Here is a 94,637-nt window from a genome sequence, read left to right as displayed (position 1 = left end):
GCCCGCAGGCGACCGCGCGCGGCCTCCATGGCCGGAACGTCCCCTTCCGCGATGCGGCGCAGCACCGCGTTTGCGAGCCCGCGCGCGCGACGCGACGCCACGGCCGCGAGCTCCACGCCCTGGCTCACGGCCACCTGCGTGGGCGTGCCCAGGTACAGCAGCTCGAATGCGGACATCCTGAGCGCGTCGCGCACGCGAGGCTCGAGGTGGCCGTGCGCAAGGTGCGCGTCCACCACGGCGTCGCAAAGGCCGCGAGCGCGCTGCACGCCCAGCACCAGCCGCGTCGCGAGCGCGCGGTCACGCGGGTCCAGGCCGTCCATCACGTCGGACGTCCGCAGCAGCTCGCGCGCGCGGGCGTCCCTCTGGCGGCACGCGGCGCACAGCCTGAGCGCCGCCCTGCGCGCGGGGGCAAGCCGCGCCATGGCTACACGTGCTCCCAGGCAAGCTGGCTCTGGTGCAGGCCGGCCGCCCACGCGGAGGCGTCCATCTCGCGCTTTCCGTCGGGCTTCACGCGCAGAAGCTCGATGGCGCCGTCCGCGCAGCCCGCGATCACGCGCCCGTGCCGCACGATCACCTCGCCCTGCGAGGTGTCGTCTCCCGCCACGCGCGCGGCAAGCACGCGCACGCCCCTGCCGGCGACGGCCATGCGCGCCGGCGCCGCGTCGAGCGACGTCTGCACACGGCGGCGGTTGTCCAGCGCGGTCGCGGCGGGGTCAAGCAGCATCTCGGCCTTCTCGACCTTCCTCGCGTACGTGACCTTCGACTCGTCCTGCTCGACCCACTCGGCCGTGCCGTCCTCCATCTGGCGCAACGCGACGAGCAGCTCCCTCGCGCCGAGCTCCGCAAGCTCCCCCATCACCTGGGGGCAGCTCTTCTCGCCCACCTCGACGTCCGCCTGGCGGCAGTACGCCCCGGCGTCCAGGTCGTGCACCACGCGCATGATGGAAACGCCGGCGCGCGCGTCGCCGCTCAGGATGGCGCGCTGGATGGGCGCGGCGCCTCGCCAGCGCGGCAGGCTCGACGCGTGCACGTTCACGCAGCCCAGGGGCGCCGCCGTCAGCACGGCGTCCGGCAGGATGCAGCCAAACGCGGCCACCACGATGGCGTCGGGCTCCGCCGCGCGGATGACGGCCATCACGTCGTCCGTGATGCGCTTGGTCTCGAGCACGTCGATGCCCAGCTCCGTCGCGGCCGCCTTCACCGCGGAGGGCTCCAGCCTCCTGCCGCGTCCGCGCACGGCGTCCGGCCTCGTCAGCACGAGCCTCACGTCGTGCGCACCCGCGAGCGCGCGGAGCGAGGGGACCGCGAACTCGGGAGTCCCCATGAATACTATGCGCATGTCCTTCTCCCCCTTCGCGACGGCTAGTTTGCGGCGGTGTCCCCGGGGCGGGCGCCCTCTGCGAGCGCCTCCTCGTAGTCGCGCAGCGCCGCGATGCGCGCGCCGGCGGACAGGTGGTCCACCATGGTCACGCCGTGCAGGTGGTCGATCTCGTGCTGCAGGCAGACGGCAAGCAGGTTGTCGCGCGCCTCGTACTGCATGAGGTCGCCGTCGAGGTTGCGCGCCTGCACCACCACGTGGCTCGGGCGCCTGACCTCGACCGTGATGCCGGGAAACGACAGGCAGCCCTCGCCGTAGGCGCGCTCCGGGCCGTCCGCGGCCACGATCTTGGGGTTGATGAGGACGTACGGGTTCTTCTTCGTGCCCTCGCCCGCGTAGTCCACGTCGATCACGACCAGCTGCACGAGCTCGCCCACCTGCGGCGCGGCGAGGCCGCAGCCGTCGGCGGCGTACATGTCCCTCAGCATGCGCTTCGCGAGCCTCTTCACGCCGTCGTCGATCTTCTCGATGGGGGCGCACTCGGTCTTCAGCCTGTCGTCGGGCGACAGGACGATGTCGTCAATTGCACTCATGGTGCCTCCTTCGTGTACGGGCCCGTCGGGGCCCTGTGTTAGCCCAGTTAGCGTACCCCATGCGGCGCCACAGTTTCATGCGGGGCGCCTCCTCTACCGATAACCCACGCCGGCGCGCGGGCGCACGGCGCGTCACATCATGTCGTACGCGTCCACGTCCACGGCAATGCTCACCCCGCGCGGCGGCGCCGCGGCGCGCACGCACGCGTCCAGAAGCGGCCCGGGCTCCGAGTCCACGGGCGACTTCACCAGCAGATGGCGCCTCACGCGATCCTTCACCTTCGCCTTGAGGCAATCCGTGGGGCCAAGCAGCTCCCAGCCGGCGGCCTCGCCCACGCGCTCGCGCACGCGCCCGGCCACCTCGTCCAGCGTGCGGCGCACGTCCGCCTCGCGCCGGCCCCAGCACACCACGTTCGAGAGGCGCGAGAACGGCGGGTAGCAGCCGTCGCGGCGCTCCTCGAGCTCCTGCTCCACAAACAGCGCGCGGTCGTGCTTCTGCACCGCGCGGATGGCGGGGTGCGTGGCCCAGTACGTCTGCACTATGACCTGGCCGGGCTCCGTCCCCCTGCCGGCGCGACCCGCCACCTGCTCAAGCAGGTCGTACGTGCGCTCCGCCGCGCGGAAGTCCGGAAGCTTCAGCGTCGTGTCCGCGTTCACCACGCCCACGAGCGTGACCTCCGGGAAGTCCAGCCCCTTCGCGATCATCTGCGTGCCCACGAGCACCGCGCACTCCGCCGCGTCGAACTCCTCCAGCAGGCGCTGGTGGTCGCCCTTGCCGCGCGTGGTGTCCGCGTCCATGCGGATGATCCTCACGTCATCCGGCAGCAGCATCGCGAGCTCGTCCTCCACGCGCTGCGTGCCCACGCCAAACGCCGCCAGGTAGCGGCTGCCGCAGTTGGGGCAGCGCGTGGACGGGTCCGGGTACGCCCTCTGCGGCCACGACCTACCGCACGTGTGGCACACCAGCGAGTGCGTGCGCTCGTGGTACGTGAGCGCGCAGGAGCAGTGCGGGCACTCCGGCACGGCGCCGCACTCGCGGCACATGAGGAAGTTCGCGAAGCCCCTGCGGTTCAGCATGAGCACGGCCTTCTGGCGCCTGGCCGCAACGTCCTGCAGGGCCTCGGCCAGGGGGGCCGAGAAGATCGAGCGGTTCCCGCCCGAGAACTGCTCCGTCATGTCCACCACGCGCACGGCCGGCAGCCGCGCCGCCCCGGGCCGCTCCGGCATGCTCACGCGCGTCCAGCTGACGCCGCCCCACGCGCCCTCACGGCAGCGCTCCAGCGCCTCGAGCGAGGGCGTGGCGGACCCCAGCACAAGGGCGCATCCGCGCTCCGCCGCCATGCGCGCCGCGACCTCGCGCGCGTGGTAGCGCGGTGCGGACTCCTGCTTGTACGTCCACTCGTGCTCCTCGTCAATAATGATGACGCCCACGTCGCGAAGCGGCGCGAACAGCGCGGAGCGCGCGCCCACCACCACGTGGGCACGACCCTGGCGCACCATGTCCCACTGGTCGAAGCGCTCGCCGGCCGAGAGCCTGGAGTGCAGGATCGCGACGTCGTCCCCAAAGCGCGAGCGAAAGCGCCCGACGGTCTGGGCCGTGAGCGATATCTCCGGCACTAGCACGAGCGCCCCCTTGCCCGCGGCGCGCACGCGCTCGATGGCGTCCAGGTACACCTCCGTCTTGCCGGAGCCCGTGACGCCGTCAACCACCACGACGTCGCCGCGGCCGGCGTCGCACGCGCGCGCGATGGCCGCGAGGGCGTCGCGCTGACCCTGCGTCAGGTGCTCCGGCCTCGCGGCGACGGCGCTCCTGAGCGTGGTGGAGTCCCCGCCGCGCACGCGCCGACGCTCCTCCACGGAAACGACGCCCCTCCGCGCGAGCGCCGCGACGGCCGAGGCGCTGCCCGGCAGCGTCGCCGCGAGCTCCGCCATGCGCATCGGACCCGACTCGAGCGCCTGGAGCACGGCGCGCTGGCGAACCGCGTTGGCGCGCGGGCTGAACGAGCCGCCCTTCTCCGCCAGGCTCACCCAGCGCTCGTCCACGGGGCCGCTCTTCTGGCACACCAGCTCCCACGGGTCGTCCGCAGATGCGCGGCGAACCCTTACGGTCTGGCCCGGCGCCAAAAACGGGCGGATGGCCTCGCATGGCGGGCAGGCGTACTCGCGTGCCATCCAGAAGGCGACGCGGGCCGAAACCTGGTCAAACGCACTGGGCGCCAGCACACGCGACACCGGGAGCACGCGGGAGGCGTCCAGGCCCTCGGGCGGCAGCTCGGACGTCGCCACCACGTAGCCCACGGCCTCGCGATGCGAGAAGGGCACGAGCACGGTGGCCCCCACCGCACACTCCTGCTCGAGCTCCCGCGGGACCCCGTAGTCGAACGCGCCGTCGAGCGCGCGCGTGGCTATGTCCAGGACGACGCTCGCGTACACTCAGGCGACCTCGTTTCTGACCATGAACGCGTACGCGTTCTGGAAGAACACCTTGTCGGCCTGCCCCTGCCCAAGGCGCTCGCACATTTTCTGGTAGAAGCCCTGGAGCTTGTCCACGCCGCGCAGCCAGTCCGGCACGGACGCGCCGTCGAAGTCGCCGCCCAGGCAGACGCAGTCCTCGCCCCCCAGGTCCAGGAAGTGCTCGAAGTGGGCCATGAGCTCGTCGAACGTGACGTCCGTCCCCGTGGTGCGCTTCGTTATGAACTCCGTGCAGTAGCTGACGCCCACGACGCCGCCGCTGTCGAGCACCGCCTTGAACTGATCGTCCGTCACGTTGCGGTCCACGTCGCACACGGCCCTGGACGCGCAGTGCGATATGAGGAACGGCCGCCTGCGGCACCTCGCGAGGTCGTCGAACGACTCCGCCGAGAGGTGCGCCGCGTCCACGGCGATCCCGGCGTCCTCCAGGCGCGCGACCGCCCTTTTCCCCAGCTCCGTGAGGCCGTTGTGCGTGGAGCGGCCGCCGCCCAGGGCGTTGTCGCCGTTCCACGTGAGGCCGGCCATCCTGACGCCGTCCTCGCGCATCGTGTCCACCACGTCGAGCGACCCCTCGAGCGCGGAGCACGACTCCACGGTGAGCACGGCGGCCACCTTGCCGGCCCTCAGCACGTCCGGCATCCTGCGCGCGTCCGTCACCTGCTCCACGCGGTCCGCGTGCTGCCGCATCTGCTGCCTGAAGTACGCGACGGCCGCGGTGTAGAAGCCCAGCGGGTCCGTGACCCACTTCCTGTCGGGCACCCACACGGAAAAGCCCTGGGCGTACGCCAGGCCCTGCGCGCGTTCGAGGTCGACCTCGCCGTCGCTCTTCGCGATGTCGCCGTGGCGCGCGATGGCCGGCCACGACCTGTACGGCTCCCAGTCATGCATGCCAAGCACGTCCACCGTGTCGCAGTGCAGGTCGAACGCCTTCGTGCGGCCAAGGTCGCCCACGGCGTCCACGTGCGTCGCCTTCGCGCGCGCGATGGGGTCCGCGGTGCGCTCGCGCACGGTGACCCCGGAGGCGGCGTCCGCCGATGACGAGCCCGCGTCCTTCTCGCCCGCGCCGCACGCGCCGAGCGCGAGGGCGGAGCCCAGCGCGCACGCCCCCCGAAGAAGCGACCTCCTCGTTATGGCCACGGACCCTCCTCTGCCGCAGACGGTTTTCTGACGATTCTACCGCACGCGGTGGACACTAAAGAACGCGGTGTCGAAGCAGGCGACCTCGCGCAGCCGAGAAGGACCCCCTCCGCACGCGACGCATCGCCTGCGAAGGGGGCCTTGTCTTGCCGATGTCTTGCGGCCGCGCCACGGGCGCCACCGCGGCGCGTCGAGGTTGGCGCTACTTTGCCATGGCCGCAACTGCGCTCTTGAGCTCTCCCACGCGGTCCGTGCTCTCCCACGTGAAGTCCGGGTCCTCGCGGCCGAAGTGGCCGTACGCAGCCGTCTTCTGGTAGATGGGGCGACGGAGCCTGAGGTCTCGGATGATGGCGCCGGGACGCAGGTCGAAGACCTTCTGGACCGCGGCCTCGATCACGGAGTCGTCGACAGATCCGGTGCCGAAGGTGTCTACGGAGATGGAGACGGGCTGCGGCACGCCGATGGCGTAGGCCAGCTCGATCTCGCAACGGTGCGCGAGGCCGGCTGCGACGACGTTCTTCGCGACCCAGCGCGCGGCGTACGCGGCGGAGCGGTCGACCTTGGTGGGGTCCTTGCCGCTGAAGGCGCCGCCGCCGTGGCGACCCATGCCGCCGTAGGTGTCGACGATGATCTTGCGGCCGGTCAGGCCGGTGTCGCCCATGGGGCCGCCCACCACGAAGCGTCCGGTGGGGTTGACATAGATGGTCGCGCCCCTCCAGGAGATGCCAACCGCGTCGAGCACCGGGCGTATGACGTGCTCGATCATGTCCTCGCGGATCTGGGAGAGCTTGACGTCGGCCGCGTGCTGCGTCGACACGACGATGGCCGTGACCTCGACGGGCCTGTCGTCCTCGTAGCGCACGGTCACCTGGGTCTTGCCGTCCGGGCGCAGGTAGGTGAGAGATCCGTTCTTGCGAACCTCGGCGAGGCGCTCGGAGAGCCTCTGCGCCAGGTAGATGGGCATCGGCATGAGGACGTCCGTCTCGTCGGACGCGTAGCCAAACATCATGCCCTGGTCGCCGGCGCCGATCTTGTCGATCTCGTCGTTGTCGTTCGAGCGGGCGAACGTGCCGTCGACGCCCTGGGCGATGTCGGGGGACTGGCCGTGGATCAGGTTCATGACGCCGCAGGTCTCGGCGTCGAAGCCGTACTTGGCGCGCGTGTAGCCGATCTTCGAGACCGTGTCGCGCACGATCTTCTGGACGTCCACGTACGCCTCGGTGCGGACCTCGCCCATCACGACGACGGTGCCGGTGGTCGTGAACGTCTCGATGGCGCAGCGCACGTTGTCGACGTTTGCCGGCGTGCCGTCGGCGTCCACGTAGCCCTGCTGCTGCAGCTTCGCCTCCTTCGCGAAGATGGCGTCCACGATGGCGTCCGAAATCTGGTCGCACATCTTGTCCGGGTGTCCCTCGGTGACGGACTCCGAGGTGAAGAGGTAGTTCTTGTGTGCCATTTCATACTCCTTGTGCCTGCGCCACGGACGACCTCCTCCGCCCGCGGCCGAGCCTCGCCCCCAACGGGAGCTCCGCTCATATATATGTGCCTCAAGCGGCCGCGCGCTTGCGCCGCACGGCCCGCGGAAAGCCTAGCCCTGGGTGACGACCCCCTCTGCCTGGCCGTCGTCTCGCCGAAGCCGCAGTCCCAGCGGCGCCACGCCGTGCGCGAGAAGCTCCATGAGGGAGCTGCCGAGCGCGTCCGACCCCTGCATGACGCCGGACGCGGACGCGACCGTCGTCCCAACGAGGCCTCCGCACAGGTACACGGCCGCCAGGCTCGTGTCGACGTTCTGGCGCACGAAGCCCTCGCCCTTTCCCCGCTCGAGCAGCTCTCCGATGATGCGCACGATGCGCGACAGCTGACCGCTCACTGCCGAGAAGAGCTCGCCGCCCATGCTTGAAAGCTCGACCGTGAGCGCGAGCACGAGCGGGCTCCTCGTCCGCATGCGGCGGGACAGCTCCGAAAACAGGCTCTCGAGCGCCTCGCTGGCGGACGCCGCCTGGGATACGGCCTCCTCGATCGCGGAGACGAGCTCGTCTCCCGACGCCTCAAGCACGGCCTCGACAAGCTCGTCCTTGTCCGAGAAGTAGTAGTACAGCGCGCCCTTCGACATGTGGCACCTGGCCGAGACCTCGCTCATCTGGAAGTCAGTGTTGCCGCGCTCCACCATGAGCTCGGACGCGGCGGTCATGATCCTCTCGCGCGTGGCGCGGCTCTTGCGCGTCTTCGAGACGGACTTGATGCGCTGCTTGCGACGCTCCATCTGCTCGCCGAGGGCGCTTTGCGCGACGCTCTTGGCGGCACGCACGCCATCAGCTATTTCAGCTGCTGTCTTTTCGTTCACAAGTCCCATGACGCATCTCCCGAGACGTTTAGATCCGACGTCATCATAGCATCACGAGTGTAGATTTTTGACACGAGTTCAAAAATCGCTAGCAGGCATTTGAGAGCTATCCTATCCTTCATTATGGAGTTACTGTGCGACGTTGGCACGCGCACCGTTGCCGCCACGCACGACGCACACGTTCACGAGACAGCTACGCAAGCCAAGGAGTCTGCACGTGAAGACAGCACTCAGGATCTTCTGGCGCGACATCAGGCGCATCCTCAAAAACCCCGTCGCCCTCATTATCACGCTCGGAGTCTGCATCATCCCGTCCCTGTACGCCTGGTTCAACATCCTCGCGAACTGGGACCCGTACAAGAACACCAGCGACATCCAGATCGCCATCGTCAACCAGGACGAGGGCGCGACGGTCGGCGACATGGGACACATCTCGGCCGGCGACATGGTCGTAGAGAAGCTCCACGACAACAAGCAGCTCGGCTGGCGCTTCGTGAAGATGTCAAAGGCCATGAGGGGCGTCCGCGCCGGCGACTACTACGCCGCCATCGTCATCCCCAAGGACTTCACTTCGACGCTCGCGGGCGTCATCGACGGCAAGACCGCGAAGGCCCGTATCAAGTACTACGTGAACGAGAAGGAAAACGCCGTCGCGCCCAAGGTGACAGACACCGGCGCCTCCACCATCGAGAACCAGATAAACAACACGTTCGCCGGAACGGTCGCGGGCGTCATCTCCGACAAGCTCGGTGCCGCGGCGGACAAGGCTCTCGACGGCGCGTCGGGCGCCGGCTCCAGCCTCCAGGCCGACATCCAGACCGTGCGGGAATCGCTCGACGACCTCTCCGGCGGCATCGACGACGCCGGTCGTTCCATCGACGACGCGCGCAAGACCGTCGCCTCGGCGAAGGAGACCATCACGAGCCTCGACGGCACCACGAAGGGCATCTCCCAGAAGCTCGGTACGGCCTCGACGGACCTCAAGGGTGCCCGAGCGGACGCAGCCGACCTCAGGAGCCGCCTCGGCAGCTCGCTCACCTCGGGCACGCTCGCCCTCACGAACATGTCCACGAAGGCGAACTACGACGTCGGCAGACTCGCCGGCGACGTGGGCTGGGCCCAGGGCAGGCTCGATGACGCCATAGCCCAACTCGAGGCCGCGCTCACCCAGACGCAGGACATGAAGGCGAAGCTCGAGTACAGCCGCGACACCATCGTCAGCATCAAGGGACTCTCCGGAGACTCCCTCACCGCCCAGACAGAGGTGACCAGAAGCCTCGAGACCGAGATCCAGTACCTCATCGGCATGAGCGACCAGATGCGGGCGCGACTCGACGCGCTCAAGGCGCTCTCGGACGACGTGAAGGGCGGTGCCGCAAGCGTGAGCAACCTCTCCTCCGCCGTGAACAACTCCATCCAGACGAGCGCCTCGGCCCTGTCCGACGTGCAGGGAAACCTCTCCGAAACCACGATTCCCGCCGTGGACGGCGCGCTGGACGACTTCTCGCAGGCCGCCTCGGGCGTGAGCTCCGTCGTCGCGGGCATCTCGCCCGCGCTCGAGCAGGTGAGCGCGACCCTCGACCAGCTCGACCAGGTGCTCGCCCAGGCGAAGCCCGCCCTTGCGTCCACGCGCGACTCCATCTCGAGGGCGGTCGACACGCTCGCCGGCCTCGAATCCGACGTCTCGGCGCTGCAGACGACCCAGGCGTACAAGGACCTCACGAGCGTCTCCGGCATCAACCCCGACGTGCTGAAGAACTACTTCACCTCTCCCGTCGAGCTGTCCGAGCAGGCCATCTACCCCGTCCGCAACTACGGCTCCGGCGTCACGCCGTTCTACACGGACCTCGCGCTCTGGGTCGGTGGATTCGTTCTCGTCGCCATCTACAAGCGCGAGGTGGACGACGAGGGCGTCGGCGAGTTCAAGCCGTGGCAGGGCTACGTGGGACGCGCACTGCTCTTCTCGCTTCTGGGAGAAGTGCAGGCCATAATCTGCTGCGTCGGCGACCTGGCCCTGGGCATCCAGTGCCTGAGCCCCGTCGCCTTCGTGGCCGCGGGCATGGTCGAGTCGTTCGTCTACGTCAACATCGTGTTCTCGCTCTCCACGGCGTTCAAGCACATCGGCATGGCGCTCGGCGTCATCCTCGTCATCCTCCAGATCCCCGGCTCCTCCGGCACCTATCCCATCGAGATGATGCCCGGCTTCTTCCAGGCGCTCGAGCCGCTCCTGCCGTTCACGTACGGCAACAACGCCATGCGCGAGGCCATCGCCGGCTTCTACGGAAGCTACTACGGCACGAACATCGCCGTCCTTCTCCTTGCGTACATGCCCATCGCGCTGCTCGTGGGCCTTGGCGCCAGGCGCCACCTCCTCAACATCAACGCGCTGTTCGACAAGCGCCTTCGCGAGACGGACATGATGGTGAGCGAGCGCTACAACATGGACGAGGCGCACTTCAAGCTCACGACCATCATCAAGGCCCTCACGAACTCCACCGAGTACCGCCGCACGTTCGAGGCGCGCGCCGCGCGCTTCGAGCTCATGTACCCCGTGCTTGTGCGCCGCGGCTTCATCGCGCTCATGGTCATCCCCATCGCCCTGAACGTCCTCATGTTCGTGCTGCCGTTCAAGATGGTGATCATGACGCTGTGGATCTGCTCCATGATCGTCATCTGCACGTTCCTTATCGTGACGGAGTACTTCCACTACCGCGTGGGACAGAAGACGCGCCTGTCCGACATGAGCGAGGACGAGCTGTACGACCTTCTGGGCGACAAGCTCAAGCAGGAGTTCTTCGCGTTCGCCCCCATAGAGACCATGCTCATCGAGAAAGGCGCGGGCACCTCGGCCACAGGCGACGCCACGGACGGCGCCCCCGAGGCCGGCGGCACGCTGCGCTCCAGAAAGATCGGAAGCCGCATCGGCAGGCTCAGGACGGAGTTCGACCAACGCCGCGCCGCTCACCACGGCGGCGCGAACGCCCAGGTAACAGGCGCGCAGGACGCTCCTGCGACAGACGCGCAGGCAAGGCTGGGCGCGGACGCGCAGAAGGCTCCCGACGCGGGCGAGAAGGACGATGGCGAGCCCACGCGGCTCATCCTGAACGTCACGGCCCTCACGGGCGCGGGCGAGAAGACCACCCGCATCAGCCGCGGCGACGAGACCACGAAGGAGGGCGGCGCGACCGAAGCGGACGCCCAGGACCAGAAGGGTGGTGACGCAAAGTGAGCAAGCTCTTCTCGCTCATAAGGCGTGACTTCCGTCACGTCATCAACAACGTCATCGCCCTCGTGGTCTGCGTGGGCATGATCGTGATCCCATGCTTCTACGCATGGTTCAACATCTACTCCGCGTGGGACCCGTACGGCAACACCGGCGAGCTGAAGGTGGCGCTCGCGAACGCGGACGAGGGCTACAAGACGAAGCTCATGCACGCGAACATCAACATCGGCGAGCGCATGGTGAGCGACCTGCAGGGATCCGACAAGGTCGACTACGTGGTCACCACGAAGGACAAGGCGCTGGAGGGCGTGCGCTCCGGCGAGTACTATGCCGCTATCGTGTTCCCGAAGGACTTCAGCGCGGACATGATGACCGTGCTGTCTAAGAGCGTGCGCCACGCGAAGGTGATCTACGCCGTAAACGAGAAGAAGAACGCCATCGGAACCATCGTGACCGGCAAGGTCTCGACCGCGGTGCAGAACTCCATCGACCAGAGCTTCGACCAGTCGCTCACGGAGGTGCTCGCCGGGGTGCTTTCCGACCTATCCGGCACGCTGACGGACGAGGAGACCCTGAACCTCGTGACGAGGCTGGACTCCATCCTGGGCGACGGCGCCCAGGACCTGCGCGACGTGGCCGCAAGCGTCGACAGCTACCAGGCGCTCGTGTCGTCCACGGGGTCGCTGCTCGAAAACTCCGACGCCATGCTCTCCTCTGCCGCAAAAAGCGGCAACGGCACGGGCGACCTCATGCGCACGACGTCTTCTGGCGTACGAAAGCTCGATACCGCGGTTGACGGGGCGACGACGTCCATAAACGACGCGCTCCAGAAGAGCGCCTCCACGTTCGACGACGTGAAGGGCGCAATCGATGCCGCGTACGCCACGGCGGGAGGTTCCACGCAGAAGCTGCGCGGCGCGCTCGCGGACGTGAAGGCCGAGGTGGACGCCCGAGACGCGAACCTGCGCGACTTCCAGTCCAAACTGAACGGCACGGACACCATCGCGACCCAGTGGGAGCAGAGCCTGGGCAAGGACGGCGATCCCGTGACCGTCCAGCGCGTGAGCGAGCTGAAGCTGACGATCGACGGGCTGGGCGACCGCGTCACCAAGGCCATCCAGGACCTGGACGACCTCTCGAACGGCATTCAGTCCACGATCGACGACATCGACCGCTCCAGGGGCGACGCGGACGCGTCCAAGGCCGAGCTCGAGGCGCTCGCGGAGCGTGCGAAGGGCAGCGTCACCGGCGTCCAGGCCAGCTACGAGCAGGGCCTCAGGGGATCTCTCGGCAGGCTCGCGGACACCATCGACGGCGCCGCGAGCGACGCGGACGCGCTCGTGGGCAAGTTCTCATCCACCATGGCGGACGTGAGCGACACGACGTCCGGCACGCTGAGGGGCCTCTCCAAGATCGAGGGCGACCTCGGCACCACGTCCAAGAAGCTGCGCGACGGCGCAAGCAAGCTCGACTCGATGCGCGGGACCGTGAAGGCAGCCATCGACTCAGGCGACATGCAGACCATCCGCACGATCCTTTCCGCCGGCCCCACGAGCCTTGCGGAGTTCGTGTCCTCCCCCGTCCAGACGGACCGCGTTGCGATCTACCCCGTCGCGAACAACGGCTCCGCCATGGCACCGTTCTACACCACGCTCGCCATCTGGGTCGGCGGCGTCGTGCTGTGCGCGCTCGTCCGGTGCAACCCGTCCGAGGCCGCCATGCGCGAGACGGGTGCCAAGCCACGCCACGCGTACTTCGGGCGTCTGACGTTCTTCCTGATCATCGGCTTCATGCAGTCGTCGCTCGTCCTTCTCGGCGACCTGTTCTTCATCCGCATACAGTGCCTGCACCCGTGGCTGTTCCTGCTGTGCGGATGGTTCGCGTCGCTCGTGTTCGTCAACATCATCTTCTCGCTCACGGCCGCATTTGGCGACGTGGGCAAGGCCATCGCCGTGCTGCTCATGGTCATCCAGGTCGCGGGCTCCGGCGGCACGTTCCCGCCGCAGATGCTTCCGAAGGCGTTCCAGGCCGTCTATCCGTTCCTGCCGTTCGTACATGCCGAGAAGGCCATGCGCTGCGCCATCGCCGGCCTGTACGGTGCGGACTTCTGGGTCGCCATGGGTAGGCTCGCGCTGTTCCTCGTGCCGTCGCTTCTGCTGGGCCTGCTTCTCCGCAAGCCCGTCGTCCGCCTGAACCATTGGATAGAGGAGAAGATCGAGAGCACGAAGCTGATGTAGGCCCGCGCACCCGCGCGCAGGCACGGCCGCAAGCGGCTATACTTGTTCGGACTGTACTGAGCACACAACACGAAAGGTCACGCAATCGTGAGTTCCACCGAAGCACGTCCCGTACGCGTGCGCTTCGCGCCCTCGCCCACCGGCAAGCTGCACGTGGGCGGCGCCCGCACCGCCATCTACAACTGGGCATTCGCCCGCGCCAACCACGGCACGTTCATCCTGAGGATCGACGATACCGACCCCACCCGCTCCACGGAGGAGAACACGCAGATCATCCTGCGCGCCATGAAGTGGCTGGGCCTTGACTGGGACGAGGGTCCCGAGGTGGGCGGCGACTTTGGCCCCTACTGGCAGACGGAGCGCCTGGACATCTATCGCAAGGCGGCCGAGCGCCTCGTTGCCGACGGCAGGGCCTATTACTGCTTCTGCACGCCGGAGAAGCTCGCCGCAGACAAGAAGGCCGCCCAGGAGCGCCACGACCCGTTCCAGGGCTACCAGCGCACGTGCCGCGACATCGACCCGGCCGAGGCCCAGCGCCGCGTGGACGCCGGCGAGCCGCACACCATCCGCATCAAGGTGCCGCTGGACCGCGGCGACGTGGTGGTTCACGACGCCGTCCACGGCGACGTCACGTTCGAGGCGAACACGCTGGACGACTTCATCATCTTCCGCTCCGACGGCACGCCCACGTACAACTTCGCCACGGTTGTGGACGACTCCATGATGGGCATCACCCACGTGATCCGCGGCGACGACCACCTGTCCAACACCCCGCGCCAGATCATGGTGTACGAGGCCCTGGGCGCACCCACGCCCACGTTCGCCCACATCTCCATGATCTTGGGCCCGGACGGCAAGAAGCTCAGCAAGCGCCACGGCGCCACGTCCGTGGAGGAGTACCGCGACGCCGGCTACGACTCCGACGCCTTCGTCAACTACCTGGCCCTCCTGGGCTGGGCGCTTGACGGCGACACCACGATCGTGCCGCGCGACGTGCTTGCCAAGAGCTTCTCGCTCGACCACGTGTCGAAGAACCCCGCCACGTTCGACCTCAAGAAGCTCGACTGGATCAACGGCCAGTACCTGCAGGCCATGACGGACCAGGAGTTCGCGCGCACGCAGCTCGTGCCGCAGCTCGTCTCCGCAGGCCTGGAGAGCGCAGCGGACGCCGAGGCCGCATACGCCGCGAAGCCCGCATGGTTCAACCTTCTCGCCAGCGTCCTCAAGCCGCGCACCACGCTCGCGCCGCAGGTGGTCGAGAAGAGCCGCTTCCTCTATTGGGGCGAGGACGTCCAGTTCGACGAGAAGAGCGTCAACAAGAACCTCGCGAAGGACGGCGCGCGCGGCTACCTCGAGGCCGCCCGCGACGCGCTGGCCGCGGTGGACGCGGACGGCTGGAACGCCGCGGCCATCGACGCCGCGCTCGAGCCGCTGCCGGACGCCCTCGGCACGAACAAGCGCAAGTTCTACGGCGCCGTGCGCGTGGCCGAGTGCGGAAACCAGGTGTCTCCCCCGCTGGGAGAGTCGCTCGAGCTCCTGGGCCGCGACGTCGCGCTCGCCCGCCTCGAGAGGGCGCTGCCGCTCGCGAAGTAGGGGCCACAGGGCTTGTAACACGCTCGAAATAATGAGACACTAGCACGCGGAAAACGCGTCAGGCCGTCGGCGCCAAGCGTCGGCGGCCTTCTTCTGTCGGAGGTCCATGCCATGATGACGACGTCAGCATTCGAGATCCTCGGCCCCATCATGGTGGGACCCTCCTCCTCGCACACCGCAGGCGCGCTCAGGATAGCGCTCGTCGCGCGCTCGCTTGGGCCCTCGCCCCTCAGCCGCGTCACGTTCACGCTGTACAACTCGTTCGCGCGGACGTATCGCGGGCACGGCACGGACCGTGCGCTCGTGGCCGGCATCATGGGCCTCGCGCCGGACGACGTGCGCGTGCGCGACTCGTTCGAGCTCGCGCGAGAGCTGGGCCTCGACTTCGAGTTCGTGCCGTCCGACGCCGGCGCGGGACTCCATCCCAACACCGTGACCATCTCGATGGAGGGCGCGGATGGCACGCGGATGTCCGTCACAGGAGAGTCCCTTGGCGGCGGTCGCGTGCGCATCAGCTCCATCGACGGCATCGCCGTGGAGATTACGGGCGACTACCCCACGCTCTTCGTGGCGCACCAGGACAGGCCGGGCGTCCTTGCGGCGCTCACGAGCGGGCTTTCCGCCGGCAGCGTGAACATCGCGACCATGCGCACGTTCCGCGAGCACCGAGGTGGCCGCGCCTACACCGTGTTCGAGGTGGACGGCGGGCTTGACCAGGCGCTCCTTGAGTACCTGCGCCGCGCCCCCAACATCACGCTCGCGAACCTCGTGAACGTGCCCGGAGCCGCGCAGGTGTCGCCGGACGCGACGCTCGCCCTTGGCTTCGACACCGGCGCGCAGCTCCTCTCGCTCGCGGGGCGCGAGGGCGCCACCATCGGCGAGGTCATGCGTCGCAGGCAGCTGGAGCTCTTCCCCACCCAGGACGCGGACGCCCTCATGGCGCACGTGCTCCAGGTCATGCGAGAAGAGACGGTGGCACCGATCGAGAAGTCGCTCCCATCGCTCGGCGGGCTGCTTGGCGGACAGGCCAAGGCCGTGCACGACGCCGCGCCGAGGCTTGCCGCTGCGCTCATGGGAGAGACGCTTTCGAGGGCCTGCGCCTACGCCATGGCCGTGCTGGAGCGCTCCGCGACCATGGGAGTGATCGTCGCCGCGCCCACCGCGGGCTCTGCCGGCGTCATCCCCGGCGCCGTGCTCGCCGTGGCGGAGTCGCTGGGCGCCACGGACGAGCAGGTTACCCGTGCCCTGTGGAACGCGTGTGCCATTGGGGCAATCGTGGCCAGGAACGCCTCCGTCGCGGGGGCCGAGGGCGGTTGCCAAGCGGAGGTGGGAACCGCGGCCGCCATGGCGGCCTCCGCCGTCGCGGAGCTCATGGGCGCGGACCCCAAGGTCTGCCTCTCCGCCGCTTCGACCGCCATCGCGAACCTGCTGGGACTGGTGTGCGATCCCGTGCGCGGGCTCGTGGAGTACCCGTGTCAGGACAGGAACGTCATAGGCGTCGTCGACGCCGTGAGCGCGGCCCAGCTCGCCCTCTCGGGCGTGCTCGACCCGCTGCCGTTCGACGAGGTCGTCGCGGCCATGAAGTCCGTCGGGGACTCGCTTCCGTCCGCGCTGCGCGAGACGGCGCTCGGCGGCCTTGCCGCCGCCCCATCCGCGTGCAGCGCGTGCCGCACGGGATGCGGAAAGGCAACCGGCAAGTAAGCCCGCCTGTACGATGTCACGCCCGCCGCGCCTACTCCGCCTCCACGGCGTCCAGCAGCAGGTTGCAGGCATCCTCGATGCAGCCGTCGCACGGTCGCAGGACGGGTCTTCCCGTCATGCCCTTGAGCTCTGGGCAGCGCGTGGTGCCGTTCTTCTCCCTAAACGCCGCCACGACGGGCCTCGTTCTCGCGTACGTGCGCGCCTTCGTCTTTGGGTTTGCCGTGCCGCCGCTCGTGCGTAGGCCGAGGATGGCGACGGCGCCGGAGAGTGCTCCACACGTCTCCGTGAATCCGCCCATGCCGCCGCCAAAGCCCTCCGCAACGCGAAACAGCGCGTCTTCGTCCATATCGGTCAGGTCGCCCAGGGCGCAGACCACGCTCTGGGCGCAGTTGTAGCCGGAGTGGTGAAGCTCGAGCGCGCGATCTATGTAGCGCTGCCTTGCCTTCTCGTCAAACGTCGCTGCCATGGCATTCCTCCATTGCGTGTTCGCAGGTGTTCTTCTCGCCTATTCTAGCGCCTGGAACAGGCACCTCTCGATCACGTCCTTGCCACGCAGGCCGTCGAGCCACGCGCGGGGAATGCCGTCCACGCCGTAGACGATGCCCGCGAGGCCACCAGCGACGGCAGCCGTGGTGTCAGTGTCATCCCCCAGGTTCACCGCCGCAAGGACGCACTCCCCAAAGCTGGAGGTGTTCGCAAGGCACCAGAGCGCCGCCCGCGCGGTATCCAAGACGTAGCCGCCCGAGCGGACTTCCCCTCGCGGGATGCCCGCATATGCGCCCGCGACCTTGGCCACGGTCGCCCCGCCCGCGAGCATCCGCGCCCTTCGCACCATGTCTACGCAGGCCTCCGTCGACGTCCTATGCGCGTGCGTGATCGCCGAGACCGCGCGGACCTCGTCGTCCGTCGCGCTCGTGAAGGCAAGCGGGAGGATCCTCATGAGCGAGCCGTTGCCATTGTCGAACTCCCCGGCGCACCCACAGCTGTCCCGGAGGGCGCGCTCCGTCGTTCCTCCGATGTCAAACAGGCCGTCCACCGTATACGCGCCGTCGCGATACCAGGACTCGAAGCGTCGGCGCATGTCCTTAGGGTCGATGCAGCCACGCTCCCTGATGCTGTCGCAGGTCGCAAGTGCCATGGACGTGTCGTCGCTCCAGGTGCCGGCGGGCTGGTCGTGCGAGCCGAAGCCCGTCATGCCCGTGCAGCGAAACGTGTCGCGCGACATGAACTCGAACGGGACACCCAGGGCGTCGCCGACCGCCTGCCCGTACATGCAGTCCCTCAACGTCGCAACCATCACAGTGTCCCCCATCCTCGTCGTCCCGGTTTGCATCCATGGTGCCCTGCGCAGTGGACATTAATTGCGCCGGTAAGCGAAAGTCCCCACCGACCTAAGCAGATGGGGACCTGTGTTCACGTGGTGTCGGAGGCGGGACTTGAACCCGCACGACCTTTTAGTCAGTCACTAGCACCTCAAGCTAGCGCGTCTGCCAATTCCGCCACTCCGACGTGATTTCGTGCGGGATTCATACTAGCACTCTTGGCGCATGGCAAAGGCGGGAATGTTTGCTTACCGATACAATTTGACCCAACGCCACCAAGCCCCCACAAGTGCCGCCGACGGCGGTGCGGCTGCCTCGTATGAGCCGGCGTACCGAGCGCAGGCGTTTTGACATCTGCGCCCGGCTCGGCGCATTAGAGCGCGCTCACCAAGCCGGAGAACACGTTCGCGGCGGCATGTATAGCCCAACTGGGAAGGATGGAGCCTCCTGCCAGACGCTCGTTCACGTAGCCCATGCACCAGGCAATTGCCCCTGTGAACGCGATGACCAGCAACGCCTTGGGAACGCCCACGACGGATGCGAACATGGCGCCGTGCAGAAGGCCAAACAGCGTTGCCTGTACGGCGTTTGCCACGGCAAAGCCAAAGGACGCCTGCAGGCGCTTCAGCACGAACCCACGAAACAACAGCTCCTCGGGAAGGGACGTGTTGAAGACGGCGTAGACCACCACCGCCGGTAGCGCGACGATTCCTCTTCCCGCGAACGCCGACGTTGCGGAGCGAACGCTCCCCAGGGCGAGAAGGACGGCAACCGACACCAGCACGAATACCGCAGCAGTGGCAACGGACCATACGGCGACGCGGCGACGCGCCGGAGCGTCCACGCCGTGAAGGCCTACGTAGCTTCCGAACGCACAGTTGGAGCGCGCCGTCGCGAGCCACCACACGCACGGCACCGCCGCGAACACGAGTATCTGGACGACGCTGTTGAGCGCCATCTGCGCAAGCAGACCCATGCGTCCCGTACCCCCTAGAAGCCGGCCTCGTGGATCTTCTCGACCGCCTCGCGAAGGCGCTCGGGCGGCATCACGAGCGCCATGCGCACGAAGCCCTCGCCCGCGGGGCCAAAGCTCGCGCCCGGGGTCACGATGACGCCAGACTTCTCCATGAGCTCGAGCACGAAGTCGACGGAGTCCATTCGGCCGCCGGGGATGCGCGCCCACACGAACATGGAGCCGTGGGCGTTGGGGCGCTCCCAGCCAATGGACTCGAGCGCGTCGCATAGGGCGTCACGCCGCTCCTGGTAGGCCATGCGCTGGCGCTCCACACCGTCGAGCGGGCCCGTGAGCGCCGCGATGGCGACGTCCTGCTCTGGGAAGAACATGCCGTAGTCAAGCTGGCCGTGCAGCTTCTTCGCGGCGGCGACGATGTCCGGGCGGCCTACGAGGAAGCTGAGTCTGACGCCGGTGACGTCGAAGGACTTGGAGAGCGAGAGGAACTCCACGCCCACGTCCTGCGCACCCTCGTACGCCAAAAACGAGCCGCCGGGCTCCTTGGAGTCGAACACGATGTCGCTGTACGCGTTGTCGTGGATGATCACAATGTCGTGCGCCTTGGCGAAGTCGATGATCTGTCGGTAGACCTCGGGCGTGCCCACGGAGCCCACGGGGTTTGCGGGCAGCGATACCACCATGTAGCGTGCCGCGTCCGCGACGTCGTCGGGGATGCCCGCGACGTACGGCAGGAAGTCATGCTCCGCCGAAAGCGGGTAGAACGCGAGCTTGGCGCCCGCGAGCAGGCTCGCCGTGCGGAAGAGCGGGTAGCACGGGTCCGGCACCAGCACGGTGTCGCCCGGGTCCACGAGGGCCTGACACACGAAGCCCATGCCCTCCTGCGTGCCATGGCAGCTCATGACCATGTCGGGCGTGATGCCCTCGACCCCGTAGCGGCGGCGGTAGTAGTCGCACACGGCCCTGTCGAGCTCGTCGCGATCGTGCAGGGAGTACTTCCAGTTCTCCGGGTCCGACGCGCTCTTGACCATTGCGTCTATCAGGCGCTGGTCCGGCGCGAAGTCCGGCGTGCCGACGGAAAGGTCGTACACCTCGTGCCCCTTGGCCTCGAGCTCGCGACGGCGCAGGTTGAGCGCCGCGAACACCTCGTTCCCAAACAGGTCAAGCCTCTTGGAGAGCCTCATTCGTACCTTCCTTCCCGCAAACGCGCGTACAGCAGTCAAAACTATTGCATAAATTGTACGGCTTCAGGAAAGCGAGGACGACGCGGCACGCCAAACGCCACCACGATGGAAACAAACGACGCCACGACGCGGGCGCACGCGCGTTGGCGGGCCTTCTCGCCCGGGCGCGCGGCACGGCGATGCGGCGACCGGGACAGAGGCGCCCGGTCTACAGCGCCTGGGCCAGAAGCGTCACCGCGAGCACGGAGGCGCAGCACGCGCCCGAGACCGCAAACAGCCCGGCGCCCCGCCATGCGAGGACGATGCCCGCGAGAAGGGCGACAGCGCCGGCCGCGGGCACGCCCGTGGCGCCCAGGATCGCCGGGAACGTCATGACCGCGAGCGTGACGTACGGCACGTAGTACAGGAAGGAGCGCAGGAAGCGGTTCGTGACCCTGCGCCTGATGAGCGTTGCGGGAAGCGCGCGCGTAGCGAACGTGACGCCCGCCATGACGGCGACGTAGCCCCAGCCCATGGAGCCCATGCTACGCCTCCCCCGCTTCCGCGTCCTCCTCCGCGTGCGGAAACAGCACGGCCGCCGCACAGGAGATGGCCAGCGTGAGCACGATGGTGCGCACGCCCTCACCCACGGACGAGAGGAGCGGGGCGACCGAGGCCGCGAGGCTCGCCGCAAAGCTCACGGCAACCACGCCCGCGACCACGCGGTTCTGGCGCGCCGGCGGGACGATGACCGCAAGGAACATGCCAAACAGCGACACGGAGAGCGCCTGGACCACGAGCTTGGGCAGGACGCCTCCCACGAGCATGCCCACGGCCGTGCCGCCGGCCCAGCCCACGAGCGGCAGCGCCATGAGGCCGAGCGCGCGGGCGGGGCGGACGTCGCCCCTGTGCGCCACGTTGACGGCGAAGATCTCGTCCGTGTTGTCGAACGCGATGAGCGCGCGCATCCACAGGGGCGTGTCCGGGCTGAAGCGCTGCGACAGAACGCAGCCCATGAGCAGGTAGCGGGCGTTTGCGATGAGCATCATGACCGCGAGCTCCAGGTAGCTGGCGTTTGCCGCGACCATGGTGAAGCCGGCGTACTCGCCGGCGGACGCGTTGCACAAAAAGCTCGTGACTACGCCCTGCGACAGCGAGAGTCCGCTCATCTTCGCGGCGATGCCGAGCGAGAACGACACCGCGAAGTAGCCGAGCGCGATGGGGACGCCCTCCGCGAGGCCCTCGCGAAACAGGCCGAGGCCCTTCTCGCCCAGGCGCGCGGCACGTGGCAGCGCAAGCTCGCCCGCGAGCCCCGACGTATGCATGTCTGCAGTCTGTGTTCCAATAACCGCCGTTGCCACGATTGCTCCCCACTCCCTTGTTTTGCTGTGCTTATGTAATAACATTGCCGTATGGATTAGTGAAACGAATGTATTTTATTGTTGCATTAGCGTTCCTTATGTTGAGGGTTGGGGGCACGTCATGAGGATTTCCCGCTACAAGGTGTTCTGCTGCGTGGTCGACGCCGGCAGCTTCACGAAGGCGGCGCGCGAGCTGGGCTACACGCAGAGCGCCGTGAGCCAGACCGTGCGCGCGCTCGAGGCGGAGCTGGGCGCGAGCCTGCTGGAGCGCGGGCGCGGCTCCGTGAGCCTCACCGGCGACGGGCGCACGTTCATGCCGGCCATCCGCGCCGTGGCGCACGCGGAGGAAGAGCTGGAGCGCCGGCGCCGCGAGGTGGCGGGGCTCCTGGACGCCACGATCCGCGTGGGCACGTTCTCGAGCGTGAGCCGCCGCATACTGCCGCCGCTGATGCACCGCTTCGAGGAGCTGCACCCGGACGTGCGCTTCGTGCTGCGGCAGGGCGAGTACACCAGCATCGCGCAGTGGGTCGCGCAGGGCCGCGTGGACCTTGGCTTCATAAACGGCGACGGCTCCGGCCTGCCGTGCCGCACCGTCGCGACGGACACGATGCTCGCCGTGCTTCCGGAGGGCCACCCGCTTGCCGCGTCACGCGAGGTGAGCCTGGAGCAGCTGGCACGCGAGCCGCTCATCCTCTTGGACGAGGGCCAGACGAGCGTGGCGCTCACGGCGTTCGAGCGCGCCGGCGCCCGGCCGCGCATACGCTACGAGGTGACGGACGACTACTCCATCCTCGCGATGGTGCGCGAGGGGCTTGGCGTGTCGATCCTGTACAGCACGATGCTCGAGGGCTACGCCACCGGCGTGGAGGTTCGGCCCATCCGCGAGCGTCCCGTGCGCAACATCGCGCTCGCGTGGGCGTCTTGGGAGACGCTACCCGTGGCGTCGCGCCGCTTTGCGGAGTTCATCCTGGACAACACCGTCCAGCCGCCGCGGGCGTAGCGCCGGGCGAGAAGGGCCGCGCCCACGCCCGAAGCCGGCACGTCCGCGACGGGGGCCGCCGCTAGCGACCGGCGCACCCGCGGCAGCTGGGGCAGGCCGCAAGCCCGCCGAGCGCCGTCTCGCGAAGCTCCGCCGGAAGCGCGGCGCCCACGCGGCGCATGGCCTCCACCACCTCGTCGAACGGTGCGGACGGCCTCACGCCTGCCAGCGCCATGCGCGCGGACGCGAGCGCGTTTTCCGCGGCGGCGGCGTTGCGCTTCTGGCACGGGTCCTCCACGAGGCCGCCCACGGGGTCGCACACCATGCCCAGGAGGTTTCCCATCGCGATGGACGCCGCGTCAAGGCACGCCCGGGCTCCCCCGCCCAGAAGCTGCGTCGCCGCGGCGGCGGCCATGGCGCTCGCCGTGCCCACCTCCGCCTGGCAGCCGCCCTCCGCGCCCGCGACGGTCGCGTTGCGGCTCACCACGAAGCCCACGGCCGCGGCGCACGCAAGGGCGTCCCTCAGCCGCGCGTCCCCGTACCTCTCGGCCTCGTCCAGGGCCAGGACCACGCCAGGCACCACGCCCGACGACCCCGCCGTCGGCGCGGCGACGATGCGCCCCATGGACGCGTTCGTCTCGAGCACGGCCATCGCAAGCAGCGCGGCGCGCGCGTCCACGCCGCCCGCGAGCGCGCCGCCCAAGCCGGCCAGCCGCGCAAGCGCGCGCGACTCGCCGCCTATGAGCCCGCCCATCGTGCGAACGTCGCCCCCAAGCGGTCCGCGCACGGAATCCCGCATCACGCGCAGCACGTCGTCCAGGTAGCGCTCGGCAGCCGCGAGCGGGCGGCCGTGCATCGCCTCGCACACCTCCTCGCGCCGCATGAACGCCTGCCCAAGCGTCAGGCCCCTCTCGTCCGCGTACGCAAGCAGCCCCGCCGCGTCCTCGAAGTCCACCTCCGGAAGCGCGCGCTCAGCCTCGCCCGCATCCATGGACGGCGCACCCAGGCCCTCCTGCCCACGCGGGCTGCTCAGGCCGTCCGCCGGCACGAAGCGCATGCGTAGTACGTCCGGGCTCGCGAGTATCGCCTGCCGCACGTCCGGCGGCACGGGGCCGTCCACCTCGAGCACGTTGAACGCCTCGCCGCCGCGTCGCGAGCGGTACATCCACACGGAGCCAATGTTCACCCCGCCAGCGCCCAGCGTACTCGCGATGTGGCCCAGCACGCCCGGCACGTCGCGCTCGTACAGGATGAGGGCGTTGTACTCCCCCGTTATCTGCACGCCGTGGCCGTCGATCATGGTCAGCCGCGCCGCGCCGCCGCCCACGGACTCCCCGCGCGCCACGATCTCGTCGCCGTTCGCGTCCCGCACGCGCACGTCCACCGTGTTGGGGTGCGACACCCTCGTCTTGGGATCGACGGCGATGCCAAAGCGAAGGCCGCGCTCGCGCGCGATCTGCAGCGAGTCGCGAATCCTCAGGTCGTCCGTGTGCATGCCCAGCATGCCCGCCACAAGCGCGCGGTCCGTGCCGTGCCCGCGGTACGTTCGCGCAAACGAGCCGTACAGCGTGAACTCCGCCTCCACGGGCGGGGCGTCCAGCAGCTGGCGCGCCATCTGCGCAATGCGCAGCGCCCCCGCGGTGTGAGACGACGACGGCCCCACCATGATCGGTCCCAGCACGTCCCTCAGGCCAAAGCTCCTCATGGCACCCCTCCTTCGCCTTCACCAGCGTACGGTCGCCATGTTTCGCGCCGGTAAGCCAACGGAAACGCCCGCGGGTCGGCCGCGGGCGCCGCCGCGCGCCGCGGGCGAGAAGGACGCGCCCTCCCGGCCCGCGCACGCAAGAAGGCGCCGCCCCATTCCGGAACGGCGCCTCTCTCGTACCATTGCGTGCCGCGGGCGCTGGGCCCGCCGGCGTGCTAGTCCTCGCGGTGACGTGCTCCGCCGCGGGAACCGCCGCGATCGTCGCGCCCGCGGTAGCCGCCGCGCTCCCCGCCACGACGGTCGTCGCGGCCGCCTCGGTAGCCGCCACGGTCCCCGCGCCTGTCGTCGCGGCCGCCTCGGTAGCCGCCACGGTCGTCGCGGGACCCACGGAAGCCCCCACGGTCGGAAGGCCTGCGATCGTCTCGCCCGCCGCGGTAGCCGCCACGCTCCCCGCGCCTGTCGTCGCGCCCGCCGCGGAACCCTCCGCGGCCTTCCCGGGCGTCGCGGTCGGAAGGCCTGTCCTCGTGCCGCTTCGCCGCCTTGCGGGCCTCCTCGCGCTCCTTCCAGTCCGCGCCCAGCTCGCCGGTGAGCGACGCCTCGATGCGCCCGAGGTAGCCCAGGAGCGCGTCCGCCTCCTCGTCCGTGAAGCCGTCGAGCGCCACGTCGGGAAGCCCGGCCTTCGCGGGTGCGTCCTCGCGGCCCTTCTCGGTCAGCGCGACTGACTTCGAGCCGTCCTCGGCCACCCTCACCTCGACGAGGCCAGACTCACCCATCGCCTCGAGCGTCGCGCCCATGGCCGCGCCGTCGATGCCCAGCACGGTCGCCATCTCCTGCGTGGGGATGCCGTCCTTCAGGCGCAGCAGCGCGACGACGCGGGCGACGTTGGGGTCCGCCGCGGCCTCCTCGTCCCTGCGGATGCGACGCGCCACGCCAACCATATGGTTGAGCAGGCCGATCTTCTCGATAATCTCTTCCCTTGCCGCCATGCATGCACTCCGGTCTCTTGTGTTGGCGCCGACCCTTGCCGGCGCCCCTTCTCACGCGGGCCGCCGCACCGGCGACGGTCCGATCGCGCTCCTAAACAACGGTATCGATTATTCCAGACGGCGCGGCGCCGCCACGCCGCGTTTCCCAACGGCGCAATTAACCCATCTGCCGCGCACATGACGCCCACAGACACCTGGGCGCGTGCGGCCACGACGCGGCCGCTACTTTGCCGGGGAGTCCTTCTCGCCCTGCGCGGAGGGCGCGGCCGCCTGCGACGGCTGCGCCGGCTTCTTCCTCATGGGCACGCGGATGCCGCCGGGAACGGCGACGGGGCCGTGCTTTGCCGTGGTCGATCCCGCTGCGCGCGCGGCGGGGGCGCCCTTTGCCTTCTGCCTCAGCATGGAGCCGGAGATGGTCGCCGTGCCACTTGCGCGAGAGGAGCGCGGCCCCCTGGCGTGCAGCCGCGCCCTTACCTTCTGGACGCGCGTGTAGATGCTGGGGCCTCCGTTGGAGCGCAGGCCCAGGAGCGGGGCCGCCAGGAGCGTGGGCCCGAAGAACGTGACGATGCGCCAGATGAGGAAGCCCGCGCTGGCCGAGCGGCCGAACATGTGGCCGTAGAACATGAGGAAGCCGCCCTCGGCGCCGCCGGTGCCGCCCGGCAGGGGCACGGCGGAGGACACCATCTGCACCATGGAGCCGGCAGCCAGGCACTCGAGGAAGTCCGCATGGATGCCAAACGCCCTGAGCACGAACCAGGGGATCATGTAGAGGCTGCCCAGCTGCGCCATGGTGACCAAAAGGGTCAGCGCCATGGACGGCAGGTCGCTCGCGGCGTTCTTGAACGCGTTCGCGAACTCCATGACCTGCACGTTCACCATGTCGTCCCAGTGCTTGGGATCCTTGAGCCAGTTGTGCCTCGTCGCGAGGCGGATGGCCCAGTTGCCCACGCGCATGACGAAGCGGGGACACAGGCAGATGACGAAGATGCCCGCGAGCTCGAGGAAGTGCACCGTGAACACCACGATGTTGAGGAAGAAGAGGTCGCCGTACGTCTGGAAGAAGTACTCCGCCTTCGCCACGAGCATGATCGCGGCGAACAGCACGACGCCGAGCTGGAACGCGATGAAGCGCGTGAACTGCGTGGCGCTGGCCTCGCCCACGTCGAGCCCGGAGCGCGTCATGCGATAGATCTGCGAGGGGACCGACCCCGCCATCATGGGCGTGAGGTTGCCGAAGAACACGCCCGACGCCTCGACGCTCATGAGGTCGCGCACGCCGAGCGGCGAGTCGTGGTCGAGGTAGACCGCGATGCCGTATGCGAGAACCCCGAACACGTAGTACATGCCGAAGCACAGGCACGCCCTCAGGACCCACGAGCCGTCCACGGAGCCGAGCGCGTCCAGGAACTGGCCCATCTGTCCCGAGAAGACGAGGTAGATCACGTACACGCCGACGACGGCCACCAGGAAGAGCGCGCCTTTGCGGGCGCTGTTCTTGTTGTCCTCGTTGTCGGACGCCGAGCGGGCGCCGCCGCCCGAGACGTGCGGGGCCGACACCTTGAGCGGGACCTTCGGCTTCGCCCGGTTGGTGTTCTTCTCTTCCGCCATGGCCCTCCAAGGTCCGTCGACGCGTCGCGAGACAGAGCGGCCTCACGCCTCTAACCAGAGTCTTACAGATGATACCCAGAAAGGAAGCTGCAAAGACGTTGCCCGGCACGAACATCCAGACACCACGTTGGCGCCGCGGCACCGTCTCCCCGCAACGGTGCCGCCGCTCCATAGCAAAGCAGGCCGAGCGCTGTGCCCGGCCTGCGAGAGTCCTTGGTAGCCCCGACCAGATTCGAACTGGTGATCTCCGCCTTGAGAGGGCGGCGTCCTAAACCGCTAGACGACGGGGCCGTGCACACGGACCTTGCAGCCCGTGGAGTACTTGGTAGCCCCGACCAGATTCGAACTGGTGATCTCCGCCTTGAGAGGGCGGCGTCCTAAACCGCTAGACGACGGGGCCATAAAAGAGAATGGCTGGGATGGCAGGAATCGAACCTACACTGACGGAACCAGAATCCGTTGTCCTACCGTTAGACGACATCCCAATCGGTTTCTCTGTGCGCCTCAGCGCGAGAAAGTAATATACGCGCCTTCGGCCCCTTCCGCAAGCGAAACTCTCAAATGCATGGCGCTCCACAATTTCTACTCTTATCGTTCGGTCTGTGTTCGACGGACGCCCATGGGCCGCGCGCGGACACGGGCGCCTACGCCCGAAGGCTGCGCAGCAGCGCGTCGCGGTCGTTCGGGAGCTCGCCGTTCACCACGCACAGCAGCAGCTCGCGCAAGATCATGCCGACGCCGGGGCCCGGCCTTATGCCCGTCGCCTCCATGACGTCGCGCCCGCTCACGGCGAGGTCCGTCATGCGGAACGCCTCGCCGTCCGCGATCACACGCCTGAGCAGCGCGGAGATCTTGTCAAGCTCCACTACGTAGCCCGCCACGCGGTCCACCTTGGACACCGCGTCCGCGCGCTTCAGGTCGAGCAGCGCGAACGTGAGCGACTCCGCGCGCCCCGGGCACGCGTTCTCGAACTTCAGCAGCGTGCGGCGGACGGAGCGGCGCGTGGGCTTCACGTAGTGGTCGTGCAGCCGCACGAGCGTACGCGTGGGCACGACGAGCTCGCCGGGCAGCGCCAGGCGGCGCATGATCTTCTCGCACATGGGGGCACCCACCTTGGGGTGGCCGAAGAAGTGCCCCTGGCCGGCGGCGTCCTGGGTGAAGGTCACGGGCTTCGCCACGTCGTGGAGAAGGGCCGCCCACCTGAGCGCCGGCGAGGCCATGCCCCCGGTGAACTCCTCGACCGCCATGCAGACGCGCGCCGTGTGCTCGAGCACGTCGTAGGCGTGGTACGGGCTGTGCTGGTCGAAGCCGTCCATGGCCGCGAGCTCCGGTATGGCCTCGCCCAGGACCTCCGCCTCGTTCATGAGGGCCCATCCCATGCGCCCCGTGCGCACGATGCCGTCGAGCTCCTGCCCTATGCGCTCGCTCGCGATGTCCTCCAGGCCGTCCGCGCACTCGACCAGCGCCCGCTGCGTCCCGGGCTCTATATCGAAGCCCAGGCGGCACGCGAAGCGCACCGCCCTCAGCACGCGCAGCGCGTCCTCCTCGAAGCGGCGGCGCGGGTCGCCCACGGCGCGAATGAGGCCGCGCCCCAGGTCGCCGCGGCCGTCGAACGGGTCCAGGATCCCGCGTCCTGGGTGGTAGGCGATGGCGTTCACGGTAAAGTCCCTGCGCGCCAGGTCAAGGCGGATGTCGTCCACAAAGCGCACCTCGTCCGGGTGGCGGTGGTCCGTGTAGTCGCCCTCCACGCGGTACGTGGTCACCTCCACGGGCTCGCCCTCGACCACGGCGGTTATCGTGCCGTGGGCGACCCCCGTCCTATGGACCGCGTACCCGCACGACGTCAGGATCTTCTCGGCATCCTGCCAGCGCGCCGACGTCGTGACGTCCACGTCGTGCGAGGGGGCGTCCAGCAGGGCGTCGCGCACCCATCCGCCCACGGCCCACGCCTCGAAGCCCGCGTCCTCGAGCGCCCGGATCACCTTGCGCCCAAACTCCGGAAGCTCATAGGCAACGTCTTCGAAACATCGGGACATGGCGGACCTCTCTGCGGCTGTGCTGGGGCAACTACATGCAAGTATAGCGACATGGCGGCGCCACGGCGCGCGTGCCTGGCAGCGTGGTGCTATTCTCGTATGGTCAAAATCAATTCTCTAGCTATGTGAGGAGACCCATGAGCAAGGATTCACTCAGCGTCGACACCGAGTGGGCGAAGGAGCGCAACGCCGCCTTTGGCAAGGAGCGCGCCAACCGCGTCGCCAGGAACGCCGTCACGTCCGCAGACGTGATGGCCGCCGCGCGCGACACCACTAAGATGCGCACGTACAGCGACACGTTTGGCGTGACCGTCCCCAAGACCGCCGAGGTGACGAACCAGCGCCAGAGCGGCCGCTGCTGGTTCTTCAGCGCCATGAACGCGCTGCGCCACGACACCATGACCTTCCTCGACGTGGACACGATCGAGTTCAGCCAGGCGTTCGGCATGTTCTACGACAAGCTCGAGAAGGCCAACTCCACGCTCGAGTACGTCATCCGGACCGCGGACCTGCCGGACGACGCGCGCGAGGTCTGCTACGTGCTCGACTACGGCATGGGCGACGGCGGCTACTACTCGTTCGCGATGAACGTCGTGCGCAAGTGGGGCATCGTCCCGAAGTACGCCATGCCCGAGACCGCGTGCTCCAGAAACTCCAGCCAGATGAACGCCCAGCTCGAGCGCCTGGTGCGCAAGGACGCCTTCACGCTGCGCCGCATGCACGCGGACGGCGCCTCGGAGGCAGAGCTGCGCGCCGCGAAGCAGGACATGCTCGAGGACGTGCACCAGCTGCTCGCGACGTGCCTGGGCGAGCCGCCCGTCACGTTCGACTTCGTGATGAAGGTCGGCAAGGGCTGCAAGGCGGACGCGGCGAAGCTCTCCCCCATCGAGCCCGCCCCGAAGCCTGCCTCCGACGACGCCCAGGGCGAGAAGGACGACTCCCGCGCCTCGCAGGTCATCCGCGACCTCGGCATCACGCCGCTCCAGTTCGCCGAGCGCTACGTGCCCGTCGACCCCGAGGACTACGTCGCCCTCGTCTCCATGCCCGGCGAGTCGCGCCCGTACGGCCACGCGTACCACCTCACGCTCACGGACTCCGTCCAGGGCGGCACGCCCATCCGCGTGCTGAACGTGGAGCCGCAGGTGCTTGAGCAGGCGGCCATCGCGAGCCTGAAGGCCGGCGTCCCGTGCGCCATGGCGTGCGACGTCATGCAGGAGTTCCCGCGCAACATCGAGGACTTCAAGTACGTGCTGTCCCTCGACGGCGAGGACCTGAACGGCCTGTTCGGCGTCGACCTCTCCATGACCCGCGCCGACATGATCGACGCGCGCGAGACCAGCCTCACCCACGCCATGTGCTTCCAGGGCGTCGAGCTGGACGCCGACGGCCGGCCCAAGGCGTGGCGCATCGAGAACAGCTGGGGCAAGGACCAGGGCAAGGACGGCTACCTGGTCATGAGCGCCGACTGGTTCCGCCTGTACGGCGGCGAGGTCGACGTTCGCCGCGAGTTCGTGCCCGCGGACGTCCTGAGGCTGTGGGACGAGGCGCCCGTGGAGGACGTCGCCCCGTGGAGCAACATCTGCCACGCGCTCGGCACGAGGGACTAGCGCCCCGCGCGCATGCGGGCGCCAATCCGCCAATCCAACAAGCAGGCATCCGCGCGGCCGTCCCCCGGGGCGGCCGCGCCCACAAGGAGGCATCATGACTGGCTCAAGCGTTTGCGACGCCGCGGGCGAGAAGGGCGCACCCTCCCCGGCCGAGGCCGCCATCCAAAACGTGATATTCGATATGGGTGGCGTGCTCATGCGCTTTAGCGGCATTGAGTTCGCCCGGGAGTTCACCTCGTGCGAAGAGGATGCCCAAGCCCTTGACTCCGCGCTCTTCTCGCATCCGTCCTGGGCGCTCCTGGACGCCGGCGCGATCGACGAGGACACGATGGAGCGCGTGTCGCGCGAGCTTCTGCCGGAGCGCCTGCACGGCGCGCTGCACGAATGCCTGCATGGCTGGTGGCGCCACCGCACCGTCGTCGCGGGCACAAACGAGCTGGTGGCGCGCCTGCACGATGCCGGCTACGGCTGCTACCTGCTCTCGAACGCCGGAACGAGCTTCATGGCGTTCAAGGACTCGATCCCCGCGTTCTCGCACATGGATGGCTGGCTCGTGTCCTCGTTCGTGCGCCTCATGAAGCCGGACCCGCGCATCTACCGGATGCTTGCGGGAGAGTACGGCCTCGACCCCGCGCGCTGCCTCTTCGTGGACGACAACGCGGACAACGTGCGCGGCGCGCGTGCGGCCGGCATGCACGCCCACCTCTTCACGGACGCGGACGCGCTCGAGCGGGATCTCCTTGCGCGTGGGCTCCTTTTCTAGCGCGTCTACCGCGCGCCCGTCGCGCCCGCGGGCCACGTTCGCGGCCGCTAGAACTCCGCGAACGTGGGCTCGCCCACGCGGCACAGGTCTTCGCCGTTGGCGAGCTCCAGCATCGCGGACGTGAAGGCGGCCTCGTCGCCCGTCACGAACACGCAGTTCATCTGCACGTCCTCCGCAAACACCGTGTCACGCACCTTGCCCCGGCAGTCTGCGACGAGCCGCTCCACCCGCCCGTACGCGGAGTACGGGATGACGCACGTCACTTTCGTGACCATGGTCATCGTCGCGATCCGTCCCGCCTCGCGCGCGGCCGCGACCGCGGCCTGCGCAGCGGCGGTGTACGCACGCACCAGGCCACCCGGTCCCAGCAGCGTCCCGCCAAAGTAGCGCGTGGTCACGCAGCACACGTCCTCGAGGCCGGCGCCGCGCAGCACCTCGAGCGTCGGCATGCCGGACGTGCGCTGCGGCTCGCCGTCGTCCGAGCACCGCTCGCGCCCGTCGCTCAGGATCCACGCCGGCACGTTGTGCCTGGCGTCGTGGTGCCGAGCCCGCACCTCCTGGATGAAGCGCTCCGCCTCCGCCTCGCTCTCCACGTGCCTCAGCTGCGCGATGAAGCGGCTCCTGCGGTCCTCGAACTCGCCTGTGGCCTCCGAGCCCGCCTCCATGGTCTGATAGCTTCGCTGCATGAGGTGCTCCTAGTATTCGATAGCGATCGCAAGGTCCCCCGCGTCCAGCATGCCCGGCACCACCGGCGTCACCGCGGCGAGGTCCTCCGTGTTCGTGACGACGACCACCACGTGGGAGTCAAGCCCGCTCTTGCGTATCAGTCCCGGGTCAAACGACATGAGCGCCTGGCCGGCGCGCACGCGGTCCCCCTTCCGCACGAAGTACGTAAAGCCGCTGCCCCGCAGCGACACCGTGTCCACGCCAATGTGAACCAATACGTCCGCGCCCTTCTCGTCCGTGACGCCTATGGCGTGACGCGTGCCTGCGGTCACCGTCACCACGCCGTCCACGGGCGAGAAGACCGTGTCGCCGTCAGGCTCGATCGCTATGCCCGCCCCAAGGCCTCCGGTCGCAAGCACGGGGTCCGGCACCTCCGAGAGCGGCACCGCCCTTCCTCCCACGGGCGCAAGCACCTGTCCGGGCGCCGCGTCCACCTCCAGGTCCGCCGGAACCTCGACGCGCGGTCCCAGCACCCTCTGCAACAATCCCATCCGCACTCCATCAATCGCCCCCGCCGCGCATGCCGCGGTAGCCTATTCCCAATCGTGTCATATTCGAAAACATTGTACCGATTTGCCCCCGCGGCATGCTCGTCTGGTACAATCGCGAGAGCGAAGTGGGCCAGACGATCGCGGGGCGCGCAAGCGTCATGAGGAAAGTCCGGGCTCCACAGGGCAAGAGGCAGGCTAACGGCCTGGCGGGGTGACCCGACGGAAAGCGCCGCAGAAAAGAAGACTCCCGCTGCTCGCGAAAGCGAGTGAGAGAAAAGCTGAAACGGTAGTGTAAGAGACTACCAGCGTCGTAGCGATACGGCGGCTTGGCAAGCCCCCTCCGGAGCAATCGCAAATAGGAGCGCCATGGTGTGGCCCGCACTGCGCTCGGGTTGCGAGCTAGAGGGCGTCGGCAACGGCGTCAGTAGATAAATGATCGTCCACGACAGAACCCGGCTCATCGGCCCACTTCGCTACTACCTTTTTGAGGTACACACATACCGTCCCAACAGGCATTATTCAAAATCGAAGTGCAGGAAAAGCGGCTACTACAGCGATTAGGGACACGGTTGGGACAGAGCGATAGTTAAACTACGCATAATCGAGCAGCCCCTTCCGCAAGGACGTCCGGAAAAGTGGGCGCGACCCCACTCCCCCGGACGCCATCGCATTGCCCCAAGCGACGGACCTGCGGGCCTATTCTGACTCTGCCGGCGCCAGCTGCTGCACGGTCGCCTTGTACTGGTCTATCAGCTGCTGCTTCATCTGGTCGTTGTAACCCGGAACCTGCTTCCCGTACACGTCCAGGTACGCTCCGTACACGTCCATCGCCTTGTCGCTGTAGACCTTGTAGAGCTTCTTGTAGTTCTTCTCGTAGGTCTTGTAGGAGTCTCCGTTCTTCTCCCTCAGCTCGGCCATCTTCTTGCTGCCGTCCGTCATGATCTTCGCGAGCGTCTTCACCTGGTCGTTTGCGACCTCAGCCAGCTTCTTGACGTCGGTGCTTCCCTCGGCCTGCTTCTTGAACTCCTCCACCGCCTTCGGTGCGGCCTCCTCGATCTGCTTCGAGTACTCGTCGTAGATCGAATCGTAGGTCTCGTCCGCCTTCTTCTGAACGGCTGCCGCCGCCGAGGACGAGACGTCGCCCTTGGCGCCAGACCCAGCGGACCCGCATCCCGTAAGAAGGGCGGACGAGAAGAGCACGGCGCTCACCGCCGCAACCGCAACACTTGACCTCGAGCAAAGCTTCATGCCAATCACCCCTCTGGGTTCGGAACCGTCCCTTGTTCGCAGGATACCGCTCCATACCGGCGTGCCTGCGACTTGTTCGCGAACGGCGCGTCGGATCGATAATCGCGCTGGCGACCGGCTCGGGCGCGGCCGCGTCGCCACGCCCGCCAAACTTGACACGAACACGTGTACCTGTCTGTGCTAGAATCTTGCCACACTATCTAGAACATTCGTTCGCGATTGGATTTTTCCATGGACACCCTCACGAAGCTCGGCATACTGGCGGAGGCGGCGCGATTCGATGCCGCGTGCACCTCATCGGGGGTCACTCGGGGGCCGAAGGACGGAAAGGTGGGTCTGGCGAGCGGCGCCGGCCTCTGCCACACGTTCTCTCGCGACGGACGCTGCATCACGCTCCTCAAGGTGCTCATGAGCAACGCATGCAGCTACGACTGCGCGTACTGCGTCAATCGCTGCGGGGCTTCCTGCACGCGTGCGACGTTCGAGCCACGTGAGCTGGCGGAACTCACGGTCGACTTCTATAAGCGCAACTATATCGAGGGCCTCTTCCTCAGCTCCGGCGTCTTGGGAACGCCGGACGCCACCACGGAGCGGATGATCGAGTGCCTCCGCGTCCTGAGGGAGGACCTCCGCTTCAACGGGTACGTCCACGCAAAGGTCATTCCCGGCACCTCCCCCGAGCTTCTGGACAGGCTTGGGCACCTCGCGGACCGCATGAGTGCCAACCTCGAGCTACCAAGCTCGAGGTCCCTCGCCGAGCTCTGCCCCAACAAAGACGCCGGAAGCATCACCAAGTCCATGGCGCAAATCAGCGCGACCCGCCAAGGAGAGGCGAGGCGGCTTCTCGAGTCGGGCCACGGCACGACTCGGGCTGCACTTGCGCGTCGAAAGTCAGGCGGCGTTGCCCAACGGGCGCGCTCGTGCACCAACATGGGGCTTCGCCTGAACTCCAACTCGATGACGCTGCGCCCACCTGACCCCGTCGGCTCAGGCAGGAGGAAGTTTGCGCCCGCCGGCCAATCTACGCAGCTGATAATCGGCGCATCGCCCGAAAGCGACCACCACATCCTTCAGCTGTCCAAGTCCCTGTACCAGAAGTTCGACCTCAGGAGGATCTTCTTCTCCGCCTACGTGCCCGTCGTGGAGGACGACAGGCTGCCTGACTCGGCCACCCCCGTGCCCCTCAGGAGGGAGCATAGGCTCTACCAGGCAGATTGGCTCATGAGATACTACGGGTTCGACGCAGACGAGCTGACCACCCCAGACGCGCCGTGGCTCGACCTCGATCTCGACCCAAAGCTCGCCTGGGCACTCGCCCATCAGGAACGCTTTCCCATAGAGGTGAATTCCGCAAGTCTCGAGGAGCTTCTTCGCGTGCCCGGCATCGGTCCCATGGGCGCAAGGCGCATCGTCGCGGCCAGGCGGCGCAAGCGGCTTGGCTTCGATGACCTAAGGACACTCAACGTCACCCTCAAACGCGCGTGCCATTTCATATGCTGCAGTGGGATGCGGGACCCTCAGGCCCCTCTCGACGAGGAGCTCATTAGGAAGGAGGTGGCGAGAAGTGCTCGCGATGGAAAGTACAACAGGACCCGTCGCACCGCAGAGGGGCAGCTGTCGCTCTTCTAGGGTCGGGCCAGACGTCCCGCAAGGAACTCGCGATGCCGTCGCGGACATATCTCGTCTCGTCTCCGAGGGGCTGCGGGTCGTCATTCCCTGCAGACATGGACTCGAGGGGATTCTCGCAGGAGTCGGGATGACGTACCTCGCCCACGCCCCGGCGAGCATGGTTCGCCTCGCGTACTCAGAGGACATCCAACCCGCCCTAGACGAGCGCGTGGCGAGGATGCCCGAAACGGAATCCGATCCCCTCCTCGCGCTTTCGAGACGCGTGTACAGAGGCTTCGAACGCCACGTCAGCATGGGCTGCCCCCTGAAGAGGGGCGAGGAGTGCCCCGCACGCTGCAAGGGCTCCTGTGCCTCGAGGCTCGCCCTTGCGGCCGCAAACGACGACCAGGATGCGCCAGAGGCCATACACAGGTACGTACGGCTCGGCTTCAACGAAGGACCCCGCATACGATCGATGCTCTCCGACAAGACCGTCGCGGAGCTCGACAGACTCGCACGCTACGTCCTTTCGGAATGCGAGCACACGCGACAGTTCGTTCGCTTTTCCCGTCTTTCCGACGGAACGTACTTCTCGACGTTTCGCCCCAAGGCAGATACGATCCCCCTCACCAGCGACTACTTCGCAGCACGCATGCGAGGCGAGCGCTTCTACCTGCTCGACCCCGTGCACCACGTCATCGCGATGCATGATGACGGAGACCGTCGCTGCGCCGTCACTCGCCTGGACGACCGCCTGACGAGCGAGCTGTCCGAGCATGCCAGCGACCTCGCGGACGGAGAGACGTACGTACACGCGATGTGGAAGCGCTTCTACGACTCCGTGGGCCTCGATGGAAGGGATGCCTCGCAGCGCGGATACGACCTTCGGACAAGCTGGATGCCCAAGCGCTTCTGGGGAGGGCTTACCGAGCTCGACCCCACGCTCGGATCGGCGATGCCATCGAAATCTCTGGGCCCCTCTGGTTCGTGAGGCCGCCTTCCAGTCAACAGCAAGGCGGGACGCCCGTAGGGACGTCCCGCCATAAGGTCGCAATTGTTACCCGTGTGCCAAAGACCTAGAGATTAGTCGAGGTCGCTGAAGTCATTCGCGGCAGGTGCGGGAGCATAGGTCGTTGCCTCTGCGTCCGCCACGGGCGCGGCGGGAATCACGGGAGTGGGCGCGACGACGGAGTCGGTGTGCGTGGTGCCCTTGGAGCCGTTCGGAACGCTCAGCGTCTGCTGCGGGAACACGGAGTCCGCATCGTCCATGAAGTGCTGGAGGAGCTTCTTGTACTCCGCGCGGAAGTCCTCGCGGGACTGCTTCAGGCGATCGATCTCGTCGAGCTCGTTCTGCTTCTCCGCAAGGGCCTGGCGAATGACCTCGCGGGCCTTCTGGTCGGCCTCGTTGCGGATGTTCTCCGCATTGGTGCGGGCGTCGGCAACCAGCTTGTCAGCGCTCTGCTGGGCGACGATGAGCACCTGGGAGATCTGGCGCTCGGAGGCGGTGAACTCGGACTGGGGCACGGGAGCGGGCGCGGGCTCGACGGGAGCGGCCATGGTGGTCTGCTCCTTCAGCTGGGCGACCTGCGCCTGGGCGGCGGCAAGCTGCTGCTCGGAAGTGGTCAGACGACCCTTCAGGTCCGCGATCTTCTGGAGCATGGCGTCGACCTCGGAGGCAACCTGGTCCAGGAAGACGTCGACCTCGTCAGTCTTGTAGCCCTCCTCGTGCTTTCCTGCCTGGGAGAAGGTCATGTTTTCGATGTCTGCTGGGGTGATAGCCATCTTAGTTCCCTTTCAACTGTGTGCATGCTACGTCAGCAGTGCGGGTTTCCGCCTACCTCAGTATATCCCGACTCTTACAAAACTAAACGTTGGACGAGCTGAAGAACCAATATCGCGATAAAGGGCGACCAGTCCAGGCCCGCGATGGGCGGAATGAAACGCCTGAACAGATTCACGAAGGGGTCAACGAGCGTGGAGAGTGCGCCGTATACGTCCACCACGAACCTGTTTCCGCTACTTACGAACCACGAGAGCAGCACCTGGACGAATATCAGCATCTCGTAGAAGTTGAGCAGCCTGTAGACTACGTAACCTATCTGCAAGTGCGAACCTCCTCACTAGCCTTTCGCGAGCTCGCGCGTCCGCTCCAGCGCCGCGTCCACGGCTTCGTAGACGGCGTGCGAGAGCTGGGATTCCATGGCCCTGAGGCCCGCCGCCGTCGTACCTCCCGGAGAGGTGACCCTCTCCATGTAGACGCGCGGATGCTCCCCGGACTCGAGGAGCTGCGTGCAGACGCCGCGCATGGTCGAGAGGACCATCTCGCGGCAGTCGCTCGCTGGAAGCCCGTTCTCGATGCCCGCCCTCGTGAGAAGGTCCACGAAGAGCGCCACGTACGCGGGTCCGCAGCTCACGACCGCGCCCTCGGCGTCCAGCTGGTCCTCGCGCATGACCTTCGCCGTCCCAAGAGCGCCGAAGACCTGGAGCGCGACGTCCACGTCCTCGGCGGTCGCCCTGCCACCGGGACACACCGCCGTGGCGCCGGAAAGAACCTGCACGGGAAGGTTCGGCATCACGCGGACGACCCTCGACACGGGCAGCAGCTCCTCGAGCGTGGCGAGAGGAACGCCCGCCGCGATGGAGATGACCTCCCTGTCCACGAGCTTGTCCGCAATCCCCTCCACGACCGCGGACAGGACCTGCGGCTTCACGGCAAGCACCACGACGTCGGGATCCGCCGCGAGCATCGTGGCGGCATCACCAAACGTCTGGATGCCCTTCTCGCCCAGAAGGGCGAGCTTTTCCGGCGATGGGTCGCATGCCATCACGTGAGAGGCCTCCGCGACGCCGGACACGACCAGTCCGGCGGCGATCGCGCCACCCATGGATCCGGCGCCGACGACCGCGACCGTTGAGCTGAGCTTACCCACTGTCCCTACCTCTCTATGGTTCCGTCCTGCACGAGCTTGTTGATGTCGGAATCGGAGAGCTCGATGCCCTGTGGGGTGATTACGAAGACGCGGTCGCCGAGCTCGTCCACCTGGCCGCCGATGCCGCACGACAGGCCGAGACAGAAGTCGAGGATGCGCTTCGCGGTCTCGATGTTGGTGTTCTTGAACACCAGGACGACGGGCTGGTTGGTGCGAACGCGTCGCACGACCATCTGCACGTCGTCGTACGAGACGGGCTTCAGCACGTACGGCGGCAGCTGACCGGAGGTCGCGGGGCGCGGGATGGGCTTCAGCCCGATGTCAGCGGGAGTGTGGCCGCCCGTCGAGTTGCCGAGGACGCCCTCGTGCACGGGCGGGTGCGCCGGCGTCTGCGGGATGGCCTGCGTCTCTTCCGAGTAGCTGCCGTAGCCCGGCTGGGGACGCTGGGCGTACTGCGGGTTCGGGTTCTGCGGGCGCGCCGGACGCTGGTACTCGTCGCGGTAGCCGCCGCCGTACGAGGGGGCGGGAGCGGGCGCCGGTCCGCCCGCGCCGTTGCTGCCGACGGGCCTTCCGGAGCGCGTGTAGACGGACACGCTCTCCGCCTCGGGACGCCTCGTGTTGCCCAGGAGGCCGGCTCCCTGGGACTGCGGCTCCTCGCGCTCCGGCGCGTCGTCGTAGTCGTCGTAGTAGTCGTCGTCGTAGTAGTCGTCGTTCGACCCAGTTAGCTTGTCCCTAAGCGTATCGAGGAAACCCATGTCGTCCTCGCCTTCCCGGACCGTGCCCGGCACCGTCCGAAGTCATCTGTCCGTCCGCCGAGACCTCCGGCGGGCGAATCCGTTCCTACCTAAGGTCGTAGTCTGGACTGAAGAGCGTCCTGCCCAGCCTCACGATCGTCGATCCCTCTTCGATGGCGACCTGGAAGTCGTCGCTCATGCCCGCCGACAGCGTCGCCAGGCTCCTGCCGGAACGCGCTGAAAGCTCGTCGCGGAGCTCGCGCAGCCCGCTGAACGTCCTTCTCGCCGCGTCGGCGTCGTGCGCAGGGGCCATGGTCATGAGCCCCTTCACGCGAATCCCCGGAAGCTCCAGCAGGCCGTCTAGCGCCTGCGTCACCTCCGCGGGCGCAAAGCCCGACTTCGACTCCTCCCCCGAGACGTTCACCTCGAGCAGGACGTCCGAGACTATGCCGTGCGCGACGGAGCGCTTCGAGACCGCCTCGGCCAGGTTCGCGGATGAGATGGAGTGGATGAGCCCGACGCGCCCGATGACGTGGTTGATCTTGTTTGTCTGCAGGTTGCCGATCATGTCGAAGCGCACGCCGGACATCTCCGGGCGCTCGCGAAGCCCCTCGAGCTTGCGCGTCAGCTCCTGCGGGCGGTTCTCCGCGAACGCACGCCACCCGGCCTGCCATGCCAGCGCCACCTCGTCGACGCCGACGGTCTTGGAGACCCCCAGGATCGTCACGTCGTCCGTGGTCCTGCCGGCACGCCTGCACGCGTCGGCGACCCTCTGCAGAATCTGCTCCCTGCGCTCCCTCAGAAAGTCGAGGTACCTTGACCTCTCCTCCTCAGTCACGCGACCACTTCCTTACGCTCGCTCGTTCCAACATGTCAATCGCACAGGCAGGCGATGGCGCCATGGCGCCCGCACCTGCCGTCCTCGGCCCTGTACGAGAAGAACCTTCCCACGTTGCCCACGGTGGAGAGCCCGCAGTCGAGGACGTTTCGCTCGTCTACGCCCGCGTCCGCGAGGGCGACCCCTATCGCGCGCGCGAGGTCGAGGTGCCGCTCGGACGCCCGGACGGACGGACCGAACTCCCCCACGAAGCGGTCGAGCAGCTCCTGGGAGACCTCGTAGTCCTCCCCCGTCACGTGGGGCCCGATGTAGGCGCTCACGTCCGCGACCTCGCAGGCGCACTCCGCCGCGAGCGTGCGCGCCTCCTTCGCGGCGATCCTCGCGATGGTCCCGCGCCAGCCAGAGTGCGCGACGGCGAAGCCGCCGGGTGCCACGAGGACTACGGGCACGCAGTCCGCAAAGCACAGGAGCACGGGCACGTGCCGCGCGGTGCACACGACGGCGTCCGCCCCCGCCCTCGCCTCGGCAACTGCCGCGGCGACGGCCGCGGCGTCGCAGGAGCGCACCACCACGACGTGGTCGCCGTGGACCTGCCTGGGGTTCACCAGGTTCGCGGCCCACCTTTGCGCCCCTGCGGCCTTCAGCGCGAGCATGCGGTTCTTCTCGACCGCCGTCGCGTCGTCACCGCAGGCGTCGCCGAGGTTGAGCGAGGAATACTGCCCGGCAGAGAAACCGCCGGTACGCTCGGTGAATGCGAGCGTGACCCCGTGAGGACGGCTCGCGTCCTCCAACAGGGTCACGCCCAGCCTCGTGTGTCGCGTAAGCTCCACTGCGCACGCCCCTCGGTCGCTAGATGCGGCTGTGCTTCAGGAACTCTGGGACGTCGAACTCCTTGTTGATGTCGTTCGACTTCGGCGCGGGGGCCTGGCGCGGAGCCGGCGCGGGAGTCGCGGCGGAACGGCTCGCGGAGCTGCGGCCGGCACCGCGGGAGCCTCCCCTCGAGGACGCTCGGTCGTTCGAGAACGTCGGCAGCGGCGCCTGCACGTTGGAGTCGTTGAAGCCCGTCGCGATGATCGTGACGCGGACCTGGTCGCCGAGGCTCTCGTCCACGACGGTACCGAAGATGATGTTCGCCTCGGGGTCGACGTTCTGCGCGACGAGCTCCGCGGCGTCGTTGATCTCCTGGATGCCTAGGTCCTTGTTGCCGGCGATGGAGAGAAGGACGCGCGTGGCGCCCTCGATGCCAACCTCGAGCAGCGGGCTCGAGATTGCCTCCGCGGCGGCGTCTGCCGCCCGGGTGTCGCCGGACGCGACGCCTACGCCCATCATGGCGGTGCCGGCGCCCCTCATGATGGTGCAGACGTCAGCGAAGTCGAGGTTGATGAGGCCCGGGACCGTGATGAGGTCCGTGATGCCCTGGGTGCCCTGGCACAGGACGTCGTCCGCCATGCGGAACGCCTCGAGGAAGGAGGTCTTCTTCTCGGAGAGGTCGAGCAGGCGGTCGTTCGGGATCACGATGAGCGCGTCGACGGCCTCGGACAGCGTCTGGATGCCCTGCTGCGCCTTGTTCGCACGGGGACGGCCCTCGAACGTGAACGGCTTCGTGACGACGCCGACGGTCAGGGCGCCGATGTCGTTCTTCGCGATGTCCGCGACGACGGGAGCCGCGCCGGTGCCGGTGCCGCCGCCCTCGCCCGCCGTGATGAACACCATGTCCGCACCCGCGAGCGCCTGCTTGATGTCGTCGTGGGAGTCCTCGGCCGCCTCTGCGCCGACCTCGGGGTTGGCGCCTGCGCCCAGGCCCCTGGTGATGTCCCCACCGATGTGGACCTTGATGTCCGCGTCGGATATGGCGAGCGCCTGCGCGTCGGTGTTGACCGCGACGAACTCGACGCCGCGGATGCCCTCCTCGATCATGCGGTTCACGGCGTTGGTACCGCCGCCGCCTACGCCAACGACCTTGATGACTGCAAGGTAGTTGCTGGGGATGTCGTTGTCCATCATGGTTCCTCCTCGCTTGGCGACGGTCTTGGGGACGTCGTCCTCTTCCCTGTTGGATGCCGCCCCGTCAATCTCGATGGTGACCTTAGCGGTACCGCCCTTTACGTTCTTGTTCCCGTGCTGCTTCATTTCTGTTCACGTCTCTTGCCCGATGGTGCCTTGAAAATCGGAAAAGATGCCCCGCGACTGACCAGCCAAAACCCTAAACCTAAGGTAGAGCCATATGCCTATCACAAAGCGCGATATATTTGCACAAAGTCGCGCCTTCCGTCAACAAATATGTTCAAGATATGGATTGCCCAGCTAGGAGCCATATTCCTAACGACCCCCATCTGTCAAGTAGTTCTTTAGGGTTTTGCGGAGGCGCACTCGCGGGGCACGTCTGGTCGAGGGTTTTCTCCACGCGCGCCCTTCCGTCCAGCCCTACGCGCCACCCTGCGTTCCTTCCTGGCCGGACGCGCTCGTGCCCGAGCCCCCGTCGTCCGACGCGCCCGACAACGCCCCCGAGGATGACGCGTCCGACGCGCTCTTGTCCTGCGCCGCGTCCTTCGCCGTGACGCCGCTCCCCTGCTCCACGTCGTCCGAGTCCACAAGGCGGTAGGCCGGGCGCGTCGGGACACGCACGTTCACGTACGTGAGCTTGCCCTGGTACTTCTCCAGGATCTGCGCGAGCACGGCCTCCTTGGACGAGATGCTCGTCGGCGAGCCCAGAGACACCTGCACGCCGCTCTTGAGCGTGCACCCTATGCTGTCCACGCTGCCCGCCGAGAAGGACACGATCTGGGAGCTGATCTTCTCGCCAAACTGCTCGCGGTACGACGCCACGCCGTCCAGCACCTCCGAGTTGACGGCCGACCCCGCGACGGGCGTGATGCTGGCCGGCACGTCCGTGATGAGCATGACGCCCGCCTTCTGCGCGGCGGCGAGTGCGAGATCGTCGATGGAGTCGCTCTCCCCCACCTTTATGGAGGCGGGCTCTATCCACACGTTGCCCTCGCCCAGGTACCAGACCACGTCGCCCGCGCTCATGACCACGAGCGCGCTCACCTTGCGCTCCGTCACAACGATCCTCACGGTGTCCGGGTACTTGCGCTCGTACGTGACGGACCCCACCCACGGGTTCTTCTTGAGGTTGCGGGTGACCTTGTCCTCGTCGAGGTTCAGCAGGGTCGACCCCTTCGGGACCTTGGCGAGCTTCGCGATGCTCGCGCGGCTGATGTGCTTCGTGGCCGTGGTCTCTACCCTCGTGATGGTGAACGCCGGCGTGTACGAGAGCACCAGGTAGCCCACGAGCGCCACGAGCAGGAGCGCCGCCACGACGATCCCCGCGACGATGCCGCGCCGCACGACGACGTCGGACCCGGGACGGTTCGCCCCGGACTTGCGCTGCGGGACGTCGCCCGAGGGGGACGCGGAGAGCTTCGCCTTGGGGCGAGAAGGACCGGCCGCCTTTGGTGCCGGCGCCACGCGGGGCGAGGGCTGGCTGCGTCGCGGCCGCGCTTGCCCCGCGGCAGGACGAGACGCCCCCGTGGGGGCGCTCCGCTTCGTGGGCTTCCTGCCGTCGGCCATGGCCTCTCCCTACGCGCCGAATCCCAGGCACTTGACCTCCGGGACGAGGTCGATGCCATACTTGTCGAGCACGGTGTCATGCACGCGGCTCATGACGGCGATCACGTCGGCCGCACGGGCGCCGCCGTCGTTCACGATGAAGTTGGCGTGCATGTCGGACACGCACGCCCCTCCGACGGAGTAGCCCTTGAGGCCGCACGAGTCGATGAGCTGGCCCACGGAGCGCGACCCGGGGTTTCGGAACACGGACCCGCACGACGGCTTGCCAAGCGGCTGGCGGAGCCTCCTGCGGGCGACGAGGGACTCCATCCTCTCCGCGATGGACGCCTTCTCGTCGGGAACGAGGGAGAACGTCGCCTCGAGGATGATCTCGCTCGTCGGGATGTTGGTGTAGCGGTATCCCCACTCGATGTCAGAGCCCGCATAGCGATGGAGCCCCTCGCCCGGACGCAGCGTCACGACGTCCTTCACGCGCGCGCCGATCCACTCGTGCCGGGTGCCCGCGTCCATCGAGACGGCGCCACCGACGGTGCCGGGGATGCCCACGAGGCACTCGAGCCCGGAGAGCGAGTGCGAGAGCGTCTCGCTCACCAGGCGCGCGATCGTCGCGCCAGCGCCGGCCGTGACCTCGCTCCCGTCGAAGGATATGCGCGAGAACTCGCGACCGAGCACGATGACGCAGCCGTCGTAGCCGCGGTCCGCGGCCAGGATGTTGGAACCCTTGCCGAGCACGACCCAGTCCACGCCCTCGCGGCCGAGGATCTCGATCGTCTTCAGCAGCGCCGGGTACGAGTTCACCTTGACGAAGAGCGCCGCCGGCCCCCCGATGCGGTACGTCGTGTGGTGGGACAGCCTCTCGTCCCTCGTGACGTCCGCGTCGTAGGCGCCGGACAGCGCCATGTATGCGTTGAAGATGCTCACCTAGGCCTCTGCATCCTGGTCCTGCTCCATCTTCGCCTTGATGAAGGAGGGTCCGATGGAGGTGACGTCGCCCGCGCCCTGGGTGATGAGGAGGTCGCCGGGGCGGCAGACCTCGACGAGGTGGCTCACGACGTCCCTGCGGCTGGGGATGTACGTCACGTCGGACACGTGGCCCTTCTCGAGCACCTTGCTCGAGACGGTCTTGCCGGTCACGCCCGGGATGGGGGTCTCGCCGGCGGAGAACACGTCCGTCACTATGAGGACGTCGGCGTCGTCGAACGCGGTGCCGAACATGTCGGCAAGCGCCTGGGTGCGCGAGTAGCGGTGCGGCTGGAACACGCAGACGATGCGGTCGAACTGCAGGTCCTTCGCGGCGGCGAGCGTAGCCTTGATCTCCGTGGGGTGGTGGCCGTAGTCGTCCACGACGGTGATGCCGTCCACGTCGCCCACGTGAGTGAAGCGACGGTGCGCGCCCTTGAAGCCGGAGAGCGCGACGGCCGCGTCCTCTACGTCCATCCCGAGGACGTCAGCAACCGCGATGGCGGCCGTGGCATTCGACATGTTGTGGCGGCCGGGGTTCGCCATGATCTCGACCTTCACGACCTCGCCGGACGGGACCCTGACGCCGAAGTGCGACGCGAGCTTGTGGTGCTCGCCGGGGTCGGGCAGGCAGACGTAGTCGTTCTTCTCGTCGAAGCCGTACGTCACGACCCTGCGGCCCGTGGACTTCGCGAGCTCGACGTAGTGCTCGACGTCGCCGTTGATGATCACGGTGCCGGCATCGCCCACGAGGTCCATGAACTTGCAGAACGTCTTCTCGATGTTCTCGAGCGTTCCGTAGTGGTCCAGGTGGTCCGCCTCGATGTTCGTGATCACGACGACGTCAGGGTCGAGGTAGAGGAACGAGCCGTCGGACTCGTCCGCCTCGCACACGAAGTAGCCGCCCTTGCCATTGCGGCCGTTCGTGCCGTACTCCTCGACGATGCCGCCGATGAGGAACGACGGGTCCTTGCCGAGGTGGTCGAGCATGGTCGCGACCATGGAGGACGTGGTGGTCTTGCCGTGCGTGCCCGCGACGGCGACCGTGGTCGCGTCGATGGAGAGGTACGAGAGCATCTTCGCCCTGGGCCACACGGGGATGCCGAGCTCGCGGGCGCGGATCACTTCGGGGTTGGTCTCCGGGATGGCGGAGGAGGTGACGACGACCTCGGGCGCGACCTCGTCGATGGTGGAGGCGCGATGCCCAACGTGGACGGAGATGCCCGCCTTCTCGAGCTCGCGGACGTAGCGGGACTCCTTGAGGTCGGAGCCGGTGACCTTGCAGCCACGCTCGTGCAGGACGAGGGCGATGCCGCTCATGCCGGCGCCGCCGATGCCGATGAAGTGTGCGCTGCTGACGCGCTGGATGTCGTTAGCCATCAGAAACCTCTCTTAGACATGAAGAAACGGCCCACGGCACGTGGGCCTAACCATACTCTAGCGCAATATGGGTTGCCGTGGCGCTACGCCTTGAGCGCCGCGGCACTTTCCACTTGGTCGGCGAGCGCGAGGGCCGCCTTGTCCTGGGCCAGGCCCCGGGCGGCGTCGCGCATTGCCTGGCGACGGGTCGGGTCGTCGACGAGGCCCAGGAGGTCGTCCTCGAACTCCGGCGTGTCGATCTTCTCGTCCGGAAGGAGCACCGCGGCGCCCGCGTCCACGAGGTAGCGGGCGTTGGTGGTCTGGTGGTCCGCCGTCGCGAAGGGGTACGGCACGAGCATGCTCGGCACGGCGAGCGCCGCGATCTCTGCCACGGAGGACGCGCCGGCACGGGAGAGCACGAGGTCGGCGGCCGCGAGGGCCTCGCCCATGCGGTCGATGTAGGGCATGACGCGCCAGCGCGCGGACTCTTCCTGCGTGAGAGCGAGCTCCTGCACGACGGAGTCGTACTCGCCCTTGCCCGTGGAGTGGATGACGTAGAGGTCCCTGCGCGAGAGGAGCTTGGACTTCAGGGCCGCGACCCCCTGGTTGAGGTGGCGCGCGCCGAGGCTGCCGCCGAAGACGAGGAGCATCGTCGCGTCCTCGGGGATGCCGAGGTCGCGACGGCCCTGTGCGCGGTCGGCGCGGATGACGCTCTGCCTGACGGGGTTGCCCGTGACTACGATCTGGGTGTCGGGCCCGACCTTGCCCCTGAACGCGTCGATGGCGACGGGGAGCGACACGCACACCGTCTTCACCTTCGCGGCGGACGTCTTGTTGGCAAGACCCGGTACGGAGTTCTGCTCGTGGATGACGCACGGAATGCCCTGTGCGTGGCACCAGTTTATGAGCGGGAGCTCTATGTAGGCGCCAAAGCCCACGGCGACGTCCGGTCGCTCCGAGCCGAAGTGGCGGCCGATCGTCTTCTGCGCGGCGCGCATGCGCCACAGCGCCGAGACGAGCGTCCAGGGGCGCGAGCGGTCGAAGCCCGTGACGTCGATGGGATTGAACGGGAAGCCCGCCTGCGGCACGAGCGTGGACTCCAGCTTCTTGGGCTGGCCGAAGAACTCCACCTGATGCCCGCGCGCGGCGAGCTCCTCTGCCAGCGCGAGCGCCGGGTTGATGTGGCCCGCGGTTCCGCCGGCGGCGATCGCCACCCTCAAGCTATCTGCCACGCCTGTCCCTCCTTCTGTCCCGGGTCGGGTCGTCGTAGCCCCTCACCTCGGGACCGTGGTTTCTGGTCCTCAGCCGGTCGCTCGCGCTCGGCCCGAGGTCGATGCGCGTCCTGCCCTGCCTGTCGGAAGTGACTCTAGCACCATTCGCCCTGGCGCGCATCTCTCGCTCGCGCCTGAGCTGCTCCGGGCTCGTGGCTGAGCCCCCCGTGCGCCCGGCCCCGCTCTCGCGCCCACCGCCAAGTACCGTGAACCTGCCGCGCGCCGGCTGGGCGGCCGCCGGCGTCCCAGCGAGCGGCACACTCGTTCCGCGCGCGCTCCTGGGGGTGGGCTCGCCCACGAACGACTCCTGCCTGGGCGCGGACGTCACGCTCCACTCGCTCCTGCGGTCGTCGTACTCCGTCTGGGGCAGCTTGCTCTGAAGCGAGACGGACATGACGACGCCCGCGAGCATGAGGCTGCTCATGATGGAGGAGCCGCCGTACGAGACGAACGGGATCGGCTTTCCGGAAAGCGGGAACATGCACAGCACGCCGGTCACGTTGAGCAGCATCTGCGCGACGATGATGAACGTGCACCCCACGGCGGCGAGCTGGCCCGCGAGGTCCGGGGCATAGCGCGCGATCTTGAGGCCGGCCCACAGCAGCACGACGAACGCCGCGACCATGCCGAGCGTGCCCACGAGCCCCAGCTCCTCGCCCACGACCGCGAAGATGAAGTCGTTGTACGCCATGGGCAGGTAGCTGTACTTCTGCTTCGACATGCCGATCCCCACGCCGAAGACGCCGCCGGAGCCGAACGCGTACAGCCCCTGGATGAGCTGGTAGCCCTTGTTGTACGGGTCGGACCACGGGTTGAGCATGGTCTGGATGCGGGCGCGCGAGTACGGCTGCGCGTACGAGATGAGGGCAAGCGTCGCGATGCCAAGGACGAGGATGCCGACGCACAGCTTGCCGGACGCGCCGCCGAAGTACAGCATGATGACGAGCGTCACGGCCACGACCGTGACGGTGCCCTTGTCGGGCTGCATGAAGATGAGGCCGAGGGGCAGCATGACGCCAAGCAGGAAAAACGTCAGCAGCTCGCGCGAGCTGTACGTCGTCCCCTCGTAGTACTCGCTGATGAGGTTTGCCGCCACGAGGATGAGCGTGATCTTGGCAAACTCGGACGGCTGCAGGTTCACGGGGCCCACCTGGATCCAGCGCGTGGCGCCGTAGGCGTCCGACCCCGCGAACGGCGTGAGCACCAGCAGCAGAAGGAGCAGCGTGACGACCCACTCCACCACCAAGAGCTTTCGCACCCACAGGTGGTAGTCGAAGCGAGCGATCACGAACGCGAGCACGATGCCCACCGCGCCAAAGAACAGCTGGCGCTGCAGGTAGAACGCGGGGTTGTAGTTGGCGTCCGCCGACGAGAGCGCCGTGATGGACGACGACGAGTAGATCATCGTGAGCCCGAAGAGCGCAAGGAACGCGACGGCGCCCAGAAAGAGCAGGCGCGGCGCCATGAAGCGCGCGGGGACCCCGAAGATGTAGCGATCGGCGAACGCGCCGTGGCCGGCCTCGGCCGTTCTTCTCGCCGTTGTCTGGCCTGCCGACTCCACACGCTGCATACGCTAGCTCTCTCTTTTCTTCCCCAGGTCACTTACCATCCGCTTGAACGCGCGGCCGCGCTCCGCCATGTTCGCGAACTCGTCGAAGGACGAGCACGCAGGCGAGAGGAGCACCACGTCACCCGGCGCGGCCTCGGACACGGCGGCGTAGAACGCCTCGCGCAGGTGCGGCGCGCGCACGACCCTCGTGGCACCGCCGCCCGCCGCGAGCGCGTCCTCGAGCGCGGAGGCGATGCGCTCGCCCGCCGCCCCGAAGCACACGGTCGCCTTGCAGTCGCGCGCGACGTCCGCCGCAAGCGGCGCGAGGTCCGTCCCCTTGTCGTGGCCGCCGAGCAGGAGCACGATGCGGCCCTGGGGAAACGCCGTGAGCGCCTTCTGCACGGAGTCGGTGTTCGTGGCCTTGGAGTCGTTCACGAAGCGCACGCCCGCGACCTCGCCGCACGGCTCGATGCGGTGCTCGAGGGCGTGGAACGCGCGCACGCCGCGCGCTACGCCCTCCGGGTCGACGCCGAGCTCGAGCGCGAGCGCGGATGCCGCGAGCACGTTCTGCAGGTTGTGGTCGCCCGCGATGGGCACCTCGGACGTCGCCATGAGGTCGTGCTCCACTCCGTCCAGCCGGACGACGAGCCTCCCGTCGCGCACGAACGCGGCACACGGCGCCTGCGGCTCCGCATGGACGTTGAGGTGGCACACGCGCATCCCCCGCGCCTCCAGACGCGAGACGACGGCGCGGCACCACGAGTCCTCCTCGCTCACGATCGCGAGGTCGCCCGCGTCGAGGTTCTGGAAGATCTTCTCCTTCGCCGCGGCGTACGCCTCGATCGAGCCGTGCCACTCGACGTGGTCGGGCGTGACGTTGAGCAGGCACGCGACGCGCGGGTGCAGAAGGCGCGTGCACGCGAGCTGGAAGCTGGAGAGCTCCGCCACGAACCACTCGTCCGGCGTGCGCGCGGCGACCTCGCCGGTGCAGAGGTTGCCGATGTTGCCGACGGCGACGGCGGAAAGGCCGCCCTCGTGCAAGAGCGCCGTCGAAAGCGTGGTCGTGGTGGTCTTGCCGTTGGTGCCGGTGATGGCGACCCACTTGTACGGGCTCTCGCGCCACGCGAACTCCGGCTCGCCGACGATCTCGCGGGAGTGCTCGCGCGCGGACGAGAAGAACGGCGAGAACTCGGATATGCCGGGAGACGACACCGTGAGGTCGTAGGCGCCCTCGACCTCTTCCGTGCCGACGACGACGCGCACCCCGAGCGCCTCGAGCTCACGCGTGGCGTCGCCCTCGACGGAGCTCGCACCGCCGTACAGCGTGACGGAGGACACGCGCCCCCGAGCCTGCTCGCACAGGTAGCGCGCCACCTCGCGGCCGGTCTTGCCGAGCCCGAGGACGCACACGTCGCCCAGCCTGTTTTCGATTTCCCGAGCCATGTTGGCCTCCCTAGCGAAGCTGGAAGTAGAGCGCGAATCCGAGGACGGCGAACGCCGCCGAGACGATCCAGAAGCGGATGACGACCTTCGTCTCGCTCCAGCCCTTCTTCTCGAAGTGATGGTGGATGGGCGCCATGAGGAACACCCTCTTGCCCGTCGTCTTGAAGCTGACGACCTGGATGATGACGCTGAGCGCCTCCACGATGAACAGTCCGCCCATCACGAGCGAGCAGATCTCGGTCTTCGTGAGGACCGCGAGCGACGCGAACGCGGCGCCGAGGGCGAGAGAGCCCGTGTCGCCCATGAAGATGGACGCGGGGTAGCAGTTGTACCACAGGAATCCCACGAGCGCCCCGGATATGGCCGCGGCGAAGATGGCGAGGTTCCTCTCGCCGTAGCTGAACGCGACCATGCCCATGATGAGCATGACGACGAGCGTGCAGCCGCCGGCGAGGCCGTCGAGGCCGTCCGTGAGGTTCACGGCGTTCGAGAGGCCGGCCATCAGCAGGAACACGAAGAACATGTACAGCCACGGCAGCCTGACGGCCGTGGCGCCCACCTTGACCGTGGTCGCAAGGACGCCGAGGTCGAGCACGGCGCCGCCCGGGAACGCCACCTGGGGCGACACGCCGCAGAAGTTCACCGCGAGCACGCAGAACGCGACGGAGATCGCTATGAGGCCGACCATCTTCTGCGAGGGGGTGAGGCCGAGCGAGCGCTTGTGCGCGACGCTCTCGATGTCGTCCAGGAGCCCGAGCGATCCGGTGAGGTAGGTCGCGAGCACCGCGAGGACGAGGTCCATAGTCCAGTGCGCCTGGACCGCGCACGTGATGAGGACCGCCGCCAGGATCACGACGCCGCCCATGGTGGGCGTGCCCTGCTTGACGAGGTGCCTCTGGGGCCCGTCCGCCCTGACCTGCTGGCCTATGCCCTCGTGGCGCATGAGCCTGATGAAGAGCGGCATGAGCACGAGCACGATGGCCGCGGCGATCACGGCCGCGAGGAAGATCTGGTACGTGGGGTAGCTCGGGTTTCCAAACATCAGGCCAACACTCCCTTGACGAACTGGTCGAGGCCGGCCGACCTCGAGCCCTTTGCTAGTACGAGGTCATCGGGGCCCAGCACCGCGCCGATGGTCGCGACAGCGGACTCCACGTCCGGGAACAGCTCAAGCCTGTCCTCCGAGAAGCCCATGGTGAGCGCGGCCTCGCGCATCTGCCGGGCGTCGTCCGTCCCCACGAGCACCAGAAGGTCGATCGGCTTCGCGGCGGCGTACGCGCCGATGTAGCCGTGCAAGCGCGCGGACTCGCTACCGAGCTCGCCCACCTCGCCCAGGACGGCGACCCTCCTGCCGGCGCACTCCATGGAGCACAGCACGTCGAGCGCCGCGGCGATGGAGCTGGGGCTCGCGTTGTACGAGTCGTCGATCATGCTGGGCTTGCCCGCGGTACGGATGACCTCGAGCCTCATGCCGGTGCGCGGCATGTGCTCCATCGCGTCGGCCGCGGCGTCGCGGTCCACGCCCAGGCGGTCGCAGACGGCCATCGCGAGCAGGAAGTCCTGCACGACGGCCCTTCCGGGGACGTCCAGCGTCACTTCCCTCGACCATCCGTCGGCAAAGCCGAGCGAGAAGGACGGGCGCCCCTCCCCGTCAAGGCGAACGCCGGAGGCGCGGACGTCGTCCTTCTCGCCCGTGCCCACGTAGACGCACGCGACGCCGGCGAGAGCGGCGTACTCGCGCTCGATGAGCGGCGCGTAGTCGTTGTCGGACGTCATGGCGAGCATGGGGCTCACGCCGGACTGCGGCTCGGCGGTCGGGCGCATGCCGGAAACGATCTCCGCCTTCGCGCGGGCGATGTTCTCGCGCGAGCCCAGAAGCCCGATGTGGCTCGTGCCGACGTTCGTGATGAGCGACACGGTGGGGAGCGCGGCGGCCGCGAGCCTCGTGAGCTCGCCCTTATGGTTCATGCCCATCTCGCACACCAGCACCTCGTCCGCACTGTCGGCGGAAAGGATGGTGAGAGGAAGCCCGATGAGGTTGTTGAAGTTGCCGGCGGTGGCGTGCACGCGGTAGCGCGTGGCGAGCGACGCCCTCAGCATGTCCTTCGTGGTGGTCTTGCCGACCGAGCCCGTGACGCCCACGACGACCCACTGCGGGTTCATGCGCCTCCAGGCCCCGGCCAGGCGCAGCATGAACTCCTCCGGGTCGTCGTCCTTGGCCCTCAGCACGGAGCAGCCGCGCTCGCGCGCGAGGGCGAGCAGCTCCTCGTCAGGCTCGCGCGTCATCACGACGGCGGCGGCGCCCGCCTCCACCGCGGCGGGGGCGAACCTGTTGCCGTCGACCCGCTCGCCCGCGAAGCACACGAAGCACATGCCGGTACCCACTGCGCGGGAGTCGGTCTGGACGCCCTCGACGACGCCGCCGGGAACCTCGAGCGCCACGTCCGCGCCGGTCGCGCGAACCATTTCGGAAACGGAGATCTTCACCATCGAACCACCTGTCACCTTCCCCGGCGCGGCTAGCCCGCGTCAGGCGTCACACCCATGTCGGATAGGGCCTCACTCATGATTGTAGAGAAGAGCGGCGCCGCGGAGGACGTGGCCAGATACGGGGTGCCGTTCAGGCCAACGTACACGAGCACCTTCGGGTCGCTCGCGTTCGCGAACCCTATGAGCGAGCTCACGTACTTGAACGCCACGTACTTGCCCGAATCGTCCGCCTGCTCGCCCGTGCCGGTCTTGCCCGCCACGTCGTAGCCCTTGACCTGAGCCGCTTGCGCCGTACCGTCCTTCACGACCGTGCGCATCATGTCCGTCACCTCGTCCGCCGTCTTCTTGGACACGGAGCGGCCCTCGGTCTTCCACGCGACCTTCTTGCCGCCCCTGCTCACCAGGAAGTGCGGCGTCACGACCTTGCCGTCGTTCGCGATGGACCCGATGGCCTTCACCATCTGGTCCAGCGGTATGGCGAGGGACTGGCCAAACGACATGGAGCCCAGGCTGGCGCCGTCGTACTGGTTCAGCTGCTTGACGATGCCCTTCACCTCGCCCGGGTAGTCGATGCCGGTCTTCGAGCCGATCTTGAACTTCGCGATGCCGTTCGCGAACTTCTCCTCGCCTATCACGTCCTGCGCCACGAGCGCCATGCCGGCGTTCGAGGAGCGCCTCAGGATCTCCCTCAGCGACATGTTCATGGTCGCCGTGCGGCCGTCGTCGTCGCCCACGAGGTCGTCGCCCACCCTGACCTTGCCCGGCACCGAGAACGTCGAGCTCGGCGTGACGAGCCCGTTGTCGATGCCGATGGCCGCGGTCAGCACCTTGAAGATGGAGCCCGGCTCGTAGGAGGACGAGACCGGCTTCAGGTTCAGCGCGCCCTCCTTTATCTGCGAGGTGTCCGTGATGTTGAAGAGCGGGGTCGAGCACGCGGCGATGATCTCGCCGGACTTGGGGTCGGTCACCATGACCGACCCGGAGTCCGCCTTGTAGTCCTTCACGCCCTGGACGATGGTGTCCTCCGCGATCTTCTGGACGTCTATGTCGAGCGAGATGACGATGTCCTTGCCGTTTCGGGCCTTCTTCACGACCTGGGAGTTGCCGCCGGCTATGGGCGTGCCTCCCGAGCCGGTCTCTACCATCATCTTCCCGTCCGTGCCCTCGAGCACGTCGTTGTAGTACAGCTCCAGGCCGCTCAGGCCGTTGCCGTCCGTGCCGACGATGCCGAGCACCTGCCCGCCCGTGGCGCCGTAGGGATAGACGCGCTTCACGTCGTCCAGGTAGTAGATGCCGCGGATCTTCTTCTTTTCGAGCCTCTTCTGCACGCTCTTGGCAACGTCGTCGTCCACCTGCCGCTTGATGTAGGTGAACGAGTTGTCGCCCATCAGCTTGTCGACGTAGTCCGTGTCCTCGCCGCCCAGCTCGTCCGCGAGCACGGACGCGGCCTCGGCGGGGTCGTTCACCTCCTGCGGGTTGCAGTAGATGGTCTTGCAGTCCTCGCTCGTGGCCAGGACGTTCCCGTTGCGGTCGTATATGGTGCCGCGCTTCGCGTGGATGGTTATCTCGTTCGTGCGCTGCGCCGTCGCCTTCGCGGACAGGTACTTCGCGTCCACCACCTGGAGGTAGATGAGCCTTCCCACCACAAGGAGCAGTATGGCGCCCAGGACGACGGACACTATCCTCACCATCTGGTCGTACGAGCTGTGCTGCGGGGCGCGTCCGCCGCGCACGGGGACGCCGCGACGCGAACGGGGAGCCTCGTCGTACGAGGCTCCCTTCACGTCGTACCGGCCTCTGCGGCCGTCTCTATTTCCATTCTGGTATCTCACGGATATGCAGTTTACGCCACGGAGTGCGAAAGCTAGCGCACATCCGAGGACTGCGCATCTTTTGCAGATGCCTGCTGCGCGTCGTCGGACGTCGCCTTCGCGGATGCGTCGGCGCCCTTGGCGGAGGCGTCCATCGACTCGGTGTCGGTCGACGGGACCATGCCGTAGTTCTGCGTCGCGATGGCGTTGATGCGCGAGCTGCTGCTGAGCACGGAGCGCTCGATCTTGAGGTCGCTGTTTGCGGACGCGGACGTCGAGATCTTCTCCTCCAGGGCGTTTGCCTGGGTGAGGTTGGAGACCGTGGCCGCGGTGAGCGCGACGCGGCAGATGCCGATGGCCGCGAACGCCAGCGCGCATGCTACGAAGAGCTTGAAGCGGGTCCAGAACGCGGCCGACACGCCGCTCCTGACGCGGGCGTCCAGGCCACCGCCGCGAACGACCTCGAACGGCGCGTGGCGCTCTACCTCGCGAGGCCGCTCGTATGCGTTTCCGTAGTAGCTGTATGCCTCGGAGCCCATCATGCCCATTTCCGTCCCCTTAGATGACCAAGGCCACCGCTCGCGGTGGCACTTGGCTGTTGTGCGTTGGTAGTTCGTTTAAGCTGCGTTCTGGTGCGAAATGCTTCGTTTGTGGTGCTATGGCAAACGGCCGCGGCCGTATGCGTCTATCTCATGCGCCCTCGCCGGTGGTGTCCAAACGGACGGCCACCCTCATGAGCGCGCTGCGAGCGCGGGGGTTCCGGCTCACCTCCCCCTCGCTTGCGACGAGGGGCTTCTTCGTGCTGACCCTGACTATCGGCACGTGCCCGCACACGCACACCGGAAGGTCCGGCGGGCATATGCAGCCCTGCGACATCTCCGCGAAGACGTGCTTCACGATCCTGTCCTCGAGCGAGTGGTACGAGATCACGCAGATCCTGCCGCCCGGGTTCGCCCACCTGATGGCGGCGCGAAGCCCCTGGTCCAGCACGTCGAGCTCGTGGTTCACCTCGATGCGCAGCGCCTGGAACGTCTTGCGGGCGGGATGCCCCCCGTGTCGGCGTCCCGCGGCGGGGATGCCGGCCTTGATGACGTCGACCAGCTGTAGCGTCGTCTCGATGGGCTCGCTCTTGCGCCTCAGGACGATCTGGCGGGCGATTCTGGACGCGTACTTCTCGTCCCCATAGACGCGGAAGATCCGGGCGAGGTCGGCTTCGTTGTAGGTGTTGATGACCTCTGCTGCGGTTAGGGTGTTGTTACCCGGATCCATGCGCATGTCAAGCGGGGCGTCCTCGTGGTACGAGAAGCCCCTCTCGGGGATGTCGAGCTGCGGGGAGGAGACTCCGATGTCGAACAGGAAGCAGTCGACGCCGGGCACCTCCGCCTTGACCAGGAGCTCGTCCAGGGAGCCGAAGTTCCCCTTCAGGAAGCGGTGCTCCGCCCCGGGGACCTCGTCCCCAAAGCGCCGCGCCGCGGCCTCGAGCGCCATGTCGTCCTGGTCGATCCCGATGGAGAGACCGCCGGGCTGGATGCGCCTGGCAAGCTCCACCGAGTGTCCGGCCCCTCCCAGGGTGCAGTCGCATACGACCTCGCCCGGCTTGGGGTCGAGCTGGGACAGGACCTCGTCCAGCATGACGGGAATGTGCCGATATTCATGTGTCAAGAGGTCCACCCCCTAGTCGTACATCAGGCTGTCGAGCTCGTCGATGCTCTCGTCGAGCTCCGCGATGGTCTTGTCGTAGTCCTCGGCGTCCCAGATCTCGAAGTGGTCCGTGTTGCCGACGACCGCCACCTCGCGCTTGATGTCGCACGAGGCCAGGGCCTCCGCGCCGAGCTTCCCCAGTGCCAGGCGCCCCGCGGAGTCCAGCTCGAGCGTCATCGTCTTCGCGTTCAGCAGAAAGCGCAGGCGCTCGTCCTTCTTGCTGCGAGGGTTGTAGCCGTTGGGAAAGTAGCTCTCGACCCATGCCTGGTGACCCTCGGGAGTGAAGCCAAGGATCTTGCCCCCGATGGGGATGAGGCAGACCTTCTCCCCAAACTCCTTGCGAAACGGTGCTGGAAGGGTAATGCGCTGCTTGGCATCCAGGTTGTGCTTGTAGGTGCCAGTCAGGTACATTCGCCCTCCCCTCTTGTTCCGCCGGGGCGTCCCCCTCGAAGGCGTGACAACTACTATAGCCCAAATGCCCCACCCCGCAACACTCGTCGACACCTCAAAACACCTGAGGTCAAAAATCGGGTCCGGGCGGCAATCTGACGGCCTTCGACCTCCCCCACATGTTGTGAGAACGGTCGTTCTGCAACACAAACGCCGAGGATGCGACTCCCCGGCGCTTTTTTGCGGAATGTGATGGAATTGTGTTTTGTGGCCCTGACCTGCGCAAACGGGCGAGAAGAACGCGTTTTCCCAGTTGGGGGTGGCTGCGGCGCGACCCCGGCGGACGCCTGCGACCCCGCGAGCTGGTGGGAGGCCGTCCCACTGTGGGTGGGAGGCGTGGTGGGAGGCCGTCCCACTGTGGGTGGGAGGCGTGGTGGGAGGCCGTCCCACAAGATGTGGTGCCAGGCACGGCGGCACGCTCTTCTCGCCTTGGTGGGAGGCCGTCCCACCGCGCGGCGCCGGCGCAGCCCCTACGAGCCCATGCGGGCGCGCGGGTGGGCCTCCAGGTAGACCATGCGCACGTGCGTCAGGTCGATGTGGGTGTAGAGCTGCGTCGTCGAGATGCTCGCGTGCCCCAGGAGCTCCTGCACGGTCCTGAGGTCCATGCCGCCCTCCAGCATGTGCGTGGCGTAGGTGTGTCGCAGGGTGTGGGGATGCAGGCCCTCGATCCCCACGAGCCTGCCGTAGCGCTCCACCATGCGATGCACGGCCTGGCGCGTGATGCGGGTGCCGCGCTCGCTCAGGAACACGGCGTCACCCGCCGCGCCGGAGGCCGAAAGGACGCCGCGCCACCTCTCCAGGTACGTGGCGAGCGCGCGCTTCGCCGTGCCCAAAAGCGGCACGAGGCGCTCCTTCGAGCCCTTGCCCATCACGCGCAGGACCTCCTCGTCCAGCATGACGTCGCGCACGTCGAGCCCGCACAGCTCTGACACGCGCAGGCCGCAGCCGTACAGCACCTCCAGCATCGCCTTGTCGCGATGGAACGCAGCCTGCGGGCGCGCGTCCAGACGTCCGCTTCTCAGCACGCGCGGCCTGGGTTCAAGCTCCGGGCGGAACGGCTCGTCCATGAGCGCGAACGCCTGCTCGTGCGTCAGCACCTCCGGCAGGCGCTCCGGGCGCCTTGGCAGCGGCAGGTTCGCGCTCGGGTGGTTGCGCGTGATCTGCTCGCCCACCATGAACTTGTGGAAGCCCTTGATGGCCGAGGCCGCCCTCTGGACGGAGGACGCGGCGAGGCCCGCATCGGTCAGCCCAGCCAGGTGGGCCTCGATGTCGGACCTCGTCACGTCCTCGGGGGACGCGATGCCGCGCTCCCCCAGAAATGCTATGTACCTCTTCAGGTCCCTGCCGTACGACTGGACGGTGTTCGCCGAGCTGCCCCGCTCCACGGCGAGGTAGCCCAGGTAGTCGTCAAGCGCGTCGGCAAGGTCCAACGGTTCCTCCCCGCTAGTCCACGGAGGACGTCACGTCGTGACGGTCTATCCCCTCGTGGGACGCGATGGAGGCGCGCACGAACTCGCGGAACAGGGGCGCCGGCTTCGTCGGGCGGCTCTTGAACTCCGGGTGGGCCTGGCTCGCGACGAACCACGGGTGCACGGACTCAGGCAGCTCCACCATCTCGACCAGGCGGTCGTCCGGCGACAGGCCCGAGATCACGAGGCCCGCGTCCTGCAGCTGCTGGCGGAACGCGTTGTTCACCTCGTAGCGGTGACGGTGGCGCTCGTACACGAGCTCGTCGCCGTACGCCTCGTACGCGAGCGAGTCACGCGCGACCTTGCACGGGTAGGCGCCCAGGCGCATGGTGCCGCCCTTGTCCGTCACGTCCTCCTGGTCCGGCATGAGGGCGATCACGGGATACGGGGAGTCCGGTGCGAACTCGGCGGAGTTTGCGCCCGGCATGCCGGCGACGTTGCGCGCGAACTCGCTCACGGCAACCTGCAGGCCCAGGCAGATGCCCAGGTACGGGATCTTGTGCTCGCGGGCGTACTGCGCCGCGAGGATCTTGCCCTCCACGCCGCGCTGGCCAAAGCCGCCGGGCACGAGGATGCCGTCGTAGCCGGCCAGGGTCGCGTCCACGTTCTCTTCGGTCAGCTCGCCGCCGGCGATGAGGTCGATCTTGAGCTTGTGGCCAAAGTGGACGCCGGAGTGGTGCAGCGCCTCGATGACGGAGAGGTAGGCGTCCGGAAGCTCGGTGTACTTGCCCACGACGCAAATCCTCGTGGTGTCCTCGAGCTTGTTGCACGCATGCATGCGCGAGGTGAACGTGTCCCACTCGGTCATGTCGCCGTCGCGGACCTCGAGCCCCAGCTTCTCGAGGGCCTTCACGTCGAAGCCCTGCGCGGAGAGGTGGCGCGGCACGTCGTAGATGGACGGGCAGTCGGAGTTCTCGAACACGCAGTCCTCGTCCACGTCGCAGAAGTGGGCGATCTTCGCGCGGATGGGCGCCTCAACCTCGTGGTCGGAGCGGCACACGATGAAGTCGGGCTGCAGGCCCAGCGAGCGCATCTCCTTCACGGAGTGCTGCGTCGGCTTCGTCTTCACCTCGTGGGCCGCGGCGATGTACGGCACGAGGCTCACGTGGATCACCAGCGTGTTGCCCGCGCCCTTCTCCTTGCGGAACTCGCGGATGGCCTCGACGAACGGCTGCCCCTCGATGTCGCCGATGGTGCCGCCGAGCTCCGTGATCACGATGTCGGCGCCGGTCTGCTCCTCGATGCGCAGGAAGCGCTCCTTGATGGCGTTCGTGACGTGCGGGATGACCTGCACGGTGCCGCCCAGGAAGTCCCCGGCGCGCTCGCGGCTGATGAGCGACTGGTAGATGGCGCCAGTGGTGAAGTTGGAGCCGCGCGTGAGGTTCTCGTCGATGAAGCGCTCGTAGTGGCCCAGGTCGAGGTCGGTCTCCTTGCCGTCCTCGGTCACGAAGACCTCGCCGTGCTGGAACGGGCTCATCGTGCCCGGGTCGACGTTCAGGTAGGGGTCGGCCTTCTGCATCATGACCTTGTAGCCACGCGCCTTGAGTAGCCTGCCGAGGGACGCGGCCGTGATGCCCTTTCCTAGTGAGGACACGACGCCGCCAGTTACGAAGATGTGCTTGGTCATGCTCAGACCTTCCCGTAAAAGTTTTCCTCTTTACGGGATTTCATCTTACAGCGAGTTCGTTACCGCTGGGGCTACGTTCGTTACAAATTCATGAACCCACGCAACCCCCACGTGCGCGAGGCCACCCGCACGGGAGCCTTCGCCCCCTCGGGCGCGCCGGGCGAGAAGGGCTACGCCCCCTGGCCGCGGACCTCCTCGGCCTCGGCGAGCATCTGCCGCGCGTGGTCGAGCGACGCCTCGCTCTGGTCGCCGGAGAGCATGCGCGCGACCTCGCGCACGCGGTCCTCGCCCTCCACCTGGGACAGCGTCGTCCTCGGCACGTCCGTGCCCACCTTCGTCACCACGTAGTGGGCGTCCGCCATCACGGCGACCTGCGCCAGGTGCGTCACCACGATCACCTGGTGCGTCCGCGCGAGCCTCGCGAGCACCTGGGCCAGCGCCACGGCGGTGGCCCCACCCACGCCGGCGTCCACCTCGTCGAACACGAGGGTCTCCGTCGAGTCCGCGTTGCCGAGCACCACCTTGCACGCCAGCATCACGCGGGATATCTCGCCGCCGGAGGCGATCTTGCGCAGCGGGCGCGCCGTGAGCCCCGCCGCCGGGCGGTACATGAGCTCCACCTTGCTCGGCCCCTGCGAGGACCACTGCGCGCGCGGGAGCCTCTCGCTTGCGACCTCGAGCTCGGCCGTGCCCATCTCCAGGAACGCCATCTGCTCCGTCACGGCCGCGGCCAGCCCGGGCGCGGCCTTCGCGCGCACCTGGTCCAGGGCGTCGGCCGCGGCGGCAAGGTCCTTCTCGGCCGCGTCGAGCGCCTCCTGGGCGCGCGCCACGCGCTCTCCCCCGTCGCGAGCGGCCTCGACCAGCTCGGCCGCCTTCTCGCGGCGCTCGAGCACGTCCTCCATGCGCGGCCCGTACGAGCGCAGCAGCCCCTGCAGCTGCGCCATGCGCTCCTGCAGGCGGTCGAGCGCCTCCGGGTCGAAGTCCACGCCGTCCTGGTACTCGCGCAGGCCGGCGGTCACGTCCTCGATGTCGATGAGCGAGCTCTCGAGCGTGTCCGCAAAGCTCCCCAGCGCGGGGTCGAACCTCGCGGCGTCGCGCAGGGTCCCCACTATTTCGGACAGCGCGTCCTCCACGCCGCCGTCCCCCACGATACCCTCGCGCGCCTCGCCCGCCGCGCGCAGCAGCGCCTCGGCGTGCTCCGCCTTCGGCAGCGTCTCCTCAAGCTCCTCGTACTCGCCGGCCTTCGGCGCCACGTCGTCAATCTTGCGCAGGACGAAGGCGGCCTCCTCCACGCGGCCGTCCTCAGCGCGGCTCATCTCGCGCACGCGCTCCAGCTCGTCCGCGGCGTCCCGCGCGGCGCGCAGCGCACGCTGGTAGCTGCCCAGGGCGTCCGCGGCCGCGTCGCCGGCCCATGCGTCCAGAAGGTCCACGTGGGTCGCCACCTGCAGCAGCCTCTGGTGCTCGTGCTGGCCGCAGATGTCGATCGTCGCGCCCACGCCGCCCGCGAGCTCGCGCACGGACGCCATGTGGCCGTCCACCTCCACGCGACCTCGCCCCGTGGACTCCACCCTGCGACGCACCACGGTCCCGTCGGGGTCCCCGCCGCGCACGAACAGTCGGCCCTCCACCTCGAGCCCGTCGGCCCCCTCGCGTATGGCCCCGGCGTCCGCGCGCTCCCCCATCAGCAGCTTGAGGGAGGACAGCAGCGCCGACTTGCCCGTGCCGGTCTCGCCGGTGAGCACGGTCAACCCCGCGGCGGGTCTGATGGTCGCGTCCTCTATGAGCGCGACGTTCCTTACGCGAAGCTCGTCGATCATGTGCTAGTCCTTGTCCCTTCCGTAGAACACGCGCGAGACCGACTGGTAGAAGCTCTTCGAGCTGCGGTCCAGCAGGATGAGGTCGCCCGGGCCGCGGCGCACCGTCGCCCTCACGGGGCGCGCGCCCTCGGCCACGATCGGCTGGCCGTCCGCGAAGAACAGCCTCTCCGGGTCGCGCTCCGGGTTAATCTTCAGCTCGACCACGTCGGTGGACGACGTCAGGAACGCCCGCGCCAGAATCGTGTGCGGCGCCACCGGCACGCACACCATGCCCTTGAACTCCGGCGTCACGATCGGGCCGCCCGCGGCGAGCGCGTATCCCGTCGAGCCCGTCGCCGTCGCCACCACGAACCCGTCCCCGCGCAGCGTGTCCACGTGGTGCCCAGAGACCGCCACGTCGAACACGATCATGTCGCCCCGCACCCCGTGCGTGAGCGAGAGGTCGTTCAGCGCGAAGCGCCGCTTCGAGAAGATCGCGCCGTCCGGTGCCTTGAAGTCAACCGATATGTCCAAGGTCGCCCTGTGCGACGCGTGCATGCGATGCTCGAGCGCGTCGCCCACCGTCTCTATCACGTCGTCGGGGCCGGCGCAGGTCAAAAAGCCCAGGTGCCCGTACGATATGCCAACGAGGGGGATCTCGGAGTAGCCCACGATCTTCGCGGCGCGCAGGAGCGTTCCGTCGCCGCCAAACGATACGGCCAGCCCCACGCCCGTCGTGTCGACCACCTTGTCTGGATACAGCTTCTTGTCGTGCGCCCACTGGACCTCGACGCCCTGCCCGTCAAGCCACTCCGCAAGCGAGCGAGCGCCCGCCACGGCATCCTTGCGAGCATAGTTCGGAATCAGAAGGACCTTCACCGACACCACTTCCAAGCCTTGCGGTCAGACACGTCTAGCAAAAAGTGTAGCACCCGCGCGCGAAACGTATAACGTCGCGCGGACGCGCTAGCCCACGCGGGCGACCGCGCCGTCGCCCACGACGGCCTCGAGGTCCAAGCCGCAGGTCAGATGCCCCGTTGCGGTGCGGCCAAGCAGCAGGAACTCCCTGTTTCCCTTGTGGCCCCTGATGGGGCTCGGACACGCCGCGACGGGCCTGAGCCCCTCCTCGCAGAACGCTTGCGCCACGTCCGAGAGCGCCCTCAGGTGCACGGTGGGATCGCTCACGATGCCGCCGTCTCCCACCTCGTCTCGCTCCGCCTCGAACTGCGGCTTCACGAGCGTGAGGAACGCGGAGTCCTCCTCGCGCAGCATCTCGACGACGGCGGGCAGCACCGTCCGGACGGACGTAAACGAGACGTCGCACACCGCAAGGTCGATGCCGTGCCGGTTCTCGTCGTCCGGCAGGTCCACCATGTTCGTCCGCTCGCGCAGCGTCACGCGCGGGTCCGTGCGCAGGCCCCAGTCGAACTGGGCATACCCCACGTCCACGGCAAGGACGGACGCCGCGCCGCGCTTCAACAGGCAATCCGTGAACCCCCCGGTGGAGCAGCCCACGTCCAGGCACGCCATCCCTCTCGGGTCGACCCCAAACGCGTCGAGCGCGCGCTCCAGCTTCAGCCCGCCCCTGCCCACGTAGGGAATCCGTCCCCTCACGTGCAGCTCTATCCCGGGCCTCACCTGCTCGCCCGGAAACTCCATCCTGCGGTCCGACGTGCTGACGTCGCCCGCGAGCACGGCGCGCATCGCCTCGTCCCTGGACGAGAAGAGCCCCTGCTCCACGAGCTCGGCATCGAGCCTCCGCCTGCGGGCCACCTACGCGCCCTCGCCCTGCTGGCCGTCGGCGCCTTGCTCCTGCGCGCCCTCGTCCTTCTCGCCCTGCCCGGCGTCCTTGTCGTTAGCTTCGGCGCGAAGCTTCGCCTCCTCCTCGGGGGTGAAGTTCGTCCTGTCAACCATGTCGACCGCCTTCGAGCCCAGCGCTATGGCCTCGTCGAACAGGTCGAGCGAGCGCTCGAGCGAGGTCTCCTTGTCGCGGACCTGGCTCACGATCTCGTCCAGCCTGTCGGTTATCTGGTCGAACGTCTTGTACGGGGCGGTGTCGGGCTTCGCCATCGCTACTCCTCGCCAAGCCCCTCGTCGGCAGCGTCGCCGGCGTCAGCGGCCTCGCCGTCGGCGTCGTCGGGCTCGTCCTCGGCGTCCTGCTCGGCGGCGCGCTCCGCCTCAAGCCTCTTCGCCTCGGCCAGGACGTCCTCGCCCTTGTCCATCTTTGAGGCGACGCGCCCGAGCACGCCGTTGATGAACTTGGGCGACTCGTCGGAGCCGAACGCCTTCGCAAGCTCCACGGACTCGTCGATCGTGACGGCGATGGCCACCTCGTCCACCTCGAGCATCTCGTACAGCGCAAGGCGCAGGAGGTTGCGGTCCACGGACGGCATCCTCGAGACGCTCCAGTTGGAGGACGTCGCGGATATCACGGCGTCCAGCTCGTGGCGCATGTCATCGGCACCGCGGGCGAGCATCTCGCCGAACGGGTCGAGGGGGCCTTGCGACAGGGCGTAGTCGCCCTCGAGCACCTCGTACACGGTGCGGTCGGTCGCCTCCGCCTGGAACAGAAGCTGCAGAGCCTGGGCGCGGGCGAGGGTGCGCCCGCCAAAGTGATGATGCTTGTTCGACACGGTAGTGGTTACTCCTTGGGAAAAACGAGGCTGTCGATGCACACGTCCACGGCGCCCACCTCGACGCCGATCTGCTCGCTGATTGCCTCCGCGACGGCGTCGCGCACGGCTGCGGCGAGCTTGGTGAACGGGTATCCATAGAAGACCGCCAGGTGCACGGTCACCCTCAGGCTGTCGTCCACGACCTCGGACTCGACCGCCGCCTCCGGGGCGACGCTGCGGCTGGTGAAGACGGACACGAGGCTCGACGCGATGTCGTTGCCGCCCACGCGGGCGACGCCCTCGACCTTCTCGCACGCGGTGGTGACAATGGTCGAGACGACTCCCCTCGAGATGCCGATTCCGGCGACATAGAGCTCAGATTCGCTCATTTCCCATCCTTTCGCAGGTGCCGTGAGTGCCGGCACGATACACGACGTCCTTGCACAAGTATAGCCGCAACGGCCTGGGCGGGCGCGCGTTCGCATGCGGTAAAAAAGGCCCGCGACGCGCCTGTGCGCTGCCGCGGGCCAACGATCCGTCTGTGCGGGGCTAGACGCGCTGGACGAACTTGCCGTCGCGCGTGTCGACCTTGATGCGCTCGCCCTGGTTCAGGTACATGGGAACCTGGATGACGGCACCGGTCTCGATGGTGGCGGGCTTGGTGCCACCCTGGACGGTGTCGCCCTTGAAGCCGGGGTCGGTCTCGGTGATCTCGACCTCGATGAAGGTGGGCGGCTGCACCGCGTACAGCACGTCGTTCGCGTACTGCAGCAGGCAGATGTCGTTCTCCTTCAGGAACTTGTCGTTGTCGCCGATGAGCTCAGCGTCGACGGGAATCTGCTCGAAGGTCTCGGTGTCCATGAACCAGTACGCGTTGCCGTCGTTGTAGAGGTACTGCATCTCGCGGGTGCGCATGTTCACGCTCTCGAACTTGGCAGACTGCTGGAAGTTCTCCTCGTTCACGCGGCCGGTGCGGATGTCGCGGTACTTGGTGCGGACGTAGGTGTTGCCCTTGCCCGGCTTGACGTGCTGCGCCTCGAGAATGACGCAGTCCTTGCCCTTGATGTTGACGCCCAGACCAACCTTGAGGTCGGTAATGCCCAGAGTTGCCACTGTTGCCTACTTTCTACGAACATATGCGCCCGCCATGCGGACGCAGGAATCACAACGGTACCCAACTATACCGCACGATTCGTCCCTGCGCACGCATGGCGTCGCACTCCATAGAGACAACAGCTGCACCTGCGCGACCTCCCGCGGCGACCGTAGTCCTTGGTGTCGCGCTGCCGCGTGTGCTCCCCCGCGCAGTCCGCCGAGAGGGGCGTCGCGCGCCCCCGCGCCTACTTTCCCCGCTTGAATACTCCTCCGATCACGGATGGGATGCTCTTGACGCCCATCTTCGCGACCTGGAGGGCGTTCGGGGACCTGAGGAGCCTGTCCGCAGGGACGTGCTCGCGCACGGCGCGGAGCGTCGCCCTGTTGTCGCGGGTCGAGAACGTGAAGTGCCCGGCCTCCTTCGTGAAGATGGCGAAGCGCACGATGTTCCTCTTGCCGATGACCTCGGCCGAGACGTAGTCGACCTCCTCCCAGGGAATCTGGACGAAGTCCTCCTTGTTCTTCTCGTTGTAGAACTCGAAGGCCTTGTCGCCCACCATTACGTCACCGTAGGTGGTGAAGCCCTGCAGGAACGTCGCCCTCGCCGTGTACTCGACGTTAGTGTTCATGGAGATAGCCATAGAATCAGACCCTTCGTGGCGGGAGGCGTCGCCTCCCCGGGCTACGGAAGAGGCCGCACCCCCGTGTGGCCAGCTGAGAACAGCTTAGGGGATGCGGCCCGAAGAGCAAAGTCTGCTTGCGACTGATCGCGAAGGAAACCCTTAGAGCAGGCCGATGACGCGGCCGAGGATGCCGACTGCGAACAGGCACAGGATGATGACGATCGGGGAGACCTTCTTCTTCAGGAGCTTGCAGATGAGCAGGGTCAGGCCGACGGCAGCAAGGCCCGGGATGAGCGAGTCGAGGTTCTGCTGGAGCGTGGTGACCTTGGTCGGGGTGAGAGAGAGCCCCTGGTTGAAGTACTGGTCGAACGCAGCCTGGATGCCCTTGTAGCCCGCGGGAAGCTTGTCCCAGTGGATGTAGGCCTTGGAGTCGAGCGCGACGTTGGAGACCACCGGCGCGAAGCTGATGGAGACCCAGCGCTGGACCAGCGCGCCGATGATGAACATGCCGAGGATGGAAGCGCCCTCGGTGACCCTACCGAGCAGGCCGCCGGACAGGTCCTTGGAGATGTCGGTTCCGACCTTGTAGCCGAACTCCTGCGAGTACCACAGGAAGGCAAGGCGGATGACGTTCCAGGCGATGAAGAACAGGAGCGGGCCGACGATGCTGCCGCCAAGGGCGAGCGATGCGCCGAGCGCGCCGAGAATCGGGCGAACCGTGAACCAGAACACGGGGTCGCCGACGCCTGCCAAAGGACCCATCATGCCGACCTTGACGCCCTGGATGGCCTGGTCGTCGATCGGGGCGCCGTTGGCGCGCTCCTCCTCCATGGCGAGGGTGACGCCGATGACGGGAGCCGAGACGTACGGGTGGGTGTTGTAGAACTCCAGGTGACGCTTCAGGGCCGCAATCTGGTCTTCCTTCTTGGGATAGAGCTTCTTGATGGCCGGGATCATTGCGTAGCACCAGCCACCGTTCTGCATACGCTCGTAGTTCCAGGAGCCCTGCAGGTACTGGTGACGGTTGCAGACCGCGCGACGGTCGGCTACGGAGAGGCGAACCTCGCCGGGCTTGGCCTCAGTGTTCTTGATGTCTTCTGCCATTGTGTTCACTCCCCTTCCTACTCGTAGTCGTCCAGGATGTCACCGAGCGGGTCGCCGGATCCACCAGCCGCGCCGGCGCCCTGCTTAGCGAGCTCCTTGAGGCCGAGGTAGATGATGGCGAAGCAACCGCCGACGAGACCGAGGGCGATGAGCGTGAGTTCCTTCAGGGTAGCCATAACGAAGCCGAGGACGAAGAACGGCCAGGTCTCCTTGGTGGCCATCATGTTGATGACCATGGCGTAGCCGACGGAGGCGACCATGCCGCCGCCGACCGTCATGCCGCCGGAGAGCCATGCGGGCATGGCCTCGAGGACGGAGGTGACTGCCTGGGCGGGGATGAAGCAGAGGGCCGCAGCCGGGATGGCGATACGGGCGCCCTGCATGCAGATGGCGCCGATCTGGAGACGGTCGATTGCCGCGAAGTCGGCCTTCTCGGCAGCCGCGTCCATCGCGTGAACGATGGGGATGGCGAGCGTACGGCAGATCATGGTCAGGAACAGGCCTGCGACGGACAGGGCGGTTGCAGCACCGATTGCGGTGTTGATGGCCGCGGTGACGTTGGTGGTGCCGCCGTTGAGGGCGAGCATCAGGATGATGCCGGACGCAACGGACGCGAGTGCCGCGTCAGGGGCGACGGCTGCACCGATGTTAGCCCAGCCAAGGGCCATGAGCTGAAGGCTGCCGCCGAGGATGATGCCCTCGGTGGGGTGCCCGCACACGATGCCGATAAGGGTGCAGGCAACAATCGGCTGGTGGAACTCCCACTCGTCCAGGATGCCTTCCATGCCTGCCAGGAACGCCACGACGATGACAAGCACGATCGAAATAGGATTCATGAACTTCCTCCTTCTTCCTATCGAGGCCGTTAGGCCATGTTCTTCTCTTTGAGAAGAGCCCAGATGTCATCGACCTTGTCGCTCGGAACCTTCTGTACGGTGAAGTGCGTGCCGTTGTCACGGATCTTCTTCAGGCACTCCACGTCGGCCGCGTCACAGGCGATGGCCTGGTTGATGACGGTCTTGCCGGCAGAGCCTGCCATGGAGCCGATGCAGACCTCCGGGAACTTCACGCCCTGCTCCTCAGCCTCGAGCAGGTCCTGCGGGGTCTCGAACAGGACCATGGCCTTGGTCGCGCCGAAGCGGGGGTCCTTGTCGACCTGGACGAGCTTGCTGATGGGAATGACGTGGACGTGCACTCCTGGAGGCGCGGCCTGCGTGATCATGCTCTTGCGCAGCTCGTCGTGGGCGACGCCGTCCGAGACCACGAGGATGCGGTCCGGCTGGACCTGCTTCGTCCAGGCGGTCGCCACCTGGCCGTGCAGCAGACGGGTGTCGATGCGCACGTAGGCATACTTGATGTGACCATCGCCCAGCACGGTTCCCTCGGGAATCGCACCGGCCGCAACCGGGGCAGCCGCAGCAGCTGCGGGAGCCTCTGTGGCCGGCTGCAGCTCCTCCGGCTTCACCTTGACGCCGTCGCGCGCCTCGGTGAAAATCTCCTGCATCACAGCGACTGCGGTGTCGGCACCCATGCGGGAGCCGTACGCAGAGACGAGCATCGGCAGATTCAGGCCTGTAATGGCGACCCAATCGTCGTGCCCCTCTTCGCTGATGAGACGGGAGACCTGGTTGAAGGGAGTACCTCCCCACAGGTCGACCAGGAACAAGACGTGCTCCTGGTCGTCGAAAGTGGCGATCGCGTCAAGCAGCTTCTGGTGCATGTCGTCAGGGCCCATGTCAGGCGTCAGGACCACGGCCGCAACGTTTTCCTGCGGACCGAAGATCATGCTGCCCGATTCCATGATGCCCTCGGCGAACTTGCCGTGGCTGGCTAGGACAATACTGACCATCCAACTTCCTCCTTTTCGTCCACCCTGCTTCCTACAGAACCGATGCGAACGCGTGCAAGGCTTCACGTCTTCCTTACCATTTGCACACGATAGCTCCACATCGTGGATAAGTGTACACCTTGTGAACTGAAAACGCTTCCAGAAAAGGAAATTTTGGGTCACTTTTTTTGCAACGTTTTGTGAAGAATGGTGCCTGTGATTGCCCGGCCACGATAAACCCGCTGCCCGTTTATAAAAGTAGCCCGGCCGGCGACGTCGTCGCCGGCCGGGCCGCCTGCTTCCCCGATGATCTCGGACAGATACGCGAGAAGGACGCGTCCTAGCAGTCGATGACCCTCAGGTCATGCGAGGAGCGCCCGAACGGCTTGTAGCCGTCCTCCGTGATGACGCCAGTGTCCTCGACGCGGATGCCGAACTTGCCCGGCAGGTAGATGCCGGGCTCGTCGGTCACGACGGAGCCGAGTGGGCACGGCTTGTCGTAGCCGCGGCTGAAGTTCGGGCGCTCGTGAATCTGCAGGCCGACGCCGTGGCCGAGGCCGTGCTTGAAGTAGTCGCCGTAGCCCGCGTCGCTGATGACCTTGACGGCGAGGTCCTGGATCTCCTTGCCGCGGATGCCGGGCTTGATCGCGGCGGCGCACGTCTCGTTCGCGAGGCGCACGATGTCGTACACCTTCTTCTGCTCCTCGCTCGGCTCGCCGAGGACGACGGTCCTCGTCATGTCCGCGTGGTAGTCATGGTAGCCGGCACCGTAGTCCATGACGATCATGTCGCCCTTCTGGACCTTGCGCTCCCCCGGCTGCGCATGCGGGTTCGCGCCGTTCGGGCCGGACGCGATGATGCTGTCGAACGAGATGGCATCGGCGCCGTGGGTCAGCATGTACGTCTCGAGCTCGACCCTGATCTGCTGCTCGGTCATGCCAGGCTTGATGTACTCGCAGATGTGGTCGTAGGCGTCGTCCGTGATCTCCTGGGCGCGGCGAAGGAGCGCAAGCTCCTCCTCGTCCTTCACGACGCGAAGCCTCTCGGCGATGTCGTCATGCATGCGGGGGTTCAGGCAGTCGACGGACGCCTTGTTGCACTCGTTGCGGAACGCGTCGAAGAACGCGAGGTCCATGGAGTCCTCGACGGCGACGACGCGGCTCTTCGTCTCGAGCACGCGCTGGGCGGCCCACCATGCGGGGCTCACGATGTCCATGTCCATCTTCCAGGGCGTGTCCTCGCCCAGGCGCTCGAAGAACGTGTTGTAGTAGCGCGAGTCGGTGTGGAGCCACTGCCCGTCTGCCGTGACGAACGCGGTGTGCGCGACCTCGTCGTCGAACGTGCGCTCGGCCCCGGTCAGCCACCTCAGGTCGGGGTTGTTGCGAAGAATCACGGCATCGTAGCCGCGCTCCGTCATCATCTCTCGAAGACGCGCGACGCGTCCGGCGCATGCCTTGGCATCTGCCATGGGTAAGCCTCTTTCTCTTGTTGGCCCTCAATCCGCGCGCGAGGCCTTTCTCGCCTGCGCGCCCTACCGATGCTACTCCTTGGCGGGGGCGTGGGCGCCGCACCAGGCGGAAATGTTGTCCATCAACACGTCGCCCTCCACGACCGTCATCCGCAGGCGGCCGATGCCGTGGGGCAGGCACAGGTGGAAGCGGTTGGAGCGCGCGAAGCGGTCGCGCTTCATGGCGTCCGCGAGCGCCTTGGGGTCGACGTCGCCCGCGAACTCGCCGAGGTCAAACGTATCGAGCAGCTCGTCCTGCATGAGGACGTCGTCCACGTCCATGAGCTCGAGGCTGCACGCGAGCCTCGCGGAGAAGCGCATGCCCTCCGCCAGGAGCGTCGACGCGGGGACGCATGCCCCGGCGACGGCCTTGAGGGAGCGCGCGAACGTCTGGCCGTAGGCGAGCGAGTTCCTGATCGAGATCGACGTGGACGAGACGAGATGGCCCCGGGACTTGAGGGCGTCGACCGCAGCGGCAATCACGTCCGCGGGGTCGCCCGCCATCACGGCGTCCGCCTTGTTCCACAGCGCCTCGAACGCGTCCTCGTTCTCCGCGACGGCGGAGGCGACCATGAGGGCGCGCCCGAGCCTCGACGTCTCCGCGTCCGCGGCGAGCTCCATGACGCCCGGGTCGCACAGCAGGTACTTCACGTAGGTCGAGACGCCCGCGATGCGCGTGACGCCCGCGACGTCCAGGTCGCGCGGGGTCGTGGCGACCTCAACCATGCCGTCCAGGTCGCGCACCACGCACGCGAGGGGCACGCGCCCGCACCACATGGCCGTCGCGTGCGCGAGCATGGACAGCGTGTCGACGTCGCCGACGCCCAGCACCAGGTCGTCGCAGGTGACGCCCGCGTTCGCGAACCCCTCGAGCGTGCGCGTGACCTCGCCCATCGTGCGCGCGGCGGGACCCGCCGGCGCCTCCATGCGGACGACCTCGAAGCCGCCGTCCGTCAGCTGGCGGCGGATGCGCTCCTCGAGCTCGGCGTCAGTCCCCTCGCCCACGACGTAGGCGCACAGGCGCGGCCTCCCGACGTTGCTCGCAAGGATCTTCCCCATCGTCTCCACGACGTCCGTGCCGTAGCGCACATCGCACGAGCCGCCCGGGGCGGAGACCCAGTGGCGCGCGACGTCCTCGTATCTATCGGTCATAGTAGGCCCTTCTCCCATAGCAGCTGACCGGCCTCTGACGTCACCTGCTCAAACGACTTGTTCCTGATGTCGATCCTCAGGTCGGCCTCCCGCTCGTACAGGGGGCGCCGTACGCGGTACAGCCGGCGGGCGCAGTCCTCGTCCTTGAAGTCCGGCCTGATCTCCGGGTGCTGGATCTGCCTGAGGGAGTCCTCCACGTCCCCGTCCAGGAAGACGACGGTCCCCATGGCGTGCATGAGCTCGCAGCTGCGCGCGCCCTCCACGATGCCGCCGCCGCAGCTCACGAGCAGCGACTTCCTCTGGGCGAGTCCCTCGAGCGCCTGCGCCTCGAGCTCGCGGAAGCGCGCCTCGCCGGCGTCGCGGAAGATCTGGCACACCGTCTTTCCGGCCATGCGCTCGACCATGCGGTCCGTGTCCACGAAGTCCCGGTTGAAGAGCGCGCCGAGGTTGCGCGCGAGCGTGGACTTGCCGGCCCCTAGGAAGCCGACGAAGAATATGTGGTCGCAGCCCTCGTGGACCACGTAGCCGTTTTCCGAGTGTTTCATGCAGAGTTCCAACGCGCGAATCGATTTGACACATCGATTCTAGCATCTTGCGCGGGCGGCTCGGCGCGGGGGAAGGCCTAGTCCTTCGGCCTGAACGGGTCCTCGTGGAGCACGAGCCGCTCCCCCACGCGGAACAGGTGGGTGTACCACATGTCGCTGCGCGACAGCGGGCGCACGAGTATGGTACGCACGCCGGCCAGGTTGCCGGCGGCGAGGTCCGTGAACACCTGGTCGCCCACGAGCACCGCCTGCTCGGCCGGGACGCCCGCGCGCGCGAGCGCCGCCCACACGGCGAACGGGGCCGGCTTCATGGCGTGGTGCACGCAGCCCATGCCCAGGCGCGCGGCGGACGCCTCGACGTCGCGACCGTGGAAGTTGTTCGATATCATGCACAGCGCCATGCCGGCATCGCGCGCGCTTCTCGCCCAGGCGCAGATCCCCTGCGGGGGCTCCCACGTGTCGCGCGGGAAGCAGGTGTTGTCGCGGTCCAGCAGCACGCAGCGAATCCCCCACGAGCGCAGAAGCTCGAGGGGGATCTTGTCGACGCTGTCGAACTCGCGGTCTGGCCTTAGGATAGACATGCTAGCCCGCCTGGTCTGCCTTGGCCTTCTCGATGGCCTTCTGGTGGTCCTCGTAGGTGGTCGAGAACGTGTGGTTGGAGTAGTCGCCCTTCTCGATGATGAGGAAGTACAGGTAGTCCGTCTTGTCGGGCGAAAGCGCCGCCTTGATGGAGGCCAGGCTCGGCGTGCAGATGGGCGTGGGCGGAAGCCCCTTGTTGAGGTAGGTGTTGTACGGGCTCTGGGTCTTGAGGTCGTCCGCGGTCACCTCGCCGCCCGTGACGTAGCTCATGGTCGCGTCGCTCTGCAGCGGCATGCCGGCCTTCAGGCGGTTGTAGAACACGCTCGCGACCTTGCCGCGGTCGTCCTCGCTTATGGCCTCGCGCTCGATGATGGACGCGAGCTTGATGATGTCGTAGTCGGACATCGTCACGCCGTACTGGCTCTTGATCGTGGCCTCGGCGCCCGCGAAGTCAAGCGACGCCACCTCGGACTGGTACTTGTCGAGCATCGCGGTGATCACGGTGTCGGCGGTCACGTCCTTCTCGCTGCCGAAGTCGTACTTCGTGGGGAACAGGAAGCCCTCGAGGGAGTCGTTCTGCGCGTTGGCGAGAAAGGCGTATCGCGCGGAGTAGTTCGACGCCTTTGCCTGCGCCAGGAAGTCCTTGTCAGGGATGCCGAGCGACTCGCTCACGACCTTTGCGGTCTTCTTCACGGTGAGTCCCTCCGCGACGGTCACGGTGCCCTTGTTCGAGTTGGGGCCCGTGACGAGCCTGCTCACCACCTCGGCCACGTCGCCTCCGGTCACGAAGACGTACGTGCCGCTCTTGAGCTTGGAGTCCGCCTCCTGGCGCTTCACCTCGGTCGCGAACGCCTCCTTGTCGGAAATCACGCCCGCGTCGTACAGCTTCTGCGCGATGACGGACCCGCCGGAGCCCTCGGGGATGTTCACGGTGACGGTCTCGCCGGCCTCGACGGTCTTGCCGGACTGGGCCCCGCCCAGAAGGCGCGGGACCACGACGAGGCCGATGGCGGCCACGACGGCGACCGCGGCGAGCACGAACGGCAGGAACCTCAGCCTGCCGCGCCCGCCCTGCGGCTCGGGCCGCCTGTGGCTGTGGCCGGAGCGTGCGCGCTGCGTCGTGCGCGCCGTGCGCGAGGACATGTGGCCGGAGCCGTTCGCGGACTGCATCCGCATGGCGCCGGTGCGCGATATGGGCTGGCGCCCGCCTGGGGCGGTAGCCTGGCGGGCGGCCGGCCTCCCGCCCTGCGCGGGCCTCTTTGCGTCGCGCCTTGCCTGCGGGCGCGCGGCGGCGCGCGTGCCCTGCCCGCCCTTGCGGGGGCCTTGCGCCGCGCGAGTGCCGTCGGCGTTCCCACGCGCGAAGTGGGCGCCCCTCCTGCCGGAGCCTTCGGACATCTGCGCTACCCCCTCTGGGCGTCAAGCCACGTCTGGAGGAAGAGCGACGCCGCGACCATGTCCACACGGCCGCGCATGCTCTTCTCGTTGTATCCCTCTTCCCTCAGGATACGCTTGGCCTCCTGCGACGACAGCCGCTCGTCCTCGAACTCCAGAGGAAGCCCGCAGGCCTCGGCGATCTGCCGCGCCTGCGCCATGACGCGCTCGGCCTGGGGGCCGTCCTCGCCGGAAAGCGTCCTCGGCCTGCCGCACACCAGCACGTCAGGCTCGTAGTCCTCCAGCACGTAGCGGAAGCTCCGGGCGCCGCCCAGCACCTCCGCCGCGGGAAGGACCTTCACGGGAACGGCGATGGTGCCGGAGGCATCGCTTGCCGCGATGCCTATCCGGACCTCGCCGATGTCAAGCGCGAGCGCCCTCACAGGCGGACCTATGCGCCCAGGAGCTTCTTGGCGGCGTCGAGCGCGGCGTCGATTCCCGCCGCGTCCTTGCCGCCGGCCTGTGCCATGTTCGGCCTGCCGCCGCCCTTGCCGCCAACGAGGCCGGAGATCTGCTTGACCACGTCACCGGCCGAGAAGCCCGCGGACACGGCGCCGTCGGTCGCCGCGGCCAGAAGGCCCACCTTGCCGTCGGCCTCGGACGCGAGCACGCAGGCGCAGTCGGACCCGATCTTGTCGCGAACGGTGTCCCAGACGTTCCTGAGCTCCTTGCCGGAGATGCCGCTCAGGTGCGCGACGACGAGCTTGTACGCGCCCATGTCGACCGCGGAGCCCACGGCGTCCGCGACCTGGTTGGAGGAGCCGCCCACGAGCGCGGCCTTCAGCTTCTTCTCGGCCTCGGCCTTCTCGTCCTTAAGCTGCTCCACGCGCGCCATCACGTCCGCGGGGCGGCACTTCAGGGCGGCCGCGACCTCGTCCATCTCGGCCAGGCGCTCGTCCACGTACTCGAGGGCGCCCGCGGAGGTCACGGCCTCGATGCGGCGCGCGTTCGAGCCGACGGAGCTCTCGCTCACGATCTTGAAGAAGCCGAGCTCGGCCGTGTTGCGGGCGTGCGTGCCTCCGCAGAGCTCGCGCGAGAAGGGCTTGTCCTCGGTCCCGACGGACACCACGCGCACGACGTCTCCGTACTTCTCGCCAAACAGCGCGACGGCGCCGGCGGCCTTGGCCTCCTCGATGCCCATCACGTTGGTGACGATGGGCTTCGCCGCGAAGATCTGGGCGTTGACCTCGCCCTCGATGCGGGCGAGCTCGTCGGTCGTCACGGCCTCGAAGTGCGTGAAGTCGAAGCGCAGCCTATCCGGCGCCACGAGGGAGCCCGCCTGGTTGACGTGCTCGCCCAGGACCTCCTTCAGCGCGGCGTCCAGAAGGTGCGTCGCGGTGTGGTTGCGGCGAATGAGCTCGCGACGGCCGTGGTCGACCGAAGTGCTCACCGTGGCGCCCACGCTGACCTCGCCCTCCTCGACCTCGCACTCGTGGGAGGTGAAGCCGCCCTCGCGGTGCTTCGTGTCCTCGACCCTCAGCTCGAGGCCGTCCGCGAAGATCCTGCCGGTGTCGCCGATTTGGCCGCCCATCTCGCCGTAGAACGAGGTGCGGTCGAGCACGACCTCGACCTTCTCGCCCTTCTTGGCGGAGGACACCTCCTCGCCGTCCCTCACGAGGGCGACGACGGTGCAGCCGTCCAGGTCATCGTGGTCGTAGCCGTCAAAGACGGTCTCGTCGAGCCTGTCGGAGAGCGCGGCCCACACGTTGTTGGCCTTGCCCCACGCGTCGCGGTTCGCCGTGGCGCGCGCACGCTCCTTCTGGGCGTCCATCGCGCGGTCGAAAGCGTCCATGTCCACGTCGTGGCCGGCGGTCTCGGAGATCTCGCGCGTGAGGTCGATGGGGAATCCGTAGGTGTCGTGCAGCTTGAACGCGACCTCGCCGGAAAGGACGTCGCCCTCGCCCAGCTTGTCGAGCTCCGCCTGGAGCATGGACTCGCCGGCGTTCAGCGTGGCGCCGAAGCGCTCCTCCTCCGCAGAGATGATACCGTCCACGAGGGCCTTGTTCTGCACGAGCTCGTTGTAGTGCTCGCCCATGATGCGCTCGACCTCATGCGCGTACTCGGTCAGGAACGCGCCCTGGATGCCGAGCAGTCGTCCGTGGTAGACGGCACGGCGCAGCAGACGGCGAAGCACGTAGCCGCGGCCCTCGTTCGAGGGCAGGATGCCGTCCGCGATCATGAACGTCACGGCGCGGGAGTGGTCGGCGAGGATGCGGAGGCTCTTGTCGCAGGGGTTCGTGGAGCTCGCGCCATACTTCTTGCCAGAGAGCCTCTCGCCGAGCTCGATGAGCGAGCTCATGACGTCGCCCTCGTAGTTGGAGCCCTTGTGCTGCATGATAGCGGCCATGCGCTCCAGGCCCATGCCGGTGTCGATGTTGCGGTGCGGGAGGTCCGGCATGGAGCCGTCCTCCTGACGGTCGTACTGCGTGAAGACGAGGTTCCAGAACTCAAGGTAGCGGTCGCCGTCGTCACCGGGCTTCTCGCCCTCGAACTCCGGGCCCTGGTCGAAGTAGATCTCGGAGCACGGGCCGCACGGGCCGGTCGGTCCCGCCGCCCAGAAGTTGTCCTCCTCGCCCAGGCGCGAGATGTGGTCGTACTCGACGCCCTGCGCGTGCCAAAGCTCGATGGCCTCGTCGTCGTCCTCGAAGACCGTCATGTACAGGCGGTCCTTCGGAAGCCCCAGGTGCTCGGGGCTCGTGATGAACTCCCACGCCCACGCGATCGCGTCGGCCTTCGTGTAGCCACCGAAGCTGAAGTTGCCCAGCATCTCGAAGAACGAGAGGTGGCGCGCGTCGCCGATGTTGTCGATGTCGTTCGTGCGCAGGCACTTCTGGCAGGAGGTCGCGCCGATCTCCTTCATGGTCTTCGTGCCCTGGTAGTACTCCTTGAACTGGTTCATGCCGGCGTTCGCAAGGAGGAGCGACGGATCCTCGGGGATGAGGGAGGAGGACGGGTAGAGCTTGCAGCCCTTGCCCTCGAAGAACTTGAGGAAGTCCTCGCGGATTTCCGCGGTAGTCATGTTCTTATAGTCAGCAGTGCTCATGGTTCTCCTTGTTGACGGCCTCGCGGCATGGCGAGACCTCGTTGGCAGTTTTCCGCTAGCGCATAATACTACGATTCGATGGAGACGTTGCGGACGCCAATCCCCATCTACTTGTGCAAATCCTTATCATGCCCAGACTCTTGGTCGCGCGTCCGGCCGCCCCGGCGCGCCCGCGCCCGCTCGACGGCGTCCGAGAGCGCGTCCGCGAGGACGTGCGCATGCGCCTTCGGCGGCTCGTCCGCCACGGGCGCCTCGGTCTGGGCGCCGTCCACCAGCCGCGACCCCATGAAGAACCGGTCGTCGTCCAGGGCGTCGAACGCGGGCTCCACACCGCCGTGGGCGTCGTGGAACGGCGTCCCCTGGAACAGCGCCCCGTCGTAGGACACGAGCTGCCTTCCGCTGCGGCTCTCGAAGTAGTACACGAACACGCTCTTGATGGCCGCGGTCAGCGGCACGGCAAGGAGCATGCCGAGCACTCCCCCGAGGCTGTTCCCGATGAAGAGGCCGACGAGCGAGAGCGCGGGGTGGATCTTCACGGCAGACCTCATCACCAGGGGCGACACGACGTTGTCCGTCAAGTTCTGGATCACGACGGACCCCAAGAGCGCCACGATGGCGAGCATCGGGCTCTCGAACAGCGCCAGCAGCACGGCGAACGCGACGGCGACCCACTCGCCGATGACGGGGATGAAGTGCAGCACGCCCACCAGGATCGCGGCGAGCCCCGCATACGGATGCCCCACGAGCGCGAGGAACACCCACGAGAGCAGCCCGTCGAACACGGACGTGATGACGGTGCCGCGCATGTAGCCGCCCATGGAGCGGCTCATGACGGCGAGAAGGACCGAGAGCCCGCGCTCGTGACGCGGCCCTGCGATCGTGATGAACTCCCGCGCGATGACGGGATAGTCCTTCGCGAACCAGTACGCGAGGACGAGACCGAGGCACAGCGTCGCGAAGCCGTTCACGAACGACACGGCGCTGCTCATGAGGCCCGACGAGAGCCTCTCGGCCAGCTCGGAGGACGTCTTGATGCCGATGCCCGAAATCGCGTTCACGGCCTGGTTCACGCTTTGCTGCACGTCGGCGTTTTCCGCGTTGCCGTAGCGCCGCCAGAAGCCGTCGACGGAGGTCCTGACCTTGATGACGTACGTCGGGACCTTGCGCAGCACCTCGGCGAGCTGCTCCACGAACGGGGGCATGAGCAGCAGGAGCACGCCCACGATCACCGCGACGAGCACGAGCAGCGCCACGAGCGCCCCGATGGTGCGGTTCACGCCGTGGTCCTCGAGGAAGTTCGTGAGCGGGCTGCACACGAAGCCCATCACGACGCCGGCGAGCAGGAGCTCCACCGCGGGCCAGATAAAGCCCATGGCCCAGACGCAGATGCCGAACACGACGGCGACGCCGATGAACGCCCACGCCCGTATGCCGAGGCTCCTGAAGATTCCCAGGGCGTCCCTCTGGCCCGCGCCCGTGTCCCTCTCGTCCAAAACGTTCCCTCGCAACGCGTCCTCCATGCACGGCGCCCGCTAGCGCATAAGGCCCTCGGGGTCGATCTTCTCCTGGACCTTCTTCAGCGTGCGCCTCAGCAGCCTCGACACCTGCACCTGCGAGATGCCGAGCCTCTTCGCGATCTCGACCTGCGTGAGGCCGTCGATGAAGCGCATGCGGATGATCTCCTGCTCGCGGGGCGAGAAGTCCTTGATCGTGTCCTCGATGACCATGCGGTCGTCCGAGGCGGCGAGGTCCTCGTCCTCCGTCGCGTAGTGGTCGATCACGGACGGCGCGTCATCGTCGTCGCCCTGGCCCGTGCCCTCCAGCGGCACGGAGCTGTACGCGCTCGAGGACTCCATGGCCTCGAGCACCTCGTCGACGGACGTTCCGAGCTCCTTCGCGATCTCCTCGACGGACGGCGAGCGCTGCAGCTCCTTCGTGAGCTCGTCCGTCACCTGGTTCACCTTGGATGACAGCTCCTGCAGGCGACGCGGCACGCGCACGGACCAGCCCTTGTCGCGGAAGTGACGCTTGATCTCGCCCATGATGGTGGGCGTGGCGAACGTCGTGAACTCGAGCCCGCGCGACAGGTCGAAGCGGTCGATGGCCTTGATGAGGCCGATCGTGCCCACCTGCACGAGGTCGTCGAGGGGCTCGCCCCTGTTCTTGAACTTGGAGGCCAGGAAGCGCACGAGGTTGAGGTGGCTCATGATGAGCTGCTCGCGGGCCTCCTCGTCCCCCTCCTCCTTGTAGCGCCTGAACAGCTCCCTCGTGCGGTCCTTGTCCCACGCGAGCTTGCCCTTCGGCATCCTGGACGAGATGCGCCTGCGCGGCGCGACCTCCGTCCCACGCTCGCTGCTATTGGGCATCGGTCCCGCCAATCCCCTTCACGAGGACGAGCTCGCCGGCGTCCGTGACCTCACAGCTGTCGCACACGGCGTCCAGCAGGAGCTCGACGAGGGAGAGGTCCTCGCCGTCCTGCGACTGCTCCGGCTCCTGGTCGCCAAGCGAGAAGGACATGGACACGCCGTCCGCGGCGATGGCGAAGCTCACGTCGCACGTCGCCGGCCGCGTGGCGCAGCTGTAGACGAAGCCCTCCTCCGCGGCCATGCGCAGGTCCTCGACCTCGTCCACGTTCATGTCGCACAGCACGGCGAGGTTCGCCGCCGTCATGCGGACCACCCTCGCGAACTCCGGCTCCGCCGGCACGCTCAGGCGGACGTTCTTCTCCTCTGTCATGCTCTCCCCTACTCGGACGCGTTCGCGTCGCGCTCGTCCTTCTCGTCCGTCGCCTTCGCAGCGGCCCCTCCGACCTCGCCGTACGTGACGTAGCCGGTGCCGCCGTGGGACTGCTCCTCCGGGGTCGTCTCGGGCGCGGGCGGCTCGTCGGCCTTGGGCGCCTCTATGGCGGCCGCGCCGTCGCCCCTCTTCAGGTGGTGGGCGCCTGGCGCCTGCGGCACGCCGGTGATCTTGGACACGATCCCGCTTGCCGCGTCTGCGGCGGCGTTCGTCACCTGGTTCACGACGTCGGTTACGCCGGCCGCCGTCCCGGAGACCGTCGAGACGTCGCCCAGGATGCCGTTCACCTTGCGCAGGCCCTCGTTCGCCTCGTCCAGCGCGACCGAGGCCTTCGCCACGATGGGGTCCACCTGCTTCAGGCTGGGCTGGAGGTCGTCCATGGCGCCGTCCAGCTTCGCGATCACGGGCTGGACCTGCTCTATGGTCTCGTTCGCCGCACGCGTGACGTCGTCCACGGCGCCGCGTGCGCGGCGTATGGTGAGCGCAAGCTCCACGACCGCCCAGATGCCCGCGACGACCAGCACGATGAGCAGGATGCTCAGGGGTGACATCTCCATTGCCTTGCCCTTCTCCCTAGGCCACGGGACCCGTCCGGCGGACCCCCATGGTACGTGTTACGTAACGAATTCTACCCATTCGCGCTGGGTTTTCCACCGTCCGTTCCCCCGGCGTCCTCCAGGTCCTGGCGGTCGCGGGCGGAGGCCTCGAGGCGCCAGGACTCCCAGCCGCGCGGGCTTGGATGGAAGAACGCGCCGCGCTCGAGGCCGTCCGGCAGGTAGCGCTGAGGCACCCAGCCGAGCGGGTAGTCGTGCGGGTACAGGTACGTTCCGTAGTCCTCGGACCCGGGCCGGTGGCGGTCGCGCAGGTAGCTGGGCACGTCGCGGCGCGGGCCGTTTCGCACCTCGGCCAGGGCGGCGTCGATGCCGGCCTCCGCGGCGTTCGACTTGGGCGCGAGCGCCACGTAGAGCGCGGCCTGCGCCAGGTTGATGCGGCACTCCGGGTAGCCGATGACCTCCGCGGACCGAAACGCGGCCTCCGCGACCAGAAGCGCCTGCGGGTCCGCGTTGCCCACGTCCTCCGACGCCTGGATCATGATCCTGCGCGCTATGAACTTGGGGTCCTCGCCCGCGTCGATCATGCGCGCGAGCCAGTAGAGCGTGGCGTCCGGGTCGCTGCCGCGCATGGACTTGATGAATGCCGAGATGACGTCGTAGTGCATGTCGCCGGCCTTGTCGTACGGCTGGCCGTGGCGCGGGTTCGCCTCGAGCACGTGCCTCGCGCCTATGGTGACGGGGTGCTCCGCGCTCGCGGCGGTTGGGTCGCCGGCGGGAAGCGCCATCTGGCTCGCGAGCTCGAGCGACGTGAGCGCGGCGCGGGCGTCGCCGCCCGCCATGGTCACGATCTCGCGCATGGCGTCGTCCTCCAGCTCGAACGCGCCCGCGAGCCCCTGGGCGTCCGTCAGCGCGCGGCGCACGATCTTCTCGATGGACGCGTCGTCCAGGTGCTCGAGCTCCACCACGCGCGAGCGGCTGATGAGCGCGGAGTTCACCTCGAAGTACGGGTTCTCCGTCGTGGCGCCCACCAGCACGACCACCCTGTCCTCCACCGCGTGCAGCAGGGCGTCCTGCTGTGTGCGGTTGAAGCGGTGGATCTCGTCCACGAAGAGTATGGTGCGCCGGCCGCCGGTGAGCAGGCGCTGCTCCGCGGCGTCGATCTCGCGGCGGAGGTCCTTCACCGTGCCCGTGATGGCGGACACCTCGACGAACTCCGCGTGCGTCGTGTTCGCGATGATGCGCGCGAGCGTGGTCTTGCCCGTGCCGGCCGGCCCGTACAGGATGACGGAGGACAGCGTGTCGTGCTCGATGGCACGGCGCAGCCAAGAGTCTGGCCCCACGGCCTGCTCCTGGCCCACGTACTCCCCGAGCGTGCGTGGGCGCATGCGGGCGGCGAGCGGCGCGTTCTGTCGGCGCACCCTGCGCTCCGACTGAGAGAACAGCGTATCCATGGCCGCCCCTACGCCCTGACGCCGTCGAAGTAGCTGCGGCTGGGGAAGATCTCGCGCGCCTTGGGGAACAGCGCCTCGCACGTGGCGACGAAGTAGTCGTCCGTCATGGCGCTGATGAAGTCGACGACGCACTGGTCCGGGTCCGACTCCCAGTCGTAGCGGCGCCCGTAGAAGGACAGCCTGCGACCGAGCGGCAGGATGTGGTGGGCGAAGATCGCGGCGGACTCGTCCCCGGCCTCGAGCGCGTTCAGCTCGTGCTCGTACAGTGCCGAGAAGAGCTCGCGCACCGGGCCCGCGAAGTCGCCGTTGACCTCGGCGGAGCCATAGATCCTCTGGTAGTTCTCGCGCTTTGCGCGCGAGAGCTCCGCGAAGCCCTCCTCGCTCATGGCGATGTACGGCTTGCCGATGCTGTTCTCCACCACGTCCGTCACGAACGCGGAGAGCGCCCACGCGTTGTAGGCGCCGCCGAGCCCGTCCTCGAAGTCCTTCTCGCCCACGAGGCCGGCTCGGATGGCGTCCTGGCGGTCCTTCCCCACGTAGGCGATGATGTCAGATATGCGCATGACGCAGCCCTCGAGCGTCATGGGGCGCAGGCGGGCGATGGTCGCGTCGCCGGACTCCCAGCAACCGTCGACCACGCGGTCGAACGTGTCGAAGTCGTTCAGGCCGCTCGTCTCGAAGCGCTGGCGCTCGAACTCGCCGTTGTGGCAGATGACGCCGTCGAGCGTCTGGAGCGAGACGTTGCGGCCCTCCAGCACGTCGAGCACGCGCACGCTCTGCACGTTGTGGCGGAACCACCTGCCCGTGCGCTCGTGGAAGACGTCGTGCAGGAAGCGCTCGCCCGCGTGGCCGAACGGCGTGTGGCCGAGGTCGTGCCCGAGCGAGATGGCCTCGATGAGGTCGAGGTTGAGCCCGAGCGCGCGGCCGATGTCGCGCGCGACGCGGCTGACAAGCTGCTCGTGGAGGCCGCGGCGGGTGAGGTCGTCGTTCTGGCGGAACGAGAACACCTGCGTCTTGCCGTTGAGGCGGTTGTACGCGGGCGTGTGCACGATCTTCTCCGCGTCGCGCACGAAGGCTGGGCGCACGCAGGTGTCGAGGTCGCGCTGGGTGACGTCGCGCCTGATGACGGCCGAGTTCTTGCAGGCGAACGGGCTGAGCCCGCCTGCGGCCGCGAGCGCGCGGACCTGGTCTGCCACCTGGGCCGAAACCTGCATGGGCATGTCCGGCGCCATGCGGTTGACCCTTGCGTCTGGCGTTTCCTGTGTTGGCATGGGGTACCTCTCTTGTTCTATGGCTCCGGATACCCTACCCCAAACGGTGGACGAGAATGCGCGCCATGCGCCATATGTGGCGTTACCGTGCATCCTGGGGCGCGCTGCCGCGCGACTGCGCCAGGAAGCACGCCTCCGTAGCGGGGAGCACCGTGAGGCCGAGCCTGCGCTGCAGCCGCACGGACGCCACGTTGTCCGGCCACACCTCGCACCACGGCGTCTGGCCGCGGTCGAGCACCTGGCAGATCTTCGCGGACTCGAGCGCGAGGGCCCAGCCGTGGCGGCGGAAGTCCTCGAACACCTCGAGCATGCCCATGGAGCCCTCGGTCTGCTCGCCCACGAAGCCCACGAGCTCGTCGCCCGCGAACGCGCCGAGCACGTCGCCCGCGCGCAGGAGCTCGAGCGTCTGCGCGTCCGTCTGGTACTCCGGGTGCGTCATCCGCTGGCGCACGGCCGAAAGGTCGGCCTCGCCAAGCGGGCGCACGGGATGGGCCGCGTCTGGCCTGGGGCGCGCCTTCTTGCGGTAGATGGCCAGGTGCACGGGTTCCTTTGCGGGAAGACCGAGCCAGCGGCCGAGGTCGTCGGCAAGCGAGGGCTCCAGGCAGAGCGTGACGGCGTCGCGCATGAGCGCGCACGCGACGTCCCTGGCAAGCTCCGGGTCCGTGGCCCACACCATCTGCATGCCGCCGGGCTCGCGGAGCGCCACGCAGCCGGGCCGTGCGCAGATGACGGTGCCGATGCCGCGGCGCAGGCACTCTGCCAGCGGAAACGTCCGGCGCGGCGTCTTTGCCAGCAGCGCCTTTGCCCGCGCGCGCAGCTCCTGCTGCGGCGTGGACGCCTGCTCCATCACGAGGCCGAGCCTGCGCGCGACCTGCCGCGACCCCGCGGGGCCCGGGTGCTCGAAGCCGTCTGCCATGAGGGCGGCGTCGTGGTCTAGCAGGCCGGCGCCGTCCACCACGCGCATGCCGCCGAAGCGCGACGCCTGCTCGCGGATGAGCTGCGGCACAACCTCGAAGCAGCTCATGCGGTGCGACGGCCACGCGTCCTCGTCGTGCCACAGCGGCGTCGCCACCCACGTGGGCACGTCCTCCCAAAGCCGCGCCACCTGCTCCAGAAACGAGCGCACGTCCCGCGTGACCAGGCGCTCGCGGCACGGCTCGTAGCGGTAGTTCGCGCCGAGCGCCACGACGATGACCGCCGGGTCTATGGTGGGCGCAAGGCCGTACAGGGTGCCCGGCTGGAACACCTGGCCGCCCACGCCCTGGTTCACGACGTCGAGCCCAAGCTCGGCCGCAAGCAGCGTGGGCCACGCGAGCGCGGGGTCGTCCACCACGAAGCCCTGCGCGATGGAATCGCCCAGCACCAAGAGGTCGCGGCGCTTCTTGACCGGCTCGACGAAGCTCCCGTTGCCCACGACGGAGCGCAGCGTGCAGCCGCGCAGGCACGGCAGCCACACGCGCACGTGGTGCGTGTCGCCCATGCCAGGCAGCTGCATGATGCCCTCCGCCGGCGCGGCAGAGGGGTCGTCCAGCGTGAACGTCACCTGGGCGTCGCCGGGCGCGGGCACGCGCACGCCAAGCGGGCGGCCGTCCACCTCGCAGGAGAGGCCGTCGTGCGTGCGCGCCTCACCGCGCGCGTCCACGTACCTCAGGACCTCGCGCGTGCCCACGGGCTCGCCGTCAAGACGCACCTCCACCGCGACCTCGGACGAGTCCGTCGTGAACTCCAGGCATACGCCGGCGGTCGCGCGGCCCATCTGCCGGTAGAGGCCGGGATGCCATGCCTGGCAGCTGCCCATGGCGCGCATCTGGTCGGCCGAGAAGCGCCACGGCCGTATCCAGCCTTCGAGCTCGGGCTCGTGGCGCACGGCCCCATGCAGAAGGTCGGCGGCGTCCGCGCGCACGAGCGCGAAGCCCGGCACCTCTCCCCTTGTCATGTCGCTCAGCCTCATCCACCAGCTCCGTCTTGCCTTGCCGCGAGGGCGCACCGCGCGCCTGCGCCCCTATTCTTGCAGATACCTTTTCACGACGCCATACGCCTCCACGAGCCTCGGCAGGCTCCAGCTGGCGTTCGCCGGGCTCGTGGACGGAAGCCTCGTGGCGGGAATGCCCAGCTCGGGCTCTATGTAGCGACAGTACAGCCTGTGCGAGGCCGCGCCGGTGCAGAAGATCGCCCGTATGGGCGCGTGGTCCAGCACGCGGGCGCGCAGGTCGTTTGGGACGGCGTCGCGTATCGATGCGTCGCTCGCACCCACGATGGTGCAGCTCCTGAGCACGTCGTCCAGGGCGAAGTGGTGGAGAAGCGCGAGGGCGCGGCACTCCTCGCGGCACGTGGGCGGCTCTTCTCCGCAGATCGCAGCCATCACGCGCCAGAAGCGGTTCTGCGGGTTGCCGTAGTGGTAGCCCACCTCGCGCGACTTCGGGCTCGGCATCGTGCCGAGCATCAGCACGCGGCTGTGCGCGTCGAACACCGGCTCCAGCGGGGAGTCCACGTGCGTCGCGGGCCCCTTGGGCGCCGCCACGCGCTACTCCCCCTCGCGCACGGGCTCGTACGTCTGCTGGCCGTCGTCCAGCCTGAGCATCAGCAGGTTGCCGAAGCCCGCGCCGCCCGCCGCGCCGCAGTCGATGTCCCAGCGGTCCGCGACGCCGCCGGTCTGGGCGCTCGCGCCCACCATCACCATGCGGCAGAGGCCGTTCTCGTCAAGCGGCAGGCGGTCCGGCAGGTCGGCCATGCCCTGCAGGTACGGCGTGGGCGTGTGGCCCGCGATCACGATGGGCCCGCGCCCGTCCGAATCCAGGAGGCCCGTTGGCTGGCCCCAGAACTCCTCGCGAATCCACACCAGGTCCTCGGGGCGCTGCGCCTCGAGCATCGCGCGCAGGTCGTCGTCGCTCCACCCCATCGCGTACGCGCCGTCGTCCGCGGCCTGGGTCGCCTCGTCCTTCTCGCCCGCGCGCTCGAACGGCACGCCCGGCCGGATGCCTGCGTGCACCATCGCGTACGGGCGGCCGGACACGAACGCGTACGCGTACAGCGGCAGGTTCGCCACCCAGTCCAGAAGCTCCACGCGCTCGCCCTCCGGCAGGGCGGAAAGGCCGTCCATCGTGGTGCCGGCGCCGTTCATCTCCCAATTCACCTGGTTCATGCCCTCGTCCGGAGCCTCCAGGTACGTGAGCATCAAGTCCTCGTGGTTGCCCATCAGCACGGTCGAGCCCGGCAGCTCGCGGCAGATGCGCAGCACCCCCACGGGGTCCGGCCCGCGGTCGATCATGTCGCCCAGCATGAATATGCGGTCGTCGTCCGCCGGCGAGACGCGCTCCAGCAGCCGCTCGAGCGTCGCCCTGTGTCCATGCACGTCCGAAAACGCATACGTCGCCATGCGTGCCCCCAAAGTCAGCCGCGGCCACCTGCCCATGCCAGCCGCCGCCAGGATCTCGTGCCCAGTAATTACAGAGTCTAGCGCCTTGCGCGCCCGCGCGCACGCCGGCGCGCCTCGTGCAGCTTCCACGGCGCCGTCGAGCCCACGTCCACGTAGCGCCCGCGCTCGCGCGGCGGCTGCGACTCGCTCAGGCGGATCTGCCTCACGAGCTCGGCCATCGTCGCATCGAAGCTCGCCTTGCGCAGCCGACACTCCCACACCACCAGCACGGTCCAGCCGTCGCTCACCAGGATGCGCGCGTCGCGCTCGTCGCGGCTCACGTTGCGCTCGAACTTCGCCGACCAGAACGCCACGTTCGACTTCGGCAGCGGCAGCGAGCAGTGCGGGCAGCGGTGCCAGAAGCACCCGTTCACGAAGATGGCGACCCTACGGCCCGGAAAGCAGATGTCCGGCCTGCCCGCCGCCTTCTTCCAGTGCAGCCTGTAGCCAGAGAGCCCCGCCTCGCGCAGGGCCTTTCTCACCTTGAGCTCCGGCTTCGTGTTCTTGCTCTTGTTTGCCTGCATCACGTGATGCGTGGCCTCGCTCACCATGCGACCGCTATGCCTCCGGCTCCGGCGCGGACGGTCCCACGGGGTCGTCGGGGTCCGCGTGCTGGCCGCTGAAGTTGAGGTTGCGCGTCAGCTCCTCCGCCTCGCGCTCGTCGAACCCGGGCGAGTAGAACGCGTCCTCCGCCCCCGCGATCTCTGCCAGCGCCGCGTCGTAGCGCTCCCAGAAGCCATCCGTCGACACGCTTCCGTCGAACGGGTTCTTCCACGCGCGGTGCGCGCGGTTGTCGAAGTCCGACGTGCGCTCCGCGCGGTCGCGGTGGGCCATCGCGCTGTACAGCGAATAGCGCTTGTGCCCCAGCCTGCGCTCCAGCGGCGCCAGCACCCGCGTCTTGCCCTGGCCCGGCGCGTAGAACAGGCGCTGCATGAGCCTGAACGACTTGACGGCGTGCGTGTAGCAGTCCTGGTCGAGCGTGCGGCTGTACGTCCAGAGGTTCATGTAGAAGTACAGCTTGTCGATGACGGCCAGCGTGGCGTCGTCCGCGCGCAGCACCTCGCGGTACGGCTTGAACGTGCGGACGGTCAGGCCGGTCTTCGCGTACAGCACCATCTCGTCCAGGTCGCGCTCGATCTCCGCGTGCACCTCGTCGCCGTCGGACCTGTCAAGGCCGCTCACGCCCGCGTCGCACAGCGCGTACTGGTATGCGTACACCAGCGGGTGCATGGACCGGTCCAGCAGGTAGTGGCACAGGAAGCCCGCCGCGTACGCGTCGCCCACCGGGCGCTCGTCGCGGGTGAGCATGGTCAGCGCGTCGCGCAGGGCGCTCAGGAGCCTGGCCGGCTTCGCGTGGTGCATGAGCCCGCCCACGCGGTTCTCTCTTCCCACAAGCGGGTCCGCCACGAGATAGAACAGCGGGTCGGGACCCTGGTTTCCCAACAGGAAGGCCTGACGCTGCTGTTGCGTGACAAACCCCCGGCTCGCCGAGACGTCGTCATAGGCATCCCTGCCAAAGAAGTCATGCGTCAAAATTGCAGGCATCCGTCATCTCCTTATGGAACGGGGCTCGCACCGTGCTCGCCCCATGCGGCCTAGTGGATAAGTATCGCAGATGCGCCGCTCCCCCACCTTGAAAAACGCAACATCGCGACGCCTCGCACGCACCACGCACACAGCGCGCACACCTTTGCGCCCGGCGACGCCGTCCGGACGCGCGCCGCAGACGCGCCACGACGTTCGTGCCCCATGCGCCGCCTGACGTACCGCTTACGGCAGCCTTTCGAAAACATTTCATAAGTTCTTCTAGAATTGCCTCGTCTATGCAAGGGGCCGGGTCCACGGAAAGGATCGCCAACATGGCAAAGCAGAAGTTCACAAGGGCCGAGAAGAGCTGGATTATGTACGACGTGGGCAACTCCGCCCTCGTCCTTCTGGCCACGAGCATCATCCCCATCTACTTCAAGTCGCTCGCGGACGGGCCGGCCCTCGTGGCGTGGAGCTACGGCGAGACCGTCGCCTCGCTCGTGATCGCGCTGCTCATGCCGATCCTCGGCAGCATCGCGGACATGCAGGGCATGAAGAAGAAGTTCGTCGTGGGAACCGTCGGCACCGGCGTCGTCGCCACGGTGGCGATGGGCTTTCCTACCGGCGCGATGGCGTTTCTCGTCATCTACGTGATCTCGTCCATCATGCTGAACACGTCCATCGTGTTCTACGACGCGCTCTTGGTGGACGCCACGACGGACGAGCGCATGGACGAGGTATCGAGCCAGGGCTACGCCTGGGGCTACATCGGCAGCTGCGTGCCGTTCATAGCGTGCCTCGCCATCGTCCTTACCAGGCCGTTTGGAATGAGCTTCCAGAACGCCATGCAGATCGCCTTCGTGATCACGGCCGCGTGGTGGGTGGCGTTCACCATCCCCATGCTGAGGGACGTCGAGCAGACGCACTACAAGCCGCGCGAGGACCACGCGATCTCGAAGGCGTTCCACGGCATCGGCGCCACGCTCAAGAAGATCTGGGCCGACAAGACCCTGCGCTACTTCATCATCGCGTACTTCTTCTACATCGACGGCGTCCACACCATCATCAAGCTCTCGACCAGCTACGGCTCCGACCTGGGCATCGACGGTACCCAGCTTGTCCTCGCCCTTCTCGTCACGCAGTTCGTGGCCTTCCCGTCCGCCATCGCGTACGGCAAGCTCGGCCGCAAGTTCGGCACGAAGACCATGCTGCTCGTGGGCATAGCGGGCTACACGTTCATCACGCTGTTCGCGGCGTTCTTCCTCAGGAGCGCCATCGAGTTCTGGTTCCTGGCCATCATGGTCGGCCTGTTCCAGGGCGGCATACAGGCGCTGAGCCGCTCCGAGTTCGGCAAGCTCTGCCCGAAGGAGCACGCGAACGAGTACTTTGGCTTCTTCGACATCTTTGGCAAGTACGCGGCCATCATGGGCACGTTCATCGTCGGCACGATGACGGCGCTCACCGGCTCCGGCTCGCTCGGCGTGTTCTCGATCGTCATCCTCTTCGTGATTGGCTTCATCATGATGCGCAAGGTCCCGGATCGCCCCGCCACGCAAGGCGAGGAGTAGCGCGTACTATCGCGGCAGAGCGTCCTCGGGAATCTCGAGCGCTCCGCCCGACCTCGCAATGGCCTCCATGACCTTCGCCACGGAGTCGTCCGCGGCGTCGCCAATGTGGTAGCGCGCCGCGCTCCGCGCGACCATGCTCGCGTTCGAGACCGCAAACGCGTGCGCGACCTCCCCCATCAGCGCCACGTCGTTCTCCGAGTCGCCAAAGAACGCAACCTCGTCGCGGGTGATGCCCAGACGCTCCAGCAGCGGCGCGAGCGCGGTGGCCTTGTTCCACCCACGCGGCAGCACGTCGAAGAACTGCGGGGACGGCCGCACGAAGTCGAACTCCGGGAAGCGCTCCCTCAGGTCGTTGCGGATGGCCCCCATGGGCTCGGCGCTCTCTCCCATGTAGGCAAACCCCGCCGTCACGATCTTCGCGTCGGGCACCCGGCCAAGTCTCCTTCCCTCGGAGACCGTAAGCCCCGTCCTTCGCCCATACGCCTCCACGTCGCGCTCCGTCGTGCCGGAAAGTATGACGTCCGCGGACGGACGACCGCCCTTCTCGCCCGTCGGCACATACACCACAAGCGCAAAGTCCGGGTTGTCCAGGCAGTACGCCTCCAGCCGCTTCAGCGCGGGCAGGTCGAGCGGACGCTCCAGCACAAGCTCGCCGTCCACGTACACCTGCTTGCCGTTCGCAAGGATGCCCGTGGCAAAGCAGCTCTCGTCACCGCCAAAGAACGGGTACAGGTCGACCGCCTCGCGCCCGGTCGCGGGGCCAAACTGGATGCCCGCGTCCCGCAGCTCGTGAATCGCCCTCACCGACCGCCGGGAAACGCGGTCGCGCCCAAACGGCTTCAGGGTCCCGTCCATGTCGCAAAGCACAAGCTTGATCATGACAATCCATTCCACGCGTCGTCGCCGCATCCGTCGGCGCCAAGGCCGCGGCCTTGCCAAACGTCACCGCCCGGCAAGTCGATGGTAGCAACGCGCGCGGCGGGCGGCGCAAGTTCACGCGGATAGCATCCGCAGGCAGCGCAAAAAGCACGATTGACCCACGTCCCCCAAGTGCTACTTTCAAAGGCAGCACAGGCGATCGGGAGGGGCGGCACCCATGCGTGACACAGACGCTCACACGGCAGGCGCGCGGCAGGGCTCACGCGTCCAGGCGCTGCTCGAGGCCGCCCGCACCGCCATCTGCGCACAGCCTCCGCGCGGGCAAGAGGCGCTGGCCGCCGTCCGTGCGCTCGCGCCTTTCGCAGAGGCCGTCTCCGCGACTGAGTCCGTCGACCTGCTCGAGCGCGCATCGGCGTTTGGTCAGGTCGACGTGGTCGACGCCGTATGGGATGCGTTCGACGGTGACTTCGCCTACACCGGCTGGGCACTCGCTCTCGCGCTGCGCTGCGCCTGCGAGGACGTGGCGCGCGACCTACTCGCCCGTGGCGTCGACCTCCTGGGGGACTTCCGCAAGCCGCGCAAGCTGCGCGCGCTCATGCCGCACGAAGGCACGTTCACGCGCTTCGACCTCACGCGCGAAAGCCCGACGCTCTTCCTCAATAACATGGACCACACCGTCTCGACGGAGGTGTTCGAGCCGTTCACCGGCGTGGAGCAGCTCGCGGGATGCCCGTACGCGCGCAAGACCAGCGTGGCGGACGCGTGCGCGTGCGTCCTTCGCCTCGCGCAGGACGGCCTGTTCGACGCGACGGTGTTCGACGACCTGTTCCGCGCCGCCGTCGTGAGGGCGTGGCACGCGCTGCGCCACCCCACGAGCCGCGACCCCAAGACTGCCGAGGCCTGCTTCGACCTCGGTCGCCGCATGCTCGCCCTCCACCGTGAGCGCGGCATGGGAGACGCGAACGTCGAGCTCGTGCTCGGCAACCTCGTCGTGCCGCGCGCGGACCGCTCCGTCGTCGGCTTCGTCTGCAAGAACGCGCCGGACGTCTTCCTCGGCCGCATGATGGCCCTCGACTGGCTGCGCGCGGACGTCGACCTCCTGCGCGCCATGGTCCCGCTGCTCAGCCCCGGCACCCCCGCGCAGAACGCGGAGCTCCTGCGCATCATGGCGGGCGCCGGCCACATGCAAGAGGTCCAGACCGTGGCCGCATGGCCCCACGCGCTCGATCCGGCAAGCGCCGACGCCGCGATCCAGGCCGCGTCCGCCGCCGGCCACGCGGAGGCCGCGACGTGGCTCCTCGCCCGCAAGCAGGGCGTGCCCGCGCACGCCGCCACGGGCGAAAAGAACGCGCGCCCCGCGGCCGCCATCGATGCCACGACCGCCGCCTTGCCGCGCCGCGCCTGCGTCCCCGCCGCGCCCGCGGCGCCCGCCAGCGCAAGCGCTCCCCCAGCCCCCACTGACCCCGCGCCAGACGCCACAGACACCCGCCACGCCGAGCGCGAGGAGCTCGCCAGCCGCGTCGTCGACCTCGCGCGCGGGCTCATCGTCGCGGAGAACCCGTTTCTCGCCTCGTCGTTTGCCCTGCTAGACCTCGAGCCCACGCACAGTGGCGCCGCGTTCTCCACAGACGGGCGCACCGTGAGCTTCGACGTCGACTACGCGCTCGCCGCGTTCACCGCCACGCGCGAGGCCCCGACCCACGACCTCATGCACGTGCTGGTCCACTGCCTCGTTCTCCACCCCTTCGTCGGCGCGACCGTCGATCGCGCCGCCTGGGACCTTGCGGCGGACATCGTGGCCGAGGCCCTCGCCGCGGAGGTCGTCGGCCCGCGCGACGACGACCGCGGCCGTCACACAGAGGCCGCGCTCGACCTCATCGAGTCCACGCTCGGCGCGCGCGTCACCACGGAGCGCCTGTACCACGCCCTGCGCCGCGGCGCGTTCCAGAACGCGCGCGCGGACTGGCAGCGCCTCTTTTTCGTGGACGACCACGCGTCGTGGTACCCCGAGGAGTCCCCGCAGCGCCCCGCGCGTCCCGGTGCGGCCGAGAAGGACGCGGACGCCTCGGGCGAGGGCGCCGGCCAGGGGTCTTCTCAGGCGAGCCAGCAGGCCGGGGACTCCCCCAAAGCCGCAGACGGCGATTCCGGCCAGGTCACCGAGCCGACAGAGCCGCAGTTCGCGGACGCCGACGATGCCGGCCCCAACGACCGCGCTCCGAAGCCGGCCGGCTCCGACTACCGCGACGGCATGTCCGACGGCGCGGACGGCCCCCGGCAGGCCATGGCCCCCGCCGACGCCGACGGCGCGGACCACGTGCCCCCGCGCGGCCCTCAGGCATCGGGCCCGCGGCAGGAAGACGCCCAACGTCCCGCGCGCCCCTCCGCGCAGGAAGCGCGCTCCTCTCGTCCAGACCTCCGCCAGACGGAGGAGGCATGGCGCCGCGAGGCGAAGTCCATCCGCGTCAACCTTCAGACGCTCTCGCGCAAGAGGGGCTCCAAGCTGGGGCGTTTCGTGGGCGAGCTCGAGGTCAGCACGCACGAGCAGGTCGACTACCGCGACTTTCTGCGGCAGTTCGCCGTGCAGAGCGAGGAGATGCGCCTTTCCGACGACGAGTTCGACTACGTGTTCTACACGTACGGGCTGTCGCTGTACGGCGACATGCCGCTCATCGAGCCGCTGGAGTACCGCGACGAGAAGCGCATCCGCGACTTCGTGATCGTGATCGACACGTCGAGCTCCGTCACGCAGGACGTGGTGCAGCAGTTCGTGAACACCACGTTCGACGTGCTCACGAGCGAGTCCAGCTTCTTCCAGAAGGTGAACGTCCACATCATCCAGGCCGACCAGCGCGTCCAGAGCGACACGAAGATCACGTCGCTCGCGGAGCTCGACCGCTGGCGGCGCAACATCAAGCTGTTCGGCTTCGGCGGCACGGACTTCCGCCCCGCGTTCACGTACGTGAACGAGCTCCTTGCCGACGGCGAGTTCGACGACCTGTCCGGACTCATCTACTTCACGGATGGCTGGGGCATCTACCCCGACCGCATGCCGCCGTACAAGACGACGTTCGTGTTCTACGACGAGGACCACCGGCCCGAGCTCGTGCCCGCGTGGGCCCTGCAGATCACGCTGCACCCGGGTGAGTTCGAGTCCATGTCCGTGTACTAGCGCCACGCGCTGGCGCCGCGCCATGCGCTACCATCGACGTAGCCAACCCAAGGGAGCGCGCATGAACATCCAGCAGGCAACCAGGCAGATAGAGGGCGCGGTCCGCGCGTACCTCAGCAAGGACGAGCACGGCATCTACCGCATTCCCACGCAGATGCAGCGCCCCATCATCATGATGGGTCCCCCGGGCATCGGCAAGACGGCCATCGTCAGCCAGATCGCGGACCGCCTCGGCGTCAACTTCGTCAGCTACTCCATCACGCACCACACGCGCCAGAGCGCGCTCGGCCTGCCGTACATCGCGCAGAGCGAGTACGGCGGCCACACGTACAAGGTCAGCCGCTACACCATGAGCGAGATCATCGCCGCCGCGTACGACGCGGTCGAGAAGAGCGGCATCCCGGAGGGCATCCTCTTCTTGGACGAGGTCAACTGCGCGTCCGAGACCCTCATGCCCGCTATGCTGCAGTTCCTGCAGTACAAGACGTTCGGCCAGCACCGCCTGCCCGCGGGCTGGGCCATCGTCACGGCCGGAAACCCGCCGGAGTACAACCGCGCCGCGCGCGAGTTCGACCCCGCCATGATGGACCGCCTGAAGCGCATCGACGTCGAGCCCGACCTCGACGTGTGGATGGACTACGCCGTCAGCCACGGCGTGCACCCCGCCATCACCACCTACCTCGCCAACAAGCCAAAGAGCTTCTACCGCGTGCGTGCGGGCGTCAACGGCGCGCGCATGGTCACGGCGCGCGGCTGGGAGGACCTCTCTCGCATGATCGTCGCGTACCGCCACGAGGGCCTGGCCGTCGACCAGGACCTCGTGGCCCAGTACCTGCAAGATCGTGAGGTCTCGGAGGACTTCGGCCTCTACCTCGAGCTCTTCAGCAAGTACGAGGACGACTACAAGGTGGACCAGATCCTCGAGGGCGTCGCGGGCGAGAAGATCCTGGCCCGTGCCTCCGGCGCGCCCTTCGACGAGCGCATCGCCCTGGTGAACCTCCTTCTGGACGCGCTGCTCCAGCGCGTCCACGACGCACAGGCGCGCGGGGATGCGCTCGAGCGGGCCGGCCGCGAGGTGGACGATGCCGCGGACGAGCTCATCGGCCCCCAGACGGCCGCCCAGGCCGCTGCGGAGCGCGTCTGCGCGAAGGCGGCCCAGGCCGCTTCGGACGCGCGCGCCAAGGGCACGGCGGACACGTCGCGCCAGCTCGTGCTCACGGAGTGCGCGGAGGCCCTGGACGACGTGAGGGCGGAGGTCGGCCGCTGGGCCCTGGGCACGGCCGCCGGCGCCCTCAC

General features: G+C 67.9%; 83 protein-coding genes, 4 tRNA genes and 1 other RNA gene. 13 read left to right on the top strand and 75 right to left on the bottom strand.

The window, feature by feature from the left end; genetic code table 11:
- The 7 genes from ACTQWE_RS08565 to ACTQWE_RS08535 form a co-directional block, all read right to left on the bottom strand.
- Positions 1-422: transcription antitermination protein NusB (locus ACTQWE_RS08565; protein WP_441921579.1), on the bottom strand; the 422-nt coding region annotated here is incomplete at its 3' end.
- 2 nt (positions 423-424) lie between these two features.
- Entirely contained in the window at positions 425-1,339 is a 915-nt protein-coding gene (gene fmt, locus ACTQWE_RS08560) for a methionyl-tRNA formyltransferase (protein ID WP_441856757.1), read from the bottom strand.
- 23 nt (positions 1,340-1,362) lie between these two features.
- Positions 1,363-1,911 carry a peptide deformylase gene (gene def / locus ACTQWE_RS08555; protein ID WP_170103487.1) on the bottom strand — a complete coding sequence of 183 codons (549 nt, stop codon included), beginning with the start codon at positions 1,909-1,911 and terminating at the stop codon, positions 1,363-1,365.
- A 132-nt stretch (positions 1,912-2,043) separates the two neighbouring features.
- Positions 2,044-4,344, bottom strand: coding sequence for a replication restart helicase PriA (gene priA / locus ACTQWE_RS08550; RefSeq protein WP_441856758.1), 2,301 nt, complete (start codon positions 4,342-4,344; stop codon positions 2,044-2,046).
- A complete protein-coding gene (locus tag ACTQWE_RS08545) occupies positions 4,345-5,520 on the bottom strand; it encodes a dipeptidase (RefSeq protein WP_441856759.1) in 1,176 nt (391 codons plus the stop codon).
- Between the two features lie 202 nt (positions 5,521-5,722).
- Positions 5,723-6,976, bottom strand: a complete 1,254-nt coding sequence (metK, locus tag ACTQWE_RS08540) for a methionine adenosyltransferase (protein ID WP_090845767.1) — start codon at positions 6,974-6,976, stop codon at positions 5,723-5,725.
- Positions 6,977-7,108: 132 nt separating this feature from the next.
- Positions 7,109-7,873, bottom strand: coding sequence for a TetR/AcrR family transcriptional regulator (locus tag ACTQWE_RS08535; protein WP_090845768.1), 765 nt, complete (start codon positions 7,871-7,873; stop codon positions 7,109-7,111).
- Positions 7,874-8,081: 208 nt separating this feature from the next.
- Between ACTQWE_RS08535 and ACTQWE_RS08530 the strand changes: the two genes are divergently transcribed.
- The 4 genes from ACTQWE_RS08530 (at position 8,082) to sdaAB (ending at position 16,618) form a co-directional block, all read left to right on the top strand.
- Positions 8,082-11,093 carry a YhgE/Pip family protein gene (locus tag ACTQWE_RS08530; protein WP_441856760.1) on the top strand — a complete coding sequence of 1,004 codons (3,012 nt, stop codon included), beginning with the start codon at positions 8,082-8,084 and terminating at the stop codon, positions 11,091-11,093.
- Entirely contained in the window at positions 11,090-13,324 is a 2,235-nt protein-coding gene (locus tag ACTQWE_RS08525) for a YhgE/Pip family protein (protein ID WP_441856761.1), read from the top strand. The genes ACTQWE_RS08530 and ACTQWE_RS08525 overlap by 4 nt, the downstream gene beginning before the upstream one ends.
- Positions 13,325-13,411: 87 nt before the next feature.
- Positions 13,412-14,917 carry a glutamate--tRNA ligase gene (gene gltX / locus ACTQWE_RS08520; RefSeq protein ID WP_441856762.1) on the top strand — a complete coding sequence of 502 codons (1,506 nt, stop codon included), beginning with the start codon at positions 13,412-13,414 and terminating at the stop codon, positions 14,915-14,917.
- A gap of 111 nt (positions 14,918-15,028) precedes the next feature.
- A complete protein-coding gene (sdaAB, locus tag ACTQWE_RS08515; protein ID WP_441856763.1) occupies positions 15,029-16,618 on the top strand; it encodes an L-serine ammonia-lyase, iron-sulfur-dependent subunit beta in 1,590 nt (529 codons plus the stop codon).
- Positions 16,619-16,649: 31 nt separating this feature from the next.
- Here the strand turns inward: sdaAB and ACTQWE_RS08510 are convergent, their stop codons facing one another.
- The 7 genes from ACTQWE_RS08510 to ACTQWE_RS08480 all read right to left on the bottom strand — a co-directional run bounded on the left by ACTQWE_RS08510 (position 16,650) and on the right by ACTQWE_RS08480 (position 21,398).
- Positions 16,650-17,084 (bottom strand): C-GCAxxG-C-C family protein, encoded by a 435-nt coding sequence (locus ACTQWE_RS08510; RefSeq protein ID WP_441921577.1) that lies wholly within the window; start codon positions 17,082-17,084, stop codon positions 16,650-16,652.
- A 39-nt stretch (positions 17,085-17,123) separates the two neighbouring features.
- A complete protein-coding gene (locus tag ACTQWE_RS08505; RefSeq protein WP_090861806.1) occupies positions 17,124-17,915 on the bottom strand; it encodes an ADP-ribosylglycohydrolase family protein in 792 nt (263 codons plus the stop codon).
- Between the two features lie 121 nt (positions 17,916-18,036).
- Positions 18,037-18,127, bottom strand: a tRNA-Leu gene (locus ACTQWE_RS08500).
- A gap of 186 nt (positions 18,128-18,313) precedes the next feature.
- Positions 18,314-18,916: a CPBP family intramembrane glutamic endopeptidase gene (locus ACTQWE_RS08495; RefSeq protein ID WP_090847883.1), complete on the bottom strand. Its 603-nt coding sequence runs from the start codon at positions 18,914-18,916 to the stop codon at positions 18,314-18,316.
- Positions 18,917-18,930: 14 nt separating this feature from the next.
- Positions 18,931-20,094, bottom strand: a complete 1,164-nt coding sequence (locus ACTQWE_RS08490) for a pyridoxal phosphate-dependent aminotransferase (protein ID WP_441856764.1) — start codon at positions 20,092-20,094, stop codon at positions 18,931-18,933.
- A 208-nt stretch (positions 20,095-20,302) separates the two neighbouring features.
- Positions 20,303-20,617 (bottom strand): AzlD domain-containing protein, encoded by a 315-nt coding sequence (locus tag ACTQWE_RS08485; RefSeq protein WP_441856765.1) that lies wholly within the window; start codon positions 20,615-20,617, stop codon positions 20,303-20,305.
- Between the two features lies 1 nt (position 20,618).
- Entirely contained in the window at positions 20,619-21,398 is a 780-nt protein-coding gene (locus ACTQWE_RS08480; RefSeq protein WP_441856766.1) for an AzlC family ABC transporter permease, read from the bottom strand.
- A 157-nt stretch (positions 21,399-21,555) separates the two neighbouring features.
- Here ACTQWE_RS08480 and ACTQWE_RS08475 point away from each other — a divergent pair, with 157 nt between their 5' ends.
- Entirely contained in the window at positions 21,556-22,434 is an 879-nt protein-coding gene (locus ACTQWE_RS08475) for a LysR family transcriptional regulator (RefSeq protein WP_441856767.1), read from the top strand.
- 61 nt (positions 22,435-22,495) lie between these two features.
- Here the strand turns inward: ACTQWE_RS08475 and sdaAA are convergent, their stop codons facing one another.
- From sdaAA to ACTQWE_RS08440, 7 genes are all read right to left on the bottom strand, one after another.
- Positions 22,496-24,118: an L-serine ammonia-lyase, iron-sulfur-dependent, subunit alpha gene (gene sdaAA / locus ACTQWE_RS08470; RefSeq protein WP_441856768.1), complete on the bottom strand. Its 1,623-nt coding sequence runs from the start codon at positions 24,116-24,118 to the stop codon at positions 22,496-22,498.
- Between the two features lie 215 nt (positions 24,119-24,333).
- Positions 24,334-25,104 (bottom strand): MarR family winged helix-turn-helix transcriptional regulator, encoded by a 771-nt coding sequence (locus tag ACTQWE_RS08465; RefSeq protein WP_441856769.1) that lies wholly within the window; start codon positions 25,102-25,104, stop codon positions 24,334-24,336.
- Positions 25,105-25,326: 222 nt separating this feature from the next.
- Positions 25,327-26,712, bottom strand: a complete 1,386-nt coding sequence (locus ACTQWE_RS08460; protein ID WP_441856770.1) for a lysylphosphatidylglycerol synthase transmembrane domain-containing protein — start codon at positions 26,710-26,712, stop codon at positions 25,327-25,329.
- A 214-nt stretch (positions 26,713-26,926) separates the two neighbouring features.
- A tRNA-Glu gene (locus tag ACTQWE_RS08455) sits at positions 26,927-27,003 on the bottom strand.
- Between the two features lie 32 nt (positions 27,004-27,035).
- Positions 27,036-27,112: transfer RNA gene (locus ACTQWE_RS08450), tRNA-Glu, on the bottom strand.
- Between the two features lie 11 nt (positions 27,113-27,123).
- Positions 27,124-27,197 (bottom strand) — tRNA-Gln (locus tag ACTQWE_RS08445).
- A gap of 159 nt (positions 27,198-27,356) precedes the next feature.
- Complete coding sequence (locus ACTQWE_RS08440) at positions 27,357-28,748, bottom strand: CCA tRNA nucleotidyltransferase (RefSeq protein WP_441856771.1); 1,392 nt, start codon at positions 28,746-28,748, stop codon at positions 27,357-27,359.
- Positions 28,749-28,885: 137 nt separating this feature from the next.
- On the opposite strand from ACTQWE_RS08440, the gene ACTQWE_RS08435 reads away from it, so the two are divergent.
- Positions 28,886-30,355 (top strand): aminopeptidase C, encoded by a 1,470-nt coding sequence (locus ACTQWE_RS08435; protein WP_441856772.1) that lies wholly within the window; start codon positions 28,886-28,888, stop codon positions 30,353-30,355.
- 94 nt (positions 30,356-30,449) lie between these two features.
- Positions 30,450-31,118, top strand: coding sequence for an HAD family hydrolase (locus ACTQWE_RS08430; protein ID WP_441856773.1), 669 nt, complete (start codon positions 30,450-30,452; stop codon positions 31,116-31,118).
- Positions 31,119-31,165: 47 nt separating this feature from the next.
- Here ACTQWE_RS08430 and ACTQWE_RS08425 read toward each other — a convergent pair whose 3' ends face one another.
- Together ACTQWE_RS08425 and ACTQWE_RS08420 are read right to left on the bottom strand one after the other, a co-directional pair.
- The gene (locus ACTQWE_RS08425) at positions 31,166-31,804 is read right to left on the bottom strand and encodes an IMPACT family protein (protein WP_441856774.1); all 639 of its coding nucleotides are present in this window, start codon (positions 31,802-31,804) and stop codon (positions 31,166-31,168) included.
- Positions 31,805-31,813: 9 nt separating this feature from the next.
- A complete protein-coding gene (locus ACTQWE_RS08420; protein WP_441856775.1) occupies positions 31,814-32,335 on the bottom strand; it encodes a PTS sugar transporter subunit IIA in 522 nt (173 codons plus the stop codon).
- Positions 32,336-32,457: 122 nt separating this feature from the next.
- Between ACTQWE_RS08420 and rnpB the strand changes: the two genes are divergently transcribed.
- Positions 32,458-32,811, top strand: an RNA gene (gene rnpB, locus ACTQWE_RS08415) — RNase P RNA component class A.
- A 220-nt stretch (positions 32,812-33,031) separates the two neighbouring features.
- Here the strand turns inward: rnpB and ACTQWE_RS08410 are convergent.
- Complete coding sequence (locus tag ACTQWE_RS08410; RefSeq protein WP_170103467.1) at positions 33,032-33,583, bottom strand: hypothetical protein; 552 nt, start codon at positions 33,581-33,583, stop codon at positions 33,032-33,034.
- A gap of 231 nt (positions 33,584-33,814) precedes the next feature.
- Between ACTQWE_RS08410 and ACTQWE_RS08405 the strand changes: the two genes are divergently transcribed.
- Both ACTQWE_RS08405 and ACTQWE_RS08400 read left to right on the top strand, forming a co-directional pair.
- Positions 33,815-35,212 (top strand): putative DNA modification/repair radical SAM protein, encoded by a 1,398-nt coding sequence (locus tag ACTQWE_RS08405; protein WP_441856776.1) that lies wholly within the window; start codon positions 33,815-33,817, stop codon positions 35,210-35,212.
- 127 nt (positions 35,213-35,339) lie between these two features.
- On the top strand, positions 35,340-36,182 hold the full coding sequence (locus ACTQWE_RS08400; RefSeq protein ID WP_441856777.1) for a TIGR03915 family putative DNA repair protein: 843 nt from the start codon (positions 35,340-35,342) through the stop codon (positions 36,180-36,182).
- Positions 36,183-36,274: 92 nt separating this feature from the next.
- Here ACTQWE_RS08400 and ACTQWE_RS08395 read toward each other — a convergent pair whose 3' ends face one another.
- The 50 genes from ACTQWE_RS08395 to ACTQWE_RS08150 all read right to left on the bottom strand — a co-directional run bounded on the left by ACTQWE_RS08395 (position 36,275) and on the right by ACTQWE_RS08150 (position 87,743).
- On the bottom strand, positions 36,275-36,973 hold the full coding sequence (locus tag ACTQWE_RS08395; protein ID WP_170103464.1) for a DivIVA domain-containing protein: 699 nt from the start codon (positions 36,971-36,973) through the stop codon (positions 36,275-36,277).
- A 74-nt stretch (positions 36,974-37,047) separates the two neighbouring features.
- Positions 37,048-37,296 (bottom strand): YggT family protein, encoded by a 249-nt coding sequence (locus tag ACTQWE_RS08390; protein WP_235927267.1) that lies wholly within the window; start codon positions 37,294-37,296, stop codon positions 37,048-37,050.
- Between the two features lie 15 nt (positions 37,297-37,311).
- A complete protein-coding gene (gene proC, locus ACTQWE_RS08385) occupies positions 37,312-38,121 on the bottom strand; it encodes a pyrroline-5-carboxylate reductase (RefSeq protein ID WP_441856778.1) in 810 nt (269 codons plus the stop codon).
- A 5-nt stretch (positions 38,122-38,126) separates the two neighbouring features.
- Positions 38,127-38,876 (bottom strand): cell division protein SepF, encoded by a 750-nt coding sequence (locus tag ACTQWE_RS08380; RefSeq protein WP_441856779.1) that lies wholly within the window; start codon positions 38,874-38,876, stop codon positions 38,127-38,129.
- An 85-nt stretch (positions 38,877-38,961) separates the two neighbouring features.
- A complete protein-coding gene (locus ACTQWE_RS08375; protein WP_441856780.1) occupies positions 38,962-39,693 on the bottom strand; it encodes a YggS family pyridoxal phosphate-dependent enzyme in 732 nt (243 codons plus the stop codon).
- Between the two features lie 35 nt (positions 39,694-39,728).
- Positions 39,729-40,523, bottom strand: coding sequence for a polyphenol oxidase family protein (locus tag ACTQWE_RS08370; protein WP_441856781.1), 795 nt, complete (start codon positions 40,521-40,523; stop codon positions 39,729-39,731).
- 19 nt (positions 40,524-40,542) lie between these two features.
- Complete coding sequence (gene ftsZ, locus ACTQWE_RS08365) at positions 40,543-41,697, bottom strand: cell division protein FtsZ (protein WP_441856800.1); 1,155 nt, start codon at positions 41,695-41,697, stop codon at positions 40,543-40,545.
- Positions 41,698-42,117: 420 nt separating this feature from the next.
- Positions 42,118-43,263 carry an FtsQ-type POTRA domain-containing protein gene (locus tag ACTQWE_RS08360; RefSeq protein ID WP_441856782.1) on the bottom strand — a complete coding sequence of 382 codons (1,146 nt, stop codon included), beginning with the start codon at positions 43,261-43,263 and terminating at the stop codon, positions 42,118-42,120.
- Between the two features lie 9 nt (positions 43,264-43,272).
- Positions 43,273-44,184 (bottom strand): UDP-N-acetylmuramate dehydrogenase, encoded by a 912-nt coding sequence (gene murB, locus ACTQWE_RS08355; protein WP_441856783.1) that lies wholly within the window; start codon positions 44,182-44,184, stop codon positions 43,273-43,275.
- A complete protein-coding gene (gene murC / locus ACTQWE_RS08350; protein WP_441856784.1) occupies positions 44,185-45,603 on the bottom strand; it encodes a UDP-N-acetylmuramate--L-alanine ligase in 1,419 nt (472 codons plus the stop codon).
- Between the two features lie 83 nt (positions 45,604-45,686).
- Positions 45,687-46,814, bottom strand: a complete 1,128-nt coding sequence (gene murG, locus ACTQWE_RS08345) for an undecaprenyldiphospho-muramoylpentapeptide beta-N-acetylglucosaminyltransferase (RefSeq protein ID WP_441856785.1) — start codon at positions 46,812-46,814, stop codon at positions 45,687-45,689.
- Complete coding sequence (locus ACTQWE_RS08340) at positions 46,804-48,423, bottom strand: FtsW/RodA/SpoVE family cell cycle protein (protein ID WP_441856786.1); 1,620 nt, start codon at positions 48,421-48,423, stop codon at positions 46,804-46,806. The genes murG and ACTQWE_RS08340 overlap by 11 nt, the downstream gene beginning before the upstream one ends.
- Positions 48,424-48,426: 3 nt before the next feature.
- On the bottom strand, positions 48,427-49,845 hold the full coding sequence (gene murD, locus ACTQWE_RS08335; protein ID WP_441856787.1) for a UDP-N-acetylmuramoyl-L-alanine--D-glutamate ligase: 1,419 nt from the start codon (positions 49,843-49,845) through the stop codon (positions 48,427-48,429).
- A gap of 10 nt (positions 49,846-49,855) precedes the next feature.
- Positions 49,856-50,887 (bottom strand): phospho-N-acetylmuramoyl-pentapeptide-transferase, encoded by a 1,032-nt coding sequence (mraY, locus tag ACTQWE_RS08330; protein ID WP_441856788.1) that lies wholly within the window; start codon positions 50,885-50,887, stop codon positions 49,856-49,858.
- Complete coding sequence (locus ACTQWE_RS08325) at positions 50,887-52,335, bottom strand: UDP-N-acetylmuramoyl-tripeptide--D-alanyl-D-alanine ligase (RefSeq protein ID WP_441856789.1); 1,449 nt, start codon at positions 52,333-52,335, stop codon at positions 50,887-50,889. The genes mraY and ACTQWE_RS08325 overlap by 1 nt, the downstream gene beginning before the upstream one ends.
- Positions 52,336-52,364: 29 nt before the next feature.
- Complete coding sequence (locus tag ACTQWE_RS08320) at positions 52,365-54,119, bottom strand: peptidoglycan D,D-transpeptidase FtsI family protein (RefSeq protein ID WP_328804315.1); 1,755 nt, start codon at positions 54,117-54,119, stop codon at positions 52,365-52,367.
- Positions 54,120-54,199: 80 nt separating this feature from the next.
- The gene (locus ACTQWE_RS08315; protein ID WP_235927266.1) at positions 54,200-54,694 is read right to left on the bottom strand and encodes a cell division protein FtsL; all 495 of its coding nucleotides are present in this window, start codon (positions 54,692-54,694) and stop codon (positions 54,200-54,202) included.
- 142 nt (positions 54,695-54,836) lie between these two features.
- The gene (gene rsmH, locus ACTQWE_RS08310) at positions 54,837-55,808 is read right to left on the bottom strand and encodes a 16S rRNA (cytosine(1402)-N(4))-methyltransferase RsmH (RefSeq protein WP_170103599.1); all 972 of its coding nucleotides are present in this window, start codon (positions 55,806-55,808) and stop codon (positions 54,837-54,839) included.
- Between the two features lie 12 nt (positions 55,809-55,820).
- A complete protein-coding gene (locus tag ACTQWE_RS08305) occupies positions 55,821-56,258 on the bottom strand; it encodes a division/cell wall cluster transcriptional repressor MraZ (RefSeq protein WP_090844091.1) in 438 nt (145 codons plus the stop codon).
- A 509-nt stretch (positions 56,259-56,767) separates the two neighbouring features.
- The gene (locus tag ACTQWE_RS08300) at positions 56,768-57,727 is read right to left on the bottom strand and encodes a site-specific tyrosine recombinase (protein WP_170103454.1); all 960 of its coding nucleotides are present in this window, start codon (positions 57,725-57,727) and stop codon (positions 56,768-56,770) included.
- Between the two features lie 13 nt (positions 57,728-57,740).
- Positions 57,741-59,393 (bottom strand): CTP synthase, encoded by a 1,653-nt coding sequence (locus ACTQWE_RS08295; protein ID WP_441856790.1) that lies wholly within the window; start codon positions 59,391-59,393, stop codon positions 57,741-57,743.
- 170 nt (positions 59,394-59,563) lie between these two features.
- Positions 59,564-61,210: a DNA repair protein RecN gene (gene recN / locus ACTQWE_RS08290; protein WP_441856791.1), complete on the bottom strand. Its 1,647-nt coding sequence runs from the start codon at positions 61,208-61,210 to the stop codon at positions 59,564-59,566.
- Positions 61,211-61,213: 3 nt separating this feature from the next.
- Complete coding sequence (locus ACTQWE_RS08285) at positions 61,214-62,068, bottom strand: NAD(+)/NADH kinase (RefSeq protein ID WP_170103598.1); 855 nt, start codon at positions 62,066-62,068, stop codon at positions 61,214-61,216.
- Between the two features lie 87 nt (positions 62,069-62,155).
- Positions 62,156-62,962, bottom strand: coding sequence for a TlyA family RNA methyltransferase (locus ACTQWE_RS08280; protein ID WP_441856792.1), 807 nt, complete (start codon positions 62,960-62,962; stop codon positions 62,156-62,158).
- A complete protein-coding gene (locus tag ACTQWE_RS08275) occupies positions 62,963-63,259 on the bottom strand; it encodes an exodeoxyribonuclease VII small subunit (protein ID WP_441856793.1) in 297 nt (98 codons plus the stop codon). It abuts the gene before it with no gap.
- 2 nt (positions 63,260-63,261) lie between these two features.
- On the bottom strand, positions 63,262-63,822 hold the full coding sequence (gene nusB, locus ACTQWE_RS08270) for a transcription antitermination factor NusB (RefSeq protein WP_170103449.1): 561 nt from the start codon (positions 63,820-63,822) through the stop codon (positions 63,262-63,264).
- 8 nt (positions 63,823-63,830) lie between these two features.
- Positions 63,831-64,193 (bottom strand): Asp23/Gls24 family envelope stress response protein, encoded by a 363-nt coding sequence (locus tag ACTQWE_RS08265; protein ID WP_441856794.1) that lies wholly within the window; start codon positions 64,191-64,193, stop codon positions 63,831-63,833.
- A 160-nt stretch (positions 64,194-64,353) separates the two neighbouring features.
- Positions 64,354-64,917, bottom strand: coding sequence for an elongation factor P (gene efp, locus ACTQWE_RS08260; protein WP_090844117.1), 564 nt, complete (start codon positions 64,915-64,917; stop codon positions 64,354-64,356).
- A 227-nt stretch (positions 64,918-65,144) separates the two neighbouring features.
- On the bottom strand, positions 65,145-65,540 hold the full coding sequence (locus ACTQWE_RS08255; RefSeq protein ID WP_170103447.1) for a DUF956 family protein: 396 nt from the start codon (positions 65,538-65,540) through the stop codon (positions 65,145-65,147).
- A 141-nt stretch (positions 65,541-65,681) separates the two neighbouring features.
- Positions 65,682-66,626, bottom strand: coding sequence for a PTS system mannose/fructose/sorbose family transporter subunit IID (locus ACTQWE_RS08250; protein ID WP_170103446.1), 945 nt, complete (start codon positions 66,624-66,626; stop codon positions 65,682-65,684).
- Between the two features lie 17 nt (positions 66,627-66,643).
- Entirely contained in the window at positions 66,644-67,462 is an 819-nt protein-coding gene (locus ACTQWE_RS08245; protein ID WP_170103445.1) for a mannose/fructose/sorbose family PTS transporter subunit IIC, read from the bottom strand.
- 29 nt (positions 67,463-67,491) lie between these two features.
- Entirely contained in the window at positions 67,492-68,475 is a 984-nt protein-coding gene (locus ACTQWE_RS08240; RefSeq protein ID WP_170103444.1) for a PTS sugar transporter subunit IIB, read from the bottom strand.
- 319 nt (positions 68,476-68,794) lie between these two features.
- Positions 68,795-69,922, bottom strand: a complete 1,128-nt coding sequence (locus tag ACTQWE_RS08235; RefSeq protein ID WP_441856795.1) for a M24 family metallopeptidase — start codon at positions 69,920-69,922, stop codon at positions 68,795-68,797.
- A 72-nt stretch (positions 69,923-69,994) separates the two neighbouring features.
- Positions 69,995-71,113 (bottom strand): 3-dehydroquinate synthase, encoded by a 1,119-nt coding sequence (locus tag ACTQWE_RS08230; RefSeq protein WP_441856796.1) that lies wholly within the window; start codon positions 71,111-71,113, stop codon positions 69,995-69,997.
- Positions 71,110-71,658, bottom strand: a complete 549-nt coding sequence (locus ACTQWE_RS08225) for a shikimate kinase (protein WP_441856797.1) — start codon at positions 71,656-71,658, stop codon at positions 71,110-71,112. Before ACTQWE_RS08225 ends, ACTQWE_RS08230 begins: the two co-directional genes overlap by 4 nt.
- 77 nt (positions 71,659-71,735) lie before the next feature.
- Positions 71,736-72,239, bottom strand: coding sequence for a YqeG family HAD IIIA-type phosphatase (locus ACTQWE_RS08220; RefSeq protein WP_441856798.1), 504 nt, complete (start codon positions 72,237-72,239; stop codon positions 71,736-71,738).
- A gap of 1 nt (position 72,240) precedes the next feature.
- Positions 72,241-73,632, bottom strand: a complete 1,392-nt coding sequence (gene mltG / locus ACTQWE_RS08215) for an endolytic transglycosylase MltG (RefSeq protein ID WP_441921574.1) — start codon at positions 73,630-73,632, stop codon at positions 72,241-72,243.
- 5 nt (positions 73,633-73,637) lie between these two features.
- Positions 73,638-74,051, bottom strand: coding sequence for a Holliday junction resolvase RuvX (ruvX, locus tag ACTQWE_RS08210; protein WP_441857127.1), 414 nt, complete (start codon positions 74,049-74,051; stop codon positions 73,638-73,640).
- Between the two features lie 8 nt (positions 74,052-74,059).
- Positions 74,060-76,711: an alanine--tRNA ligase gene (alaS, locus tag ACTQWE_RS08205; RefSeq protein WP_441857129.1), complete on the bottom strand. Its 2,652-nt coding sequence runs from the start codon at positions 76,709-76,711 to the stop codon at positions 74,060-74,062.
- Between the two features lie 107 nt (positions 76,712-76,818).
- On the bottom strand, positions 76,819-78,204 hold the full coding sequence (locus ACTQWE_RS08200) for an AI-2E family transporter (RefSeq protein ID WP_441857131.1): 1,386 nt from the start codon (positions 78,202-78,204) through the stop codon (positions 76,819-76,821).
- A gap of 39 nt (positions 78,205-78,243) precedes the next feature.
- Positions 78,244-79,077 carry an RNA polymerase sigma factor SigF gene (locus tag ACTQWE_RS08195; protein ID WP_170103436.1) on the bottom strand — a complete coding sequence of 278 codons (834 nt, stop codon included), beginning with the start codon at positions 79,075-79,077 and terminating at the stop codon, positions 78,244-78,246.
- Complete coding sequence (locus ACTQWE_RS08190) at positions 79,067-79,447, bottom strand: ATP-binding protein (RefSeq protein WP_441857133.1); 381 nt, start codon at positions 79,445-79,447, stop codon at positions 79,067-79,069. The genes ACTQWE_RS08195 and ACTQWE_RS08190 overlap by 11 nt, the downstream gene beginning before the upstream one ends.
- Positions 79,448-79,455: 8 nt before the next feature.
- Entirely contained in the window at positions 79,456-80,064 is a 609-nt protein-coding gene (locus ACTQWE_RS08185) for a hypothetical protein (RefSeq protein ID WP_441857135.1), read from the bottom strand.
- A gap of 71 nt (positions 80,065-80,135) precedes the next feature.
- Positions 80,136-81,512: a replication-associated recombination protein A gene (locus ACTQWE_RS08180; protein ID WP_441857137.1), complete on the bottom strand. Its 1,377-nt coding sequence runs from the start codon at positions 81,510-81,512 to the stop codon at positions 80,136-80,138.
- An 8-nt stretch (positions 81,513-81,520) separates the two neighbouring features.
- Entirely contained in the window at positions 81,521-82,783 is a 1,263-nt protein-coding gene (locus ACTQWE_RS08175; protein WP_441857139.1) for a deoxyguanosinetriphosphate triphosphohydrolase family protein, read from the bottom strand.
- Positions 82,784-82,865: 82 nt separating this feature from the next.
- Positions 82,866-84,734 carry a GDSL-type esterase/lipase family protein gene (locus tag ACTQWE_RS08170; RefSeq protein WP_441857141.1) on the bottom strand — a complete coding sequence of 623 codons (1,869 nt, stop codon included), beginning with the start codon at positions 84,732-84,734 and terminating at the stop codon, positions 82,866-82,868.
- 51 nt (positions 84,735-84,785) lie between these two features.
- Positions 84,786-85,304, bottom strand: coding sequence for a DNA-deoxyinosine glycosylase (locus ACTQWE_RS08165; protein ID WP_441857143.1), 519 nt, complete (start codon positions 85,302-85,304; stop codon positions 84,786-84,788).
- A gap of 3 nt (positions 85,305-85,307) precedes the next feature.
- Positions 85,308-86,159: a metallophosphoesterase gene (locus ACTQWE_RS08160; RefSeq protein ID WP_441857145.1), complete on the bottom strand. Its 852-nt coding sequence runs from the start codon at positions 86,157-86,159 to the stop codon at positions 85,308-85,310.
- A gap of 77 nt (positions 86,160-86,236) precedes the next feature.
- Positions 86,237-86,749: a very short patch repair endonuclease gene (locus ACTQWE_RS08155; RefSeq protein WP_441857147.1), complete on the bottom strand. Its 513-nt coding sequence runs from the start codon at positions 86,747-86,749 to the stop codon at positions 86,237-86,239.
- A gap of 7 nt (positions 86,750-86,756) precedes the next feature.
- Positions 86,757-87,743, bottom strand: a complete 987-nt coding sequence (locus ACTQWE_RS08150) for a hypothetical protein (RefSeq protein ID WP_441857149.1) — start codon at positions 87,741-87,743, stop codon at positions 86,757-86,759.
- Positions 87,744-88,057: 314 nt separating this feature from the next.
- On the opposite strand from ACTQWE_RS08150, the gene ACTQWE_RS08145 reads away from it, so the two are divergent.
- Positions 88,058-89,293, top strand: coding sequence for an MFS transporter (locus ACTQWE_RS08145; RefSeq protein ID WP_441857151.1), 1,236 nt, complete (start codon positions 88,058-88,060; stop codon positions 89,291-89,293).
- 6 nt (positions 89,294-89,299) lie between these two features.
- On the opposite strand, the gene ACTQWE_RS08140 is transcribed toward ACTQWE_RS08145, so the two are convergent.
- Positions 89,300-90,172 carry an HAD family hydrolase gene (locus ACTQWE_RS08140; protein WP_441857153.1) on the bottom strand — a complete coding sequence of 291 codons (873 nt, stop codon included), beginning with the start codon at positions 90,170-90,172 and terminating at the stop codon, positions 89,300-89,302.
- Between the two features lie 217 nt (positions 90,173-90,389).
- Between ACTQWE_RS08140 and ACTQWE_RS08135 the strand changes: the two genes are divergently transcribed.
- Positions 90,390-93,341 carry a VWA-like domain-containing protein gene (locus tag ACTQWE_RS08135; RefSeq protein ID WP_441921572.1) on the top strand — a complete coding sequence of 984 codons (2,952 nt, stop codon included), beginning with the start codon at positions 90,390-90,392 and terminating at the stop codon, positions 93,339-93,341.
- Between the two features lie 61 nt (positions 93,342-93,402).
- Positions 93,403-94,637 (top strand): AAA family ATPase (locus tag ACTQWE_RS08130; RefSeq protein WP_441921570.1); only part of this gene is annotated, 1,235 nt, incomplete at its 3' end.

The sequence above is a fragment of the Parafannyhessea sp. LCP19S3_B1 genome (assembly GCF_052121955.1).
In the GTDB taxonomy this organism is placed as follows: domain Bacteria; phylum Actinomycetota; class Coriobacteriia; order Coriobacteriales; family Atopobiaceae; genus Parafannyhessea.
Note: the sequence above shows the minus strand (reverse complement) of the source record. Positions and strands in the feature narration are given on the sequence as shown.

Coding starts and splice junctions, on each gene's coding strand:
- fmt (WP_441856757.1), bottom strand. CDS start 1,339: ATGCGCATAGTATTCATGGGGACTCCCGAGTTCGCGGTCCCCTCGCTC.
- def (WP_170103487.1), bottom strand. CDS start 1,911: ATGAGTGCAATTGACGACATCGTCCTGTCGCCCGACGACAGGCTGAAG.
- metK (WP_090845767.1), bottom strand. CDS start 6,976: ATGGCACACAAGAACTACCTCTTCACCTCGGAGTCCGTCACCGAGGGA.
- ACTQWE_RS08535 (WP_090845768.1), bottom strand. CDS start 7,873: ATGGGACTTGTGAACGAAAAGACAGCAGCTGAAATAGCTGATGGCGTG.
- sdaAB (WP_441856763.1), top strand. CDS start 15,029: ATGATGACGACGTCAGCATTCGAGATCCTCGGCCCCATCATGGTGGGA.
- ACTQWE_RS08510 (WP_441921577.1), bottom strand. CDS start 17,084: ATGGCAGCGACGTTTGACGAGAAGGCAAGGCAGCGCTACATAGATCGC.
- ACTQWE_RS08505 (WP_090861806.1), bottom strand. CDS start 17,915: ATGGTTGCGACGTTGAGGGACTGCATGTACGGGCAGGCGGTCGGCGAC.
- ACTQWE_RS08495 (WP_090847883.1), bottom strand. CDS start 18,916: ATGGGTCTGCTTGCGCAGATGGCGCTCAACAGCGTCGTCCAGATACTC.
- ACTQWE_RS08490 (WP_441856764.1), bottom strand. CDS start 20,094: ATGAGGCTCTCCAAGAGGCTTGACCTGTTTGGGAACGAGGTGTTCGCG.
- ACTQWE_RS08485 (WP_441856765.1), bottom strand. CDS start 20,617: ATGGGCTCCATGGGCTGGGGCTACGTCGCCGTCATGGCGGGCGTCACG.
- ACTQWE_RS08480 (WP_441856766.1), bottom strand. CDS start 21,398: ATGCATACGTCGGGGCTCGCGGGCGAGCTTGCGCTGCCACGTGCCGCG.
- ACTQWE_RS08475 (WP_441856767.1), top strand. CDS start 21,556: ATGAGGATTTCCCGCTACAAGGTGTTCTGCTGCGTGGTCGACGCCGGC.
- sdaAA (WP_441856768.1), bottom strand. CDS start 24,118: ATGAGGAGCTTTGGCCTGAGGGACGTGCTGGGACCGATCATGGTGGGG.
- ACTQWE_RS08465 (WP_441856769.1), bottom strand. CDS start 25,104: ATGGCGGCAAGGGAAGAGATTATCGAGAAGATCGGCCTGCTCAACCAT.
- ACTQWE_RS08460 (WP_441856770.1), bottom strand. CDS start 26,712: ATGGCGGAAGAGAAGAACACCAACCGGGCGAAGCCGAAGGTCCCGCTC.
- ACTQWE_RS08440 (WP_441856771.1), bottom strand. CDS start 28,748: ATGTCCCGATGTTTCGAAGACGTTGCCTATGAGCTTCCGGAGTTTGGG.
- ACTQWE_RS08435 (WP_441856772.1), top strand. CDS start 28,886: ATGAGCAAGGATTCACTCAGCGTCGACACCGAGTGGGCGAAGGAGCGC.
- ACTQWE_RS08430 (WP_441856773.1), top strand. CDS start 30,450: ATGACTGGCTCAAGCGTTTGCGACGCCGCGGGCGAGAAGGGCGCACCC.
- ACTQWE_RS08425 (WP_441856774.1), bottom strand. CDS start 31,804: ATGCAGCGAAGCTATCAGACCATGGAGGCGGGCTCGGAGGCCACAGGC.
- ACTQWE_RS08420 (WP_441856775.1), bottom strand. CDS start 32,335: ATGGGATTGTTGCAGAGGGTGCTGGGACCGCGCGTCGAGGTTCCGGCG.
- ACTQWE_RS08410 (WP_170103467.1), bottom strand. CDS start 33,583: ATGAAGCTTTGCTCGAGGTCAAGTGTTGCGGTTGCGGCGGTGAGCGCC.
- ACTQWE_RS08405 (WP_441856776.1), top strand. CDS start 33,815: ATGGACACCCTCACGAAGCTCGGCATACTGGCGGAGGCGGCGCGATTC.
- ACTQWE_RS08400 (WP_441856777.1), top strand. CDS start 35,340: ATGACGTACCTCGCCCACGCCCCGGCGAGCATGGTTCGCCTCGCGTAC.
- ACTQWE_RS08395 (WP_170103464.1), bottom strand. CDS start 36,973: ATGGCTATCACCCCAGCAGACATCGAAAACATGACCTTCTCCCAGGCA.
- ACTQWE_RS08380 (WP_441856779.1), bottom strand. CDS start 38,876: ATGGGTTTCCTCGATACGCTTAGGGACAAGCTAACTGGGTCGAACGAC.
- ftsZ (WP_441856800.1), bottom strand. CDS start 41,697: ATGATGGACAACGACATCCCCAGCAACTACCTTGCAGTCATCAAGGTC.
- ACTQWE_RS08360 (WP_441856782.1), bottom strand. CDS start 43,263: ATGGCCGACGGCAGGAAGCCCACGAAGCGGAGCGCCCCCACGGGGGCG.
- murC (WP_441856784.1), bottom strand. CDS start 45,603: ATGGCTAACGACATCCAGCGCGTCAGCAGCGCACACTTCATCGGCATC.
- ACTQWE_RS08340 (WP_441856786.1), bottom strand. CDS start 48,423: ATGCAGCGTGTGGAGTCGGCAGGCCAGACAACGGCGAGAAGAACGGCC.
- murD (WP_441856787.1), bottom strand. CDS start 49,845: ATGGCTCGGGAAATCGAAAACAGGCTGGGCGACGTGTGCGTCCTCGGG.
- mraY (WP_441856788.1), bottom strand. CDS start 50,887: ATGTTTGGAAACCCGAGCTACCCCACGTACCAGATCTTCCTCGCGGCC.
- ACTQWE_RS08325 (WP_441856789.1), bottom strand. CDS start 52,335: ATGGTGAAGATCTCCGTTTCCGAAATGGTTCGCGCGACCGGCGCGGAC.
- ACTQWE_RS08315 (WP_235927266.1), bottom strand. CDS start 54,694: ATGGGCATGATGGGCTCCGAGGCATACAGCTACTACGGAAACGCATAC.
- ACTQWE_RS08305 (WP_090844091.1), bottom strand. CDS start 56,258: ATGTACCTGACTGGCACCTACAAGCACAACCTGGATGCCAAGCAGCGC.
- ACTQWE_RS08295 (WP_441856790.1), bottom strand. CDS start 59,393: ATGACCAAGCACATCTTCGTAACTGGCGGCGTCGTGTCCTCACTAGGA.
- recN (WP_441856791.1), bottom strand. CDS start 61,210: ATGATCGACGAGCTTCGCGTAAGGAACGTCGCGCTCATAGAGGACGCG.
- ACTQWE_RS08275 (WP_441856793.1), bottom strand. CDS start 63,259: ATGGCGAAGCCCGACACCGCCCCGTACAAGACGTTCGACCAGATAACC.
- ACTQWE_RS08265 (WP_441856794.1), bottom strand. CDS start 64,193: ATGAGCGAATCTGAGCTCTATGTCGCCGGAATCGGCATCTCGAGGGGA.
- ACTQWE_RS08255 (WP_170103447.1), bottom strand. CDS start 65,540: ATGGCTATCTCCATGAACACTAACGTCGAGTACACGGCGAGGGCGACG.
- ACTQWE_RS08250 (WP_170103446.1), bottom strand. CDS start 66,626: ATGGCAGAAGACATCAAGAACACTGAGGCCAAGCCCGGCGAGGTTCGC.
- ACTQWE_RS08245 (WP_170103445.1), bottom strand. CDS start 67,462: ATGAATCCTATTTCGATCGTGCTTGTCATCGTCGTGGCGTTCCTGGCA.
- ACTQWE_RS08240 (WP_170103444.1), bottom strand. CDS start 68,475: ATGGTCAGTATTGTCCTAGCCAGCCACGGCAAGTTCGCCGAGGGCATC.
- ACTQWE_RS08235 (WP_441856795.1), bottom strand. CDS start 69,922: ATGGCAGATGCCAAGGCATGCGCCGGACGCGTCGCGCGTCTTCGAGAG.
- ACTQWE_RS08230 (WP_441856796.1), bottom strand. CDS start 71,113: ATGACCGATAGATACGAGGACGTCGCGCGCCACTGGGTCTCCGCCCCG.
- ACTQWE_RS08225 (WP_441856797.1), bottom strand. CDS start 71,658: ATGAAACACTCGGAAAACGGCTACGTGGTCCACGAGGGCTGCGACCAC.
- ACTQWE_RS08220 (WP_441856798.1), bottom strand. CDS start 72,239: ATGTCTATCCTAAGGCCAGACCGCGAGTTCGACAGCGTCGACAAGATC.
- mltG (WP_441921574.1), bottom strand. CDS start 73,632: ATGTCCGAAGGCTCCGGCAGGAGGGGCGCCCACTTCGCGCGTGGGAAC.
- alaS (WP_441857129.1), bottom strand. CDS start 76,711: ATGAGCACTGCTGACTATAAGAACATGACTACCGCGGAAATCCGCGAG.
- ACTQWE_RS08195 (WP_170103436.1), bottom strand. CDS start 79,077: ATGCCCAATAGCAGCGAGCGTGGGACGGAGGTCGCGCCGCGCAGGCGC.
- ACTQWE_RS08190 (WP_441857133.1), bottom strand. CDS start 79,447: ATGACAGAGGAGAAGAACGTCCGCCTGAGCGTGCCGGCGGAGCCGGAG.
- ACTQWE_RS08185 (WP_441857135.1), bottom strand. CDS start 80,064: ATGGAGATGTCACCCCTGAGCATCCTGCTCATCGTGCTGGTCGTCGCG.
- ACTQWE_RS08180 (WP_441857137.1), bottom strand. CDS start 81,512: ATGGATACGCTGTTCTCTCAGTCGGAGCGCAGGGTGCGCCGACAGAAC.
- ACTQWE_RS08175 (WP_441857139.1), bottom strand. CDS start 82,783: ATGCCAACACAGGAAACGCCAGACGCAAGGGTCAACCGCATGGCGCCG.
- ACTQWE_RS08170 (WP_441857141.1), bottom strand. CDS start 84,734: ATGAGGCTGAGCGACATGACAAGGGGAGAGGTGCCGGGCTTCGCGCTC.
- ACTQWE_RS08160 (WP_441857145.1), bottom strand. CDS start 86,159: ATGGCGACGTATGCGTTTTCGGACGTGCATGGACACAGGGCGACGCTC.
- ACTQWE_RS08155 (WP_441857147.1), bottom strand. CDS start 86,749: ATGGTGAGCGAGGCCACGCATCACGTGATGCAGGCAAACAAGAGCAAG.
- ACTQWE_RS08150 (WP_441857149.1), bottom strand. CDS start 87,743: ATGCCTGCAATTTTGACGCATGACTTCTTTGGCAGGGATGCCTATGAC.
- ACTQWE_RS08145 (WP_441857151.1), top strand. CDS start 88,058: ATGGCAAAGCAGAAGTTCACAAGGGCCGAGAAGAGCTGGATTATGTAC.
- ACTQWE_RS08140 (WP_441857153.1), bottom strand. CDS start 90,172: ATGATCAAGCTTGTGCTTTGCGACATGGACGGGACCCTGAAGCCGTTT.
- ACTQWE_RS08135 (WP_441921572.1), top strand. CDS start 90,390: ATGCGTGACACAGACGCTCACACGGCAGGCGCGCGGCAGGGCTCACGC.